Origin of the sequence: Pseudomonas sp. F9001 (genome assembly GCF_013385435.1) — a bacterium.
In the GTDB taxonomy this organism is placed as follows: domain Bacteria; phylum Pseudomonadota; class Gammaproteobacteria; order Pseudomonadales; family Pseudomonadaceae; genus Aquipseudomonas.
On the sequence record NZ_JACAPX010000021.1, the window covers coordinates 1 to 113,807 of the forward strand.

Here is a 113,807-nt window from a genome sequence, read left to right on the forward strand (position 1 = left end):
TGGGAACGATCAGGCCCAGCGCTGAATTTCAATCAGGCCATCCTGTCCTGCATAGTTGCGGGCGCTGGAATACCGCCAGTGCTCGGCCAAGTCCACACAGCCCCGCTTCACAGGAATCGATCGTTCCCACGCTCCGCGTGGGAATGCCTCCTTGGACGCTCCGCGTCCCGCTGTGTGACGCGGAGCGTCACGGGCTGCATTCCCACGCAGAGCGTGGGAACGATCAGGCCCAGCGCTGAATTTCAATCAGGCCATCCTGTCCTGCATAGTTGCGGGCGCTGGAATACCGCCAGTGCTCGGCCAAGTCCACATAACCACGCTTCACAGGGTTGTGGTGAATGTAATCAAGCTTTTGGCGCATCACCGCTTCGCTGTACACCAACTCGGCGTGTGACCCCTCTTGCCATAGCTGATAAATCCGGTCCGTTTTATGCGCCCGTTTGCTGAAACGCAAACGCTGCAACACTCGCTCCGCTCCTCGTTTCTGCAGGTCGTCAATGATGGTTCGAGCGGTGAAGGATTTGAACTGGCTGACACATTTACCCAGGTCAGGTGCTTGAGCGACGAAGTGCAGATGGTTTTCGAGAACGACGTAGCCGTAGAGATTGAAATGTTCGTGGGTTTGTTGATATCGCCAGCAACTCAATAGGTGGCCGACAAGGTAGTCGCGGGTAAATAGCGATGTCCATTCCATGACAGTGCATGTCAGGAAGTGTGGTTTTTCAGGTTCGGTAATGGTGTAGCGGCTTCTGCCCATCAATTCGTCCTTGAACCGTGGTGTGGCCTGGACGCGGAGCGTCCGGGGAGGCGTTCCCACGCAGAGCGTGGGAACGATCAGTTAGAGGTTATTGGGCATAGATATGCACGACGAAGTGCTGGCCGGATGCTGTCAGTTCATAGACCTTGTCAGTGATCCGCAATGTCCTCGTCGGTTCGCTGATGGTGTCACCGATTTTCGCGGATTTTCTGAATTCGTCCCAGTCGATGACGGTGGTGCTGATAGTGCCTTCGCCTAGCAAGTTGTTTCCGTAGCGTTGCGCTTCCATGGTATTGCCCTCTGCTGGATTTCCGTTTCCGGCCGATTATTCGGCTGGCGGTTAGTCCCGAAAGGCGGCCTTTTCCTTCCGGGTTCCAAGAGGCTAGTCAATGAAAACGAAGTTGGTTGCTGTCAGAAATATCAAAAAACAGTCTCGGCCTTTCGCCATTATCTTAGGGGCTGATGCCTACTTCAGGCGCTCATTACTTCCCGAATATCGGCGGCTAATTCTCTTACGCGCTCTTCCTCGGTATCCCACGCACACATGAACCGCGCGCCACCCTTGCCGATGAAGGTGTAGAAGCGCCAGCCCTTGGCCGTCAGCGCGGCAATTGCCGGTTCCGACAGTTGCAGGAATACGCCGTTGGCCTGGACCGGGAACATCAACTCCACACCCGGGATATCCGCCACCAGGCTGCTGAGCAATTGTGCACAGTGGTTGGCGTGGCGGGCGTGTTTGAGCCAGGCGTCGTTTTCCAGCAGGCCCACCCACGGGGCGGAGAGGAAGCGCATCTTTGAGGCAAGCTGCCCGGCCTGCTTGCAGCGGTAGTCGAAGTCTTCGGCCAGCTTGTGGTTGAAGAACAGGATCGCTTCACCCACGGCCATGCCGTTCTTGGTGCCACCAAAGCACAGCACGTCGACCCCGGCTTTCCAGGTCAGGTCGGCCGGCGAGCAGCCGAGGAATGCGCAGGCGTTGGAGAACCGTGCGCCGTCCATGTGCAGGTTCAACCCCAGTTCCTTGCAGGTGACGCTGATGGCGCGGATTTCTTCCGGGGTGTAGACGCTGCCGACTTCGGTGGCCTGGGTCAGGGTCACGACGCGGGGTTTCGGGTAGTGAATGTCCTGGCGCTTGAGGGCGATCTCGCGGATCGACTCCGGGGTCAGCTTGCCGTTTTCGGTGCGGGCGGTGAGCAGCTTGGAACCGTTGGAGAAAAACTCCGGCGCGCCGCATTCGTCGGTTTCGACGTGGGCGGTTTCCGAGCAGATCACGCTATGGTAGCTCTGGCACAAGGAGGACAGCGCCAGGGAGTTGGCTGCGGTACCGTTGAAGGCGAAGAACACTTCGCAGTCGGTTTCGAACAGTTTGCGGAAACCGTCGGCGGCGCGGTGGGTCCATTCATCATCGCCATAGGCGCGTTGATGGCCCTGGTTGGCGAGTTCCATGGCGGCCCAGGCTTCCGGGCAGATGCCGGAATAGTTGTCGCTGGCGAATTGTTGGCTCTTGTCGGTCATGGCCCAGTCCTGTGGTCGATGTTGGTGCGCACTTTACCCAAGATTGTCGGGCGGGCGCACGCACTGTTAATGCAAAGTCATTGGGGAATTATGCACGGTTCTGAAAGCGTTCCTGTAAGCCGCGTCCGCGATGGCGCCCTGGACCTGCTCAAGTGGCTGGCGCTGCTGAGTATGGTGCTGGACCACCTGCGTTATGTCGGTTTGAGCCTGGACGGGCTGTATGTGCCGGGGCGCCTGGCGTTCCCGTGGTTTTGCCTGGCGATCGCGGCGAATCTGCATCGGGTCAAGGGCGCGCCGGTGACGGGGCAGTGGCGCTATCTGGGCTGGTTGCTGCTGTTCAGTGTGATCAGTGAGGTGCCGTACCGGATGTTCATCGACGACGCCGACACGCTGAACGTACTGCCGACCCTGGCGCTGGGTTTGCTGGTTGCCCGGGGATGGCAGCAGAAGACGCTTCTTGATCGAGGATTGGCGTTGATCGCGCTGGTTTTGGCGGGGTTTTTCTCGGCGCAGCTGATGTTCGGTTTCTTTGGCGTACTGCTGCCGCTGGCGATGTTGCTGGTGTTTCGCCGGCCATGGTATTTCAGCGTGCTGCCGGGTGTGGTGTGCCTGGCTGCCAATCAATGGCAGATCCTGCTCAATAGCGGCACGCTGGTGGCGATGCTGGGATTGGCGACATGCCTGATTGCGCCACTGGCCGGATTGGTCTTGTTGCGACATGCCGGGCAGGTATCGCCACCGGCCATGCGGCGCTGGGCGTATGCGCTTTATCCGGCGCATTTCCTGCTGCTGCTACTCATTCGAAAGATCATCGCCTAACCCCTTGTAGGAGCGAGCTTGCTCGCGAAAAACGTCAACGATTACGAGGGCTGTCTGGATGCGCGCGGCGCCCTCAGGTTTTTCGCGAGCAAGCTCGCTCCTACAAATGCCGGGGGCCATGTCGTAAACGCACCTTTGCGTGGCGTCCATAGGCATTTGACCTCTCTGCGCCAGCCCTACCATCGCATCAAAGGGCCCCTCCGTCGTGCGGCGGCCCCAACAATACGATTGGCGCACCGCCGCCGCTGGGAGAGACGCGATGTTCAGCAAGCAAGACCAGATCCAGGGTTATGACGATGCACTGCTGGCGGCCATGAATGCCGAGGAGCAGCGCCAGGAAGATCATATCGAGCTGATCGCGTCAGAGAACTACACCAGCAAGCGTGTCATGGAAGCCCAGGGCAGCGGCCTCACCAACAAGTACGCCGAAGGTTACCCGGGCAAGCGTTACTACGGCGGCTGCGAGCACGTGGACAAGGTCGAAGTGCTCGCCATCGAGCGTGCCAAGCAGCTGTTCGGCGCCGACTATGCCAACGTGCAGCCGCACTCCGGTTCGTCCGCCAACAGTGCGGTGTACCTGGCGCTGTTGAACGCCGGCGACACCATCCTCGGCATGAGCCTGGCCCACGGCGGCCACCTGACCCACGGCGCCAAAGTGTCGTCCTCGGGCAAGCTGTACAACGCGGTGCAATACGGCATCGACACCAACACCGGGCTGATCGACTACGACGAGGTCGAGCGCCTGGCCGTGGAGCACAAGCCGAAGATGATCGTGGCGGGTTTTTCCGCCTACTCCAAGACCCTGGATTTCCCGCGCTTTCGCCAGATCGCCGACAAGGTCGGTGCGCTGCTGTTCGTCGACATGGCCCACGTCGCCGGCCTGGTGGCCGCCGGTCTGTACCCGAACCCGCTGCCCTACGCCGATGTGGTCACCACCACCACCCACAAGACCCTGCGCGGTCCACGTGGCGGGTTGATCCTGGCCAAGTCCAACGAAGAAATTGAAAAGAAACTCAACTCTGCGGTATTCCCGGGCGCCCAGGGCGGCCCGCTGATGCACGTGATCGCCGGCAAGGCGGTGTGCTTCAAGGAAGCCCAGGAACCAGGTTTCAAGGCCTATCAACAGCAAGTGATCGACAACGCCCAGGCCATGGCCGGCGTGTTTATCAAACGCGGCTACGATGTAGTGTCCGGCGGCACCGATAACCACCTGTTCCTGGTCAGCCTGATCCGTCAGGGCCTCACCGGCAAAGAGGCGGATGCCGCCCTCGGTCGCGCTCACATCACCGTCAACAAGAACGCCGTGCCCAACGACCCGCAGTCGCCTTTCGTGACCTCGGGCCTGCGTATCGGCACGCCCGCGGTGACCACACGCGGCTTCAAAGTGACCCAATGCCTGGAGTTGGCCGGCTGGATCTGCGACATCCTCGACAACCTCGGCGACGCCGATGTGGAGGCCAACGTCGCCAAGCATGTGGCCGCCCTGTGCGCTGATTTCCCGGTTTATCGCTGAGCGCGGTTTTGGAGTAATGACTATGCAACGCTACTCGGGCTTCGGCCTCTTCAAGCACTCACTCAGCCACCACGAAAACTGGCAGAAGATGTGGCGCACGCCCACCCCGAAAAAGGTCTACGACGTGGTCATCGTCGGCGGCGGCGGGCATGGTCTGGCGACGGCTTACTACCTGGCCAAGGAGCACGGCATCACTAACGTGGCGGTGGTCGAGAAAGGCTGGCTGGGCGGCGGTAACACCGCGCGAAACACCACCATCGTGCGGTCCAACTACCTGTGGGACGAGTCGGCGCACCTGTACGAACATGCGATGAAACTCTGGGAAGGTTTGTCCCAGGATTTGAACTACAACGTGATGTTCTCCCAGCGTGGCGTCTACAACCTGTGCCACACCCTGCAGGATATCCGTGACTCCGAGCGTCGCGTCAGCGCCAACCGCCTCAACGGTGTGGACGGCGAACTGCTCAACGCCAAACAAGTGGCCGATGAGATTCCGTACCTCGACTGCTCCAAGAACACTCGCTACCCGGTCATGGGCGCCACCGTGCAACGTCGCGGCGGCGTGGCCCGTCACGATGCCGTGGCCTGGGGCTTTGCCCGCGCCGCTGACGCACTGGGCGTGGACCTGATCCAGCAGACCGAAGTGATCGGTTTCCGCAAGGAAAACGGTGTGTGCATCGGCGTGGAAACCAACAAAGGCTTCATCGGCGCCAAGCGCGTCGGCGTGGTGACGGCGGGTAACTCCGGCCACATGGCATCCCTGGCGGGCTTCCGCCTGCCGATCGAATCCCACCCGCTGCAAGCACTGGTGTCGGAGCCGATCAAACCGATCATCGACAGCGTGATCATGTCCAACGCCGTGCACGGTTACATCAGCCAGTCCGACAAGGGCGACCTGGTGATCGGCGCCGGTATCGACGGCTACAACGGCTATGGCCAGCGCGGCTCGTACCCGGTGATCGAGCACACCATCCAGGCCATCGTCGAGATGTTCCCGGTGCTGTCCCGCGTGCGCATGAACCGTCAGTGGGGCGGCATCGTCGACACCACGCCGGACGCCTGCCCGATCATCTCCAAGACCCCGGTCCCGAACATGTTCTTCAACTGCGGTTGGGGCACTGGTGGCTTCAAGGCCACACCCGGCTCAGGCAACGTATTTGCCGCCAGCCTCGCCAAGGGTGAAATGCACCCGTTGGCTGCACCTTTCTCCATCGACCGTTTCCACAACGGTGCGCTGATCGACGAACACGGCGCTGCGGCCGTCGCCCACTAACAGGAGAAATTCCCTATGTTGCATATCTTCTGTCCTCACTGTGGCGAACTGCGCTCCGAAGAGGAATTCCACGCCTCCGGCCAAGCGCACATCCCGCGCCCACTGGACCCGAACACCTGCACCGACGAGGAGTGGGGCGACTACATGTTCTTCCGCGACAACCCGCGCGGCCTGCACCACGAACTGTGGATTCACGCCGCCGGTTGCCGCCAGTATTTCAACGCGACCCGCGACACCGTGACCTACGAAATTCTTGAAACCTACAAGATTGGCACCAAGCCGCAATTCACCGCCAAGGCTTCTGGAGAGAAGGTATGAGCCAGATCAATCGCCTGTCCAACGGTGGCCGCATCGACCGCAACAAAGCCCTGAGCTTTACCTTCAACGGCCAGAGCTACAAAGGCTTTGAGGGCGACACATTGGCCGCTGCATTGCTGGCCAACGGCGTCGACATTATCGGTCGCAGCTTCAAGTATTCCCGCCCGCGCGGCATCTTCGCCGCCGGTGCCGAAGAGCCGAACGCGGTGCTGCAGATCGGCGCCACCGAAGCCACGCAAATCCCCAACGTGCGCGCCACGCAACAGGCGCTGTACCAGGGTTTGGTCGCCACCAGCACCAACGGCTGGCCGAGCGTGAACAACGACATGATGGGCATTCTCGGCAAGGTCGGCGGCAAGCTGATGCCTCCGGGTTTCTACTACAAAACCTTCATGTACCCGCAATCGTTCTGGATGACTTACGAGAAGTACATTCGTAAGGCAGCCGGTCTTGGCCGCTCGCCGACCGAGAACGATCCGGACACCTACGACTATATGAACCGTCATTGCGACGTGCTGATTGTGGGCGCGGGCCCTGCCGGCCTGGCGGCTGCGTTGGCCGCCGCCCGCAGTGGCGCCCGGGTGATCATCGCGGACGAGCAGGAAGAATTCGGCGGCTCCTTGCTGGACTCCCGCGAAAGCCTCGATGGCAAGCCTGCGGCCGAGTGGGTTGCCAGTGTGATTGCTGAACTCAAGGCCCTGCCGGACGTGGTGCTGCTGCCTCGCGCCACCGTCAACGGTTACCACGACCATAACTTCCTGACCATTCACGAACGCCTCACCGACCACCTCGGTGACCGTGCGCCGATCGGCCAGGTGCGTCAGCGTATCCACCGGGTTCGCGCCAAGCGCGTGGTGTTGGCCACTGGTGCGTGCGAGCGTCCGCTGGTGTACGGCAACAACGACGTACCGGGCAACATGCTGGCGGGAGCGGTCTCCACTTACGTGCGTCGCTACGGCGTGGCACCGGGCAAGAAGCTGGTGCTGTCCACCAACAACGATCACGCCTACCGCGTGGCGCTGGACTGGTTCGACGCCGGCCTCAGCGTTGTCGCCGTAGCCGATGCCCGCCACAACCCACGTGGCGCGCTGGTTGAAGAGGCGCGTGCCAAAGGCATTCGCATCCTCACCGGCAGCGCCGTGATCGAGGCCCGTGGCAGCAAGCACGTCACTGGCGCCCGCGTTGCGGCCATTGATGTGAAAGCCCACAAAGTCACCAGCCCCGGCGAATGGCTGGACTGCGACCTGGTCGCCAGTTCCGGCGGCTACAGCCCGGTGGTCCACCTGGCCTCGCACCTGGGCGGCAAGCCGACCTGGCGTGAAGACATCCTCGGTTTTGTACCGGGCGAAGCACCGCAGAAACGCGTGTGCGTCGGTGGCATCAATGGCGTCTACGGCCTCGGCGATTCCCTGGCCGACGGTTTTGAAGGTGGCGTGCGAGCTGCCAGCGAAGCCGGGTTTGCGCCGGTGGAAGGTACGCTGCCCAAAGCCTTGAGCCGTCTGGAAGAACCGACCCTGGCGCTGTTCCAGGTACCTCACGAGAAAGCTACCGCACGGGCGCCGAAGCAATTTGTCGACCTGCAGAATGACGTCACCGCGGCCGCCATCGAACTCGCCACCCGCGAGGGTTTCGAGTCGGTGGAGCACGTCAAGCGCTACACCGCACTGGGATTCGGCACTGACCAGGGCAAGCTCGGCAACGTCAACGGCCTGGCCATCGCGGCCCGTTCGCTGAATGTGACCATCCCGCAGATGGGCACTACCATGTTCCGTCCCAACTACACGCCGGTAACCTTCGGCGCGGTAGCAGGCCGGCACTGTGGGCACATCTTCGAGCCGGTGCGCTACACCGCGCTGCAAGCCTGGCACGTGAAAAACGGCGCCGAGTTTGAGGACGTCGGCCAGTGGAAACGCCCATGGTATTTCCCGCGCAACGGTGAAGACCTGCACGCCGCAGTGAAGCGCGAATGCCTGGCCGTGCGTGACAGCGTCGGCCTGCTGGACGCGTCCACCCTCGGCAAGATCGACATCCAGGGCCCGGATGCCCGCGAGTTCCTCAACCGCATCTACAGCAACGCCTGGACCAAGCTCGACGTGGGCAAGGCTCGCTACGGCCTGATGTGCAAGGAAGACGGCATGGTCTTCGACGACGGCGTGACTGCCTGCCTCGCCGACAACCACTTCCTGATGACCACCACCACCGGCGGCGCAGCACGCGTACTCCAGTGGCTGGAAATCTACCAGCAGACCGAATGGCCGGACCTCAAGGTGTACTTCACCTCGGTCACCGACCACTGGGCAACCATGACCTTGTCCGGCCCCAACAGCCGCAAACTGCTGAGCGAAGTCACCGACATCGACCTGGACAAGGATGGCTTCCCGTTCATGACCTGGAAAGAAGGCCTGGTTGGCGGCGTGCCGGCGCGGGTGTTCCGGATTTCGTTTACCGGTGAGCTGTCGTACGAAGTCAACGTGCAGGCCGACTACGCCATGGGCGTGCTCGAGAAAATCGTCGAGGCCGGCAAGCAGTACAACCTGACCCCGTACGGCACCGAAACCATGCACGTGCTGCGGGCCGAGAAGGGTTTCATCATCGTTGGCCAGGATACCGACGGCTCGATGACCCCGGACGACCTGAACATGGGCTGGTGTGTAGGCCGCACCAAACCGTTCTCGTGGCTCGGCTGGCGCGGGATGAATCGCGAGGATTGCGTGCGTGAAGACCGCAAGCAGCTTGTCGGACTCAAGCCGATCGACCCGAACGTGTGGCTGCCGGAAGGCGCGCAGTTGGTGTTCGACGCCAAGCAGACGATCCCGATGAAGATGGTCGGCCATGTCACCTCCAGTTATGCCCACAACTCCCTCGGTTATTCGTTTGCCATGGGCGTGGTGAAGGGCGGCTTGAAGCGCATCGGCGAGCGGGTGTTTGCCCCGCTGGCGGATGGCAGCGTGATCGAGGCGGAGATTGTTTCTTCGGTGTTCTTCGACCCTAAAGGCGACCGGCAGAACATCTGACACCTGATCGTTCCCACGCTCCGCGTGGGAATGCATCCCGGGGCGCTCTGCGCCCCAAGAGCGGACGCAGAGCGTCCATGGCGGCATTCCCACGCAGAGCGTGGGAACGATCAAATTCAACACAGGTGCTTTATGACAGCAGCCAATGTTTACCAGCAACGCCCCACCTCCGGAGCCAAGGCCGAGTCGTCGCTGCACCATGCCGACCTCGCCAGCCTGGTAGGCAAGGGCCGCAAGAATGCCGGCGTGACCGTGCGTGAAAAGAAACTCCTCGGCCACCTGACCATTCGTGGCGATGGCCATGACGCAGCCTTCGCCGCCGGTGTGCACAAAGCCTTGGGTATCGAATTGCCCGGTGCCCTGCAAGTCATCGTCAAGGGTGAGACCAGCCTGCAATGGCTCGGTCCGGATGAGTGGTTGCTGGTAGTGCCAGGCGGTGAGGAATTCGCCGCCGAGCAAAGCTTGCGTGAGGCGCTGGGTGATTTGCATATCCAGGTCGTCAACGTCAGCGGCGGCCAGCAGATTCTCGAACTCAGCGGCCCGAACGTGCGTGATGTGCTGATGAAATCCACCAGCTACGACGTGCACCCCAACAGCTTCCCGGTGGGCAAGGCGGTGGGCACGGTGTTCGCCAAGTCGCAATTGGTGATTCGCCATACTGCTGAAGACACCTGGGAGCTGGTGATTCGTCGCAGCTTCTCGGATTACTGGTGGCTGTGGTTGCAGGATGCGGCGGCTGAGTATGGTTTAAGCGTCCAGGCCTGATCGTTCCCACGCTCCGCGTGGGAATGCATCCCGGGACGCTCCGCGTCCCAAGAGCGGACGCAGAGCGTCCATTGCGGCGTTCCCACGCAGAGCGTGGGAACGATCAAGGAGTCACGAATAATGAGCCGCGTACCCGATACATGGATTTTGACCGCCGACTGCCCCAGCGTGCTCGGCACGGTGGACGCGGTCACTCGCTACCTGTTCGAGCAGGGCTGCTACGTCACTGAGCACCACTCCTTTGATGACCGGCTCTCGGGCCGGTTCTTCATCCGCGTGGAGTTCCGCCAGCCCGATGGTTTCGACGAACAAGCCTTCCGCGATGGCCTGGCCACCCGTGGCGAAGCCTTCGGCATGATCTTCGAACTGACCGCGCCGAACTACCGGCCGAAAGTGGTGATCATGGTTTCCAAGGCCGATCACTGCCTCAACGATTTGCTCTACCGCCAGCGCATCGGCCAACTGTCCATGGACGTGGTCGCCGTGGTCTCCAACCACCCCGACCTCAAGCCCCTGGCCGACTGGCACCAGATTCCGTATTACCACTTTCCCCTGGACCCCAACGACAAGCCGTCGCAAGAGCGCCAGGTGTGGCAGGTGATCGAAGAGTCCGGCGCCGAGCTGGTGATTCTTGCGCGCTACATGCAAGTGCTGTCGCCGGAGCTGTGCCGCAAGCTTGACGGTAAAGCCATCAACATCCACCACTCCCTGCTGCCCGGTTTCAAGGGCGCCAAGCCGTATCACCAGGCTTACAACAAGGGGGTGAAACTGGTGGGCGCCACTGCGCATTACATCAATAACGATTTGGACGAAGGCCCGATCATCGCCCAGGGCGTGGAGGTGGTGGACCACAGTCACTATCCGGAAGATTTGATTGCCAAGGGACGGGATATCGAAGGCCTGACCCTGGCCCGGGCCGTGGGGTATCACATTGAGCGGCGGGTGTTCTTGAACGCCAATCGGACAGTGGTGCTCTGATGGACACCTTCGCGAGCAAGCCCGCTCCCACATTCGACCGCATTTCAAAGGTAGGACTCGGTCAACTGTGGGAGCGGGCTTGCTCGCGAAGAGGCCCTTACTAACAACGCAAAAACAGCATCTGTACCCGAGCACTTAAACGCGCTGCCTGCCTGGGCAACGCGGTTCCATAAAAACAACAGCGAGGTGAAAGCATGTCTGGTAATCGTGGTGTCGTGTATCTCGGCAACGGCAAGGTCGAAGTACAGAAAATCGACTATCCCAAAATGCAGGACCCCCGTGGCAGGAAGATTGAGCACGGCGTCATCCTGCGCGTGGTCTCCACCAACATCTGCGGCTCCGACCAACACATGGTGCGCGGCCGCACCACTGCCCAGACCGGCCTGGTCCTGGGCCACGAAATCACCGGCGAAGTGATCGAGAAGGGCAGCGACGTCGAGAACCTGAAGATCGGCGACCTGGTGTCGGTGCCGTTCAACGTCGCATGCGGCCGTTGCCGTTCCTGCAAAGAGCAGCACACCGGCGTGTGCCTGACCGTCAACCCGGCCCGTGCCGGTGGCGCCTACGGCTATGTCGACATGGGCGACTGGACCGGCGGCCAGGCCGAATACGTGCTGGTGCCTTACGCCGACTTCAACCTGTTGAAACTGCCGGACCGCGACAAGGCCATGGAGAAAATCCGCGACCTGACTTGCCTCTCCGACATCCTGCCCACCGGCTACCACGGTGCAGTCACTGCGGGCGTTGGCCCGGGCAGCACGGTCTACATCGCCGGTGCCGGGCCCGTGGGCCTGGCAGCTGCCGCCTCCGCTCGCCTGCTGGGCGCTGCGGTGGTGATCATCGGTGACGTCAACCCGATCCGCCTGGCCCACGCCAAGGCCCAGGGTTTTGAAATTGCCGACCTGTCGAAAGACACCCCGCTGCACGAACAGATCGCTGCGTTGCTGGGCGAGCCGGAAGTGGATTGCGCCGTCGATGCCGTGGGTTTCGAAGCGCGTGGCCATGGTCATGAAGGGGCCAAGGCGGAGGCTCCGGCCACCGTGCTCAACTCGTTGATGGGCGTGGTGCGGGTGGCTGGCAAAATCGGTATTCCGGGCCTGTACGTGACAGAAGACCCGGGTGCCGTGGATGCCGCTGCAAAAATGGGCAGCCTGAGCATTCGTTTCGGCCTGGGCTGGGCCAAGTCCCACAGCTTCCACACCGGGCAAACCCCAGTGATGAAGTACAACCGCCAGTTGATGCAGGCGATCATGTGGGACCGTATCAACATTGCCGACATCGTCGGTGTGGAAGTCATCAGCCTGGATGACGCGCCACGCGGGTACGGCGAGTTCGATGCGGGCGTGCCGAAGAAGTTTGTGATTGATCCGCACAAGTTGTTCAGCGCGGCTTAAATCGCGGGCAAATAAAAAGGCGACCTCAGGGTCGCCTTTTTTGCATCTGCGGTTGGGTGGGAGAATCAGCGAATCGCCAAAGCCCCCTGATACACCGTTGGCCCCGTCGGCTGCTTGCTCACCGAGCCGCCCTTGGTTTCCGAACTGACCATCAGTGTCACCGGTTTACTGATTGACTCCTGCTGGCGAGGGTTGATGCCGATAATGCCTTTGCCGTCTTCCGGCAGCAGGCCCAGCGACACTGGCGTGCCGTCAGCCGGGACGGCCCACAGTTCCAGGCTTTGATCCGGAGCCGGTGCGGTGGCGGCAATCGGCTGCACTTCGAGGTAATCCTTGTGGGCCACGATTTGCGTGGCCGGTTGCTGGGTGGTGTTCACCAGCAATGCGGCAGCCTTGACGCTGTCCTGGGTGTAGAGGGCGCCGCCGACGCCTGCCACTATCACCAAACAGGCGCCGACGAACAGGCGTGGGCGGTTCCAGAATGAAGGCTTGTGCTCAATCACTTGGGGGTTGATCGCAGTCATTAGGCTCTTCCTGACATGTTTTGTAGTCTTTCATGGACCCGGTTAACGGCGATCGGTTCCTCATCCGTCGTATTGAGCCTCGGATCAGAGTGATGCCAATTGGCCCTGATACAGCACCGGCCCGGTGGGTTGTCCGGTCGGCGAGCCCCCCTGAGGCTCAAGGCTCACTGCCAGGGTCAGCGGCGCCGTCAGCAGCGCCTGGTGTTCTTTGCTCAACTGGATTCGGCCGTTACCCGACACCGGCAACAACCCCAGGGAGATGGGTTTGCCGCCCGCCGGGATTGCCCACAGTTCCAACGCGCGGGCCGGCTCCACAGCCGCCAGGGTCAGCGGTTCCACTTGCAGATGATCCGCATAGGCCTGGATCTTCAGCGCGGGCTGTTGATTGGCCGCCACCAGCGTGGCGTTGTACTCCACCCCAAGGTCGCGCTGGTACAACACGCCCACCAACACCGCGATCACCACCCCGCACGCCGCTACCAGCAAGCGCAGGTTCATCCAGAACGGTTTCTTCGCCGGCATATGCAGCACTTGCGGCTCAATGCGCGCCTTGATCCCTTCCCATACGTGGTCCGGCACCGGCCGTTCAGGCAGCGGCCCGGTGAGGCTGGCGAGGGCATCCTGCCAGTGCCCGAGTTCGACGCGCAGCGCCGCGTCATCCCGCAGCAGCGCTTCAAAGCGCCGGCGGGCGGTGGCAGGCATCAGCCCGATGGCGTAGTCAGCCGCCAGGGCGCGGCGCAGGGCGGTGGTCTGGTAGTTCATGATTCAAGGCACCTGCGCAAGCGCTCCATGCCGCGGCGAATCCAGGATTTGACCGAGCCCAGGGGCGCGGCCAGATGTTCGGCCAATTCCGAGCACGACAAGCCCTGGAAGTAAGCCACGGTGATCGATTGACGCTGCATGCCTTCGAGGCTGTCGAGGCAGCGGTTCAGGGCGAGGGCTTCACGCTCGCTGTCGAGCTGTTCATGGGCGCTGGGGCTTTCGTCGGCCGTGGCGTCCTCCTGGCCTTCGTTCAAGGGTTGTTCGCGGTGTTTGCGCAACTGGTCGATCGCCAGGTTGCGGGTGATATTGACCATCCAGGTCATGGGCGCCGACAGATGGGCCTCATAGCGTGAGGCGTTGTACCAGATGCGCACGAAGCTTTCCTGCAACACCTCCTCGGCCAGCTCCTTGCGACCCATGAAACGCAAGGCAACACCATGCAAACGCGGGGAAACGCTGCGATAGAGCGTTTCGAACGCCTGGCGATTACCCAGTGAACACTGGGCCAGCAATTGCCGTAGCTGATCTGCATCGTGGGTCGAAATAGGGCTTCTCCAGGCGCTTGCAACAGGGCGATGGGACGGCGCACGGTAAAGAGGGCAGGCTGAGGTTAGTCCAGCTTGGGCATTCATTCCATCTACCTCCGTGCGGCTCGTGGTGGATATACGCAGCGCAAGGCGCATCGGATGCAGTGGTTTTCTGAACTAATCTGCAGGGAGGGAACAATCCTTCGGCGTACCCAGTCAAACTCCTGCTTTTTGCGCTTACTTTCAGAGGTTGTCTTGATGAAGATTTCACGCGGTTTTGCCCTGTCCTGCCTGTTGACCGTGGCGGCCAGCCCGGTATTTGCGGCAGGTTTCAGCCTCGGCGACGTGGCCAATGCCGTGTCCGGTGCACAAGGTGGCGACAAGGCAGCAGCGGCTGCACCCACTTCACAGACCGCTGGTCTGCTGCAGGCACTGACCTCGCAATTGAACGTGACCCCTGAGCAGGCCGTTGGTGGTACCGGCGCAATGCTGGGCCTGGCCAAGAATAAATTGGGCGGCGGTGATTACTCGCAACTGACCAAAAGCGTACCGGGCCTGGACAAGCTCTCCGGCAGCAACTCCCTGGGCAGCCTCGGCGCCCTGAGCGGCATGCTCGGCCAGAGCGGCGGCAGCAAGACCTCGGGCCTGGATGGCGTGTTGGGTAACGTGAAAAACACCAACGACCTGAACACTGCGTTCAGCGCGCTGGGCATGGACAGCGGGATGGTGGGCCAGTTTGCGCCGGTTATCCTGAAATACCTGGGCGGCCAGGGCGCCAGCGAATCGGTGCTGGGCAAACTGGCTTCGGCCTGGGGCACTGGCGGCTAAGGCCGCTCCGCGCGCAGTTGGGCGATGCGCGCATCCTTCTCCATCCAGAGCTGGTTGACCCAGTTCTGGACGGTCTGGCGAAACGCCGGATCGTTCTCGTAATCCCCCTGCCACAACGCCGGATCCAGCTCTCGGGTACGGATATCCACGATCACCTTCGGCACCGCACCACTGATCAAGTCCCAGAAGCCCGGAATGTTTTCCTGTGGATAAACCACGGTGACGTCGAGCACCGCATCCAGCTGTTCGCCCAACGCCGCGAGCACGAACGCCACGCCACCCGCCTTGGGCTTGAGCAGGCGCTCGAAGGGTGAAGCCTGCTGTTTGCGCTTGGCCGGGGTGAACCGCGTGCCTTCCAGGTAATTCACCACGGTGACCGGCTGGCGCTTGAACAACTCGCAGGCCTCTTTGGTGATTTTCAGGTCCTGGCCTGCCAGTTCCGGGTGCTTGGCCAGGAATGCCTTGCTGTAGCGCTTCATGAACGGGTAATCGAGTGCCCACCAGGCCAGGCCCAGGAAGGGTACCCAGATCAGTTCCTTTTTCAGGAAGAACTTGAAGAACGGCGTGCGCCGGTTGAGGGCCTGGATCAGTGCGGGGATGTCGACCCAGGATTGATGGTTGCTGATCACCAGGTAAGAAGTGTCACCCCGCAGGTCGCCGCCGCCGCGAATGTCCCATTGGGTAGGGATGCACAGGGCGAAGATCAGCTTGTCGATCTCGGCCCAGGTTTCGGCGATCCACATGACGGCCCAGGAGGCATAGTCACGAAAGCGACCGGGGGCCACCAGCTTGAGCAGGGCAAACACCATCAGCGGCCCGAACAGCACCAGGGTGTTGAGCAACAGCAGCAATGTGACGAAACAGCCGGTGAGCAGGCGGCGCATAAGTAACTCTTGGAATCATTTTTGGCCCGCCATGATAAGCAGCTTGGGCCTGGAGACCAAATCGCAAATAAGCTTACGAATGTTTCACAGCGGGCTGGGTATGCTCTGTGATCTAACTAAGCAGCGAATTTGCAGTCTAGAATTGGCCCACTTATTTCAAGGAAACCTCCTACGTGAAATCCATCCTTGCCCTGCTAACGCTGGTGGCCTTGCCTGTCATGGCCGCCGAGCCGACCCTTTACGGTCGCTACGAATACATCCAACTGCCGGAAATCGGTGAGACCTTCAAGGCCAAGATGGACACCGGCGCGCTGACCGCCTCGCTGTCGGCCCGGGACATCGAGACCTTCACCCGTGATGGCGACGACTGGGTACGCTTCCGCCTCGGCGGCAAGGACGCCACCAACAAGGTGTACGAGCACAAGGTGTCGCGCATCAGCAAAATCAAGAGCCGCGCCGACGAAGATGACGACAAGGACGAAGCCACCGTGGCCAAGCGCCCGGTGATCGACCTGGAAATGTGCCTGGGCAACGTCAAGCGCACCGTCGAGGTCAACCTCACCGACCGCAGCAGCTTCAACTACCCGCTGCTGATCGGCGCCAAGGCCCTGCGTGAATTCGGCGCTGCGGTAAACCCGGCTCGCCGTTACACTGCGGACAAACCGGACTGCTGACGGAACACCATGGCGCATATCCTGATTGTCGAAGACGAAGCGGCTATCGCCGACACGCTGATTTTCGCCCTGCAAGGCGAGGGCTTCACCACCACCTGGCTGAGCCTCGGCCAGGCGGCGTTGGCCCATCAGCGGCAAACCCCGGCGGACCTGATCATCCTCGACATCGGCCTGCCGGATATCACCGGCTTTGAAACCTGCAAACAACTGCGGCGTTTCAGCGAAGTACCGGTGATGTTCCTCAGCGCCCGGGACGGTGAGATCGACCGCGTGGTGGGTCTTGAGATCGGCGCTGACGACTATGTAGTCAAGCCGTTCAGCCCGCGGGAAGTGGCAGCGCGGGTACGGGCCATTCTCAAGCGCGTGGGCCCCGGTGCTGCTCCGGCGGTGTTCCAGGTGGACCTGGAGCGCATGCAGATCAGTTATCGCGGCCAGCCCCTGAGCCTCACTCGCCATGAATTCCGTCTGTTGCACAGCCTGTTGGAGCAACCCGAGCGCGTGTTCAGCCGCGAGCAACTGCTGGATGCGGTGGGCGTGGCGGCGGACGCAGGCTACGAGCGCAATATCGACAGCCACATCAAAAGCGTGCGCAGCAAATTGCGCGCGGTGGCGCCCGAGGCGGAGCCCATCCAGACCCATCGCGGCCTTGGCTACAGCTACAGCCCGGGCAACAGCTGATGCGCCTGGGGATCCGGTTCTTCCTGGTGTACGCATTGTTTATCGGCCTGACCGGCTACTTCGTACTCAGCACCGTGATGAAGGAAATCCGCCCCGGCGTGCGCCAGTCCACCGAAGAAACCCTGGTGGACACCGCCAACCTGCTGGCGGAAATCCTGCGCGACGATGTGAAGAACGGCACCCTCGGCCAGAGCCACTGGCCCGAACTGCTCAAGGCCTACGGTGAGCGTCAGCCCGGCGCGAATATCTGGGGCCTGCCGAAAAACCAGGTCAACCACCGCATCTACGTCACCGACGCCAAGGGCATCGTGTTGCTGGACTCCAGCGGCGAGGCGGTGGGCGAGGACTATTCGAAGTGGAACGATGTGTACCTGACCCTGCGCGGCGAATACGGTGCGCGCTCGACCCGCAGCGAACTGGACGACCCGGCCTCGTCGGTGATGCACGTCGGCGCGCCGATCCGCGATAGCGGGCAGATCATCGGCGTGGTCACTGTGGCCAAGCCCAACAGTTCACTGCAACCCTATGTGGACCGCACCGAAGACCGGCTGCTGTGGTACGGCGCCGGGCTGGTCGCCCTGGGCTTGCTGTTTGGTGCGCTGTTGTCGTGGTGGTTGAGTGTCGCACTGCGCCGGCTGACGGCGTATGCCCAGGCGGTGAGTGAAGGCCGGCGTGCCGAGTTGCCGCACTATCGCGGCGGTGAACTGGAGCAGTTGTCCACCGCCGTGGAACACATGCGCACCCAGCTGGAAGGCAAGGCGTACGTCGAACGTTATGTGCACACCCTGACCCACGAATTGAAAAGCCCGCTGGCGGCGATTCGTGGTGCGGCGGAGCTGTTGCAGGGCGACATGTCCCGTGACCAGCAGCAGCGTTTCGTGAGCAATATCGACAGCGAAAGTGCGCGCTTGCAGCAGTTGATCGAACGCCTGCTGAACCTGGCGCAGGTGGAGCAGCGCCAGGGCCTTGAGGACCAGGCCAGCCTGTCGTTGGCGGCGCTGGTGGACGAAGTGCTCAGGGCTCAATGTGCGCGCATTGAAGGCGCCGGGTTGCAGGTCGAGCAGGCGATTGCCGCGGATCTGCAGGTGTACGGCGAGCCGTTCCTGCTGCGCCAGGCACTGGGTAACCTGCTGGAAAACGCGCTGGATTTCACACCGCCCGGTGGCACGTTGCGGTTCAGCGCCAAGGCCTTGGATGACGGGATCGAATTCACCCTGTTCAACCAGGCCGACGCCATTCCCGAGTACGCGTTGCCGCGCCTCAGCGAGCGCTTCTATTCCCTGCCGCGCCCGGCCAGCGGGCGCAAGAGCACCGGCCTTGGGCTGAATTTTGTCGAAGAGGTGATGAAGCTGCACGGCGGCTCATTGCAGATCGGCAACGTGCCCGGCGGCGTGCAGGTAAAACTGCATCTCCACACAGTCTCCACATTCCCTTCATAAATCCCCCTTAAGCGCCCGCCAGACTCTCCCCCATCAAAACAGGGAGAGCTTCATGAACCGCAATCTGCTTTTCAAATTGGGCGCCATCGCGCTGCTGATCGTGCTGTTGTTGATTCCGTTGCTGATGATCCACGGGGTGATTACCGACCGTCAGCAACTGCGCGACGACGTCTTGCAGGATATCGCCCGCAGTTCCAGCTACAGCCAGCGCCTCAATGGCCCGGTGCTGGTGGTGCCTTATCGCAAGACCGTCCGGGAGTGGAAGCTCAATGAAAAGCTCAACGAACGCTACGAAGAAACCCGCGAGGTGCGTGGTCATCTGTATTTCCTGCCGGAGCAATTTGCCCTCGACGGGCAGGTGCAAACCGAAGTGCGGGCCCGGGGCATTTACCAGGCGCGGCTGTTCCACGCCGACAGCCGTATCAGTGGGCGGTTTGTGTTGCCGGAGCAGTGGGGCATCACGGAAAATTTTGCCGATTACCGCTTTGACCCGGCGTATCTGGCAGTGGGTATCAGCGACATTCGCGGTATCGAAAATGCGTTGAAGCTGGAGCTGGGCAGCCAGCAACTGGCGTTTTCCCCGGGTACTCAAGTGGCTTGGCTGGGGGAGGGTGTGCACGTGATGCTGCCCGAGCAGGACAGCCAGAGTCCGTCACCTTTTGACTTCGCCTTTGACCTGCGCCTGCAAGGCACCGAGCAACTGCAAGTGGTGCCGGTGGGCAAGACCAGCCAGGTCAAGCTCGCGTCCAACTGGTCGCACCCCAGCTTTATCGGCAACTTCCTGCCGACCCAGCGCGAGGTCACCGCCCAAGGCTTCAGCGCCAATTGGCAGACCACATTCTTCTCCACCAACCTGGAAGAAGCGCTGCGCGGTTGCCTGGCCGAGCGCGGCTGTGACGACTTCAACAGCCGCAGCTTCGGCGTGAGCTTTATCGACCCGGTGGACCAGTACCTCAAGAGCGATCGGGCGATCAAATATGCGCTGCTGTTTATCGCCCTGACCTTTGCCGGTTTCTTTCTGTTCGAGGTGCTCAAGAGCCTGGCGGTGCACCCGATCCAGTACGCGCTGGTGGGGTTTGCCCTGGCGTTTTTCTACCTGCTGCTGTTGTCGTTGTCCGAGCACATCGGGTTTGGCCCGGCTTACCTGATATCGGCGGCGGCCTGTGTGTTTCTGATCGGGTTTTACGTCTGCCATGTGCTGCGCAGTGTCGCCCATGGCCTGGGGTTTTCAGCAGGGTTGGCGGCGTTGTATGGCTTGCTGTACGGGTTGCTGAGTGCCGAGGATTACGCGTTGTTGATGGGTTCGTTGCTGCTGTTCGGGTTGCTGGGCACGGTGATGGTGCTGACCCGCAAGCTGGATTGGTATGGCGTGGGCAAACGCAAGGAGATGGGTGATGAGTAGGTCGTTGGGGTTGCGGGAAGATCAGCAAGAGGGCGCGCAGTTAGTGGTGAGGATCAACGCGCTGTTCCCTTTGGCCCGGGAGCTTTTTGTGGCGAGGGAGCTTGCTCCCGCTGGAGTGCGAAGCGCTCCCAGGATTTTTGGGGCCGCTGCGCAGCCCAGCGGGAGCAAGCTCCCTCACCACAAGAGAACCCTTGCAGCAGGTTAGGCCGGTGGCTGGGTCTGGAGCATCGACGGCCGCTGACTCACCTCGGCATACCACGCCGCCAGCTTCGGATGGCTCGACCGCCACTGCATGTCCGGGTGGCGGAAGTCCAGGTAAGCCAGTGCACACGCCACGCTGATCGCGGCCACGTCAAACGGCCCGGCCAGTTCGGCGATGGCGTCCTGTTCGAGCATGTCGAGGGCGCGGCGGATCTTGTCGCGCTGGCCTTCCAGCCACAGGTCCCAATGTTTTTCCTCGGGGCGCATGGCGGTTTCATAACGCACCAGTACGGCGGCATCCATGATGCCGTCGGCGGTCGAGGCCAGGGTCAGGCGCCGCCAGCGGGCCGGGCCGTTCCGGGGGATCAGTGGAGTCCCGGTGTGTTGGTAGTCGAGGTAATCGAGGATCACCCGGCTGTCGTGCAGCGCATTGCCGTCGGCCAGGCGCAGGGCGGGGATCTTGCCCAGCGCGTTGTCCAGGATTACATCGGCGTCGGGCTTGACCGGCGTCGGCACGCAGGCGTGCAAGGTCACGCGGTCCAGTTGACCGGTCTCGTGCAACAACACCCGTACTTTGCGCACAAACGGCGAGGCAGGGTTGTGGAACAACGTCATGCTGGGGGTGGACATGGGCATTCCTCGGAAAAGGGCAGCGCTAATCTATCTCAACGCTTGAGCAACGCCCAGCTACCTATGGCGGCCGGAATGCCCAGCCCCACCCAGCTCAGCGAATCCCACAAGCCGTCCCCCAGCAATGCCGCAAACAATCCGGCAGCACTCAACAACCCGATGGCCAGCGGAATGCCGAATACCTTCCAGAAACTCGATTGCCTCGGCTTCATGACTTGGCCGCCTTGCGCCGCACCAGCCACAGGTACACGCCACTGCCCAGGACGATGATGGTCAGCACATCCAGCACCGCCCACAGGATCTTCATCGGCATGCCGCCGTAGTCACCGAAGTGCAGCGGCTGGGACATGCCCATGGCGTCCATGTACCACGGCCGTTCGGCGATGGCGGTGACGTGCAGGTTGCTGGCGTCGATCAATACCGGCGTCAGCAGGTGTGAAGTCAGGTGGGTGCTGCCTTTCATGAACACCGCGTAGTGATGCTCGCTGGAGAAACGCGTGCCGGGGAACGCGATAAAGTCCGGCTCCATCCCGGGCGCGGCCTTGGCGGCAATCGTCAGCAGGTCGGTGGCGGGGGCGCGCAGGGTCAGCGGCGGGGCGTTTTTGTAAGGCTCGATCATTGCGCTGAGGCTGTCGGTGCGCCACGCGGCGATGATCAGGTCGGCGCAGGCGCTGATCACGCCGGTCACGCCCACTACCAGCGCCCAGGTCAGGGTGACCACGCCGATCAGGTTGTGCAGGTCGAGCCAGCGCAGGCGCGTGGATTTGTCCTGGCGCACGGTGGCGAATTTCAGCCGGCGCATGAACGGCAGGTACAACACCGTGCCGGAGATGATCGCCAGCACAAACAGAATGCCCATGAACGCCAGTAGCAACTTGCCCGGCAGCCCGGCGAACATATCGACGTGCAGGCGCAGCAGGAACATCGTCAGCCCGCCGTTGGCCGAAGGCGTTTCCACGGCCTCGCCGGTGCGGGCGTCGAGCATGAAGGTGTGGGAGGAATTGGGTTCGGTGCCGGCGGTGGCGGCCATGATCGCGATCACGCCGTTCTTGTCGTCTTCGTCCCAGGCCAGGTATTGCATGGCTTCGCCGGGGCGATGGGCCTGGGCCTTGGCCACCAGTTGTTCGAGGTTCAGCTGTGGGGTATCGGCGGGCATCTGTGCCAGCTCGGGTTCGTTGCCCAGCAGGTGGTCGATCTCGTGGTGAAAGATCAACGGCAGGCCGGTGAGGGCGAGCAGCAGCAGGAATACGGTGCAGACGAGGCTGGTCCAGGTGTGGATGAAGGACCAGCGGCGGATGGTTTTGCTTTTCATTTTCTAGCCTTCAGACACACCGAAGCCGCCCACGGGGGCGGCCCGGTTGTTAACTCAGCCGATTACCACTGGTAGGTGGCACTGGCGACGACGCTGCGTTGGTCGCCGTAGTAGCAGTAGGAAGCATCGCAGGTGGAAATGTAGTCCTTGTCGAACAGGTTGGTGGCATTCAGTTTCACCGAAGCCCCTTTGAGGCTGTTGTCCAGGCGGCCGAGGTCGTAATGCACGGAGGCATCGAACACGGTGTAGGCATTGGCCTTGCCCAGCCAGGTGTTGCCCTGGTCGCCATAGGTATTGCCGGTGTAGCGGGCACCCGCGCCAATGCCGAAACCGTCGAGCACACCGGCGTGCCAGGTGTAGTCGGTCCACAGTGAGGCTTGCTGGTTTGGCATCAGTTGCAGGCGGTTGCCTTTGTATTGGCCTTTTTGCACTTCGGATTTGGCCAGGGTGTATGCCGCGATGACCTTAAGGTTCTCGGTCACGTCAGAGACGGCTTCCAATTCCAGGCCCTTGACCTTCACTTCGCCGGTCTGGTCGGTGATCGACTGGCCACCGGCACCGAAGCTGGTAACCAGCACGTTCTTTTGGGTCAGGTCGTACACCGCTGCGCTCAGCAGGGTATTTGAGCCGGGTGGTTGGTACTTGACCCCCAATTCCCATTGCTTGCCTTCGGTGGGTTTGTACGACTCGGTTGGCGAGACGCTGGCGTTACTCGCTGGCTGGAACGATTCGGCGTAGGAGAGGTACGGAACGAAGCCCGAATCGAACACATAGCTCAGCGCGGCGTTGCCACTGAAGTTCTTGCTGCGGTCGGTATTGGTTGCATCGTTTTTGTTGAAGTAGGTGGTGCCTTGGTGCACCCAGTCTTCACGCCCGCCGAGGGTCAGGCGCCACTGGTCCAGGGCCATCTGGTCCTGGGCGTAAAGGCCAGTCTGGATGGTTTTCTGGTTGTAGTCGTAATAAGCGGTGGAGCGCGCCGGACGCACCACCGGCTTGGTGTTGACGGGGTTGTAGAGGTTGACTGTGCCGCCGTCACCGAAGATCGACAGGTACGAGGTGTCGGTGCGCTGGTGATCCAGGCCGAGCAACAGCGTGTGGGTGATATCACCGGTGGCGAAGTCAGCCTGGAAATTGTTGTCGACGGCGAACTGGCCGATGCTTTCGTCGACGTTGGTCGACCCGCGGCTGGTATTACCCTCGGCATCAATGGTCGAGTAACCATAGGAACCCACGGTCAGCTGCTGGAAAGCCAGCTCCGACTTGGTGTAACGCAGGTTCTGCTTGAACTGCCAGGTATCGTTGAAGCGATGCTCGAAGGCGTAGCCCAGCGCGTAGTAGGTGCGGTCGTAGTACTCGTAGTCCGGGTCGCCGAGGTTCTTGTGATGAGAGATGTCCCCCAGCGGCGATTTGATCTTGGTGCCGACAATGGGCAGGAACTGACTGGTAGCACCGGTATCGTCGCGGGTGAACTGCGACAGGAACGTCAGCTTGGTGTCGGTATCAATATTCCAGGTCAGGCTGGGGGCGATGTTGTAGCGCTTGTTGTCGATGTGATCGACCTGGGTGCCGGCGTCGCGCACCACACCGCTGAGGCCGTAGAGAAACTGGCCTTCATCATCGATCTTGCCGGTGCTGGCGAAGTTGATCTGGCGGTAGTTGTCGCTGCCGTACTGCACCTGGATGGCATTGCTCGACTCGGCACTTGGACGTCGGCTGACCATATCCAGCAGGCCACCCGGTGGCGTCTGGCCGTAGACCGACGAGGCCGGCCCACGCAGCAGCGCAAGGCGGTCGAGGTTCCAGGTTTCGGCTTTCGGGTTGGCATACACGCCGCGTGGCAGGGGCAGGCCGTCGAGGAACTGGGTGGGTTCGAAGCCGCGTACACGCATCCAGTCGTAGCGGGTGTCACTGCCGTAGCTGGCGGACACGATACCGGGCATGTATTTGACGGCGTCATCCAGGTTCTGGACGTTGCGGTCCTGCATTTGCTGGCGAGTGGCGACGGAGATCGAACGCGGGGCTTCGACCAGTGCGGTATCGGTCTTGGTGCCGGCAGCGGTGCGGGTCGCCAGGTAACCGTCAACCGGCCCCCATGCGCTTTCCGCGTCGGCCTGGCCGGTAATGCTGGTCTCCGGCAATGCCACGACCCCATCCGGGATCGCTACCAGGCTGAACGTGCCTGCACTGCTTTGCTCCAGTTGCAGCCCGGTCCCGCGCAACGCTTCACGCAATGCGCCTTGTGCATCGAATTGCCCTTTTACCGGCGCGGAAGTCTTGCCCGCTGCCAACCCCGGGTTCAGCGTCAGCGCCAAACCGGCCTGGCTGGCGATCTGGTTCAGGGTGGTGACCAGCGACGCTGCCGGCAGATTGTAGGCGCGCACACTGGACGCTTGTTCGGCGGCGAGCAACTGGGTGCTGGCCAGCGGAGCGCTGAGGGCAATGGCCACGGCCAACAGGCTGGGGCGCAACAAGGTGTCTAGCGTGCGGGACATAGGGCGGCTCCTGAATGGAAATATTTCTCAATTGCCTATGTGCCGAGCGAGATGCAAAAAGTGATAGGGCTCGATGAAAATAATTTCTATTAGTGGGTGAGTGCTGTTTTTGAGGGCCTCATCGCAGGCAAGCCAGCTCCACAGGGGAACGCATTCCACCTGTGGGAGCTGGCTTGCCTGCGATGACAATGGCCTATGCACCACAGGAGCCTACGGCTTGGGCGCCACCGTCACCCACCACGGCGTGTGTTGTTGAATCTGCACCGGCAAGGTCGGCAGCAGCGCGTTCAGTGCCAGGTTGGTGTCGTGCAACGGAAAGCTGCCGGTAATCCGCAGGTCGGCCACCTGTTTATCCACACCCAGGTAACCGGTGCGGTAGCGGCTCAGCTCGGCAACCACATCGCCGAGCCGCGCGTTGTCCACCACCAGCATGCCGCGCGTCCAGGCGTCGGTGCCGGGGCTGACGGCAAGCATCGGGCCGAGGCTGTCGCGGCGCATCAGCACTTGCTGGCCTTCCTTGAAGATCTGCTCTTGATGCAGCGCTTCAGGCTGTGCGCCGACGGCAGACTGCAACACGCTGAGGCGGGTGCCATCTTCCTCGCGCTTGACGATAAACCGTGTGCCCAGGGCGCGCAGGCTGCCTTCGCGGGTTTCGACAAAAAACGGGCGGGCGTCGTTGTGGCCGGTTTCGACAAGGATCTCGCCTTCCTGCAATACGATCAGCCGACGTTTCTCGTCAAAGCGCACGTCAATGGCGCTGTGGGTGTTGAGGTTGATCACGGTGCCATCCGCCAGCTTCAGGGTGCGCTGTTCACCGGTGGCGGTGCGCTGGTCGGCCAGCCAATAGTTGAGCGGCACGTAGCGCTGGCCGACGAACAATGCCAGGCCGCACACCAGCACCACACTGGCCAGGCCGCTGCCGAGCTTGCGCACGCGGCGGCGAATGCCTTCGCGTGACTGCAGCAATGCCGCACGGGCCGGGCCCGAGGCCACACTGAAACGCTGATCGAGCATGCCCAACTGGCGCCAGGCGCGGGCGTGTTCTTCGTTGCTGGCCAGCCATTTGGCGAATTCTTCCTGCTCCACGGCACTGCCGTCGCCCGAGTCGAGGGACAGTTGCCAGGCAATGGCCGCGTCGAGCACCCGCGCCGACACCGGCTTGGAACTGACCGGGCTCACAGCGGCTCGCCATACAGGGCGATGTAGCACTGGCGGATACCCTGGGCCAGGTATTGCCGCACCCGGGGCACGGAAACCCCCAGGCGCTGGGCGATTTCGGCGTGGCCCATGCCGTCGAGGCGGTTATAGAGGAAGGCCGCGCGGGCCTTGCTCGAGAGTTTGCCCAGCAGGCGGTCGATGGCCTTGAGGTCTTCGAGGATCAGTTGCTGTTCTTCCGGGGACGGGTGCTCGCTTTCCGGGATCAGCATCAGTTCGGTGAGGTAAGCCTGTTCCAGCGCGGCGCGGCGGAAATAATCGAACAGCAGGCCCTTGGCGATGGCCACCAGGAACGCCCGCGGCTCGCGGGGTTCACGCAGTTCTTCACGGCCCAGCAGGCGCATGAAGGTGTCCTGGCTGAGGTCTTCGGCGCGGCTGGGGCAGGCCACGTTGCGTCGCAGCCACGCCAACAGCCAGCTGCGATGGTCGCGGTACAACGCGCCAACAAGCTCACTGTGGGGACTTTGGATTGACGACAAGGCGACACCGATCGGAAAGTTTAAACTAACGAGAATTATTCGCGATTGTGGCAGAGGTGTAAGGCGGGTGCAATTGGCGTTGGTCGGGCGGCGGCGTAATGCTATCTATCAGGGTGATGCCGCTTACTGTGGCGAGGGACCTTGCTCCCGCTCGGCTGCGCAGCAGTCGTAATCCAGGCAATGCATTTATTCAGTTGGAAATGGGTTGGCTGATTTGGGGGCGCTTCGCACCCCAGCGGGAGCAAGCTCCCTCGCCACCATCAGAATGAGGGCGCTTGCTTGCGGCGTTTCCATTGGCCCAGGCGCTGTTGTAACGCGTGCGGGCTGTCGATCTGCTGCTGCCGTGCGCGGCTGAACAAAATCAGCATCAGTTCCGCCGTTGCCAACGCATCCGCACTGGCATGGTGACGCTCGCCCACTTGCAGCTTGAAATGCGTGATCCAGTCATCCAGCCCGGCTTCGCGGATGTTGGCGTCGGGGCACAGCAGCGGGGCGATGTCGGCCACGTCCAGGAACGGGTGGTTCAAGCGATAGCCCAGGCTGTCCTTGAGTGCCCGGCACAGCATGTGTTGATCGAAGGGCGCATGAAACGCCAGCAGCGGGCTGTCGCCGACAAACTCCATGAAGTCCATCAGCGCTTCTGCCGGGTCACTGCCCGCTGCAATGGCGCTGGGCCCCAGGCCATGGATCAGCACGCTGGGGCTGAGCTTGGTCTCGGCCCGGTGCAGGGTGCGCTCGAATAATTGCGAGAAGTCCACTGCGCCGTCCTCGATCACCACGGCGCCAATCGAAAGCACCTGGTCACGATTGAGGTTCAGGCCGCTGGTTTCCAGGTCCACCACCACCCAGCGCTGGGCCCGCAGCGATCCGTCCCCCAGCTCCCCAGGTGTGGGCAATTGTTCGACGCGCCGTTGTTGTGCCGCATCCAGGCCAGGTTTGGGTTTGCGCAACCAGCCAAACCAGCTCACAGCTGATACCGCAACGTCAGGCTGCCTTGCAGGCGTTGGGCCTGGCGCAGGGATTCGCGCAGGATGCGCCGGTCGAGGTGGTTGAGGCTGTCGGGATCGACGCGGTTGGAGTAGGGCAGGTTCTCGCGGGTTTGCAGTTGGTGTTGTTGCATGCGGGTTTGCTGGATGAAGTGATAGGCCTCTTCATAGGCGGCGCCATCAAGGCGTTCGATGACTTCCCTGGCCACCAGTTGGCGCAAGCGCTCCAGGGTGTTGATGGCGCTGATGCCGTTGGCCAATGCCAGCAGACGGGCACCGTCGACAAATGGCGTGAGGCCTTGCACCTTGAGGTCGAGGGTTGCCTTGTCGGCGCCTCTGCGCGTCAACACAAAATCCCGGAAGCGCCCTACCGGCGGGCGCTGGCGCAACGCGTTCTCGGCCAGCATGCGCTGGAACAAACGGTTGTCTGCCACCTGGTCGAGAATGCCCTGGCGCAATTGCTCGCACCCTTGCTCATCGCCCCACACCACCCGCAAATCAAAATAGATGCTCGAACCCAGCAGATTCTCCGGCGTCGCCTCACGGATAAACCCGGCAAAGCGCCGCGCCCATTCCGCCCGGGACAGGCACAGCTCCGGGTTACCGGCCATGATATTGCCCTTGCACAGGCTGAAGCCGCACAGCGCCAGGCTCTGGTTGATCTGTTGTGCCAGCGGCAGCAGGCGCCCGCGAATCTCGGCGGCTTCGGCGGCGTCCCGGGCTTCGAACAGGATGCCGTTGTCCTGGTCGGTATACAGCGTCTGCTCGCGGCGGCCCTCGCTGCCGAAACACAGCCAGCGGAATGGCACGCCCGGGTCGCCCTTGTCGGCCAGGGTCAACTCGATGACACGGCACACCGTGTGATCGTTGAGCAAGGTGATGATGTGGGTGATCTGCGTAGACGACGCGCCGTGGGCGAGCATGCGCTCCACCAACTGGCCGATTTCGCCGCGAATCGCCACCAGGTTTTCGACCCTGGGCGCATTGCGGATGGTGCGCGCCAGGTGCACCAGGTCCACCCGCTGCAGGGAAAACAGGTCACGCTCGGACACCACGCCACACAGGCGCTGATCCTTGACCAGGCACACGTGGGCGATATGCCGTTCGGTCATCGCAATCGCCGCGTCGAAGGCGCTGTGGTCCGGCGTGAGGAAAAACGGCGCCTGGGTCATATGGCGCTCGATGCCCTGGTTGAAATCACTGGTGCCGTCGGCCACCACCTGGCGCAGGTCCCGCAGGGTGAAAATCCCCAGGGGCGCCTTGTGTTCATCGACGATCACAATGCTGCCCACTTGCTGCTCGTGCATTTGCGTGACCGCTTCACGCAGCGGCGTCAGCGGGCTGCAGGTGACCGGGTGACGCATGGCCAATTCGCCCAGGCGGGTGTTCAGCGAATATTGGGTGCCGAGGGTTTCCACGGCCTTTTGCTGGACTTGCTGGTTGACCTGGTCCAGCAAGCTGCTCACGCCGCGCAAGGCAAAGTCGCGAAACGCGCTGGAAAGGGCGAACAGCTTGATAAAGGCCGGCTTGTTCAGTTGCAGGCAGAAGGTGTCTTCGGCGGCTTTGTGCTCGGTACGGGTGGCCCGCTCCCCCAGCAGCGCCGCCAGCGGAAAACATTCACCGGTGGTGATTTCAAAGGTGGTTTCTGTCGAGTCCGGCCGCTCGCCGACTACGCGCCCCTGCTTGACGATATAGAAGTGTTCCACCGGCCCGCCCGAGGGCTTGAGGATGCTCTCGCCGGGGCCGTAGAAGCGCAATTGACACTGCTCTACCAGAAATCCCAGGTGGGCGTTTTCCATTTGGTTGAACGGCGGGAAGCGTTGCAGGAATTGCAGGGTGCCGTGGATGTTCTGCAACACAGCGGTTTTCCCCGCTTGTGTGAAAGCATCAGCTTTACTCATACCTATGACCGCAGTTTTTTTGTCGTTATCGTGCCCCATGGTCGACTCCTGCGCTGCGGGTGCCCATTGGACGTAAGTCTAGGTAGCGATTCGCCCTCACTTACTAGGGAAAAACCTTACATGAATATCGTCCAAACCCCGTAGAACGCCCACTAGGCAAACTTTCCGACGAAGTGCACATTGTTCGCCCTTCCGGCGATGTCTGACTTCTGTGCTGGGAGATTGAATAGAACTGCCGAGAAACGTATGTCCGACCACGATATTTTGAGTGATGCCGAGCGCGAGGCCCTGAGTGCTGTTATGCAGGAGCCGGATTTGCCGCCACAACGGGTTTTGATCGTGGATGACGACAAGGACGCGCGCGAACTGTTGGCAGAAATTCTTGGCCTGGACGGCATTCGTTGCATGACCGCCGACAGCGGCGAGGCTGCATGGGACTTGTTGAGTTCCAGCAGCTCCATCGGCTTGCTGATCACCGACCTGCGCATGACGCCGAGCAACGGGCTGCAATTGATTCGCCAGGTGCGCGAATCCACCCGGGCGGCGCTGCCGATCATCATCATGTCGGGTGACGCCGAAGCGCCGGATGTGATTGATGCGATGCACTTGAGCGTGGTGGACTTTTTGCTCAAGCCGATTGATAGCGTGAAGCTGGCGAAGATGGTGAAGCGGGAGTTGGGGATGGCGTCCTAGACAGTGCCATTGGTCTGATATCGCGAAGAACTGTCAATTCTGACAGTAGGAATAGCTTGAGAGCGTCTGTTTACTGGTTTGGGGTGTGCTGATCGTCGATCAGCGCCTCATAAAGCCATGAACAGGAGTTCGCTATGAGCACCAAACTTTTTCGAGTTGAAGATGAGGCCTTGCAGGACGCAAGGGTGAGGGCACTATCCGGGGATGCTTTTGTTCTTGTGCTTGCTCCCGGCAAGTTTCGGTTTTTCAGCACCAAGGAAGTCCTCGGGTTCCTGTCATGGACAGCGGTGCTTGGGGCAGGTCAAGAGCGTATTGACCTGGATTATGGGCACGATGTGCCGAACGGCCTTCATGAATTCGAGGCAAGGGGCAGGCGCGTGACTTACCGGGCGCCGGACGGTAAGGATTATTTCGGACCTACTGAAGGGAAGATCTTTCTTGAAGTTGAACGCCCCCCGACCGGTACCGCTTTCACGCACAAGGGTAACTTTTTGAATGTGCGGTTCGAGTCGGATGGTAATACGGTCGTTCTCAATGGCGGTTATAAACTCAGCTCTTCTTAAACTGCTGCAAAAAAGCCCTGATCTCTCGACCAGGGCTTATTTATTTACAGGCCGTTTTTAGCCTTGAACTCCCGACGCCGACGGTGCAACACCGGCTCGGTATAGCCGTTCGGCTGCTTCGTCCCCTCAATCACCAACTCCACCGCTGCCTGGAACGCGATGTTGCTGTCGAAATCCGGAGCCAGCGGACGATACAGCGCATCCCCGGCGTTCTGACGGTCCACCACCGGCGCCATGCGCTTGAGGCTTTCCATCACCTGGGCTTCATTGACGATGCCGTGGCGCAACCAGTTGGCAATGTGCTGGCTGGAGATACGCAGGGTGGCGCGGTCTTCCATCAGGCCGACGTCGTTGATGTCCGGGACTTTCGAGCAACCCACGCCCTGGTCGATCCAGCGCACCACGTAACCGAGGATGCCCTGGGCGTTGTTGTCCAGCTCGTTGCGGATTTCTTCGTCGGACCAATCGGTATTCTGGGCCAGGGGAATGGTCAGGATATCGTCTACCGAAGCACGTTCGCGCTTGGCCAGTTCGGCCTGGCGGGCGAACACGTCAACCTTGTGGTAGTGCAGCGCATGCAGCGCAGCCGCCGTCGGCGAAGGAACCCACGCCGTGTTGGCGCCGGCCAGCGGGTGAGCAATCTTCTGCTCCAGCATGGCGGCCATCAGGTCGGGCATCGCCCACATGCCTTTACCGATTTGTGCGCGGCCTTGCAGGCCGGTGCTCAAGCCGATGTCCACGTTCCAGTTTTCGTAGGCGCCGATCCACTTCTCAGCCTTCATGGCGGCCTTGCGCACCATCGCGCCGGCTTCCATGGAGGTGTGGATCTCGTCGCCGGTACGGTCGAGGAAGCCGGTGTTGATAAACACCACGCGCTCGCTGGCGGCCTTGATGCAGGCCTTGAGGTTGACCGTGGTACGGCGCTCCTCGTCCATGATCCCGACTTTGAGGGTGTTGCGCGGCAGCTTCAGCACGTCTTCGATGCGACCGAACAGCTCGTTGGTGAACGCAGCTTCTTCGGGGCCGTGCATTTTCGGTTTAACGATGTACACCGAACCGGTGCGGCTGTTCTTGCGGCTGGTGTTGCCGTTAAGGCTGTGGATCGCCGACAGGCTGGTGAGCAGGCCGTCGAGAATGCCTTCCGGCACTTCGTTGCCATCCTTGTCGAGGATCGCGTCGATGGTCATCAAGTGGCCAACGTTACGCACGAACAGCAGCGAACGACCGTGCAGGGTCACTTCCTTGCCGTCGGCACCGGTGTAGACGCGGTCGGCGTTCATGGTGCGGGTAAAGGTCTTGCCACCCTTGGCGACTTCTTCCGACAGGTCGCCCTTCATCAGGCCGAGCCAGTTGCGGTAGATCACCACCTTGTCATCGGCATCGACGGCGGCGACGGAGTCTTCGCAGTCCATGATGGTGGTCAGGGCGGCTTCCATCAGCACGTCTTTCACGCCGGCGGCGTCGGTCTGGCCGACCGGGGTGCTGGCGTCGACCTGGATTTCGAAGTGCAGGCCGTTGTGCTTCAGCAGGATGGCGGTCGGCTTGGCTGCGTCGCCCTGGTAGCCGATCAACTGGGCATCGCTGCGCAGGCCGCTGTTGCTGCCGCCCTTGAGGCTGACCACGAGCTTGCCGTCGACGATCTTGTAGCCGGTGGAATCCACATGGCTGCCGGCAGCCAGTGGTGCGGCTTCGTCGAGGAAGGCGCGGGCGAAGGCGATGACCTTGTCGCCACGCACCTTGTTGTAGCCTTTGCCTTTCTCGGCGCCGTCGGCTTCGCTGATGGCATCGGTGCCATAGAGCGCGTCATACAGCGAACCCCAGCGCGCATTCGAGGCGTTGAGGGCGAAACGGGCGTTCATCACCGGCACTACCAGCTGCGGGCCGGCCATGTGGGCAATTTCTTCATCGACGTTTTGGGTCGAGGCCTGGAAATCCGCGGCTTCTGGCAGCAGGTATCCGATATCTTGAAGGAAGGCTTTGTAGGCCACGGCGTCGTGTGCCTGGCCGGCGTGTGCCTGGTGCCAGGTGTCGATCCGCACTTGAAAATCGTCGCGTTTGGCGAGTAGGGCTTTGTTCTTCGGCGCCAGGTCGTGGATGACCTTGTCGGCACCGGCCCAGAACTGGTCGGCGGTAATGCCGGTACCAGGAATGGCTTCGTTGTTCACGAAGTCGAACAGGACTTTGGCGACCTGCAGGCCACCGACTTGAACGTGTTCAGTCATTGCTTGCCTCACTCTGCGGAGCTTATGCGCTTTTCAGCTTTTCAATTTACCAATGAAGCCTCTGGCCATGTAAACCGTGAACACGCTGCACCAGTACATGCCGTAGAAGGCGGCTGGGCGGGCTGCGTCGCGGTGCGTGGTTGCCTTGGCAGACATCGACCTAACGTTATGTAGTGCGCGATTGGGCATACTACATGATGAGTTGCGGTTGTGAAAATTAGACTAAATACGTCGTTTAGCGACCCACTTTGGTCGTACGGTCACAGTGGGGTACGGGATGTTCTCAAAAAACTATTGGATTGTTCCATATAAATATAAAAATGGTACACGATTTGTTTTCGCGGGCGCCTGCGTCCACCTTGTAGGAGCGAGCTTGCTCGCGAAGATCGTTAACGATAACGCGGGATGCCTGACACCCAACGGTGCTCTCACGTTCTTCGCGAGCAAGCTCGCTCCTACAGAATCATAAGAAGAGGACGACACCATGGACCATCTCGTACTGACTGTCATCGCCCCGGACAAACCCGGTGTGGTCGAACGCATCGCCCAATGCATCGCCGCCCATGGCGGCAACTGGCTGGAAAGCCGCATGGCGCACATGGCCGGGCAGTTTGCCGGGATTTTGCGGGTGAGCGTGCCGGCGGAAAATCGGCTGGACTTGATTGGCGCGCTGGAAGACTTGTCCACCCACGGCATTCGCGTGCTGCTGGGCGAAAGCAGTTCGCTCGCCCCCAGCGAGTCGCAACCCATCGCGATGGAACTGGTCGGTAACGACCGGCCGGGGATTGTTCGCGACATCACCGCGCTGCTCAGCAAGCAGGGCGTCAACCTGGAGCGCTTGATCACCGACGTGCGCCCGGCGCCCATGAGCAGCGACCTGCTGTTCCACGCCGAAGCCTTGCTGGCGGTGCCGTTGACGCTGCCCCTGGAAACCTTGCAGGCGGCGCTGGAAACCCTGGCCGACGACTTGATGGTGGAACTGGAACTACGCAGCGAGGAATAGTTGCCCACAAGGTTATGCATGGAAATCTTGCATGGGCCTGTGGATAACCTGTAGAGACCCGCGTCCGGCCCAGGCGGGCCGTGGCTCTTCGCCAGCTGGCTAAAAAACGAACAGTTTCAAGGGCTTGTGCACAAACGCCGGGGACCAGGCTGTGGATAACCTTGGGGTGAATGCCTGCAAGCCACACCGGCCGTGGCTTGCAGAGGTTTGTACGTTATTTGATCAGTTTTTCCGCACAGTCATCCAGGCGTCGATGCTGTAAACCACCAGGCCGGCCCAGATAAAGCAGAAGGCGATCAGCGTGGCGGGTGCCAGGTGTTCGTTGAACAACAGCACGGCTTCCAGCAGCACCAGGGTGGGCGCCACGTATTGCAGGAAGCCCAGGGCGGTGTAGGGCAAATGCCGTGCGGCGGCGTTGAAACACACCAGCGGGATCAGCGTCACCGGGCCTGCGGCCACCAGCCACCACGCTTCGGAGGTGCTCCAGAATTCCATCTGTGCGCTGTGAGCCGAGGGGTTGAACAGCAACCATGCGATGGCAATCGGCACCAGCATCCAGGTTTCCACCACCAGCCCGGGCAATGCCTTGACCGGCGCCTGCTTGCGGATCAACCCGTAGAAACCAAAGGTCGCCGCCAGGACCAGGGATACCCACGGCAGGCTGCCGACTTGCCAAACCTGTTGCGCCACGCCTACCGCTGCCAGGCCCACGGCCACCCATTGCAGGCGGCGCAGGCGCTCGCCGAGGATCACCATCCCCAGCAGCACGTTCACCAGCGGGTTGATGTAGTAACCCAGGCTGGCCTCCAGCATGCGGCCACTGTTCACCGACCACACATAGGTCAGCCAGTTGGCTGCGATCAAGGTGCCGCTCAGGGCCAGGATCGCCAGGCGCCTGGGGTTGTCCCGCAGTTCGCGAAACCAGCCGGGGTGTTTCCAGACCATCAACAGCACACTGCCGAACAGCGCCGACCACAGCACGCGGTTGACGATGATTTCTGCGGCGGGAACGCTGGCGATGGCCTTGAAGTAGATCGGGAACAGGCCCCAGATGACGTAGGCGCTCAGGCCCAATATGTACCCGCGACGGGGGTTGGCGGCTTGCATGCAGAATCCTTGCTTAGGCAGCTAACAAAGCCGCGATTGTAAGGATATTTGTCAGCGGATGTGTGTTGAAAGTGTAGGGCCCAAGGTCAGGGCCCAGACGGCAGGGATCAGAACAGCTTCAACGGTTCTTCGTTGAGCGCCGACAACTGTTCACGCAACGCCAGAACCTGGTCGCCCCAGTAACGTTCGCTGCCAAACCAGGGAAAGCTGTGGGGGAACGCCGGGTCGTCCCAGCGCCGTGCAAGCCAGGCGCTGTAGTGCATCAGGCGCAGGGCACGCAGGGGTTCGATCAGGGCCAGTTCGCGCGGGTCGAAGTCGTGGAATTCCTGGTAGCCGTCCATCAATTCCGACAGTTGCCCCAGGCATTCCTGACGATCACCGGCGAGCATCATCCACAGGTCCTGAACGGCGGGGCCCATGCGGCAGTCATCGAGGTCGACGATATGGAACATCTCGTCGCGGCACATCATGTTGCCGGGGTGGCAATCGCCGTGCATGCGGATGTTCTTGTGGGGCGTGGCCTTGTAGACCTCCTCCACACGCTTGAGCAGGTCGCGGGCCACGGACTCGTAGGCTGGCAGCAGGCTGCGAGGAATGAAGTTGCCTTCCAGCAGGGTGTTCAGGGAATCGTGACCGAAATTCTTCACGCCCAGGGCTTCGCGGTGTTCGAAGGGGCGGGTGGAACCGACCGCATGCAGGCGGCCGAGCAATTGGCCGAGGCGATACAACTGGTCGAGGTTGCCCGGCTCCGGTGCGCGGCCGCCACGGCGCGGGAACAGGGTGAAGCGGAAACCCGCGTGCTCGAACAGGCTTTCACCGTTGTGAATCATCGGCGCCACCACCGGCACTTCGCACTCGGCCAGTTCGAAGGTGAAGCTGTGTTCTTCGAGGATCGCTTCGTTGGTCCAGCGTTGCGGCCGATAGAACTTGGCGATCAAGGGCTCGGAGTCTTCGATGCCGACCTGGTAGACACGGTTTTCGTAGCTGTTGAGCGCGAGGATGCGGGCATCGCTGAGGAAACCGATGCTTTCGACTGCGTCGAGCACCAGGTCAGGGGTCAGTGTTTCAAACGGGTGTGCCATGCGAACTCCTGCGCGCAGCAGGGCGCCGCGTCCGGCCGGGTATGGTAACGCACCCAGGGTTGGATAGGTGGTGACTGTTCTGACGCCTTCGCGAGCAAGTCGAATCGTCGCACCGCCGCTCCCACATTAAACCGAGTCCTGGCTTTGGAATGCGGTCAAATGTGGGAGCGGGCTTGCTCGCGAAGAGGCCTTATCAGGCGCCGACGATCCCGCCATCATCCCGACGAATCGCCATCACCGAGGACCGTGGCTTGCCATTCGGCAGATGCTCCGGCCAGGTCGACCCACCGGTTTCCCCCGGATGCTGAATCCCCACAAACAGGGTTTTCTGGTCCGGCGAAAAGCTGATCCCGGTCACTTCACAGGCCACCGGCCCCACCATGAACCGCCGAATTTCACCGGTCGACGGGTCGGCACACAGCATCTGGTTATTACCCATCCCGGCAAAGTCGCCGCCGTTGCTGTAGTCGCCATCGGTGAGGATCCACAACCGCCCGGCCTTGTCGAAGCCCAGGCCGTCCGGGCTGTTGAACATGTTCTGCGGGTTGATGTTGGATGAGCCGCCCTTTGGCGTGCCGGCATGCACCGCCGGGTTGCCGGCCACCACGAACAAATCCCAGCTGAAGTCCGGCGCGCCATGGTCGTTGGCATTGGCCTTCCAGCGCAGGATCTGCCCGTAGACGTTTTTCTCCCGCGGGTTCGGGCCGCCCGCCGGCTGGCCGTCTTCGCCGCGCTTGGCGTTGTTGGTCAGGGTGCAATACACCTGGCCGTCGGTGGGGCTGACCACGATCCATTCCGGGCGGTCCATGCGGGTGGCTTTCACCACGCTGGCGGCCAGGCGCGCGTGGATCAGCACTTCGGCCTGGCTGGCAAAACCGCTGTTGGCGTCGATGCCGTTCTTGCCGTAGGTCAGTTCGACCCATTGGCCCAGGCCCTTGGGATGGTCGGCATTGCCGTCGCCCGCGTCGAAAATCGCCACATACAAGGTGCCGTGGTCCAGCAGGTCCTTGTTGGCCTTGGGATTCTTGTGATTGATCTTGTCGCGGCTGATGAACTTGTAGATGAACTCGCCGCGCTCGTCGTCGCCCATGTACACCACGGCGCGGCCGTCGCGGGTTTCCGCCAGCGCAGCATTTTCATGCTTGAAGCGGCCGAGGGCGGTGCGCTTGACCGGTGTGGATTGCGGGTCGAACGGGTCGATTTCCACCACCCAGCCATGGCGGTTGAGTTCGTTGGGATTCTTGGCCATGTCGAAGCGCGGGTCGTGGGGGTGCCAGTTGATGTCTTTGCTGGCGGCGACCACGCCATAGCGTTTCTGCCCGGCGTCGAAGGTCTGTTGCGGGTTGCTGCTGCCGAAGCAGTCGGTGAAGTTCTCTTCGCAGGTGAGATACGTGCCCCACGGGGTCTTGCCGTTGGCGCAGTTCTGGAAGGTGCCGAGGACTTTTTTGCCGGTTTTGTCGGCGCTGGTTTTCAGCCAGGCATGGCCCGCCGCAGGGCCGCCGAAGCGGATTGGCGAGTTGCCGTGGATGCGCCGGTTGTAGCGCGAGTCCTGAACGAACTGCCAGGTGTCGCCCTTGCGCCGCACTTCGATCACCGACACCCCTTCGCTGGCCAACGCCTTGCGCACGTCTTCCGCCGATTGCGGCGCGCCGCCGTGGGCGTAGAGGTAGCGGTAGTTGGTGTATTCGTTGTTGATCGCCATCAGCGCGCGGTTGTCGTCACCGGGGAAGGCGAACAGGCTCATGCCGTCGTTGTTGTCGCCGAACTGCTGTTCCTGGGCCTTGGCGGTGCCGTTGCCGCTGGGGTCGAAGGCCGGTGCGTTCTTGTGCAGTGGCTGGCCCCAACTGATCAGTACCGAAGCGCTGTAGCCGGGCGGCAGGGTGATGGTGTCGCTGGTGGCCGAGGCGATGCTGGCGAACCCCAGCAACGGGCTGTTCGACGCGGCGTTGACCGCCAGGGCGCTGCGGGTCAGCAGGTTGCCGCCGAGGAACATCGCGGCACCGCACAGGGCGCCGGCGCCGATAAAACGCCGGCGGGTGAGGCCGACCATCTGTTCCAGGTCGGTGGCTTGGTTTTCTTCTAATAGGCTCATTTCAGGCTCCCTGCGGGTTTTTGCAGCCACCTTAGGGAGCAGTCGTGACGAAATTGTTGCAGTTTGAAGCGCTACACCGGAGTGCCCAGCAGCACGTTGCTGGGGGAGAACTGCACCTTCACCTGCAGGCCTTCGGCGGCATGGATCTGCGCAAGCGCGTCGGGCCGGGCCAGGGCGCAGAGAACCTGGCCGTTGGGCAAGGTGATCCGCACCTCGCTGGGGCCGTCTTCGGCATCGAGAATGGCGTCGATTTTTCCTTCCAGGCAATTGTGTCCAGGTGTTGCTGCCTGCGTGACGGCCAGTACTTCAAGCCAGCCGGCCTTGATCAGGGCGACGACTTCGGTGCCGATCTCCAGCTCCAGGCGCAAGGTACTGTCGTGGGTGATCTGCGCATCCAGGCGCAGCCCGGCTGCCAGCTCCAGGCGAATCAGGTCATTGCGGCCGTGGCTGTCGATGGCGATCACCCGGCCGTGCAACTGGTTACGTGCGCTGGTGCGCAGCATCAGGCGGCCCAGCAGGTTGAAGTCGCTGGCGTCTTCGGCGGAATCCAGCACCTGGGTTTGCAACACCTGCAGGCGTTGGTAAAGGCGTAATACCCGCTCACCCTCGGCCGTCAACCTGGCGCCGCCACCGCCCTTGCCGCCAACGCTGCGTTCCACCAGCGGCTTTTGCGCCAGGTTGTTCAGTTCGTCGATGGCGTCCCAGGCCGCCTTGTAGCTCAGCCCCGCACTCTTTGCGGCGCGGGTGATGGAGCCTTGTTCGGCAATATGTTGCAGCAGTGCAATGCGCTGCGGGCGACGGACGATGTGTTGGCTCAAGAGGGTTGGCAGGGACATGGTTACACGCTTCGATGGAATGGGCTGACGTTGCGGGCAGGGCGCCCGCGAGTCAAGTCATGTGCCGGGCTTGGGCGTCCGTGCCAGGCAATACACATCCACCTGTCGGGCGCCGGCATCCATCAACAGGCGGGCGAGACTGCTGGCGGTGGCGCCGGTAGTCAGTACGTCGTCGATCAGCGCCAAGTGCCGGCCTTTGACTTGCGCGCCGTCGGCCAGGGCGAAGGCCTGGTGCAGGTTGCGCTTGCGGGTCCTGGCGTCGAGGTCTTGCTGCGCCACGGTTTCACGCGGCCGTGACAGCAGGTGCTCATCCCAGGGGATGTTCAAGTCCTCACTCAGCCAGCGGGCGAGCATCGCCGCCTGGTTGAAGCCCCGTTCCCGCAGGCGTTTGCGGGCCAGGGGCACGGGCAGCAGGCAGTCGGGGCGAGCCAGCGCGGCATCTTCATAGCGGTGTTGCAGGAATTGTCCCAACAGGTGCGCAAGCAGATGCCCCAGCGGCCAGCGGGCCTGATGCTTGAAACGGCTGATCAGGCTGTCGATGGGGAAGCTGTAGGTCCACGGCGCGACGACCTGCTTGAACGCCTGAGGTTGCTTCAAGCACTGGCCGCACACCAGGCCCGTCGCCGGCAACGGCAGTGCGCACACCTCGCAATGTTCCATCAGCCAGGGCAGCTCGGTTTCGCAGGAGCCGCAGACAGGATCGGCCGTTCCGCTGCGTTCATCGCAGATCAAACAGGTTTGGTTGCTTTTTAACCAGATGTAAACCTCGTGTTTGTTCTCAAGTTGACAGTGCATGAATCTTCCTTAAATATGCCGAGCATCCGTGTCGTACCTGTGGGTATTACTCCCACAGGGCTTGCCAAAGCATAATCAAGGAATCGCCCATGAGCGCCAGCATCACTGCCAACCTGCGTCACGATTGGTCTTTAGCCGAAGTCAAAGCGCTGTTCGTGCAGCCCTTCAACGACCTGTTGTTCCAGGCGCAGACCGTGCACCGCGCGCATTTCGACGCCAACCGCGTCCAGGTTTCCACGCTGCTGTCGATCAAGACCGGCGCCTGTCCGGAAGATTGCAAATATTGTCCGCAGTCGGGCCACTACAACACCGGCCTGGAAAAAGAGAAGCTGATGGAAGTGCAGAAGGTCCTCGAAGAGGCCGCTCGCGCCAAGGCCATCGGTTCGACCCGCTTCTGCATGGGCGCCGCCTGGAAGCATCCGTCAGCCAAAGACATGCCCTACGTGCTGGAGATGGTCAAAGGCGTGAAAGCTATGGGCCTGGAAACCTGCATGACCCTCGGCCGTCTCGACCAGGACCAGACCGAAGCCCTGGCCCAGGCCGGCCTCGATTACTACAACCACAACCTCGACACGTCGCCGGAGTTCTACGGTTCGATCATCACCACCCGCACCTACGGCGAGCGCCTGCAAACCCTGGCATACGTGCGTGATTCGGGGATGAAGATCTGCTCGGGCGGCATCCTCGGCATGGGCGAGTCCCTGGACGACCGCGCCAACCTGCTGATCCAGCTGGCAAACCTGCCGGAGCATCCGGAATCGGTGCCGATCAACATGCTGGTGAAAGTTGCCGGCACGCCGCTGGAAAACGCCGACGACATCGACCCGTTCGACTTCATCCGCATGCTGGCGGTGGCGCGCATCCTGATGCCGCAGTCCCATGTGCGGCTGTCGGCCGGGCGTGAGGCGATGAACGAGCAGATGCAGGCCCTGGCATTCTTTGCTGGCGCCAACTCGATTTTCTACGGCGACAAGCTGCTGACCACTGCCAACCCGCAGGCGGACAAGGACATGCAACTGTTCTCGCGCCTGGGCATCCTGCCGGAAGCCCGCGAAGAGCACGCCGATGAAGTGCACCAGGCGGCGATCGAGCAGGCGCTGGTGGAGCAGAAGAGCAGCGAGCAGTTCTATAACGCGGCTGTTTGATACGTCCACTTTGGAATGCCATCCAAATGTGGGAGCGGGCTTGCTCGCGAAGGCGGTGTGTCAGCCAATACATAAGCTGACTGATCCACTGCTTTCGCGAGCAAGCCCGCTCCCACATTTTTGACCGCGTTCAACCTGATCTACCGAGGTCTGCATGTCTTTCGATCTCGCCGCGCGTCTTGCGGCTCGTCGTGCCGAACACCTGTATCGCCAACGTCCACTGCTGCAGAGCCCGCAAGGCCCTGACGTGGTGGTCGATGGCCAGCCGTTGCTGGCGTTCTGCAACAACGATTACCTGGGCCTGGCCAATCACCCGCAAGTGATTGAAGCCTGGCGTGCGGGCGCGGCGCGTTGGGGTGTCGGTGGCGGCGCTTCGCATCTGGTCATCGGACACAGCACGCCGCACCATGAACTGGAAGAAGCCCTGGCCGACCTGACCGGTCGCCCGCGAGCGCTGTTGTTCACCACCGGTTACATGGCCAACCTCGGCGCCGTCACGGCGCTGGTGGGGCAGGGCGATACGGTGCTTGAAGACCGTCTCAACCATGCCTCGTTGCTGGATGCCGGTTTGCTCTCCGGCGCGCGCTTCAATCGTTACCTGCACAACGATGCTGAAAGCCTGGCCAAGCGCCTGGAAAAAGCCACCGGCAATACGCTGGTGGTCACCGACGGCGTGTTCAGCATGGACGGCGACCTGGCTGACCTGCCGGCACTGGCCCGTGAAGCCCGAGCCAAGGGCGCATGGCTGATGGTGGATGACGCCCATGGCTTCGGGCCTTTGGGCGCCAACGGTGGTGGGATCGTCGAGCATTTTGGCTTGAGCCAGGAAGATGTGCCGGTGCTGGTGGGCACCCTCGGCAAGGCTTTCGGTACCGCCGGCGCGTTTGTCGCGGGCAGCGAAGCGCTGATCGAAAGCCTGATCCAGTTCGCCCGCCCGTATATCTACACCACCAGCCAACCGCCGGCATTGGCCTGCGCCACGCTGAAAAGCCTGAAATTGCTGCGCACCGAGCATTGGCGGCGGGAGCATCTCAATGGGCTGATCCGCCAGTTCCGCCAGGGCGCAGAGCAGATTGGCCTGGAACTGATGGACAGTTTCACGCCGATCCAGCCGATCATGATTGGCGACAGTGCCCGCGCCGTGCGTTTGTCGCAGATGCTGCGCGAGCGCGGGCTGATGGTGACGGCGATCCGCCCACCAACCGTGCCCGCCGGCAGTGCCCGTCTGCGGGTGACTCTCACGGCGTCCCACAGTGAAGCCCAGGTGCAGCTATTGTTAAGCGCATTGGAAGAGTGTTTCTGCTTGTTAGGCCAGGAGCCCGACCATGCGTGATCGACTGATATTGCTGCCTGGCTGGGGCCTCGGCGTTTCGCCGCTGGAACCGCTGGCGGCGGCGTTGCAGGGGCTGGATGAACACTTGCAGGTGCAGATCGAACCGTTGCCGGACGTGGAGTCGGACGACCTTCAAGAGTGGCTCGATGAGCTGGATTCGACCTTGCCCCAAGACGTCTGGCTGGGTGGTTGGTCCCTCGGCGGCATGCTTGCTGCCGAGTTGGCCGCCCGGCGCGGTGATCATTGTTGCGGTTTGCTCACCTTTGCCAGCAACGCAAGCTTCGTGGCCTGGTCCCGCTGGGACCATGGCATGCACGAAGAGGATTTTATTGCGTTTCTTAACGGTTGCCGCCTTGATCCGGTTGCGACGTTAAAACGCTTCAGTCTGCTTTGCGCCCGGGGTTCCAGCGATCCCCGATCACTTGCTCGGCTATTGCTGGCGGGTGCCCCTAAAACCTCCGCGCAGACCTTGCTCAGTGGTCTGGAGCTGTTGGGCCGATTGGACACCCGTCAGGCGTTGGTCGACTTTCAAGGGCCGCAGTTGCATCTGTTTGCCGGGCTGGACGGGCTGGTTCCGGCTGAAGTGGCCAGTGAGTTGTTCGCCTTGTTGCCTGACGTTGAAATCGGCCTGATTGAACAGGCCGGTCACGCTTTTCTACTGGAGGACCCCCACGGTGTGGCGGGGGCCATCCAGGCTTTTTTGCATGAGTGCGGTGATGACTGATTTGTCCCATGTGCTGCCCGGCGGCTTGCCAGACAAGCGCCAGGTAGCGGCCTCCTTTTCCCGCGCAGCCGCCAGTTACGACAGCGTTGCCGAGTTGCAGCGTGCGGTGGGCAGCGAGCTGCTGCGGCGTTTGCCCGAAGGTCTTTCTCCACAACGCTGGCTCGACCTGGGCTGCGGCACGGGCTATTTCAGTCGTGTGCTGGGCCAGTCATTTGCGGGTAGCCAGGGTTTGGCCCTGGATATCGCCGAGGGCATGCTCAAACACGCCCGGCCGCTGGGCGGTGCACAACATTTCATCGCTGGCGATGCCGAGCGCTTGCCCTTGCAGGACGCCAGTTGCGGGCTGATCTACTCCAGTTTGGCGGTGCAGTGGTGCTCGGATTTTGCCGCAGTGCTCAGCGAAGCGCGGCGCGTATTGCAGCCCGGCGGCGTGCTGGCGTTTGCCAGCCTCTGCGTGGGTACGCTGGATGAGTTGCGCGAAAGCTGGCGCGCAGCGGATGGCATGGTTCATGTGAACCGCTTCCGGCCGTTCAGTGCTTATGAGCAACTGTGCGCAGCCAGTGGTTTGCGGGTGCGCAGCCTGGAGCAGTGTCCCCACGTGTTGCATTACCCCGACGTGCGCAGCCTGACCCACGAACTGAAAGCGTTGGGTGCGCACAATCTGAACCCGGGGCGCCCAGGAGGGTTGACGGGCCGGGCGCGGATTGTTGCACTGGTGCAAGCCTACGAGCAGTTCCGCCAGGCCCAGGGCCTGCCGGCAACTTATCAAGTGGTGTACGCCGTCCTGGAGAAACCTCTATGAATGCCGCTTACTTCATCACGGGGACCGACACCGACGTCGGCAAGACCACCGTCGCTGCCGGCCTGCTGCATGCCGCGCGGCAAGCCGGCAAAAGTACGGCGGCGGGCAAGCCGGTAGCCTCTGGGTGCCAGCTGACGCCCAAGGGCCTGCGCAATTCGGACGCCCTGGCGTTGCTGGCCGAGTGTTCGTTGCCGTTGAGTTATGCCGAGGTCAACCCGGTGGCCTTCGAGCCGGCCATCGCGCCGCATCTGGCGGCCCGTGAAGCCGGCGTGGCGCTGACGGTGCAGTCGTTGTTGAAACCCATGCAGCACGTTCTCGCCAAGCAGGCGGACTTCACCTTGATCGAAGGTGCGGGCGGCTGGCGTGTGCCATTGGCGGACCAGGACAATTTGTCGGACCTGGCCCAGGCGCTGAAGCTGCCGGTGATCCTGGTGGTGGGTGTGCGGCTGGGGTGTATCAGTCACGCGTTGTTGACCGCAGAAGCCATCGCCCGGGACGGGTTGCCGCTGGCGGGCTGGGTGGCCAATATCATCGACCCCAAGACCTCTCGTCTGGAAGAAAACCTCGCGACCCTGGCTGAACGACTCCCCGCGCCATGCCTGGGAAGGGTGCCCAAGCTCAAGCATCCCAGCGCCGAAGCGGTCGCCGCGTACTTGCAACTGGACCTGCTTGACTAGTTTTGCCTATCGCGAAGGCATTATGCCATTAGTGTTTTTGACGGGCGTTTTGCCGGTAGGTCTGCTTCAATAACAGTTCACGATTCTCTTATAGGCAGGTTCACGCCATGGAAATCTCTGGTAGCAGTGCGTTTTACTCGGGACTGAGCGCGATTCAGACCGGGCAGAACCGTGTCGACCAGGCCGCCGGCAAGATTGCCAGCGCCGCCACTTCCCAGCCTTCGGACGCGCAAAGTGATCGTTTGCGTTCGGTAGACGCCAATCAGGCGAGCAACTCGGCGAGCAACATGGTCGAGATGGCCCAAGGCAAGTTCCAGGTTGAACTGGGCGCCAAAGTCGCCAAGGCTTCCGACGAAATGCTCGGCACCTTGATCGATACTTACGCATAACCCCCCCCCTCTTATCGTGCGAGCTGGCTTCTCTGTGGGAGCTGGCTTGCCTGCGATAGCGTCACCTCGATCCTCCTGATACACCGCGGCGCCCGCATCGCAGGCAAGCCAGCTCCCACACTGATCTTCACCGCTCAATAATCTTTTTCCCCCTGAATCGTCATGCGGCATTTCGCTGCAGGCCTTGCCGTGCCTGACGTTGACCTGCGTCATGACAAACGGCGTTTGCGCGACGCTTGACAAGGATTGGTCGTAAACGTATGTTTCAAACAACTGTTTGACCGCCACAACACATCCATGCGGTTGTTCATCCCAGATACATCAGCAGAGGTTTATCGCTATGCCTGACTACAAGGCCCCCTTGCGTGATATTCGCTTCGTTCGTGACGAACTGCTTGGCTATGAAGCGCACTATCAGAGCCTGCCGGCTTGCCAGGACGCTACCCCGGACATGGTTGACGCCATTCTCGAAGAAGGCGCCAAGTTCTGTGAGCAGGTACTGGCACCGCTGAACCGCGTGGGTGATATCGAAGGTTGCACCTGGAGCGAGTCAGGCGTTAAGACCCCTACCGGTTTCAAAGAAGCCTACAAACAGTTCGTTGAAGGCGGCTGGCCAAGCCTGGCCCACGACGTGGCGCACGGTGGCCAGGGCCTGCCGGAATCCCTGGGTCTGGCGGTCAGCGAAATGGTCGGCGAGGCCAACTGGTCGTGGGGCATGTACCCGGGCCTGTCCCATGGCGCGATGAACACCATTTCCGAGCACGGCACTCCCGAGCAGCAAGAGGCTTACCTGACGAAACTGGTGTCGGGCGAGTGGACCGGCACCATGTGCCTGACCGAACCGCACTGCGGCACCGACCTGGGCATGCTGCGCACCAAGGCCGAGCCTCAGGCTGATGGTTCCTACAAGGTTTCCGGTACCAAGATCTTCATCTCGGCCGGCGAACACGACATGGCCGACAACATCGTCCACATCGTGCTGGCTCGCCTGCCGGACGCACCGGCTGGCACCAAAGGCATTTCGCTGTTCATCGTTCCCAAGTTCGTACCGAACGCCGACGGTTCGATTGGCGAACGCAACGCGGTGTCCTGTGGTTCCCTGGAACACAAGATGGGTATCCACGGCAACGCCACCTGCGTGATGAACTTCGACGCGGCCACCGGTTTCCTGATCGGCCCCGCGAACAAAGGCCTGAACTGCATGTTCACCTTTATGAACACCGCTCGCCTGGGCACCGCGCTGCAAGGCCTGTCCCACGCTGAAATCGGCTTCCAGGGCGGCCTCAAATACGCTCGTGACCGCCTGCAAATGCGCTCCCTGACTGGCCCGAAAGCGCCGGACAAGGCCGCTGACCCGATCATCGTGCACCCTGACGTGCGCCGCATGCTGCTGACCATGAAAGCCTTCGCCGAAGGCAACCGCGCGATGGTGTACTTCACCGCCAAGCAGGTTGACGTGGTGAAGTACGGCACCGACGACGAAGCCAAGAAACAGGCTGACGCACTGCTGGCGTTCATGACCCCGATTGCCAAGGCGTTCATGACCGAAGTCGGTTTTGAAGCCGCCAACCACGGCGTGCAAATCTACGGCGGCCACGGCTTCATCGCCGAGTGGGGCATGGAGCAGAACGTTCGCGACAGCCGCATTTCGATGCTGTACGAAGGCACCACCGGCATCCAGGCCCTCGACCTGCTGGGCCGTAAAGTGCTGATGACCCAAGGCGAAGCGCTGAAGGGCTTCACCAAGATCGTCCACAAGTTCTGCCAGGCCAACGAAGGCAACGAAGCGGTACAAGAATTCGTTGCACCGCTGGCGGCACTGAACAAAGAGTGGGGCGAGTTGACCATGAAGGTCGGCATGGCAGCCATGAAGGACCGTGAAGAAGTCGGCGCCGCTTCGGTGGATTACCTGATGTACTCCGGCTACGCCTGCCTGGCCTACTTCTGGGCCGACATGGCCCGCCTGGCCGCCGAGAAACTGGCTGCCGGCACCAGCGAAGAAGGCTTCTACACCGCCAAGCTGCAGACTGCGCGCTTCTACTTCCAGCGCATCCTGCCGCGTACCCGCACCCACGTTGCAACCATGCTGTCGGGCGCCAACAACCTGATGGACATGAAAGAAGAGAACTTCGACCTGGGCTACTAAGCCTCGGCCAGTTCGCTTCAAAAGCCGCCGCTCCTTCGGGAGCGGCGGTTTTTTTTGCGCGATAAAAAACCACAGTACCGCACTCAGGGATTGCTCCGAGCGGCCGTTACAGTGATGGCAATGTGATACGCATCACATTGAATGTGCTTAACTGTGATCAGTGAAGGCAATGTGCCATCTTTTTTGTGGGTCGGAGCTTTACCCTTGTCGCGCGCGTCTGCTGTACGTTTCAGTCATTTTTTACCTTCACTGCTTTTACTGCTGGCGGGGCTCTCGGCTGCGTATGTGAAGGATCTCAATGTGTTCTTCACTTCACTGTTCAATGTGCTGCCGACCCTCGTGCTGCTGCTGGGCGGCTCGTACTGCGCGGTCTACCGGCGCCAGCGAGAGCTGTTCCTGATGATCACGGTGTATGTGGTCTATTTCCTGCTGGATACCCAGACCGATTACTACCGCGATAACGGTCGCGTGCGGGACGACGCGGCCGTGGTCTTCCACCTGTGTTGCCTGTTGTTACCGTTGCTGTTCGGCATCTACGCGGTCTGGCAAGAAAAAACCCACCTGTTTCGCGACTTCGTCGCACGCTGCGCGGTGCTGTTTGCGGTAGGCAGCGTGGCGCTTGCCCTTGAACAAAGTTTCCCCCATGCCTTGTTGAGCTGGTTGGCCGAAATTCGCTGGCCCGCCTTGCATGGCCGCTGGATGAGCCTGATCCAGCTGTCCTATCCGATGTTCCTGATTGGTTTTGTGACCCTGGCCGCGCAGTACTGGTATCAACCAAGACCGCTGCACGCCGCGCAGCTGGTAGGGTTGCTGGGCTTGTTCTGGATGTTGCCGCAGACGTTCATCCTGCCGTTCACCCTGAACATCATGTGCAGCCAGGTGATGCTGATGATCGCTGCCGGGGTGGCCCACGAGGCTTATCAAATGGCCTTCCGTGACGAGCTGACCGGGTTGCCGGGCCGCCGCGCGCTCAATGAGCGCATGCAACGCCTGGGGCGCAATTATGTGCTGGCCATGGGGGACGTCGATCACTTCAAGCGTTTCAACGATACCCATGGCCACGACGTGGGCGACCAGGTACTGCGCCTGGTGGCCAGCAAGCTGTCCAAGGTCAACGGCGGCGGCCGGGCCTACCGCTATGGCGGTGAGGAATTTGCCGTGGTATTCGCCGGCAAGACCCTGGATGAATGCCTGCCGCACCTGGAAGAGATCCGCGAAATCATCGCCAACTACGACATCAAGCTGCGTAACCCGGACCGTCCCCACGACGACCAGCAGGGGCGCCAGCGTCGTGTGGGCAATGGCACTTCCAGCGTGTCGGTGACCGTCAGCATCGGCGTGGCCGAACGCCAGGCCGAGCAGCGCAGCCCTGAAGAAGTGCTCAAATCCGCCGACCAGGCGCTGTACAACGCCAAGGGCGCGGGGCGTAACTGCGTGGTCGCTGCGGGGCAGACCCGCCGCGGCGCGGTCCGCATGGACAGCGCTGCCGGTTGAGTGATGGTGGTGTATTCAGCGGCCCTACAGTGATTGTCCGGTGGGCCGTGGGGCAGTAGGTTGAAGGCATCTGCTGCCGGAGACATTGCCATGCCTGACTATAAAGCTCCCCTGCGCGACATGCGCTTTCTGATCGATCACGTCTTTGACTTCCACGGCCACTACGCCGCGCTGGGTGCAAGCGATGCCAGCCCGGACATGGTCGGCGCGATCCTCGAGGAAGGTGCGAAGTTCTGCGAAAACGTCCTGGCGCCGTTGAACCGCTCCGGCGATGAAGAAGGCTGCCATTTCGACAACGGTGTGGTGACCACGCCCAAGGGCTTCAAGGAAGCCTTCGCGCAGTACGTGGAAGGCGGCTGGCACGGTTTGGCGGCTGACCCGGCCTACGGCGGGCAGGGCTTGCCAATGTCCCTGGGCCTGGTACTCGCGGAGATGATCTCCTCCAGCAACACGTCCTGGGGCATGTACCCCGGCCTGACCCACGGTGCGATGTCGGCGATCCGTGCCCACGGCACTGAAGAGCAGAAAAACACCTACCTGAGCAAACTCACCGCGGGCCAGTGGACCGGCACCATGTGCCTGACCGAAGCCCATTGCGGCACCGACCTGGGCCTGATCAAGACCCGCGCCGTACCGCAGGCCGACGGCAGTTATGCAGTCACCGGCAGCAAGATTTTCATCTCGGCCGGCGAGCATGACATGAGTGACAACATCATCCACCTGGTGCTGGCCAAGCTGCCGGATGCGCCGGCCGGCACCAAGGGAATCTCGCTGTTTATCGTGCCCAAGTTCCATGCCGACTCGGGCGAGCGCAACACGATGAGTTGCGGCTCCATCGAGCACAAGATGGGCATCAAGGCGTCGGCCACCTGTGTGCTGAACTTCGATGGCGCCCGGGGTTTCCTGATCGGTGAGGCGAACAAGGGCCTCAACTGCATGTTCACCATGATGAACCATGCGCGCCTGGGCACCGGCATGCAGGGCCTTTGCCTGGGGGAAGCGAGCTTCCAGGGTGCGATCAAGTACGCCAACGACCGCTTGCAGATGCGCTCGCTGACCGGCGCCAAGGCACCCGAAAAAGCCGCTGACCCGATCATCGTCCACCCGGATGTGCGGCGCATGTTGCTGACCATGAAAGCCTTCAATGAAGGCAACCGCGCATTGACCTACTTCTCGGCACAGTTGCTCGATACCGCACACCTGAGTGGCGACGAGGGGCAACGCCAGGAAGCCGAAGACCTGTTGGCCTTCCTTACGCCGATCTGCAAGGCGTTCATGACCGAAACCGGGCTGGAGGTGACCAACCACGGCATGCAGGTGTTCGGTGGCCATGGCTTCATTCGTGAATGGGGCATGGAGCAACTGGTTCGCGATTGCCGGATTGCGCCGATCTATGAAGGGACCAACGGCATCCAGGCCCTGGATTTGCTCGGGCGCAAGGTGCTCGGCAGCCAGGGCAAGCTGCTGCGCGGCTTTACCAAAATCGTCCACAAGTTTTGCGCGGCCAACGCCGAACATCCGCAACTCAAGGCCCATGTGGCTCAGCTCAACCAGTTGAATCAGCAGTGGGGTGAGCTGACGGTCAAGGTAGGCATGGCAGCCATGAAAAACCCGGATGAAGTCGGCGCTGCAGCCCTGGATTACCTGATGTACAGCGGCTACATCATCCTTGCCTACTTGTGGCTGCGCATGGCGCTGGTGGCGCAGGAGCAGTTGGACAGCGGTAGCGGTGATGCCGATTACGCCCGAGGCAAGCTGGCGACCTGCGAGTTCTACTTCAAGCGCCTGCTACCGCGCACGGCCGCGCACCGGGCGGCGGTGGAGGCGGGCAGTGAGTGCCTGATGAGTCTGCCGGCGGAGCTGTTTGCGCTTTAGTGACCGTAAAATACTTGTTGGTCACAAGCAGACCCTATGTGTCACAAAAGTTGTTCGGTTACACTCGGGGTCTGTAAAACCGACCCCACCCGAATAACGTTAAAGTTCTCACGAGGTTTGCCATGGCTGACTACAAAGCGCCGCTGCGCGATATGCGCTTCGTCCTCAACGAAGTTTTCGAGGTCGCCAAACTCTGGGCCCAACTGCCCGCGCTGGCGGAAACCGTCGACGCCGAGACCGTTGAGGCAATCCTCGAAGAAGCCGGCAAAGTCACCTCCAAGACCGTCGCCCCGCTCAGCCGCGGCGGCGACGAAGAAGGCTGCCGCTGGGAGAATGGCGCGGTCTTCACCCCGGCTGGCTTCAAGGACGCCTACAAAACCTACGCTGAAGGGGGTTGGGTAGGTGTTGGCGGCGACCCGGCGTACGGCGGCATGGGCATGCCCAAGGCAGTGTCGGCCCAGGTAGAAGAGATGATCAACTCCTCGGGCCTGGCCTTCGGCCTGTACCCGATGCTGACCTCCGGCGCCTGCGTGTCGATCAACACCCACGCCAGTGAAGAGCTCAAGGCCACTTACCTGCCGAATATGTACTCCGGCGTGTGGGCCGGTTCCATGTGCCTGACCGAACCTCATGCCGGCACTGACCTGGGGATAATTCGGACCAAGGCCGAGCCTCAGGCAGACGGTTCCTACAAGGTCAGCGGCACCAAGATCTTCATCACCGGTGGCGAACACGACCTCACCGAGAACATCATCCACCTGGTGCTGGCCAAGCTGCCGGACGCACCGGCGGGTCCCAAGGGTATTTCGCTGTTCCTGGTGCCCAAGTTCATGGTCAATGCCGACGGCAGCCTGGGGGCGCGCAATCCGGTGACCTGCGGCTCCATCGAACACAAGATGGGCATCCAGGCGTCTGCGACCTGCGTGATGAACTTCGACGAAGCCGTGGGCTACCTGGTGGGCGAACCTAACCGTGGCCTGGCCGCGATGTTCACCATGATGAACTACGAGCGCCTGGGTGTGGGCATCCAGGGCCTGGCCTCCGGTGAGCGCTCTTATCAGAACGCTATCGAATATGCGCGCGACCGCCTGCAAAGCCGTTCGCCAACCGGCCCGAAAGCCAAGGACAAGGTCGCTGACCCAATCATCGTCCACCCGGACGTGCGGCGCATGCTGCTGACCATGAAAGCCTCGAACGAAGGTGGCCGTGCGTTCTCCACCTATGTGGCGATGCAGCTCGACACCGCCAAGTTCAGCGAAGACGCCACCGCCCGCAAACGCGCGGACGATCTGGTTGCTCTGCTGACCCCGGTTGCCAAGGCGTTCCTGACCGACCTGGGCCTGGAAACCACCGTGCACGGCCAGCAGGTTTTCGGCGGCCACGGCTACATTCGCGAATGGGGCCAGGAGCAACTGGTGCGTGATGTGCGCATCACCCAGATCTACGAAGGCACCAACGGCATTCAGGCCCTGGACCTGGTGGGACGCAAGATCGTCGGCAGCGGCGGGGCGTTCTACAAGCTGTTCGCTGATGAGATCCGCCATTTCACCGCCACTGCCGGCGCCGAACTGGCCGAATTCACCAAGCCGCTGAACGCGGCCGTGGATGACCTGGACGAACTGACCGCCTGGCTGCTGGACCGCGCCAAATCCAACCCGAATGAAATCGGTGCGGCGTCGGTGGAATACCTGCACGCGTTCGGCTACATGGCTTATGCCTACATGTGGGCCCTGATGGCCAAGGCGGCCTTGGGCAAAGAGGCTCAGGAAGATTTCTACGCCAGCAAACTGGGCACCGCGCGTTTCTACTTTGCCCGCTTGCTGCCGAGGATCGCGTCCCTCAGCGCCTCGGTAAAAGCCGGTAGCGAATCGCTGTTTTTGCTGGATGAAGCACTGTTCTAAGGGCTTGGAGGGCGTGTAAGCATTCTCTTACATGACGTGCTGCTATTCGTCCTCTATCGCCAAATTGGATCCACGGATAATCTACTTCACATGGACGTCGCGCAGGAAGCGCAAAGCAACAACACGGACACGTAGGATTCTGCCAGGAAGGCGGAGTGAAATGGATGTCAGGGAAACAGTCTGCAAAGCCCCGCTTCGGCGGGGTTTTCTTTTGCCTGCGAAAAAGTCAGGCGGGCGCGTTCATCACGTCTTCCAGCAGCGTGCGCAACAATTCCAGCGTCGCCTGCTGGCGCTGCACATCCCGGCACACCAACCCCACTTTCAACGGCACCCGTGGTTCGCTCAAGGGTTTCCACAGCAACGCCTTGCTGTTGTGTTCATCCTGGGAGCGTCCGGGAAGCACCGTCGCCAGCTTGGTATGGGGCAGGCTGTCGAGAATCCCCGCCATCGTATTCAACTCGGCCTGCACTTGCGGGCGTCGGCCCAGGTTGGCCAATTGACCTTGCCATATCTGGCGCACCTGAAACTCTTCCCCCAGCAGCAACATGGGTAACTCGGCGGCTTGCTTCAGGGAGACTTTCTTGAATTCCCGCAGCGGGTGATCAGCCGGGATGACCACCTTCAGTTCATCTTCATACAGCAGCACGCCGTGCAGCCCCGGCTGGCGTGGCGGCAGGTAGCTGATGCCGATATCCAGCGAGCCGTTGAGCAGCCGGCGTTCGATTTCCATCCCGGTCAGCTCGTAGATCTGTACGACCAGGTGCGGCTGGGCCTTGCGCACCCGTTCGAGCATCTGCGGCACCAGGCTGGTGTGTACGGTTTGCAGCACGCCGATCGCCAAGGTGCGCAGTGCCTGGCCCTTGAAGTTGCGCAGTGCTTCCACCGCGTGCTGCATACCGTCGAGCAAGGGCAGGGCGTGGTTATACAAAGTGTGGGCGGCGAGGGTCGGCAGCAGGCGCTTGCTGCTGCGTTCGAACAGGCTCACATCAAGGTTTTGCTCGAGCTGGCGAATCTGCTGCGACAAAGCTGGCTGGGAGATCGACAGGCGCTCCGCTGCCCGCCCCACATGGCCTTCTTCGTACACCGCGACGAAATAACGCAGTTGCTTGAAATCCATAAGTAATGCTTATCGAAAATGCTGGAAAATCGAAATGGCCGAGTGCCCCCAAGGCGCCTAGTCTAGCGCCTATTCACAGGGCTTACAGGGCCGGAAAGCAAGATGAGTAGTGTTTATGTTGACGGTGTTTGCATAGGCAAGGCAAAAAACCTCCGCCATGGGTTTATCGGTAATACCGACCAAGGTGCGATTGCCAAAGAGGTTCATCCATGAACCTGTTCAACCTGCGTCGCCCCGCCCCCAGCCTGGATGATCTGATCCTCGAGGCGAAGACCCCGGCTCTGCGAGACGATCTTTCCAGCGATTGCCTGATGCCCAGCGTGGCCCGCCCGCCCCAGGTGTTTGTACGCGGCCAGGGCTCCTGGCTGTGGGACAGCGAAGACCGCGCCTATCTCGACTTCAGCCAGGGTGGCGGCGCCAACAGCCTGGGCCATAGCCCACAGGCAGTGACCAAGGCGCTGGCCGATCAGGCCCAATCGCTGATCAATCCCGGTAACAGCCTGCACAACCGCGTTCAACTGAACCTCGCCGACCGCCTGTGCCATCGCACCGGCAGCGACCAGGCCTACCTGCTCAACAGCGGCGCGGAAGCCTGCGAAGCGGCCATCAAGCTGGCGCGCAAATGGGGCCAACTGCACCGTGGTGGCGCCTATCGCATCATCACCGCGAGCAACGGTTGCCATGGCCGCAGCTTTGCCGCGATGTCGGCCTCGGCAGCCGCCAGTGAAAACCGTTTTGAGCCCCAGTTGCCAGGCTTCAGCCACGTGCCGTTCAACGACCTGCCGGCGCTGCACGCGGCGGTGGATGCGCAAACCGTAGCAATCATGCTGGAACCGATCCAGAACGATGCCGGCGTCATTCCCGCGACCGAGCATTACCTCAAGGGTGTCGAACGTCTGTGCCGTGAGCTGGGAATTCTGTTGATCCTCGATGAAGTGCAAACCGGCACCGGCCGTTGTGGCACGTTGCTCGCCGAACAGTACTACGGCGTACGTGCCGACATCATCTGCCTGGGCAAGGGCTTGGGTGGTGGTGTGCCACTGGCGGCGTTGCTCGCGCGGGGCAAGGCGTGTTGTTTTGAAATCGGTGAGCTGGAAGGCACCCACCATGGCAACGCGCTGATGGCTTCCGCTGGTATAGCGGTGCTCGATACCGTACTGAGTCACGAATTTCTGGAGCACGTTTGCGAGGTTGGCGCTTATCTGGGCGAAGGGCTTGCCCGCCTGGCGCATCGCTATGACCAGGGTGAACTGCGCGGCCAGGGCCTGATGTGGGGACTGACTCTGTCGGAGGATTCGGCAGATGCGGTGGTAAACGCCGCGCTCAGTGAAGGCCTGATCCTGAGCGCGCCGCAACCCGATTGCCTGCGCTTCACCCCGGCGCTCACATTGAGCAAAAGCAACGTCGACGAAATGCTCCTGCGTCTGGCCCGTACCTTCTCCCGGGTGCGCACTGCACAGCTGCAATGCCGCAAGGGCATTGCCGTTTAAGCCCCATATTTCCTGAACCGTCTCGCGGTATACGCGGCGCCTCCAGCCTGATTCTTTTGGCTGGGGGCGTTTTTTTGTCCGCGAATTAGACGATGGCTGAGTGCCAGATCCCACTGAACCCTTACCAACGGCCAAGGTCGATTAGCTTGTACGGCTCACACGAGCCGATTTTCTGGAGCTGAACCCATGGATATCATTCGCATCATCATCGCTATTCTGCTGCCGCCACTGGGTGTGTTCCTGCAAGTGGGTTTCGCTGGCGCGTTCTGGCTGAACATCCTGCTGACCTTGTGCGGTTACATTCCCGGCATCGTGCACGCGGTGTACATCATCGCCAAACGCTAAAAGACCTCAGCCTTTCGCGATCAGCCGTGAGTTGCGCTCATTGCGAAAGGCCAGTTGCTCAATGGTCTGGGTGGCGTGCTCCGCTTCTTCGCGGGCCTGGAGGATCATGCCGTGGTGCTCCGATTTGCTGCACACCGGGTCAGCATTGCTGGCATCCCCGGTCAGCATGAACGCCTGGCAGCGGCACCCACCGAAGTCCTTTTCCTTCTCGTCACATGAACGGCACGGCTCGGGCATCCAGTCGTAGCCGCGAAAGCGGTTGAAGCCAAACGAGTCGTACCAGATGTGTTGCATGCTGTGGTCGCGCACATTGGGAAATTGCACCGGCATCTGTCGGGCTCCGTGGCACGGCAGGGCAGTACCGTCCGGCGTTACTGTCAGAAAGATGCTGCCCCAGCCATTCATGCAGGCTTTCGGGCGTTCCTCGTAGTAATCCGGCGTGACGAATATCAGCTTGCACGGGTGGCCTTCGGCTTCGAGCTTGGCGCGGTATTCGTTGGTGATGCGTTCGGCGCGCACCAGCTGTTCCTGGGTCGGCAACAGGCCGACCCGATTGAGCTGGGCCCAGCCGTAGAACTGGCAGGTGGCAAGCTCGACAAAGTCCGCTTCCAGGGCAATGCACAGCTCAATGATGCGGTCGATCTTGTCGATATTGTGCCGATGGGTGACGAAGTTCAGCACCATCGGGTAGCCATGGGCTTTCACTGCCCGGGCCATTTCGAGTTTTTGCGCGAAGGCTTTTTTCGAGCCGGCCAGCAAGTTGTTCACTTGCTCGTCACTGGCCTGGAAACTGATCTGGATATGGTCCAGGCCGGCCTTCTTGAAGTCGCTGATCTTCTGCTCGGTGAGGCCGATGCCGGAGGTGATCAGGTTGGTATAGAAACCCAGCTTGCGTGCCTCGGCGATCAGTTCGGCGAGGTCCTGGCGCACCAGCGGCTCACCGCCGGAAAACCCCAGTTGCGCAGCGCCCATTTCCCGGGCTTCACGAAATACCTTGATCCACTGTTCCGTGCTCAGTTCCTTGCCCTGCTCGGCAAAATCCAGCGGATTGGAGCAGTACGGGCATTGCAGCGGGCAGCGGTAGGTCAGCTCGGCCAGCAACCAGAGCGGCAGGCCGATTTCCGGCTTGGGTGGCAGGTCAGGCAAGTTCGATCCAGTGCTGAGCACGGGCAACCTCCATGAATTGCTCGATGTCTTCACCGAGCTCGGGCACGCCAGGGAACTGCTTGTCCAACTCGGCGATGATTGCGCTGACATCGCGCTCGCCGTCGATCAAGCCACCGATCAAGGCGGCGCTGTCGTTGAGCTTGATCATGCCTTCCGGGTACAGCAGCACATGGCCTTTTTGCGCCGGTTCGTACTGGAAACGATAGCCCTGGCGCCAGGTCGGTTTTTTGCTGCGATCGAAGCTCATAGGGTGATCCCCTTATGCCATACACGCTGATCGGTCACGCTGTGATACGGCGGGCGTTTCAGTTCATAAGCCATGCTCATTGCATCGAGCATGCTCCAAAGAATGTCCAGTTTGAACTGGAGAATTTCCAGCATGCGCTCCTGGCCTTCGCGGGTGGTGTAGTGCTGCAGGGTGATGGCCAGACCGTGCTCCACATCCCGGCGAGCCTGGCCCAGGCGGGTGCGGAAATACTCGTAGCCGGCGGGGTCGATCCATGGGTAATGCTGGGGCCAGCTGTCGAGGCGCGACTGGTGGATCTGCGGGGCGAACAACTCGGTCAGGGAACTGCTGGCGGCTTCCTGCCAGCTGGCCCGGCGGGCGAAGTTGACGTAGGCGTCTACCGCAAATCGTACGCCCGGCAGTACCAACTCCTGGGAGCGCAGTTGATCCGGGTCGAGGCCGACGGCCTGTCCCAGGCGCAACCAGGCTTCAATGCCGCCGTCTTCGCCGGGAGCGCCGTCGTGATCCAGCAGGCGCTGGATCCACTCACGACGAATCTCCCGGTCCGGGCAGTTGGCCAGGATCGCGGCGTCCTTGAGGGGAATGTTCACCTGATAATAAAAACGGTTGGCGACCCAGCCCTGGATCTGCTCGCGGGTGGCGCGGCCTTCGTACATCGCCACGTGATACGGGTGATGGATATGGTAGAAGGCGCCCTTGGCGCGCAGGGCCTGTTCGAACTCGGCGGTGGTCAGCGGTGTGTCAGTCATTTGGCTCGCTCCTACAATTCAATGCTCATGCCGTCGTACGCCACTTCTACATTGCGTCGCAGCAGCTCGGCTCGCTCGGGCGAGTCTTCATCCAGGATCGGGTTGGTGTTGTTGATGTGGATAAGCACCTTGCGCTGCTTGGGCAACTGCTCCAGCACTTCCAGCATGCCGCCGGGGCCGTTTTGTGCCAGGTGGCCCATCTCGCGACCGGTGCGGGTGCCGACGCCACGGCGCTGCATTTCGTCGTCGTCCCACATCGTGCCGTCCACCAGCAGGCAATCGCTGCCGGCCATGATTTCCAGCAACGGTGCGTCAACCTTGCCCAGGCCCGGCGCATAGAACAGCTTGCCGCCGGTGCGCAGGTCTTCGACGATCAGGCCGATGTTGTCGCCCGGGTGTGGGTCGAATCGGTGAGGCGAGTAGGGCGGTGCCGCGCTACGCAGGGGCAATGGCGTAAAGCGCAGGTTGGGGCAGGCGGGGATCGTGAAGCTGGCGTCCAGCTCGATGCGGTTCCAGGCCAGGCCGCCGTTCCAGTGGGTCAGCATGGTGAACAGCGGGAAGCCGGTGCTCAGGTCTTCATGGACCATGTCGGTGCACCACACCTGGTGCGGGCAGCCTTCGCGCAGGCTGAGCAGACCGGTGGTGTGGTCGATCTGGCTGTCCATCAGGATGATCGCGCTGATGCCGGTATCCCGCAGCGCGCGGCCCGGTTGCATCGGGGCGAAGCCTTGAAGCTGGGCGCGGATATCTGGCGAGGCGTTGCACAGCACCCAGTTCACGCCGTCATCGGAAATCGCGATGGACGACTGGGTACGCGCCTCGGCCCGCAGGCTGCCGTCGCGAAAACCTGCACAGTTCACGCAGTTGCAGTTCCATTGCGGGAAACCACCGCCCGCGGCGGAACCTAGAATCTGGACAAACATGGCCGCTCCATTACACACAACTCAAAAATAAAAACGCCCCGGGCGAGCCGAGGCGTTGCATTGCGATACAAAGCCAATCAGCGGCTGGCAAAGTACATGGTGACTTCAAAGCCGATACGCAGATCAGTGTAAGCAGGTTTGGACCAGGTCATGTTCTTACTCCTACGAAGGGAAGGGACGTTTACTACCAAGTAATACATATAGTCCACCTCCAAGCGGAGATGTTCAGATGTGTGCATGTGAATGTTACGTACTTCTTTTGAAGATAGCGCTGTCCTGCGGGAAAAAGCCTTTTACCGAAGCGGCAATGATCAGCCAGATCGTTGCCAGGAGCCGGCGGCACAAGCGCCATTGGCCACACAGCACCATCCGCCTGCAGCAGCATCGAGTTGCTGTGCAGCCACCATTAAATCCTCGCGGGTGCGGGTCTGGATGAAATCTTGCAGCTGCTGGATGTAATCCGACGGGTGGCCTGCCAAGTGCGCGTGCCAGAGCAGTTCAGCGGCTTGGGAAGTGGGTAGGGCGTCGAGGGAAAATTGCCGGGCCAGATCGTTCGACAGTTCGCTGGCGTTGATCAGCGCGGGCAGTTGCTTCAGGAACGCCTGCAGGCGATCAAGTATTTGCGCAAGAGACGCGCTTGGGGATTGCACCCCAAACAGCAGGCCGGTTTGCCCGTTGTACTGTCGGATGCCGCTGAACACCGCGTAGCCCAATTGAAGCTCAACACGCAGTTGCTGGTAGAACGGCGCTTGCACCAGATGTGCGAGGAGGCGCCAGCAAGCTTCGTCCGCCAGGGAGCGTGTGGCTGTCGGGCAGAACAGCAGCAACGCGGCGTCGCTGGAATCGGTCCTGACTTCGTGCCAACGATGCTGGCTGCTGATTGACGGCAGTTCGCTGATAGCCGCTTGCGGTTGGCCGGGCAGTTTCCCGGCTGCACTTTTTATCGCCGTCTCGCAGGCGGCGGACAGTCCCACGGCAAGCCCTTGCCAGCGAGCGGTTGACCATCTGTCTCGCCCAGCAACCTGTTGTGCAGCTGGGGTGTCGGCGCAATACCCGGGCAATGCCTTGAGTAACTGCCGGATCGCCATTGCCGGCGCGGGGGAGGATGACGCTCCGGCATTTTCGTCGAGGCGGGTCAGCTCACGGGCCACTTCCTCCAATATCGCGGGCATGGGTTCGTGCAGCCCTAGCATCTTCAGCTGCCAGTGACCGCCGATTGTCTCGAAAGACAACTGGACGCCAGCCTGGCTGGCGTTCTCACGCAGCCGTGGGAAAAGCTCTGCATCCAGCGGCGAATCCAGATGCCAGCGCAGGTAGAGCGCGCCTTCATCTGTGTCGCCTGGCAAGGCCTGGCTGAAGGTCAGCGCCGAAAAGTCCTTTCGCCCACGGGAGCGATCCTGGGCGAACGTGCGCAGGCCGCGATGGGCGCTGGTTTGCCCGCGAATCAGCCCCGGGCGCTCTTCCCTGGCTGTCGGCTGCAGGAACGGATTGGTGGGCGGCAGTTGCCAGGCGTGCCGGGACGGCGGCAATTGCAGCGAGTCCAACAGGGTCTTGAGGGAGCTGGCGCTTTGCTCGGACAGGACGAGTTCGTTGGCCTGCCGGGCCAATGCCAGGGCACCACTGACCTGTTGTTTGCGAGCAAGCAGCAAGGCGTACTCTTCCCGCAGGGGCGCCCAGTCACTGTGTGCGAAAAAGCTCAGCCAGTCGTGCAGCAGTTCTTCGATCAGTGTCGTCTGCTGCGCACCCTGAGTGTCCAGGGTGAACTTGATATCCAACAACGCCTGTCCGGCAAATTGATACAGCGCCGTTGCGTTAATGGCACTGACTAACTGCCGCGACTGCAACTCGGCGAGCAACCCGCCGGGCGCCGAAGTGTTCAGCCACAGGCAGAGGAAATCCAGCGCCTCAGGGGAAGCCTCGCTTGCCACCACCTGATGCCAGTGGTGTTCATCGGTGTGTTGATAGGTACGTTGATTGCCGGCCAGCAACGCTGGCGCCGGCGTCTGTCGCCGCAGAGGTGCAGTCTTCAGCGCAGCGCCAAACTGATGCGCCAATGCCTCCAGCTCCACCAGCGACTGAGGGCCCGCAAGGCTCAAGGTCATCTGCCCGCAATGATAGAAACCTTCATAAAAATCCCGCAACGCCTGCTGAAAATCCTCACGCTCTACCGCCAAGCTATCCCGGTTGCCCGCATGAAACGCGCGCAACGGATGATCCGCCGCAACCCCTCCCAGCAACGCTTGTTGCTGTTGCGCCGTGGCATCTTGCGACCAGGCAATAAACTCCGCCTGCAATACTTCGCGCTCACGCAACTGGTCTTCCAGGGCCAGGCGCGGATGGGCGAGCATGTCCCCCAGGCGCTCCAGTGCGGCTTCAAATGCCGAAACAGGCACCTCAAAGAAAAAGTCGGTAGTGCGCTCGCGGGTGCTGGCATTCACCTGTCCACCCTGGCGCTGCACGTAGGCCATCAGCCCGTCGCTTGCAGGAAAACGCCCGGTGCCCAGGAACAATAAATGCTCAAGAAAATGCGCCAGCCCCGGCCATGCCAGGGGCACATCGTGGCTGCCCGCTGCAACGCGCAAGGCAGCCGCGGCGCGCTTCAAGCGCGGCGCATGATGCAAGGAAACCCGCAGGCCGCTGGCCAGGGTCAATTGAAGGTGATGAGGGTGGGCCGGCGCAGGCATGAGCACTTCCGAAACGTAGGAAGTGCCTATGCTAGCGCAAAGCAGCCGGGATCAGTGCTTGTGCAACGCCCCATAAAGCTCGGGACGACGGTCCAGCAGGTAGCGATTGGCCGCGCGTGAGTCGACCATCAACTGCCGATCGAGTGTGCCCACGATCAGCGCTTCATCCAGACCGGCCTGGGCAATCCGCTGGCCATCCGGCGCGGCGATGCTGCTTTGCCCGCAATACTGGATCTCGCCTTCCTGCCCGCAGTAATTGGCGTAGGCCACATAACACTGGTTTTCAAACGCCCGCGCCCGCACGGTCACATCGGCGACGAAATCGAAAGGCACCATATTGGCCGTCGGTACCAGGATCAACTCCGCCCCGGCCAGCGCCAGGCGCCGGGTGTTCTCCGGGAATTCCAGGTCATAGCAAATCAGGAAACCCAGCGTCCAGCCGTTCAATTCCACCAGCGGAAAATCATCGTCCCCGGCGCTGAACATCGAGTTGTCGAGGTCGCCAAACAGGTGGGTCTTGCGGTAGTTGCACAGGCGCTGGCCGTTGGCGTCGATCAACTGCACGGCGTTGTAGATCTGCCCGTCTGCACCGCGTTCCGGATAGCCATAGAGGATCGCCACGCCCGAGTTTTTCGCCAGCGCGGCGATGGATTGGGCAGCGGGACCGTCCTGGGTTTCAGCCAAGGCGCCGACCGCTTCCACGCCGATGTTATAGCCGGTGAGAAACATCTCCGGCAGTACCAGCAGGTCGGCGTCGGTGGCCTCTTGCGCCAACTGATGCAGGCGCTTGAGATTACCGGCCACGTCCAGCGGCAAAGGCGGGCATTGATACAGGGCAACACGCATGGGCAACTCCTTACTCGGGCAGTGCGATCGGTCCGATCTCGTCGAACACATCCCCCGGCCCCGGGTTCTGCGGGTGAGTGCTGCCACCGAAGTGAGTCATGATGCCCCACACCGCGTTCAGCGAGGTTTGCACGGCGCCTTCAACCCACGCCGGGGTCCAGGACACGTCGTCACCGGCAATGAAAATACCGCGTTGCTCCGCCGGCATGTCCTTCTGCATGAAGTGCGCATACATCCGTTGGTTGTAGCGATAGTGGCCGGGAAGTGCGCCTTTGAAAGCACCGAGGAAATGCGGGTCTGCTTCCCATGACACGGTGATCGGATCGCCGATGATGCGCGCGGCGATATCGACTTTCGGGTAGATCTTCTTCAGTGCATCCAGAGCCAGTTTCACGCGTTTCTCGATGGGTTGCGGAAGCATTTTCAGCGCATCGCTCATCCAGGAGTAGGACAGGCAGATCACCCCCGGCTTGTCGTCACCGTTGTCGAACAGATAGGTGCCGCGGGTCAGGCGATCCGTCAGCGTCATGCTCATCAGGTCGCGGCCGGTTTCCGGATCCTTGTCCTTCCAGAATGGCCGGTCGACCATCACGAAGGTCTTCGACGACTGCATGTAGCGGGTGCGGTCCAGGGCCATCCACATCTTTTGCGAGAACAGGGTTTCGTCGCACTCGATCTGGGTGGTCAGCAGCCAGCTCTGGCAGGTGGTCAGCACGGCGGCGTATTCGCGGGTGTCACCGTAGTTGTCGGTGACGGCGAAACGGCCGTCCGGCGCGTGGGCAATGCGCTTGACCCCGGCCCGTGGCGCACCGTTGTGCAGGGAACTGAGGCTGGTGCCTTCGGGCCAGTGGGCGCAACGCTCCGGCACATGGCGCCAGATGCCCATGGGCACTTGGGCGACGCCGCCGACCACCAGATGCTGGTGATCGTCGCAGTTGGTCATCACCACGCGGAAGATTTCCAGCATCGAGTTGGGGAAGTCCGAGTCCCAGCCGCCGGTGCCAAAGCCGACCTGGCCGAACACTTCGCGGTGATGAAAGGACAACTTGGCGAACGCTTTGGAGGTCGCCACGAAGTCGTAGAAGGTGCGGTCGTCCCACAACGGAACCAGCGTATTCCACAGCTCTTTCAGGCGCGGTACGTCACGGTCGCGGATGGCTTGCTGGATATCGGCGAACTGCGAGCCGGCTTCCAGGGCGTCGGCCCAGGCGTCAGCCACTTCCTGGAACAGTGCAGGAAGGTCAGCGAGTTTCTGTGCGTAGTGCGTCTGGCCTTCGAGGTCGATGACCGTGCTGCCAGAAGCCGGCGTCAGCGGGTTGGGGAAGGGTTTGGTCTCCAGCCCGAGCTTGTCTACATAGTGGTAGAACGCGGTAGAGGACACCGGGAAACGCATGCCACCCAGTTCCGCAATGATGCCTTCGGCGCCTTCAAACGCCTGGGAGCGCAGGCGGCCACCCATTTTCGAGGCTTCATACACCACGGGTTTAAGGCCCAGCTTCATCAACTCATAGGCGGCTACCAGCCCGGCAATCCCGGCGCCGACGATCGCCACTTCGGCGCCGTGGTTGGCCGCCGGAATGCTACCCAGGCCCGCCGGGTGTTCGATCCAGTCATCAAAGGCAAACGGGAAGTCCGGGCCAAAGATAGTGATGGGCTTCTTGCCGTTTGCCGGGTGGCGATTGGTCTTGCTGATGGTGCTGGAAGGAATGCTCATGGCTGACCTTGCTGGCGGCTCGGCGGGGCGCGACCCGCTGAGTATAGGAAAAGATGGCAGCCATTCTAGGGAGCGTAGCGTTCGTTAATAAGACGCAATGTGTCGTCGGATTGAATTGTTTTTAGTCAGAGTGACGATCTTGCTGGTCAGATTGGTTGGCCGCGATCCAGTTTGTTACTGAGGATGATCGAGGTGGTGGTCTTCTCCACGCCGTCGACGCTGCCGATCTGGTCGAGCAGTTGATCCAGCTGTTCCGGCGAATCGGTGCGCAGCCAGGCCACGTAATCGAACTCGCCGCTTACCGCACATAACTGCTGAACCTGCGCCATGGCACTGATCCGGCGCAGCACTTCCTTGCCGGAGCGCGGTTGCACGGTGATCCCCACGTAGGCCTGCAAACCACCGTCCACCACCCGCTGGCTGAGGCGCACGCCATAGCCGGTAATCACCTGGGTTTTTTCCAGGCGCGCCAGGCGTGAGGTGACGGTGGTGCGCGCGATGCCCAGTTGCCGGGCAAGCATGGCCACGCTTTCACGCGCGTTGATCTGCAAGGCGGCGATCAACTGGCGATCGATTTCATCGAGGACGGGAGGGTGAGAGGCGGGCAAGGTGTTCTCCGGCGCGGGCATCAATGGGCGAGCATGTTACAGGCTCGGTCCTGGCGATACTGCCCGCCCCGCCGGGAATTTATTTTCGCCGCTGATCGAACACATTATTTTGTGCCAGATTGTGAAAAGTAACTGTTTGGTACATTATTTTGCGTTAGGTATACAGGAAGGACGTTTGCGCGATGAATAACTTTGGGGCTGCCACCGGCAGCAGATGGTTGCTGGTTGGGCTGGGCCTGCTGATCGCCTTGATCGGCCTGGGTTTGGCAGGCGGTGGCGGTTACCTCGTAGTGCTGGGCGGCAGTTGGTATTTCCTGCTGATGGGCCTGGCGATGCTGGTCTCTGGTGTGCTGATCGCCAAGCGCCGGCCTCAGGGCGCATGGCTGTACGCCGTGGCATTGGTGCTGACTGCGATCTGGGCGGTGTGGGATACCGGTCTGGAATACTGGCCGTTGGTTTCGCGAGTCCTGACCTTCGCCGTCATCGGCCTGGTAGTCGCGCTGATTTATCCACAGCTCGCCCGCGCTTCCGGATCGACACCCGGGCGCGGCGCCTATGGCGTTGCCGGGCTGCTGGGCCTGGGCGTGGTCGCCACCCTGGCGTACATGTTTGTACCGACCCACGTGGTCAAGGCCAGCAGTGAGCCTGCGGTGACTGCGGTAACGCCGGGCACCGAGCAAAAAGACTGGGCCCACTGGGGCAACACCACCGCCGGCAATCGGTTTGCCGCGCTGGACCAGATCAACAAAGGCAACATCGACAAGTTGCAGGTGGCCTGGACCTTCCACACCGGCGACATCCCCGAGAGCAATGGCGCCGGTGCCGAAGACCAGAACACCCCGCTGCAGATCGGTGACAGCGTTTACGTGTGCACCGCCTACGGCAAAGTGTTTTCCCTGGACGCCGATACCGGTGCCCAACGCTGGAAATTCGATCCCCAGGGCAGCGGCCCCAACTGGCAGCGTTGCCGTGGCCTGGGGTATTTCGACAGCAGTGCCAGCGAGCAACCCGCCGGCGCCAAAGCCTGTGTGAAACGTCTGTTTCTGCCGACCGGCGATGCCCGGTTGATTGCGATCAATGCTGAAACCGGCGCGCCTTGCGAAGACTTCGGCGACCACGGCACCGTCGACCTGAGGACCGACATGGGCGAAGTGAAGCCCGGTTATTACCAGCAAACCTCGACGCCACTGGTGGCGGGCGATGTGGTGATCGTGGGCGGGCGTGTGGCGGACAACTTCTCCACCGGTGAACCGCCAGGCGTGGTGCGCGCCTTTGACGTGCACAGCGGCGAACTGGTGTGGGCCTGGGATCCGGGCAACCCGAACACCACCAAACGCCCACCTGCAGGAGAGACCTACACCCGTGGCACGCCGAACGTATGGTCGGCCATGTCCTACGACGCCAAGCTCGGCCTGGTCTACCTGCCCACCGGTAACGCCACCCCGGACTTCTTCGCCGGTGAACGTACCGCCTATGACGACAAGTGGAGCTCCTCCATCGTCGCCATCGACGTGAAGACCGGCCAAGTGCGCTGGCACTTCCAGACCACTCACCACGACCTGTGGGACTTCGACCTGCCGGCACAGCCGCTGCTCTACGACATTCCGGATGGCAACGGCGGCGTGCAACCGGCACTGGCCCAAGTCACCAAGCAGGGTGAAATCTTCCTGCTCAACCGCGCAACCGGCGTGCCCATCGCCCGGGTCGAAGAGCGTCCGGTGCCCCAGGGCAATGTGCCCGGCGAACGCTATTCGCCGACCCAGCCGTTTTCGGTGGACATGCCTTCGATCGGCAATCAGCAACTGACCGAATCCGACATGTGGGGCGCCACGCCGTTTGACCAGTTGATGTGCCGCATCCAGTTCAAGGGCATGCGCCACCAGGGCGTCTATACGCCGCCAGGCCTGGACCGCGCGCTGCAATTCCCGGGCTCCCTGGGCGGAATGAACTGGGGCAGCGTGTCAGTGGACCCGAATACCCACTATATGTTCGTCAACGACATGCGCCTGGGTTTGGCCAACTACATGATCCCGCGCGACAAGATCGCCGCCGGTGCCAGTGGCATCGAAATGGGCGTGGTGCCGCAAGAAGGTACGCCATTCGGTGCAATGCGCGAGCGCTTCCTCTCGGCGGCGGGCATTCCGTGTCAGAAGCCGCCGTTCGGCACCCTGTCGGCCATCGACCTGAAAACCCACAAGCTGATGTGGCAAGTGCCGGTGGGCACGGTTGAAGACACCGGGCCGCTGGGCATCCGCATGCACATGCCGATTCCAATCGGCATGCCGACCCTCGGCGCGTCCCTGGCCACCCAGTCCGGCTTGCTGTTTTTTGCTGGCACCCAGGACTTCTACCTGCGCGCTTTCGACACCGGCAACGGCAACGAGATCTGGAAATCACGGCTGCCGGTGGGTAGCCAGTCGGGGCCGATGACCTACGTGTCGCCCAAGACCGGCACGCAGTACATCGTGCTCACCGCTGGCGGCGCGCGACAGTCGCCGGACCGTGGGGATTATGTGATTGCCTACGCGTTGCCCAAGAAATAGGGCGTGAAAAAGCCGCACGGATGTGCGGCTTTTTTTTGCGTCTTAGATTGTGTCTGCCAGCAGGCATCGGGCAAAGAGTTGTGGCACCGGAAGGTTGCGCTGGCTGTAGCGGCTCAGCAAGATGATTTCCCGGTTAAAGGTCAGCTCGCCCAGCGGGATGACACGCACCTGCGGGGATCGGTCCAGCCATAGTCCGGCGTGGGGAACCAGTGAAACGCCCAGGCCGCATTCGACCATTTTGACCAGCGCCTCAATCTCGTCCAGTTCCAGCGCCACTTGCACGTCCAGCCGCTGATCCCGCAGGAAGCGACTGACCAGCCGCCCGCCAAACGAAGCCCGGTCGTAGCGCACGTGAGGATGAGCGGCGAGCAGTTGCAGCGGGTCATCCCCCTCGACCGTCAGCGGCGCGATCAACACAAACGGCTCCCTGCGCAGCAGTTGCACGTGCAGTTCCTTGGGCAAGTCAAAGGGTGGGCGAATGATGATCGCCGAGTCGAGTTCGCCTGCATCCACCTGGCTGAGCAGCTCCAGGGAAACTCCCGGCACCAACTTGCACTCCACCGTCGGCGCCGCCTGGCGCAAACGCACCAGGGCCTGGGGCAGCAGGCCGGTCTGGGCGGTGGTGATGGCGCCGACCTTCAACTCGCCCCTGTACTCATTGGCATCCACCGGCACAGCCATGCGGTTGAACGTCTCGAGAATTTCCCTGGCCAGCGGCAGCGCGCGGATCCCCGCCGCGTTCAGCGTGGCCTGGCGTCCGGTTCGGTCGAACAACTGCACGCCGAGCACCTGCTCCAACTGACGGATCTGCGCACTCACCGCCGATTGCGTCAGCCCGATATGCATGCCCGCTGCGGCGAACGTGCCATGGCGGGTAACGGCGATAAAGGTTTTCAGTTCCCGCAGCATGGGCGTCTCGATTGATCAAAATAATTTGAGCTCGCTGCGAAAATTATCGTCTTTCCATCGGTTACGGCAAGGCTAGACTCGCAAGGACTTAATACCCATAGAGGTTAGACCTGATGGCACTGGCTCCTTTTCACCTGGCAATTCCGGTATTCGACCTGGCGGCTGCGCGGCAGTTTTATGGCGAGGTGTTTGGGTTGGAGGAGGGACGTGCCAGTGATCACTGGGTCGACTTCGACTTCTTCGGGCATCAATTGGTGATTCATGAGCACCCGAAAACCGCTTCTCAAGAGGCGGCGCACACCAATGCAGTGGACGGCCACGACGTGCCGGTGCCGCATTTTGGCGTGGTGTTGAGTTGGGATGATTGGCATGCATTGGCGGAGCGTTTGCAGGCGCGCAATACCCGATTTGTGCTGGAGCCTCACATTCGTTTCAAAGGCCAGGTGGGCGAGCAGGCGACGTTGTTCCTGTTTGACCCGTGCGGCAACGCGCTGGAGTTCAAGGCGTTCAAGGACATTGGGCAGTTGTTTGCCAAATGAGGGCGCTTTGATGAATGGCCTGGATGCAACGGGCATCGCCGTGGCGGTGGGTTCGGGGGCGATTACGCCGGCTTTGGTTGCTGAACACTTTCTTGCGCGCATAGGTGTCGACGAACCAGATATCCAGGCGTTTGTATCCTTCGACGCTGAGGCGGTGCGCGAGCAGGCGTTGCAGCTTGAAGGCTGTTCCGGTCCGCTGGCGGGCTTGCCCGTGGGGATCAAGGACATCTTCGATACCGCCGACCACCCAACGGAATTCTATTCGCCGATTTACCAGGGTAATCGTCCATCGCGGGATGCCCATGTGGTGACGCTGCTACGCCAGGCGGGCGCTATCATCATGGGCAAGACCCACACCACCGAATTTGCCTACATGAACACGGGGCCGACGCGTAATCCGCTGGATTTGTCCTGCACTCCGGGTAGCTCCAGCGCGGGTTCCGCGGCGGGGATGGCGGCCGGTTTTTTCCCGTTGGCGTTGGGTACCCAAACGGCGGGGTCGTTGCTCAAGCCTGCGGCTTATTGCGGGTTGTTTGCCTTCAAACCTTCGTTTGGACTGGTCTCGCTGGAAGGCGTGAAACCCCTGGCGCCGAGCTTCGATACCGTGGGTTGGTATGGCCGTTCGGTGCGTGATCTTGAGCGGGTGGCGCAGGTGTTGATTCGAGGGTTTCCGGCTGTTGAGGTCGGTCGTCGGCCTTTGCGGCTTGGTTTCTGCCGTACTTCTCGCTGGTCGGATGTGCAGCCGGTGGTGGCCCAGGCGATTGAGCTAGCGATAGCCAGGTTGGGGCCTCTTGTCAGTGAGGTCGTGTTGCCTGAAGCGTTCGACGGAGTATTCGACGATCACCAGTTGATCAACGATTGCGAAGGTGCCCGTTCATTGGCCAAGGAGTTTCAGTCTCATCCTGAGTTACTCAGTGATTCGACATTGGCCATGATTGAGCGTGCGAAGGCTACAAGCTGGGAACAGGAGTCGGCTGCGAAGTCACGCCTCGCGCAACTCGCCCCGCAGCTCGCGCAGATCTGCCAGCCGTTTGATGCGATGTTGAGTGTTTCCTGCGGGATGCTGGCGCCGGTGGGGTTGGCGACCACGGGCCCGTCGGACTTCATCAAGTTCTGGGGCGCTTTTGGCTTGCCGCAGGTGAATGTGCCGGTGATGCGTGGGGAAGGGGAGTTGCCGGTGGGGTTGCAGGTAATTGGGGCGTTTAGAGGGGATGCGCCGTTGCTAGGTTCGGCGCAAGTCATTGTTAATGCGTTGGTAAGCTGAGAGTCAGTCAAGGCACAAAAACTGACATTAGTTCGCTGGCGAAGCGGCGATAGGCGTAGTCATCATATTCTTCGCATGAGCCCGTTCAGAAATGAGCGGGCTTTTTTCATTGGTGTGTCCTGTGTGTATAAAAGATGCTGCAGGACACCTTCGGTGTGTAAGATACACACTGTGGAGCGGGCGCGATGAGAAGCAGAGAGGTAATTGACTTGCTGATGGCGGATGGATGGTTTGAGGTGGCGGCGAAAGGCAGTCACCATCAGTTCAAGCACTCAACCAAGCCCGGCCGGGTGACGGTTCCTCATCCTAAATCAGAGATAGCCAAGGGGACCTTGCACAGCATTTTGAAATCAGCAGGCCTGAAGTGATGACCGTAGGTTATGTGGTGAATGATCCCGCTGCGGCTCATTCAAAGGAGGAAAAATGAAATTTCCAGTAGTGATACACAAAGACGCTGATTCAGATTACAGCGTGACCGTCCCGGACGTGCCAGGTTGCTTTTCTGCGGGCACAACCTTTTCCGAAGCTCTGGATAATGTCCGCGAAGCTTTAGCGCTGCACCTCGAGGGATTGGTTGCTGATGAGGAGCGGCTTCCTCAGGCTAGAGAGGTCGACGTCCATTTGGAGAATCCGGACTTTGCGGGTGGCGTGTGGGCGGTGATCGACTTTGATCTCACTCCTTACCTGGGCAAGTCAGTCAGGTTCAACGCCTCACTGCCTGAGCAACTTTTGAATCGTATCGATGAGCGAGTGCAAAAAGACCATCGCTATGCCTCGCGCTCTGGGTTCCTGGCGACGGCGGCTTTGCGCGAACTTTCCGTTTGATAACGGGCCGGTAGAGCACGCAGTACAAAAAAGGCTTACGCCGCAAAGCGTAAGTCTTTCTTTTATTCGAGGAGGTGTGATCGGCGAGATTACGACCCCTTGCACACCTTCGCAGCGGCAGCATCGTTCGGGATAAATGAATCCGGCGCGCCCGGCTTCAGCACCACGTACCCTCGCCGCCACGGTTGATCGTCCACCAGATTCCAGCGATGCCCTGTGCCGGTGTTGTCTTCGGCGATCAGTACTTCACCCGGATGCAACGTGAACTTCTCACCGCCGCGTGTCACGAACGCCAGGGTGCCGGACAGCGTCATGACGTACTGTGGCTCCGGGTCGTTATGCCAGCTATACGAGGAATGCGCCGCCGTTTGCTTGAAGTGAATGGCGGTCACGTCATTGCGCATGCTCTGGTCGATGGTGCCTTCCAGTACGTGCGAATTGTTGTCGGCGCCGGTGCAGAGCTTGAGTGCCTTGATGGAGTCAGTGGCGGCGGGGGCGGCTTGTGCGCCGCTCAAGGTTGCGAGGGTGATTGCGACGGCGGCTGTGGCACGCATGCCCAGGCGGTGGATAGAGTTGTGCGGTGAACGTTTCTTCTGAGGCATGGAACAAGATTCCCTCGTGCTGGAGTGGCGTTGACTGGGAATCATGGTCAGTGCCGTAGCCGTTCGGGACAACTAACTAATGTTTCATTGCTGCACGACTCACGCGCCAGAAACGACAAAGCCGCGCAATGCGCGGCTTTCAAGATGGTGGGCCCAGTAGGACTCGAACCTACGACCAAAGGATTATGAGTCCTCTGCTCTAACCAACTGAGCTATAGGCCCTCAGTAGGCCGCGGATTATAGCGATGGTTTCTTCGCTGTGCCATCCGAAAAGTCCGAAACGCTCATACGAAGGAACGTAGCGGCGAAAAGGTCCGGCGGCAGCGGCAGGCTGACGATATAGCCTTGCATCTGCTCACAACCTTCAGCCGCCAGAAACGCTTGCTGGGCCGGCGTTTCCACACCTTCGGCAATGATGGTGAATTGCATGCTGTGCCCCAGGGCAATAATGGCGCGCACGATCGCCGCATCGTGTGGGTCGTCGGGCAGGCCACGGACGAAGGATTGGTCGATCTTCAGGAAGTCCAGCGGCAGGCGTTTCAGGTAGCTGAGGGACGAATAGCCGGTGCCGAAGTCATCAATGGCCAGTTGCACGCCCAGATGCTTGAGCTGGTGCAGCACCTCCAGCGCCTCTTCGGCCTGGCTCATGATGAAGTTTTCGGTGATCTCCAGTTGCAGGCAGCCAGGCTCCAGGCGGTTGTCCCGCAGCAGTTGCTCGATGCGCGCCAGCAGGTTGGGGTGGCGCAGTTGCGCGCCGGCGAGGTTGACGGACAGCGGGCCGAAGTCATCAAAAATTTCTCGCCAGTCGTGCATCTGTCGGCAGGCCTGCTCCAGTACCCAGTCGCCAATCTGCAGGATCATGCCGTTCTCTTCGGCCAGGGCAATGAAGTGCTCGGGCGGCACTTCGCCGAAGGTGGGGTGGCGCCAGCGAATCAGGGCTTCGGCGCCGATCAGTTGTTGGGTGTCGAGGCTGAGTTTCGGCTGGTAATAGAGAGACAATTCGTCGCGCTCGATCGCTCGGCGCAGTTCGTGTTCCAGGGCCACGCGCTCGTTGGCTTGCGCAGTGAGGTCCTGGGTGTAGCTTTCGACGCGGTTGCGGCCTTTGGCCTTGGAGCGGTACATGGCGGCGTCAGCGTTTTTGACCAGGGTGGCGACGTCGTTGCCGTCCCGTGGGTACAGGCTGGTGCCGATGCTGGCGCTGATGAAGAACTCATGCTCGCCCGCCTGGAACGGTGGGGTGAAGCAGGCCAGCAGCTTATTGGCCAGGTGTTCGGCGTCGCTGGCTTGTTGCAGGCCGGGCAGCAGGATGATGAATTCGTCGCCACCCAGGCGCGCGACGGTGTCGACGTCTCGCAGTTGGTCCTTGAGGCGAACGGCGATGTCCTTGAGCAGCAGGTCGCCAATCGGGTGGCCGAGGCTGTCGTTGATGTGTTTGAAGCGGTCGAGGTCGAGGAACAGCACGGCGCCCTGGCTGCCGGTTTCCTGTTGGTTGTTGAGGGCGGCTTGCAGGCGGCTTTCAAACAGGGTGCGGTTGGGCAGGCCGGTCAGCGGGTCGTGGTGGGCCTGGTAATCGAGGCGCGCCTGGGCGTGCTTGAGGCTGGAGATGTCGGCAAACACGGCGACGAAGTGGGTGATCGACTCCTCGCGGTTGCGCACGGCGCTGATGGTCAGCCAGCTGGGGTACAGCTCGCCGTTCTTGCGCCGGTTGGAGATCTCGCCTTGCCAGTGGCCGTTGGCCGTCAGTTGGTGCCACATGGCGGCGTAGAAGGCGCTGTCGTGCAGGCCCGAGGCAAGCAGGCGCGGGGTTTGGCCAAGGGCTTCGGCTTCGCTGTAGCCGGTGATCTCGCTGAAGGCGCGGTTCACGGCGCTGATATTTTGCCGGGTGTCGGTGATCAGTACGCCTTCGGCCGTGCTCTCGAACACGGTGGCGGCCTGTTGCAGTTTTTCCTGCATCAGTTGGCGTTCGGTGATGTCCCGGGCGATGGTCAGCATGCAGTCGTCGTCGCCGATGGGCAGCGGGCGGCTGGAGACTTCACACAGGCGAATTTCGCCGTCGCTGCGGCGGATGTGGCAGACAAAGTCGCGGACAAATCCATCCCGTTGCAGCCGCTCCAGCATGTCTTTGCGTTCGTTCAGGTCGACCCAGATCCCGAGGTCCAGGGTTGACTGGTCCAGCGACATCACGCTGTTGAAGCCGGTAATTCGACTGAATCCTTCGTTGACCTCAATCAGCAAACCGTCGCTTTGGCGGGACAACAGCAGGCCGTCGGGAGAGGCATGAAAGGCCTTGGCGAATTTCTCTTCGGAGGTCTGCAGTCGCTGCTGGGTTTCTTTCAGCTGGGTGATGTCACGCACCACCACGACCAGGGCTTCGGTGGTATCCAGTTGAAAGGGTTCGGCGGAGATCAGTCCGGTGAAGGCCTGGCCGTTGCTGCGCAGGAAGGGCATTTCCAGGTTGCGGATGCTGGTGGTCTGTACCCGTTGCAGCAGGCCGGGGCCTACGCCCTGGATGCCCCAGATATTCAGTTCAGTGGCGGTTTTTCCTACGACTGCTTCGGCGCTCAGGCCGATCTGGTCTTCGAATGCCTTATTGACCTCCATCAGGCAGCCGTCCGACAGCCGGGCGATGACCAGGATGTCCGGGCATTGCTGGAACACAGAGGCGAATTTCTGTTCCGAAAGCTGCAACGCTTCCTCGGTGCGCTTGGCCTCGCTGATGTCGATCATCAGGCCGCGCAGCACGGGCTCGTGGCCGTGTTCGATCAGGCTGACGATGTCCCGCACCCACAGGCAGCGTCCATCGGCGGTGATCACCCGGTAGTCGACACTGTGGTCGCGGTTGGCCCGGGTTTCGGCGTAGCAATAGGATTCGGTGCGGGTCAGGTCCGCGGGGTGGATGATGTTGCGCCAGAAGCCCGGGATCAGCCAGTGGGCACGGGGGTAACCCAGCAGTTCCTCGGCGTGGGGCGACACGTAGCTGTAGGTGAAATCGCTGATGCTGGCTTCCCAGGCGATCGCGGAAAGGCTCTCCACCAGGCCGCGATAGTGGTATTCGCTGCTGCGCAGTTCCTGTTCGAGGGCGACCCGGCGGGAAATTTCCGAGCTGAGCCGACGATTGATCCGAATAACCACGGCCAGCACGATGCTCAGCAACAGCACGGCAGGCAACCCGTAGAGCAGCACATCCGTCCAGAGCGTGCGGTGGTCGATGACGTTGCCGACCCAGCGCTGCTGGATGGCCTCGGTCTCAGACGGGCTGATGTCGGCCAGGACTTTATCGAGGATGCCCACCAGCATCTTGTCGTCCTTGGGTACGCCCATGGCCAACTGATAGCGGTAAGGCGTTTCGCCGCTGATGTACAGGCCTTCCAGCTTGAGTTGACGCAGGCTCCACACGCTGGACGCCAAATCGCCCACTACGGCGTCGACCTTGTCGGTGGCCAGGGCCTGCAGCGTAGCGCTGACATTGGGCATGGCCACCAGGTTGAGGTCCGGGTGGTGAGTGCGCAGCAGTTCATGGGGCGCGTAGTTTTCCACCACGGCCACCTTCAACCCGTACAGGTCTTTGAGGCTGCGTGGTTGCGGGCCGCCTTCGTGGGCGAGGATGACGATGGGGAAGTCGAGATAAGGCCGGGTAAACGACAGGAAACCCTGGCGTTCCGGTGTGGACATGATGCCCGGCAGCAGGTCGAGCTGGTTGTTGCGGGCCTGTTCCAGCACGGCACTCCAGTTCACCGGCTCGATCAGTTTTATCCTGACGCCAAGGCGATCCTGCATCAGCCGCACATAATCAGCGGCCAGGCCCTGGTAGCGACCGTCTTCATCGCGGTATTCAAAGGGTGGCCAAGAGGCGTCGACGCCCAGGCGCAACTCTTGGTGGTCCGCCAGCCAGCCACGCTCTTCATCGGTGAGAGTCAACGCGCCAGCCGTTGCGGTCCAGGTCAGCAGCGACAGCAGTAACACGGTCGGCAATCTGGGCATAACGGTCTCGTTATGGCACGGGGAATGTTTCGAGTGTAGACGGGCATTGCGGGGGAGGGGAGGCAGCGAGGATTTAATCTGTAGAAGCAAAAACCCCGGCCTGGGCCGGGGTTTTTGTGATCACTCGTCGAGGAAGGAGCGCAAATGCTCGCTTCTCGTCGGGTGGCGCAGCTTGCGCAGCGCCTTGGCTTCGATCTGACGAATCCGCTCACGGGTAACGTCGAACTGCTTACCAACCTCCTCAAGGGTGTGGTCGGTATTCATGTCGATGCCGAAGCGCATGCGCAGTACCTTGGCTTCACGGGCAGTGAGGCCGGACAGTACGTCGCGAGTCGCTTCTTTCAGGCTCTCAACGGTAGCAACATCGATTGGCGACTGCATGGTCGAGTCTTCGATGAAGTCACCCAGATGGGAGTCTTCGTCATCACCGATCGGGGTTTCCATGGAGATCGGCTCTTTAGCGATCTTCAATACCTTGCGGATTTTATCCTCAGGCATTTCCATGCGTTCGCCCAACTCTTCCGGGGTCGGTTCGCGACCCATTTCCTGCAACATCTGCCGGGAAATACGGTTGAGCTTGTTGATCGTCTCGATCATGTGCACCGGAATACGGATGGTGCGGGCCTGGTCGGCGATCGAGCGAGTGATCGCCTGACGGATCCACCAGGTGGCATAAGTCGAGAACTTGTAGCCGCGACGGTATTCGAACTTGTCCACCGCTTTCATCAAGCCGATGTTGCCTTCCTGGATCAGATCGAGGAATTGCAGGCCACGGTTGGTGTACTTCTTGGCGATGGAGATCACCAGACGCAAGTTCGCTTCAACCATCTCTTTCTTCGCGCGGCGGGCCTTGGCCTCACCGATCGACATGCGACGGTTGATGTCCTTGATCTCGGCAATCGTCAGACCGGTTTCAGTCTGCAATGCAGTCAGCTTCTGCTGGCAACGAACGATGTCGGCCTGGAAGCGACCAATGGCTTCAGCGTATTTGCTTTTGCCTTTGGCCAGTGCGTCGGTCCAGCTTTCGTCGACTTCGTTGCCCGGGAACTGGCGCAGGAAGTCGGCACGCGGCATGCGCGCATCACGGACACAGAGCTGCATGATCGCACGCTCTTGTGCACGCAGACGCTCAAGGGCGCTACGAACCCGCTCAACCAGGCCTTCGAATTGCTTCGGTACCAGTTTGATCGGCATGAAGAGTTCAGCCAGGGCCAGCAATTCAGCAGTTGCCTGCTTGCTGCCGCGACCGTGCTTCTTCAGGGCCTTGCGAGCCAGTTCCATCTGATCGGAGACCGCGCCAAAGCGCTGGGCTGCGATGATCGGATCCGGACCGCTTTCGACTTCTTCTTCGTCATCGGTGCTGGCTTCAGCTTCGTCGTCGTCGGTGTCGTCGTCTGCTTTCGCAGCCTTGGCATCGATCGGTGGCGGAATTTCAGCCGCAGGTGGCGCAATGCCGTCGTCCGGGTCGATATAACCGCTCAGGACGTCGGACAGGCGGCCACCTTCGGTGGTGACGCGAGTGTACTCGGAGAGAATGTGGTCAACCGTGCCTGGGAAGTGCGCGATTGCGCCCATCACTTCACGGATGCCCTCTTCGATACGCTTGGCGATTTCGATTTCGCCTTCACGTGTCAGCAGCTCTACCGTACCCATTTCGCGCATATACATGCGCACAGGGTCAGTCGTGCGACCGATGTCGGTCTCGACCGCTGCCAACGCGGCGGCTGCTTCTTCAGCGGCTGCCTCGTCGGTATCGGCGTCGGCCAACATAAGGGCGTCCGCATCCGGAGCACTCTCGTGTACGGGGATCCCCATGTCATTAATCATGCGGATGATGTCTTCCACCTGCTCTGGATCTGAAATATCCTCAGGCAGGTGGTCGTTGACCTCTGCGTAAGTCAGATACTTCTGCTCACGACCAAGGGTGATCAACTCTTTGATACGAGACTGCTGTTGCGCTTTTCCGGACATAACACCCTATCCACTGAAGGTCTTGGCGGGCAAAAAACAAGCCGAGGATTATACCCGAGCTATGACCTCACACGCCAGCTGAGGTCGGGTTTGATGCGGAAACATTGCGACTTAAAAGGTCGCGCAGTTGATTTTTCTCTTCGGCGGTCAATTCACTCTGACGCGCTTTTCGAAGAAGTTGTTCCAGGTTTCGCTCGCGTTGACGAGCTACCAAGCTAGTAATGGTGTCGAAAAACTGTTGTTCAAGGTTATCGCCATCAATCAGCCATTCCTTTTCTGCCAATGCCTTCAGCAAACGGCCCTGTTCGGTGCCGTGCCAGCGTGCAATCAGCTGGAATGAGTTTAGCTTAGGATTCTTCTGTACGGCTTCGAGCAGGGCCACCAACAGTTGCGTATTGGTGTGGTCTTCGGCCGCAAAGTGCCCCGCATCCTCGACTTTTTGTGCCAGTTGCGGGTGGTGCAAAAGTGTACGCAGGGCTGCCATGGTGGGCGGCTCTACTGCTGCTGGGACGCGTGGGCCGCGCGGTTCGTCACGGTCACCGCCACGTTTGCCGTTTTTGTCCCAGGGTTTCTTGTCCCATTTCTTGCCGCCGGCGCCGGGTTTCTTCGGTGTCCACTCCTGCTGGGGCGTGTAGGCCTCCTGCGGTTGGTGGAAGTCGGAATAGTCCGGCATGGCGTCGTAATCCATGCCCGGGTCGTAGGCCGGCGGCGCCTCTTGCGGCGCGCTGCGGGCCAGCTGGCTGACGGCCTCGCCACTCAAGCCGGTGATTTCCAGCAGGCGCTGGCGCATCAGGGTGCGCAGGTTGGCGCCCGGAACCTTGTCGATCAGCGGTGCCGCGAGGGTGACCATGTGGGCCTTGCCTTCGAGGGAGCGCGGGTCGGACTCTTCGGTCAGTTGCTGGAAAAAGTAATCGGCCAGCGGTTGTGCGTGTTGGTTGATGCGCGCGCGGAACGCGTCGGTGCCTTCGGAGCGGACCAGGGTGTCCGGGTCTTCACCTTCGGGCAGGAACAGGAAGCGTGCGCGCCGCCCGTCCTGCAGGCTCGACAGGGTCGACTCAAGGGCACGCCACGCTGCGTTGCGGCCGGCCTGGTCGCCGTCGAAGCAAAACAGTACGTTGGGCACCACGCGAAACAGGCGCTTCAAGTGCTCTTCGCTGGTCGCGGTGCCCAGGGTCGCCACGGCGTTGCGCAAACCTTGCTGGGCCAGGGCAATCACGTCCATATAGCCTTCAACCACGATGATTTCGTCGAGGTTGCGATTGTTCTTGCGCGCTTCAAACAGGCCGTAGAGTTCCTGGCCTTTATGAAACACCGGGGTTTCCGGTGAGTTCAGGTATTTGGGCTTGTCGTCCCCCAGCACCCGGCCGCCGAACGCGATGATGCGGCCGCGGCTGTCGCGGATCGGGAACATCACGCGGTCGCGGAAACGGTCATAACGCTTGCCGGTCTCGGCGTTTTCCACCAACAGGCCGGCGTCGATCATGGCTTTTTGCTGCAGGGTGTCGCTGCTCAGGTGCTTGTACAGGTTGTCCCAGCCCGGCGGGGCGAAGCCGAGGCCGAAGTCGCGGGCGATTTCACCGGTCAGGCCGCGGCCCTTGAGGTAATCGACGGCGGCTTTGCGCTGCGGGTGGCTTTTCAGTGCCTGGCGGTAAAAGTCGGCAGCAGCGGTAAGCAGCGGGTACAGCGGCGAATCGGTGGGTTGCCGCGGTTTGTGCGGGCGGCCACTTTCTTCGCGGGGGATTTCCATGCCGGCGGCTTTCGCCAGTTCCTCGACAGCCTGGGGGAAGTCCAGGTTGTCGTGGTCCATGATGAAGCCGAGGGCGTTGCCGCCAGCGCCGCAGCCGAAGCAGTAGTAGAACTGCTTGTCGGGGCTGACGCTGAACGACGGAGTCTTTTCCTTGTGGAACGGGCAGCAGGCGGTGTAGTTCTTGCCGGCCTTTTTCATCTGCAGGCGCGAGCTGACAACATCGACGATGTCGGTGCGGTTCAGAAGGTCGTCAATAAAGCTCTGGGGAATTAGCCCGGCCATGGCGTTCTCGTCATCACTGCGTGTAAAAGAGGGCCCGCAAAGTGCTCAAGGCGCGCGTGTTGTGCGGCTCGATCTACTGTCGTCTGCTTGGTCTGTCAGGAAGTGTATCTGCCGAACATTCACTGACGTTAGTTCCGATCAGTGCCCGGCGTAGAAATGTTGCCCGGGAGTCCGGTCTTGGCCATGTGGGGGCCTCGGAAGCTCATCAGTGGGCGCAGCCGACCTGTTGATCGCCTGTTAAAAAATAAGTGTGCTCGTCAGTAGCCTTGTTAGGCTCGTCAGAAGAGACGTGCACCGCTGGCAAAAGAGCCAGTCCTGACGTGTGAAGCAGTTCGTTTCAGTCGCGTGTGCGGCGTCAACGGTGAAGCATCAAGCGATATCCGCAAATGCCAACAGCCCGGCTGAGGGCCGGGCTTGGCAGAAGCTTGCTACGAACGTCTGTGTATTAGTACAGACGAACGGCGCGGCGCTGCTCGCGCTGAACTTTCTTGGCGTGACGCTTAACAGCGGCTGCTGCTTTACGCTTACGCTCAGAAGTTGGCTTCTCGTAAAATTCGCGGCTACGAACTTCAGCCAGAACACCGGCTTTTTCGCAGGAGCGCTTGAAACGACGCAGAGCTACGTCGAAGGGTTCGTTCTCTTTTACTTTGACGGCTGGCATCCAGAGCTACCTTCTTTCATTACCGGGAATCAACGTTCTCGTCGCAAAAAATTCGCGGCTGAGGTCGTCGGTTTTTAAGGGTTGCGGATGTTAACCCCTCATTGCCCGGAATGCAAAGCCTCTGATCGAAAACCGCTAGTCGGGAGGGGGAGTGGCGACTATTATGCGCGCCTTCGAATTCAGCCTCTACAAGGCGCAAACCCATGCTAGTTCTGGGATTAGAAACCTCGTGCGACGAAACCGGTGTCGCACTTTACGACAGTGAACGCGGGCTTTTGGCCGACGCACTGTTCAGTCAGATCGACCTGCATCGCGCCTATGGCGGCGTGGTGCCCGAGCTGGCCAGCCGTGATCATGTGAAACGCATGCTGCCATTGATTCGCCAGGTATTGGACGAGGCCGGCTGCGTGCCGACCGAGATCGACGCCATTGCCTATACCGCCGGCCCCGGATTGGTCGGAGCCCTGCTGGTTGGGGCCTCTTGCGCCCAGGCGCTGGCATTTGCCTGGGGCATTCCGGCCCTTGGTGTGCACCACATGGAAGGCCATTTACTGGCACCGATGCTGGAAGAAAACCCGCCAGGGTTCCCGTTCGTCGCTTTGTTGGTTTCAGGCGGCCATACGCAGCTGGTTCAGGTCGACGGAATCGGTCAATACACGCTGCTGGGCGAAAGCCTGGACGACGCTGCCGGTGAAGCTTTCGACAAGACTGCGAAGATGATGGGCCTCAATTATCCAGGCGGCCCGGAAATCGCCCGCTTGGCAGAAAAAGGCGTTCCGGGGCGCTATACCTTCCCGCGCCCGATGTGCGATCGCCCTGGCCTGATGTTCAGCTTCAGCGGCCTGAAAACCTCTGCCCTGAACACCTGGCAGCAGAGCGTAAGCGCCGGAGACGACAGTGAGCAAGCCCGTTGCGACATCTCGCTGGCGTTCCAGCAGGCCGTGGTGGAGACTTTGACCATCAAGTGCAAGCGGGCCCTGAAGCAGGCGGGCATGAAGCGCCTGGTGATCGCGGGCGGCGTCAGCGCGAACAAGGCGCTGCGCAGCTCCCTGGAGAAAATGCTCGGCGACATGAAGGGCGACGTGTTTTATGCGCGTCCCGAATTCTGCACCGACAACGGTGCGATGATCGCCTATGCCGGTTGCCAGCGTTTGCAGGCCGGGCAGCATGAAAGCCTGGCAATCAGCGTGCAGGCGCGCTGGCCGATGGAGCAGTTGCCGCCGCTGTAACGGGCGAACGTGAGCCGGGTTCACCGGGCGTATTTAAAAATGCCGTTCGCGCCCGGCAAACAGGTCGCGTAAATTGCCCCGGTGGCGCCAGACGATCAGCAGCGTGAGCACGCTCATCGGCACCAGCGCCTCCGGTTCCTGCCACGCCAGCAACGGCAGGGTCAGGGGCGTGGCGATGAGGGCGGCCAGCGAGCTGGTGCGTGTCAGGTAGAACGTCAGCAGCCAGGCCAGGATGGCCAGCAGCGCCGCCGGTGGGTAGATCCCCAGCAGCATGCCGGCCGCCGTCGCAACGCCTTTGCCGCCGCGAAAGCGAAAGTACAGCGGGAACAGGTGGCCGAGCACCGCGCAGACGCCGATCCAGGCTTGCTGTTGCAGCGAGAGCCCGGCGAGATCGGCGATCAGCACCGGCAGCAGGCCCTTGCAGACGTCGCCGAACAGCGTGAGTACGGCGAGTTTCTTGCCGGCCAGGCGCAACATATTGGTGGCGCCGGCATTGCCTGAGCCACTCATTCGCGGGTCGGGATTTCCCGTCAGGCGGCTGAGCAAAATGGCGAAGGACAGCGAGCCGAGCAGGTAGGCGAAAGTCGCCAGTAACCAAAACATGCTAACTATTCCGGGCGAGGACGCCCTGATTCTAACGGGGCATCGCGCCCTTGTCGTGCAGCGGAGAAGAGTGCTTGGACAGAGTGTTTATCGAAGGTCTGGAAGTCGACACCGTGATCGGGGCCTACGACTGGGAGCGCGGTATCCGGCAATGCCTGCGTCTGGACCTGAGCTTCGCCTGGGATAACCGCCCGGCCGCTGCCGGTGATGACCTGACCCTGGCGCTGGATTACGCGAGCGTGTCCGCGCGGATCCAGGCCTTTGCCGAGCAGGCGCAATTCCAGCTGGTGGAAACCTTCGCCGAGCGCCTGGCTGACGTGTTGATGAGTGAGTTCCAGATTCCCTGGCTGCACCTCAAACTGACCAAGCCCGGCGCCGTACCGGCCGCCAAGGGTGTGGGCGTGGAGATCGAGCGCGGATGTCGCTAACTCAGGTTTACCTTGGTCTTGGCAGTAACATCGAGCGTGAGGCCCATTTGCACGCTGGCCTTGATGCGCTGGCGGGTTTCCTGACGCAGATGCGCTGTTCGCCGGTGTTTGAAAGCCAGCCTGTGGGCATCAAGAGCGGGCCATTCTTCAATCTGGTGGTGTCGGCGTATACCGACCTGCCGTTGATGGAGCTGGACCGCCGGCTGAAATTCATCGAGGCCGACAATGGCCGCTACGCCCCGGATCGCAAGGGCTTGCCGCTGGACATCGACGTGCTGCTGTATGGCGAGCTGGTGGGTAACTTCGATGGCCTGATCCTGCCCCGGGCCGAAATCCTGAAGAACGCGTTTGTGCTGTGGCCGCTGTCGTTGATGGCGCCGCAGCGTGTGCATCCTGAGGTGGGCAAGTCATTTGCCGCGCTGTGGCAGGATGCACACATTGACCAGGTACTGGCGCCGGTCGCGTTCGAATGGCGGGATCAGCCGTTGACGCCGGACTCGCTCTTGTAGGCTTTTAGCGCCTTGAGCCGTTCGCGTTTCAGCGCTTCGCCCAGTTCGGGACCTTTGTAGCCTTGTTCCAGTAGCGGTGCGACGGCCACACCTCTGGCCGCCAGCGCCGCACCGCGCAAATAATCGGCTTGTGGATAACTTCTCTGCTCAAGGCCCTTGCGCCCGCGGGCGTCCATCTCGCATGCCACCACAAACTCTTCAAAGCGTTGCGGGCGACGGTAAACGTCGAAGCTTTGCAGTAACTCCAGCAATGTCGAGGGCCTCAGCTCCAGTGCGCGGTGGCCATGGGTGTGATATTCGCCCACCAGCAACGCCAACTCCTGGCAATCCCTTGGCACCTTGAAGCGTTCGTTCATCGCCTTGATCAGCTTCACACCGCGTTGCTCATGAGCGATGTGCTGCGGCAACTTATCCACAGGCGTGAGCCCCTTGCCCAGATCGTGCAGCAGGCACGCCCAGCGGACGGTCAACGGCTGGGCATGGATGGCCGCCTGTTCCAGCACGCTCAATGTGTGCACGCCGGTATCGATTTCGGGGTGATGGGCCTCGGGTTGCGGCACGCCAAACAGTGCGTCGATTTCCGGCATCAGGGTTTTCAGGGCGCCGCAATCGCGTAGCACCTGGATAAACACCTGTGGCTGGTTTTCCATCAATGCGCGGGAAATCTCCTTCCAGCTGCGTTCGGGCGTCAAGGCTTCCAGTTCGCCCGACTCGCTGAGTTCGCGCATCAGTTCCAGGGTTTCGGGCGCTACCGTAAAGCCGAGGCCGGCATAGCGCGCGGCAAAGCGGGCAACGCGCAGGACACGCAGTGGATCTTCGGCAAACGCCGGGGAAACGTGACGCAGAATGCGTGCGTCCAGATCCTGCTGGCCGTGATAAGGGTCGGTCAGGTTGCCCGCGTCATCCTCGGCCATGGCGTTGATGGTCAGGTCGCGGCGGATCAGGTCTTCTTCCAGGGTAACGTCGGGGCTGGCGTGAAACACAAAGCCGCCATAACCCCGGCCGCTCTTGCGCTCCGTGCGGGCGAGGGCGTACTCGTCACCATTTTTCGGGTCAAGAAATACCGGGAAGTCCGACCCCACAGGCTTGTAGCCCAGGGCGAGCATTTCTTCAGTGGTAGCGCCGACTACGACACGGTCGATATCGGTAACGGGGATGCCCAGCAGGCGATCACGTACCGCACCACCGACTTTGTAGATTTGCATGAAAAAGCCTCCATTAGCGGCACAGGATAACGCCTGCGGCCCGCCAATGGAGGCTTTGCCGTTTCACAGATGCACGACTGCCAGGTCCAGGCGGCCGTAATCGTTGTCGCTGTGCTCGTTACGCGGCGGAACGTGGTGGGTTTTCATCACCTGGTCGCCTTGCAGCGTCTCCAGGTGGATATCGAACCCCCACAGCCGGTGCAGGTGCTTGAGAACCTCCTCAGTGGACTCTCCCAGCGGTTTGCGGTCGTGCTGCTGGTGGCGCAGGGTCAGCGAGCGGTCGCCGCGTACGTCGATGCTGTAGATCTGCACATTGGGTTCGCGGTTGCCCAGGTTGTACTGCGCCGCGAGGGTTTCGCGGATGGTGCGATAGCCCGGCTCGTCATGAATGGCGGGCACCAGCAGATCGTCCTTGAGGTCGTCGTCCATGATGCTGAACAGCTTGAGGTCTCGAATCACCTGGGGGGACAGGTACTGCAGGATGAAGCTCTCATCCTTGAAGCTGCTCATGGCGAACTTGATGGTCGACAACCAATCGCTGCCGGCAATCTCCGGGAACCAGCGGCGGTCTTCTTCGGTGGGGTGCTCGCACATGCGCCGGATATCGCGGTACATCGCAAAGCCCAATGCATACGGGTTGATACCGCTGTAGTAGGGGCTGTCGAAGCCCGGCTGGAAGACCACGCTGGTGTGGGACGTCAGGAACTCCATCATGAAACCGTCGGTGACCAGGCCTTCGTCATACAGGTCGTTCATCAGGGTGTAGTGCCAGAACGTGGCCCAGCCTTCGTTCATCACCTGGGTCTGGCGTTGTGGGTAGAAGTACTGGGCAATCTTGCGCACGATCCGCACGATTTCCCGCTGCCAGGGCTCCAGCAATGGCGCGTGCTTTTCGATGAAATACAGGATGTTTTCCTGAGGTTCGGCGGGGAAGCGCGCATTGTCCTTGTCGCTGTTCTTGCCGGCGCGTTTGGGAATGGTGCGCCACAGGTCGTTGATCTGCTTTTGCAGATGCTCTTCACGGTCCTTCTGGCGCAGCCGTTCTTCTTCGGCGGAAATCGGATACGGGCGTTTGTAGCGGTCGACGCCGTAGTTCATCAGGGCATGGCAGGAGTCCAGCAGGTCTTCCACCGCGTCGATGCCGTGGCGCTCCTCGCACTGCATGATGTACTGCTTGGCAAATACCAGGTAATCGATGATCGAGCTGGCATCGGTCCAGGTGCGGAACAGGTAGTTACCCTTGAAGAAGCTGTTATGCCCGTAGCACGCGTGGGCCACCACCAGCGCCTGCATGCAGATGGTGTTTTCTTCCATCAGGTAGGCGATGCACGGGTCGGAGTTGATGACGATTTCGTAGGCCAGGCCCATCTGGCCGCGGGTGTAGGACTTTTCGGTGCTGAGGAAGTGTTTGCCGTAGGACCAGTGGTGATAGCCCAGGGGCATGCCCACGGACGCATAGGCATCCATCATCTGTTCGGCGGTGATCACTTCGATCTGGTTGGGGTAGGTATCCAGGGCATAACCCGCCGCGATGCGGCTGATTTCCCGGTCATAGGCCTGGATGAGTTCGAAGGTCCATTCGGACCCCGTGGATATGGGTTGGCGCTTATGCTCTTTGGCGGTCATGTCACTAACCTGCGCTGGAAGAGTTCACGGAAGACCGGATAGATATCGCCGGCCGAGACCAATTGTTGCTGGGCGAAGGTGTCAGCGAAGGCTTCGCTGATGCGCTCGTATTCGAACCACAGGGCCTGATGCTCGCGCGGGGTGATTTCGACGTAGGTGTAGTACTGCACGAACGGCATGATCTGGTTGATCAGGATGTCGCGGCAGATCGGCGAGTCGTCGTTCCAGTTGTCGCCGTCGGAAGCCTGGGCGGCGTAGATGTTCCACTCGTTGGCCGGATAGCGTTCGGCCATGATTTCCTGCATCAGCTTCAAGGCGCTGGAGACGATGGTGCCGCCGGTTTCCCGCGAGTAGAAGAATTCCTCCTCGTCGACTTCCCTGGCGCTGGTGTGATGGCGGATGAACACCACATCGATCTTGTCGTAGTTACGCTTGAGAAACAGGTACAGCAGGATGAAGAAGCGCTTGGCGATGTCCTTGGTCGCCTGGGTCATGGAGCCGGACACGTCCATCAGGCAGAACATCACCGCCTTGGAACTGGGATTGGGTTGCTTGACCAGCAGGTTGTACTTCAGGTCGAAGGTGTCGAGAAACGGCACGCGATGGATTCGCGCGCTGAGTTTGGCGATTTCGGCTTCAATTTCCTGGATATCGCCGAAGTTGTCCGGCTCTTCGCGTTTCAGGCGTTCCAGTTCCGCCTTGGCATCCCGCAGTTTTGCCCGGCTGCTGCCAGACAAGGCGATACGTCGCGCATGGGCCGAGCGCAGGGTGCGGATGATGTTGATCCGTGACGGGTTGCCTTCGTTGCTGATCCCGGCACGCACGGTCTTGAAGGTGTCGGTACCGGTCAGGTTGCGTTTGACCAGGTTGGGCAGTTCCAGGTCTTCGAACATGAACTCCAGGAACTCTTCCTGGGTGATCTGGAACACGAACTCATCCATGCCTTCGCCGGAGTTGCCGGCCTTGCCCGGGCCTTTGCCGCCCGCGCCGCCCTGGGGCCGCTGGATATGTTCGCCGCTGGTGAATTCCTTGTTGCCGGGATGCACGACGGTCTGTTTGCCGCCCCGGCCGTGGTGCAGCACCGGTTCATCGATGTCCCGTCCGGGAATGCTGATCTGTTCGCCATGCTCCATGTCGGTGATGGAGCGGCGGCTGACGGCCTCTTCGACGGCCTTTTTGATGTGGTCACGGTAACGCCGCAGGAACCGCTGGCGGTTTACCGTGCTCTTGTTCTTGCCATTGAGACGTCGGTCGATCACATAGCTCATGCAGGAGCCCTCCGGGCAGCTTCAAGTTACAAGCTTCAAGCGGCAAGCTGGAAGCTTAAAGACAAGCGGTCGATTGCCAGGCTGACCGGCGCACCGGGAGCCTGGCATTGCACGCTTGTCGCTGCCTTACTGCGATTTGCGGACCCGCAAGTACCACTCGGAGAGCAGTCGTACCTGTTTGTCGGTGTAGCCACGCTCGACCATGCGAGTGACGAAGTCGTTGTGTTTTTGCTGATCCTCCTTGCTGGCCTTGGCGTTGAAGCTGATGACCGGCAGCAGATCCTCGGTGTTGGAGAACATTTTCTTCTCGATGACCACCCGCAGCTTCTCGTAGCTGAGCCAGGTAGGGTTCTTGCCGTTGTTGTTGGCCCGGGCGCGCAGCACGAAGTTGACGATTTCGTTGCGGAAATCCTTCGGATTGCTGATGCCGGCGGGTTTTTCGATCTTTTCCAGTTCCTCGTTGAGGGCTACGCGGTTGAGAATCTCGCCGGTTTCCGGGTCGCGGTATTCCTGGTCCTGGATCCAGAAGTCTGCGTACAGCACATAGCGGTCGAAGATGTTCTGGCCGTATTCGCTGTAGGACTCAAGGTACGCGGTCTGGATTTCCTTGCCGATGAACTCGATGTAGCGCGGTGCCAGGTATTCCTTGAGGAAGCGCAGATAGCGCTCGCGGGTTTCAGCCTGGAACTGTTCCTGTTCGATCTGCTGTTCCAGCACGTAGAGCAGGTGCACCGGGTTGGCGGCGATTTCGTGCGGGTCGAAGTTGAAGACCTTTGACAGGATCTTGAACGCAAAACGTGTCGACAGGCCGTTCATGCCCTCGTCCACACCTGCGGTGTCGCGGTACTCCTGGATCGACTTGGCCTTCGGATCGGTGTCCTTGAGGTTTTCGCCGTCATACACGCGCATCTTCGAGTAGATGTTGGAGTTTTCCGGCTCCTTGAGGCGCGACAGCACGGTGAACTGGGCCAGCATCTTCAGGGTGTCAGGCGCGCAATGGGCCTTGGCCAGGGAGCTGTTGAACAGCAGCTTGTCGTAGATCTTGATTTCATCGCTGACCCGCAGGCAGTACGGCACCTTGACGATGTAGATCCGGTCGATGAAGGCTTCGTTGTTCTTGTTGTTGCGGAAGGTGTGCCATTCCGATTCGTTGGAGTGGGCCAGCAGGATCCCGGTGAACGGAATCGCCCCCAGGCCTTCGGTGCTGTTGTAGTTACCTTCCTGGGTGGCGGTAAGCAGTGGGTGCAGCACCTTGATCGGTGCCTTGAACATCTCCACGAACTCCATCAGGCCCTGGTTGGCCCGGCACAGTGCACCCGAGTAGCTGTAGGCATCGGCGTCGTTCTGCGGGAATTCTTCGAGTTTGCGGATATCGACCTTGCCCACCAGTGCCGAGATGTCCTGGTTGTTCTCGTCACCCGGTTCGGTCTTGGCTACGGCAATCTGGTTGAGGATCGAGGGATAGAGCTTCACCACCCGGAACTGGCTGATGTCGCCGCCGAACTCGGCCAGGCGCTTGGTCGCCCAAGGCGACATGATGGTATTGAGATAGCGCCGTGGAATGCCGAAGTCTTCTTCGAGAATCGCGCCATCTTCCGTGGCATTGAACAGCCCCAGGGGCGACTCGAACACCGGTGAGCCCTTGATGGCGTAGAACGGCACCTTCTCGATCAGTTGTTTGAGTTTTTCGGCCAGGGACGACTTGCCGCCGCCGACGGGGCCGAGCAGGTAGAGGATCTGTTTCTTCTCTTCCAGGCCTTGGGCGGCATGGCGGAAATACGAGACGATCTGGTCAATGCATTCTTCCATGCCGTGGAAGTCTTCAAAGGCCGGGTAGCGACGGATCACCTTGTTCGAGAAAATCCGCGACAAGCGCGAATTGGCTGCGGTGTCCACCAGCTCCGGCTCGCCGATCGCCAACAGCAGGCGTTCAGCGGCAGACGCGTAAGCGCTGCGGTCCTTTTTGCACAGTTCGAGATACTCCTGAAGCGAGAGCTCTTCCTGGCGGGTGGACTCGAAGCGTTGTTGGAAGTGGCTAAAAATACTCATGACGTCGTCACCTCGCTCGATACGTGGAGCCGACGCCGGATCAATCAGTCGATGCTGGCAGCCATTGGTGGACACCAATGGCCGTTTTCCCCCCAGAACACCCTGAAACGCTACCGATGACCCGCACGCCGGTGTACCGGCTCTCCCCTGTTTTGGATGGCCTGCGCTTAAGGATAGTTCGGAATCGGGGAGGTCAAGGCGCGATACGAAATTAGTTTGGCCGCGCCGTTCGTCAGAAACGGCGCGAGGCCAAGCGTCACGCGGGATAGCGGGGTTTGAAAAAAATTATTGCGCGTCGCCTGCGGCAATTTCTGCAGGATAGGTCGCACGCCATAGCTCAAAGCCACCGTCGAGGCTATAGACGTCGGAGAAGCCCTGGCTCACCAGGTAGGCGGCGGCGCTTTGGCTGGAGTTGCCGTGGTAGCACGCCACGATGACCGGCGCGTCGAGGTCGGCGGCGCGGATGAAGTCGGCGATGTTGTGGTTGTCCAGGTGCTGGGCACCACTGATGTGGGCAGCGTTGTAGGTCGGCTGGTCGCGGATGTCTACAACCACCGCGCCTTGCTCGCGCAGGGCCTGGGCTTGCTCGGGAGGGATACGTTTGAATTCAGTCATGGCGGGCTCCTTTGGCCTGTATGAAAGCGCGGCTCAGCGCTTTGCCGCGGCCTGCAGTTGTTCGGGAACGGGGGAGTCGCACTGGCAGCTTGAGCGCTCGCCGGTGTCGATGTTCATCAGGGTCATGGCGCCGCCCCATACGCAGCCGGTGTCGAGGGCGAACACGCCAGGTTCATCACACTTGCCTTCCAGGGCTGCCCAGTGGCCGAAGATGATCTTCGTTTCACGGGTCTTGCGCTCCTTGTGGGCGAACCAGGGCTTGTAGCCGGGGAGGGCGGTGTCGGCGCCTTCCTTGCTCTTGAGGTCCAGCTTGCCTTCGGCGGTGCAGAAACGCATGCGGGTGAAGTAGTTGGTGATCACCCGCAGCCGCGCGACGCCGGTCAGTTCGTTGTCCCACTTAACGGGTTCGTTGCCGTACATGCCATCCAGGTAAGCGGTGTACAGGTTGTCATCGGCCAGGGCTGCTTCGACTTCACTCGCGCACTTGAGGGCTTTCTTCAGCGTCCACTGGGGTGGAATGCCGGCATGCACCAAGGCGGTGTCGCGGCTCTCGTCGTAGTGCATGAGTTTTTGCCGGCGCAGCCAGTCAAGCAGCTCGGTGCGATCCGGCGCTTCGAGGATTTCCCGCAGGGTATCGCCCTTTTTCAGGCGCTCGATGTTATTGCCGGCGGCCAGCAAGTGCAGGTCATGGTTGCCCAGTACGCACACCAGGGAGTCGCGCATGCCATAAAGGAAGCGCAGGGTTTCCAGGGATTGCGGGCCACGGTTGACCAGGTCGCCCACCAGCCACAGGCGATCCTTGGCCGGGTCGAAAGCCACACGCTCGAGCAGGCACTTGAGCGGTTCCAGGCAGCCTTGCAGGTCGCCGACGGCATACGTCGCCATCAGTGCAGGGCTCCAGGCACCGCGAGGCGGAACGGGGCGATGATGGCGTCGAAGTGTTTGCCGTCGTCGGCGAGCATCTGGTAGCTGCCTTGCATGTTGCCGACACGGGAGGTCATGACAGTGCCGCTGCTGTAGGTGTGGCTCTTGCCTGGGGCGATCAGCGGTTGTTGGCCGACCACGCCGGCGCCGCGTACTTCCTCGACCTGGCCGTCACCGTCGGTGATGACCCAGTGGCGCGACAGCAGCTTGGCAGGCAGCTCGCCGTTGTTTTGCACGGTAATGGTGTAGGCGAACGCAAAGCGGTTCTGCTCGGGTTGCGATTGTTCCGCCAGAAAGCGGGTGACGACGCTGACGTCGATCTGATAACGAGGATCGGACATGCAAGAGGCCTTAAAAGCAAAAGCGGGGGAACAGCGGATGCCGGTCAGTCTAGGCCCGTAGGCGCTGGCTTGCCAGCGATGGCGATCGTGAGTGCGCCATCGCCGGCAAGCCGGCGCCTACTATTTATTCAGCCACTGGCGCAGGCTGAATGGCGAGCTGGTCAGCCAGGCGCACGAAGGCGGCCAGGTCCAGCTGCTCGGGGCGCAGGCTGCCGTCGACGCCGGCGGCCTCGATTTCAGCGTTGCTGAGCAAGGCCTTCAGCGTATTGCGCAAGGTCTTGCGGCGCTGGTTGAAGGCTTCGCGCACCACGCGCTCCAGCAACTTGTGATCTTTGGCCGGGTGTGGCAACACCGCGTGAGGCACCAGGCGCACGATGGCGGAGTCGACTTTCGGCGGGGGGTTGAACGCGCCAGGTCCGACGTTGAACAGGTGCTCTACGCGGCAATGGTACTGAACCATGATCGACAGGCGACCCCAGTCACCGCCTCCAGGACCCGCTGCCAGGCGCTCGACCACTTCCTTTTGCAGCATGAAGTGCATGTCGCGGATGATGCCGGCGTTGTTCAGCAGGTGAAAAATCAGCGGGGTGGAGATGTTGTACGGCAGGTTGCCGACCACTCGCAGGCTGTTGGGTGCTGCATTGAGGCTGGTGAAGTCGAACTTCAGCGCATCACCCTGGTGCAGGTTGAAATTGGGCATGCCGGCGAACTGCTGATTGAGGATCGGGATCAGGTCCTTGTCCAACTCAACCACGTCCAGTTGGCCGCCGCTTTTCAGCAGGCCTTGGGTCAGGGCGCCCTGGCCCGGGCCGATTTCCAGCAGGCGGTCTTCGGGCTTGGCATGGATGGAACGCAGGATGCGATCGATCACGCCAGCGTCGTGCAGGAAGTTTTGCCCGAAACGCTTGCGCGCCCGGTGTTGGTAATGCTCGGTCATATACGGGTCTCGGCCATCTGATAGGCGGTTTCCAGGGCCACGTGCAGGCTGCCGGTATCGATCTTGCCGCTGCCTGCGAGGTCCAGGGCGGTGCCATGGTCGACGGAGGTGCGGATGATCGGCAGGCCCAGTGTCACGTTGACCGCGGCGCCGAAGCCTTTGTACTTCAGCACGGGCAGGCCCTGGTCATGGTACATCGCCAGCACTGCGTCGCAGTGCTCCAGATATTTGGGGGTAAACAGAGTGTCGGCAGGCAATGGGCCGCGCAGGTCCATGCCTTCAAGGCGCAGACGCTCCAGGGTTGGTTCGATGATGTCGATTTCTTCATGGCCCAGGTGGCCACCTTCACCGGCGTGGGGGTTGAGCCCACAGACCAGGATGCGTGGTTGGGCGATGCCGAACTTCTGTTGCAGGTCGGCGTGCAGGATGCGTGTCACACGCTCCAGTCGCTCGGGGGTAATGGCGTCGGCAATCTCGCGCAGGGGCAGGTGAGTGGTCACCAGCGCCACCCGCAGGTCGCCCGTTGCCAGCATCATCACCACTTGTTCGGTATGGGTCAGCTCAGCGAGGAATTCGGTATGACCGGAAAAGGCGATGCCTGATTCGTTGATCACACCCTTGTGTACCGGGGCGGTGATCATCCCGGCAAAATCCCCGTCGATGCAGCCCTGGCCGGCACGGGTCAGGGTTTCCAGGACGAAGGCAGCGTTGGCCTTGTCCAGTTGCCCGGCCACGACCTTGGTCGCCAGCGGGGTATCCCATACGTACAGGCTGTTGGCCGGTGCCGGCAGATCAGGCCAGTTGCCCGGGCCCACCGGCAGCAGATCGACAACCACACCCAGCTGCGCGGCCCGCTCAATGAGCAGGTCGCGGCTGGTAATGGCAATCAGGGGGTGTGGCTGGGGGTGCGAGGCGAGCAGCAGGCACAGGTCAGGACCAATGCCGGCCGGCTCGCCGGGTGTCAGTGCGAAACGCTTGGGTGTCACTGGGCTGCCTGGTCGGTGCCTGTTTGGTCGGCACCAGGAAGCTTGTTCTCTACGTAGGCTTCGTCACGGATCTGACGCAACCAGGTTTGCAGCTCTTCGTCGTATTTGCGGTTACGCAGTACGGTCAGGGCTTGCTGCTCGCGGGCCTGGGTGGTGTTGTCAGTGGCGCGACGGCCAAGGACTTCCAGCACATGCCAGCCGTATTGGGTCTTGAACGGCTTGGACAGAACGCCTTGCGGGGTCTTGGCCATGACGTCCTGGAACTCTGGAACCAGTGCCTTCGGATCGATCCAGTTCAGATCGCCGCCGTTAAGCGCCGAACCCGGGTCTTCGGAATAGCTCTTCGCCAATTCGCCGAAGTCTTCGCCCGCTTCGATGCGGTCATAGAGCTTCTGGGCCAGTTCCTTGGTTTGGGCTTCGGTACGGATCTCGCTTGGCTTGACCAGGATGTGACGAACGTGAACTTCGTCCTTCATTTGGGCTTCTTCGCCACCGCGCTTGCCGAGCAACTTGAGGATGATGAAACCGCCAGGCGTACGGGCAGGCTGGGTGATGCCACCGACTTCCATGGCACTCAGCTCGCGGTCGAACGGTGGTGGCAGTTGCGCGGCTTTACGCCAGCCCATGTCACCGCCTTCGAGGGCGTTGTCGCTGCCGGACTGGGCAATGGCCATCTGGGCAAAGTCGGCACCTTGCTTGAGACGGTCATAGATAGCCTGGGTTTTCGCTGCGGCAGCATTGAGCTGTTCAGCGTTGGCGCTGTCTGGCGTAGGCACCAGGATGTTCGCCAGGTGCAGTTCTTCGGAAAGCTGCATCTTGCCAAGGTCGGAGGCGAGGAAGTTCTTCACTTCCTGCTCGGACACCTGAATCCGTTCGGCCACGCGACGCTGACGTACACGGCTGATGATCATTTCCCGGCGAATCTGGTCACGGGCGTCCTCATAGGACAGGCCGTCGTGAGCCAGGGCCGCGCGGAACTGATCAACACTCATGTTGTTGCGCTGGGCGATGGTGCCGACAGCCTGGTTCAATTCTTCGTCGCTGATACGGATACCGGAGCGATCGCCGATCTGCAGTTGCAGGTTTTCAACGATCAGGCGTTCAAGCACCTGCTGGTCCAGCACGCTGGTCGGCGGTACGCCGCCGCCACGCTTGGCGATGGTTTGCTGAACTTCCTTGACCCGTTGGTCCAGTTGGCTCTGCATGATCACGTCGTTATCGACGATGGCCACTACCTTGTCCAGCGGTTGAACCGCAGCGTGAGCTGCGGCGGTACCCAGGAACAGCGCGCCCAGCATCAGCGGGCGCAGACAATCAGAAAGCTTGGTCTTCACGTTCACGATAACCTTCAATGCCTTTGTCGAGGAAGCTCTCTACCTTGGCGCCGGTCAGGCCGCCGAGTCCTTTGAGGACAACTTGGAAGAAGAGCCCGTGGTCACCCTTTTCGTTCAGCGGGGCGATCTGGCTGTATTCGTCGTTGGAAACCCAGTAACGGTTGATGACGCGCAGTTTCCAGCAGCAGTTGTCGTACTCGAAACCACCGAAGGCCTCCAGGGTACGGTTGCGGGCATAGTCATACTGCCAGCGGGTGATCAGGTTCCACTGCGGAACGATCGGCCACATCATCGAGAAGTCGTGTTGCTGGATTTTGTAGTAATCCTTCACGAAGTTCGGGTCGCCTGGCTGCCCGTAGTCGCCACCAAACTGCCATTTGCCGGTCAGCTGGTTGTACACCACCTGGTCGTTGCGATAGCGGTAGCCGACGTTGATAACCTTGTTCGGGTTGTCTTCCGGTTGATAGTGGAACATCGCGCTGCCGGAACGTGGGCTGTGGCTTTCCGGGTCCCAGTTGTAATCGGCAGTGGCGCGCCAGTCACGGTTGAAGCGGAACTCGTAGTCCAGGGCGATTGGCGAAACATCAGACTGTGCGTCCGCACGGTCCGCGGCCAGGATGCCCGGCAGTTGAACTTCGCGGTTCTTGAAGTACACGGCCTCGCCGATGCTGACGCGTTGGCGTTCGAAGCCGTTTTCTTCGATCCAGCGGCTGGTCACGCCCAGGGACAGTTTGTTCTCGTCGCCGATGCGGTCAGTACCGCTGAAGCGGTTGTCACGGAACAGCGACGCGTAGCTGAACGAGTACTCACCGCTGTCGAATACCGGGATATCGCCCTGGTCCTTGTTCGGTACATACAGGTAGTACGCACGAGGCTCCAGAGTTTGACGGTAGTCTTTGCCGAACAAGTTGGTGTTGCGGTCGAAGTACAGGCCGCTGTCGATGCTGGCAATCGGAATTGCACGGTCTTGCGAGCTTTTGAAGGTGCCACCGGCATAAGGGTTGGCTGCAGTTGACGCGGCTTGCGCTGCGATAATCTGGTTTTTGCCGATGCTGTCCAAATCAAGATCGTACTTGGTATAGACGTACTTCAACTTTGGCGTAATAAAACCGTAGGTCCAGTTCATCGGGTAGTCGACTGCCGGCGCAACGTTCAGGCGAGTACCGTTTGCACGGGTCAGGCCGGTTACGTAGGTGTCGAGCCGCGGCGATACGAGCCCGTTTTCATCCGTGAAGCTTCCGTTCTCCAAGTCCCGATCAAAGCGTACGGCTTCGGTCTCGTAGGTGAAGTTCACCCCGCCTGGATGGTACGGCAGCGTGCCGTTGAAGGTGATCTGTGGCAAGCGGTCATACGGCGTGATCTGGGAGATCGTTGCCAGCTGGTACGCCTGCAGGTTCAGCTTCGCCTGGAAGGTATCACCGCGATAGGTCACCGAACCTTGCTGGTTCACGTAGTCCTGGCTCTTGATCCCTTCCTGATAGGACTTCAGATCCTGGAAGTAATAAGGGTCGCTGATGTTGGTGTAGTCGACCTGGGTCAGTACACGCGAGTCCAGCCCGCCCTTGTGCTGCCAGTTGATCATGTAGCGATCTTTTTCGTAGTCGGTCTGGCCTTTACGCTCGCTGCTGTCGTCGTTCAGGTACGCGCCGCCGAACTGGCCTTCGCTGGACTTGGTGAGGTAGCGGAATTCGCCTTCCATCAACAGGCCGCGCTTGGTCATGTATTGCGGGTACAACGTGGCGTCGTAGTTTGGCGCCAGGTTGAAGTAGTACGGCGTAACCAACGTGAAGCCGGTCTCGCCACCGGTGCTGAAGCTCGGCGGCAGGAAGCCGGATTGACGACGGTTGTCGATCGGGAAATAGATATACGGGGTGTAAAGGATCGGAATGTCCTTGACCCGCAACGTCACGTTGGTCGCGGTACCGAAACCGGTGGCCGGGTTGAGCGTGATGTTGTTGCCCTTGAGCTGCCAGGCGTTGCTGTTCGGCTCGCAGGTGGTGTACGTACCGTCCTTGAGACGGATGATCGCGTTCTCGGCACGCTTGGCGTACAGGGCGTTACCGCGGATGCGCGATTTGTGCATCACGTATTCGGCGTTGTCGACCTTGGCGGCGCCGGTGTCCAGCTGGACTTCAGCGTGGTCGCCCACCAGCAGGGCACCGTTGTCGCGCAGACGGACGTTGCCGTTCAGCTCGCCACGGTTCTCGGCCTGGTACAGGTTGGCCTCGTCGGCCTCGACCTGCATGCTGCCCTGGCGCATGACGACGTCACCGGCCAGGGAAGCAACTTGTTGTTCCTGCTCGTAACGAGAGACCTTGGCGCCGATGAAGGTCGGCGCGTCGCTCTTGTTCGTCTTGTCGTTCATGCCAGGACGGATCGGCTCGATGTACGCGCCGGAGCAGTACGGGCCGGTTTCGGCCAGTTGTGCGGCGGTGAGCTTCTCGCGAGGGACCCAGTCCAGGTGGCTGTAGTCGGCGCTGCGCGAACGCAGGCCGCGGCCCTTGGCTTCGGTGACCAGAGCGGTCTGCGGCACGGCCTCGGCGGTGCCGCCGGACTCGCCTTGCGGCGTGCCACTGGCAGAGCTGACGGCACTGCCGTCATGCACCGGGCGCGGTGGCAGCGGGGCTGCGGCCGTTTTCGGCGCGCAATCCCAGGCACCCGAAGCAGAGACTGAGCAGTCATACTGTTCCGCGGCGACCACGAATGAGGTGGCGAAAGGTTGCATGGCCAGCAGACTGCCGGTTACCAGCAACGGAAATTTTCTACGAAACGCGGGGGATTTCAATGCCATCTTATTAGTCCGGGCTTCCTGCGTGCCATCTGCCCGCGGTGTGGGCCGCACGCCTCTCGATGGTCTGAAAAAGATGCGTGATAATAAAGCATGACCCGCTTGACGGCTAGCGCCGTCGGAGACCCTTGTAATGCCCGACCAAGATCTACGTTTGCAACAGCTGAAAGTCTGGCTTGATGAGCAATTGCCAGGCCTCTTTACCACCCAGGGCTGGGGTGTCGTACCCCCGGCCACGTTGACTGCGGCCAGCAGTGACGCGAGTTTCAGGCGTTACTTCCGGTGGGAGGGAGGAGGTCGCAGTTTTGTCGTGATGGACGCTCCACCCCCCCAGGAAAACTGCAAACCTTTCGTCGATATCGCTCATTTACTCGGTCAATCGGGAATAAATGTTCCGAAAATTTATGCGCAAGATCTGCTTCGCGGCTTTCTTTTGCTGAACGACCTGGGGAAAAAAACCTATCTGGACGTGATTACGGCTGAAAATGCCGATCAATTGTTCGCCGATGCCATCGACGCATTGCTGGCTTTCCAGCAATTGCCGATGGAAGCCCCGTTGCCCAGTTATGACGTCGCGCTGTTGCGTCGGGAGCTGGAATTGTTTCCTGAATGGTACGTTCGCCGGGAGCTGGGCATCGAGTTTGACGCCCGGCAGCTTGGCCTGTGGCAACGCGTCAGCGAACACCTGATTGACAGCGCCCTGGCCCAGCCCAAGGTCCTGGTGCATCGCGACTATATGCCGCGCAATCTGATGGTCAGCGAGCCGAATCCCGGCGTGCTGGACTTCCAGGATGCGGTCTACGGCCCGGTGACCTACGACATCACGTGCCTGTTCAAGGACGCCTTCCTCAGTTGGCCGCAGGCCCGCGTGCGGGAATGGCAGCGCGGTTACTGGCAGCGCGCCGGCGCGCTGGGTATCCCGGTGCAGGCGGACTTCGAGGAGTTCCTGCGGGCCAGCGACCTGATGGGCGTGCAGCGTCACCTCAAGGTGATCGGCATCTTTGCGCGCATCTGCCACCGCGATGGCAAGCCGCGCTACCTGGCGGACGTGCCGCGCTTCTTCGCTTATATAGAGGCGGTGCTCGCGGACCGACCAGAGTTGAGCGAACTGGGTGAATTGCTGGCGAGCCTGCGCGTCGAGGCGGTGGTATGAAGGCCATGATCCTGGCCGCCGGCAAAGGTGAGCGGATGCGCCCGCTGACCTTGCACACGCCCAAGCCGCTGATCCAGGCCGGCGGCAAGCGCCTGATCGAGTACCACCTCGAGGCGCTGGCGAAAGCAGGCTTTACCGAGATCGTCATCAATCATGCGTGGCTCGGCCAGCAGATCGAAGGCTATCTGGGCGATGGCTCGCAGTACGGCGTACGCATCCAGTACTCGGCCGAAGGCGAGCCGCTGGAAACCGGCGGCGGGATCTTCAAGGCCTTGCCGCTGCTGGGGGACGAACCGTTCCTGGTGGTCAATGGCGACATCTGGACCGACTACGACTTCGCCAGCCTCCACCAGCCGCTGGATGGGCTGGCCCACCTGGTGATGGTCGACAACCCGCCGCACCATCCGTCCGGTGGTGATTTCTACCTGAAGGACGGCGCGCTTCATGATGCCGCCGCCGGTGCCGATAACCTGACCTTCAGTGGCATTTCCGTACTCCACCCCCAGCTGTTCGCGGGTTGCAGTGCGGGTGCCTTCAAGCTGGCGCCGCTGTTGCGTGACGCCATGGCGAAAGGGTTGGTGACGGGGGAACACATGAACGGACGCTGGATCGATGTCGGGACGCTGGAGCGCCTGGCGCAAGTCGAAACCCTGCTGACAGCGGGGCACTAGGATGTTGTGGCCAGGGACTCTGATTGGAGCCGGGGCGGGCTTTGCCATTGCCAGCATTCCGGGGGCCATGTTGGGCGCACTGCTGGGCCAGGCGCTGGACCGGCGCCTGGAACTGCAAAGCTGGGCCCAGTTACGCGAGCGCCTTGGCGGCCGGCCGGCGCTGCGCAATGACGAGTTGCTGTTCGTGTTGCTCGGTCGCCTGGCCAAGAGCAACGGCCGGGTGGTGGACGGGCATATCCAGCAGGCGCGCCAGGAAATGCGCTCGCTGGACATGGCCGAGCCGGCCCAGCGCCGTGCGATTGCCGCGTTCAATCGTGGCAAGTCCGGCTCGGACCGGGTACGCAGTTACCTGGGCGTGCTCAAGGCCCAGCCCCATGCGGCGGAAGGTGTGCTGCGTGCCTGTTGGCGCATGGCCTGGGCGGACGGCAAGGCCAGTACGGCCGAGCGCGAGTTGATTGAACAATGGGGCAAGTGGCTCGGTTGGACGGTCCAGCAGATCCAGGCGCTGGCGGCTGACTATGAGCCGGAGCGCAAGCCGTTGGCCAATCGTGGCGGGGCTTATCAGGAGGCGTTGCGGATTCTGGGGGTGACGTCGACGACGGAGCCCGCGGTGATCAAGCGCGCTTACCGGCGCCTGCTGAGCCGGCACCACCCGGACAAGATTGCCGGCAGTGGCGCAAGCCCCGCACAAGTGCGCGAGGCGACCGAGCGCACCCGCGAGCTGCACAACGCCTACGCGCTGATTCGCGAAAGGCGAGACTTTCGCTAACAGAATTATCAGGCGCTGCTTTTTTATGGCGTAAACCGGATCAACTGTGGGAGTGGCGGTGCGACGATTCGACTTGCTCGCGAATGCGGTGGATCAGTAACAGATGCAGTGACTGACTCACCGCATTCGCGAGCAAGCCCGCTCCCACATTTTGTTCTCCAGTGTTTTTGAGATTTACGATCAGTCTCCGGGATTTTGCGGGCTCAGCCACCCGCGAATCCGCCGGTACAGCTGCTCTTGCCCTGCCTGGCTGTTATCGGGGAGGGCCTTCAACGACACCTGCTTGTAGCTATCATTCTTCAAACGCTTGCTGGCCTGGGAACGTTCCTGGGCCGCTTTGCGTGCCTGGGCGTTGTCCTGGTAGAAAAAGTCTGCCGTGGCCAGCTTCAGTTTCGGTGCCAGTTGTTGCAGGTCCGGGGCACGGCCCGCCGGGGTCTGCCCGGCCACCATGACAAATTTCTGCACCTGCGCCGGTTGTTTTTCACTCAGGTAACGCGCGGCCCACCAGGCGCCGGTGCCGTGGCCGAGCAATACGACGCTGCGGGCATTCTGGGTCTGGGCGAAGGCGAGGGCGGCGTCAATGCGCGCGAAGATTCGCGTGGCGTCGGTCTTGTCTTGTTCATCGGTGCCGGGAACCACGGCCGGGTCAGTGCCTTCCGCTTCGGCGCTGGCGGCTTGCTCCACGGGTTTGGCGACGGTGCTGGCGTCTTTGCTGCTGGTCTCCACGGTCGCCTTGGGCGATTCGATGACGCGGGGTGGCAAGGTGTCCAGGGTCAGGTCCGGCAGCGACAAGCTCAGGGTGCCCCAGGAAGCGTCCGGCAATTTCTTGCGCAACGGCGCGATTGCTTGAGGCCAGTCAGCACTTTCGCCGTTGCCCGGGACGATAATCACCTCGCCTTCAGGCTCACCGCTGTTGGCCGGCTTCCACAAAGCCAGGAAAGAATCGCTGCCTGCCTGCAACTGTTGTTGTTCCTGCTGCGGGATTTGTCGTTCCAGGGCGTTGGCTTCTTCCTGGCTGCGCTCCGGCAAGGGCTGGCGCACCACTGGCTTTTCCGGGGCGGGAGCGGGAGTGTCGGCGGCCTCGACACAAAAGGCGCTGGTAAACAGCAGCGACAGGCACAATGCTGGCAGTGCCGAGCGGTGGGAAAGTGGCATCGTTGATTTCCGGCCAGAAGTGATTCCGGCAGCCTAATGGGTTGGTCAGTATTTGTCAGTGATATGAGACGTGGATCATGGGTTTTCGCTACCTGCTGGTTATCGGCTGTATATGCTTTCCCTTGATTGCGGGCGCCGTGCCTGCGCCTGCCACTCACCAGGCGCAGCTCGATGCCGGCCAGCGCGAATGGCTCGAACAGCATCCCGACCTGCGGGTCGGGCTGGTGTTACAGGCGCCTTATGCCCAATACGATCGGCGCTTGCAGCGGCTGTCCGGGGCCAACGTCGAATTGATGCAGTGGCTGGCCAAGGCGCTGAATATCGAACTGACCTGGCGCAACTTTCCCAATCAGGAGCAACTGGAGGCGGCGGTGCGTGACGGCGAGGTCGACCTCGCCCCCGGCCTGCTGCAAACCCCGGCCGGCCTGCGCCTGTGGTTATTCTCCGATCCGTATATGCGCGTTCCCCAGCACATTGTCGGGGTTCGTGATGGCAGCACCGCAGTCGACCTGGAGAAACTCGACGACCAATCCCGCGTCGCCGTGCGCATGCCCAGCGCAGTGGCGGATTACCTGCGCAGCACCTACCCGAGTCTCAACCTGCAAGGCGTGCCCATGGAGCGCCAGGCTCTGCAATTGCTGGTGAGCCAGCAGGCGCGGTATGCGGTGGTGGATGAGGCGCAATTGAGCCGGTTGTCGGGCGAAACCGAGTTCGCCGGCCTTGCCGTGGTCGGCGATATCGGCCTGCCGCAATTGCTGCGGGTGGCCACGCGGCGCGACTGGCCCGAGCTGGCCGATATCATGCAAAGCGCCTTGCGCGCGATTCCCGCTCGTGATCTGGACCAGTTGCACAGCCGCTGGCTGCAGCCCAAATACCCCCGGGTGACCGAGTCCCCCGGCTTCTGGCAAAACCTCACGTTGCTGCTGGGCCTGCTATTGCTCGCCAGCCTGGCCGTGGTGTTCTGGCAGCGCCGCCAACAACGCGGCCTGGAGCATAATCTGCTGGCCGCCCGCGAAGAAAGCGCCGCCCGCGCCGCCGGTGCCGAAGCCTTGCGCCTGACCCAGTTCTCCATCGACCAAAGCACCGTCGGTATCCTCTGGGTCAATTGGGACAGCCATGTGCGCTACGCCAATCAGGCGGCGGAAACCATGCTCGGCTACGCCCCCGGCGCCCTGATCGAACGCCCGCTGATCGAATTCGACCCGACGCTGACCATGGACCGCTGGCTCAACCTGTGGAAGCGCGCCCGGGCCAGCGAAGACGGGCCACAGAGTTTTGCCACCAATTGCCTGCGCGCCGATGGCAGCGTATTGCCAGCCGATGTGTCCCTGAGTTTCCTGCGCTTTGCCGACGGCGAATACCTGGTGGTCTACCTCAACGATGTCACCGAGCGTCGCCGGGCCCTCGCGGCCTTGCAGGAAAGTGAGGCGCGGCTGCAAGGGATCGCCGCCAATGTGCCGGGGCTGGTGTTTCGCCTGGAGCGCTTGCCGCGCAGCGAGGCGATCGAGTTCGCCTACATCAGTCAGGGCAGCGAGGGCCTGGTGGGGTACGCGCCGGAAGTGCTCAGCCATCCGGCCATGGGCATTCGCAGCCTGGTGCATCCCGACGACCGCGCCAGTTATCACCGCACCCAGGACCAGGCCATCGAGACCGAGAGCAATTGGGCCTGGCAGGGCCGTATCCTGACCCGCCTGGGCGAGCAGCGCTGGGCCGATATCAAGGCCGTGACCCGGCGCCTGGAAGACGGCGCCGTGGTTTGGGACGGAATTGTCTGGGACATCAGCGAGAGCAAGCGCATCGAGCTGGAGCTGGACGCCTCCCGCGCGCAATTGCGGGAATTGTCGGCCCACCTGGAAACCGTGCGCGAGGAAGAGAAGGCCCGCATCGCCCGGGAAGTGCACGACGAGTTGGGACAGATGCTCACCGTGCTCAAGCTGGAAACCTCGATGTGCGAGCTGACCTACGCGCAACTGGATCCTGGCCTGCACGAGCGGCTGAACAGCATGAAGCGCCTGATCGCCCAACTGTTCCAACTGGTACGCGATGTGGCCACCGCCTTGCGTCCGCCGATTCTCGATGCCGGGATTGCCTCGGCGATCGAATGGCAGGCCCGGCGTTTCGAGGCCCGGACGCAGATTCCGTGCCTGGTGCAGGTGCCGGATAATCTGCCGGCGCTGAGCGACGCCAAGGCCATCGGCCTGTTCCGCATCCTGCAGGAGGCACTGACCAATGTGATGCGCCATGCCCAGGCGCATACTGTCGAGCTGACGCTGGTGGTGGAGGGCGCGCACCTGCGCCTGACCATCAGCGACGACGGCGCAGGTTTCGTCCAGGCCCCCGGGCGCCCGGTATCGTTTGGCCTGGTGGGCATGCGCGAGCGGGTGCTGATCATGGGCGGGCAGTTGAGCCTGGACAGCGCATTGGGCGAAGGCACCACCCTGAGTGTGACGGTGCCGCTGGATTGATAACCAAAAGAAGAGGACATCCACAGTGATCCGTGTACTGGTAGCTGAAGACCACACCATCGTTCGCGAAGGCATCAAGCAACTGATCGGCCTGGCCAAGGACCTGCTGGTGGTGGGCGAGGCGAGCAATGGCGAGCAGTTGCTGGAAACCCTGCGCCACGTGCCTTGCGAGGTGGTGTTGCTGGACATCTCGATGCCTGGCGTCAACGGCCTGGAAGCCATCCCGCGGATCCGTGCGCTGAACAATCCCCCGGCGATCCTGGTGCTGTCGATGCACGACGAAGCGCAAATGGCCGCCCGTGCGCTGAAGGTCGGTGCCGCCGGCTATGCCACCAAGGACAGCGACCCAGCGCTGCTGCTGACCGCGATCCGCAAGGTCGCGGCGGGCGGGCGGTACATCGACCCGGACCTGGCCGACCGCATGGTCTTCGAAGTCGGCCTCACCGATTCCCGCCCATTGCACTCGTTGTTGTCGGAGCGCGAGTTCTCGGTATTCGAGCGCCTGGCCCAGGGCGCCAACGTCAACGACATCGCCCAGCAGTTGGCGTTGAGCAGCAAAACCATCAGTACCCACAAGGCGCGCCTGATGCAAAAGCTCAATATCACCTCCCTGGCGGAACTGGTGAAGTACGCCATGGAGCACAAACTCCTATAGCGGCATACCTGTTTGCGACTACCTGCCGAGCGCCGCGCTGCCCGGTCTTGCTGCTTGTAGCGTGGGGTTTGTAACTGCTCTGTTCTATCCCCGCCATCCGTGTAGGGCAATCCCTACCCCAAACCTTCCATCCTGCTGATGCCAATCTCTCCGGGCCCCCGATTTTCGCGGCCTTGCCCTGGGACTACGCTTGTTCCACGGCAGTCCAAAACAAAAAGGTGCGGGTATGAGCGAGGTGGATTCAAATGATGTGCTGGTCAGCTTTCGTGGCGTGCAGAAGAGCTACGACGGCGAGAACCTGATCGTCAAAGACCTCAACCTGGAGATTCGCAAGGGCGAGTTCCTGACCCTGCTCGGGCCGTCCGGGTCTGGCAAGACCACCAGCCTGATGATGCTCGCCGGTTTTGAAACCCCCACCGCCGGCGAGATCCAGCTGGCCGGCCGCTCCATCAACAACGTGCCGCCCCACAAGCGCGACATCGGCATGGTGTTCCAGAACTACGCGCTGTTCCCGCACATGACCGTCTCCGAGAACCTGGCGTTTCCGCTCTCTGTACGCGGCCTGAGCAAGACCGACATCAGCGAGCGGGTCAAGCGTGTACTGAGCATGGTCCAGCTCGATGCCTTCGCCCAGCGCTACCCGGCGCAACTCTCCGGTGGCCAGCAGCAGCGGGTGGCCCTGGCCCGGGCGCTGGTGTTCGAGCCACAGCTGGTGCTGATGGACGAACCCCTCGGCGCCCTCGACAAGCAACTGCGCGAACACATGCAGATGGAGATCAAGCACCTGCACCAGCGCCTCGGCGTGACGGTGGTGTACGTGACCCACGACCAGGGCGAAGCACTGACCATGTCCGACCGGGTGGCGGTGTTCCACCAGGGCGAGATCCAGCAGATCGCTGCCCCGCGCACCTTGTACGAAGAACCGAAAAACACCTTCGTCGCCAACTTCATCGGCGAGAACAACCGCCTCAATGGCCGCCTGCACAGCCACACCGGCGACCGCTGCGTGGTCGAACTGGCGCGCGGCGAAAAGGTCGAGGCGCTGGCGGTGAACGTCGGCCAGGTCGGCGGCCCGGTGACCCTGTCGGTGCGCCCCGAGCGCGTCAGCCTGAATGGCTCCAGTGAAAGCTGCGTCAACCGATTCTCCGGGCGCGTGGCCGAGTTCATCTACCTGGGCGACCACGTGCGGGTGCGCCTGGAAGTCTGCGGCAAGACCGATTTTTTTGTGAAACAACCGATCGCCGAGCTGGACACAGCCCTGGCGGTCGGCGACGTGGTACCGATTGGCTGGCAAGTCGAGCACGTTCGCGCACTCGACCCACTTCTAGAGGCGAATTGATCGCCCCCTTGCTTCACCAACCTCGCACGTGGAGAGAACAACAATGTTGAGATCCCTGAAATATTCCGCCCTGGCTCTGAGCTTGATGGGCGCGACACAGGCCATGGCAGGCCCTGATTTGACGGTGGTGTCCTTTGGTGGCGCGAACAAGGCGGCGCAGGTCAAGGCCTTCTATGCACCGTGGGAAAGCGCGGGCAACGGCAAGATCGTCGCCGGCGAATACAACGGTGAAATGGCCAAGGTCAAGGCCATGGTCGACACCAAGAGCGTGTCCTGGGACCTGGTGGAAGTGGAGTCGCCGGAACTGTCCCGTGGCTGTGACGAAGACATGTTCGAGCCCCTGGACCCGAAACTGTTCGGCAACCCGGGCGACTACGTGAAGGGCGCGATCCAGCCGTGCGGCGTGGGTTTCTTCGTGTGGTCCACGGTGCTGGCCTACAACGCCGACAAACTGAAAGCACCGCCAGGCGGCTGGGCCGATTTCTGGGACACCAAGAAATTCCCGGGCAAACGCGGCCTGCGCAAGGGCGCCAAGTACACCCTGGAATTCGCCTTGATGGCTGACGGTGTGGCGCCGAAGGATGTGTACAAGGTGCTGGCCGGCAAAGATGGCCAGGACCGTGCGTTCAAGAAGCTCGATGAGCTCAAGCCGTATATCCAGTGGTGGGAAGCGGGCGCCCAACCGCCGCAGTACCTCGCTTCTGGCGATGTGGTGATGAGTTCTGCCTACAACGGCCGGATCGCTGCCGTGCAGAAAGAAAGCAATTTGAAAGTGGTGTGGAACGGCGGGATCTACGATTTCGACGCCTGGGCCATTCCAAAAGGCCTGGCCAAGGACCGTGCTGACGCGGCGAAGAAGTTCATCGCCTTCTCGGTGCAGCCGCAGCAGCAGAAGACCTATTCGGAAAACATCGCCTACGGCCCGGCCAACACCCAGGCAGTACCGTTGCTGGCGAAGGACATCCTGAAGGATATGCCGACTACCCCGGAAAACATCGCCAACCAGGTGCAGATCGACGTGAGCTTCTGGGCGGATAACGGTGAGCAACTGGAGCAGCGCTTCAATTCCTGGGCTGCCAAGTAACCACCGCACCCAGGGTGGATGGGCTTTTTGTGGCGAGGGGGCTTGTCCCCCGTTGGGCTGCGAAGCGGCCCCAAAACCAGCCACCGCGGTCAGTCTAATAAACCACAGTGGCTTTACTGGGGCTGCTGCGCAGCCCAACGGGGGACAAGCCCCCTCGCCACAGGTGTGGGCCTTCACAGGTCTGCATTCTTTTTTACGATCCGGAGTTCGCCATGGCCCTCGCCATTCCCAGCCCCACCCTGAAACAGCGCCTGGCGCGTGCCGAGCGGCTCAACCGCTGGAAGGCCCAGGCCCTGATCGCGCCATTGGTGGTGTTTTTGCTGCTGGTGTTCCTGGTACCGATTGTGGCGCTGCTCTACAAAAGCGTCGGCAACCCGGAAGTGGTGGGCGGCCTGCCGCGCACGGTGGTGGCGGTGACGGCCTGGGACGGTCGTGGCTTGCCGGGCGAGCCGGTGTATCAAGCCATCAGCGAGGACCTGGGCGAAGCCCGGAAAAACTCGACCCTGGGCGACCTCTCCAAACGCTTGAACATGGAGCTGGCGGGCTATCGCAGCCTGCTGACAAAAACCGCGCGGGCGCTGCCGTTCACCGAAGCGCCTGCCTCCTATAAAGAAGCGCTGGAAAACCTCGACGAACGCTGGGGCGACCCGGCGTACTGGCAGGCGATCCGGCGCAACACCAGCAGCCTCACGCCATACTACTTGCTGGCCGCCGTCGATCACCGCATCGACGACCTCGGCGAAATCGCCCCGGCCACCCCGGACCAGGCGATCTACCTCGATATCTTCGCCCGTACGTTCTGGATGGGCCTGGTCATCACCGTGTGCTGCCTGCTGCTGGCCTATCCGTTGGCTTACCTGCTGGCCAACTTGCCGGCGCGGCAAAGCAATTTGCTGATGATCCTGGTGCTGCTGCCGTTCTGGACCTCGGTGCTGGTGCGCGTGGCGGCCTGGATCGTGTTGCTGCAGTCCGGCGGCTTGATCAACAGCGCGCTGATGGGCATGGGGCTGATCGATAAACCCGTCGAGTTGGTGTTCAACCGGCTGGGGGTCTACATCTCCATGGTGCACATCCTGCTGCCCTTCATGATCTTGCCGATCTACAGCGTGATGAAAGGCATCTCGCCCACCTACATGCGGGCGGCAATCTCCCTGGGCTGCCACCCATTCGCCAGCTTCTGGCGCGTGTACTTCCCGCAGACCTACGCAGGCGTTGGTGCCGGCTGCTTGTTGGTGTTCATTTTGGCGATCGGCTACTACATCACCCCGGCCTTGCTGGGCAGCCCGAACGACCAGATGGTCAGCTACTTCGTGGCCTTCTACACCAACACCAGCATCAACTGGGGCATGGCCACGGCCTTGGGCGGCTTGTTGCTGCTGGCCACCGTGGTGCTGTACCTGATCTACAACTGGCTGGTGGGCGCCAGCCGCCTGCGCCTGAGCTAAGGAGACCGTTGCGATGCTAAGCCCTTATATGTCGCCCGTGGAACGGGTCTGGTTCTACAGCTTGCGGATCCTCTGCGGCCTGATCCTGTTGTTCCTGATCTTGCCGGTGCTGGTGATCATCCCGCTGTCGTTCAACAGTGGAAGTTTCCTGGTTTACCCGCTGCAAGGTTTCTCGCTGCACTGGTACCAGGATTTCTTCGGCTCGGCGGAATGGATGCGCGCCCTGAAGAACAGCATCATCGTGGCTCCGGCGGCTACAGTGCTGGCGATGGTGTTCGGCACGCTGGCGGCGATCGGTCTGACCCGGGGGCACTTTCCCGGCAAGGCGCTGGTGATGGCCCTGGTGATTTCGCCGATGGTAGTGCCCGTGGTGATTATCGGTGTGGCCAGTTACCTGTTCTTCGCGCCGCTGGGCCTGGGCAACAGCTTCTTCTCGCTGATCGTGGTGCACGCGGTGCTGGGCGTGCCGTTTGTGATCATCACCGTGTCGGCGACCTTGCAGGGGTTCAACCATAACCTGGTGCGGGCGGCGGCCAGCCTGGGCGCGTCACCGCTGACGGCGTTTCGTCGGGTGACCTTGCCATTGATTGCCCCGGGGGTGATCTCCGGGGCGCTGTTCGCCTTTGCCACCTCGTTCGATGAAGTGGTGGTGACGCTGTTCCTCGCCGGGCCCGAGCAGGCGACCTTGCCACGGCAGATGTTCAGCGGCATCCGTGAAAACCTCAGCCCTACCATTGCCGCCGCAGCGACCTTGTTGATCGCGTTCTCGGTGGTGCTGTTGCTGACCCTGGAATGGCTGCGCGGGCGCAGCGAGAAACTGCGTACGGCCCAGGTCTAAAGCCAAACAGAGATCAAAATGTGGGAGCGGGCTTGCTCGCGAAGGCGGTGTGTCAGTCAACAGAGATATCGACTGGCCTACCGCCTTCGCGAGCAAGCCCGCTCCCACATTGGGTTTGTGTCTATTCAGTAGCTGAATGCAAGACAACCAGCCCAAGTCAGCTAATCTTGTGCCAGCCCATAACTGATAAGAGGCCGCGCACATGAGTACTTCCTCATTCAAGATCGCCCACAAACTGCTCACCGGCCCAGGCGCCATCGAGCAACTGGCCGCCGAGCTGACGCGGCTGGATGTCGACAACCCGCTGATTGTCACCGATGCGGCACTGGTCAAGTCCGGCACCGTGGCGCTGGCGCTGGAACACTTGGGCGAACGGACCTACGAGATTTTCGACCGCGTGCTGCCCGACCCGGAAATCGCCATCGTCGAGGACTGCATGCGCGTCTACCGCGAAGGCGGGCATGACGGCCTGATCGGCGTCGGCGGCGGCAGTGCCATCGATATCGCCAAGAGCGTGGCGGCCTACGCCGGTTACCATGGCGCCCTGGCCGACCTGTTCGGCGTGGACCAGGTGCCGCGCAAAGGCCCGCCGCTGATCGCGATTCCCACCACCGCCGGCACCGGTTCGGAGGTGACCAACGTGGCGATTCTGTCGGACAAGGTCGCGCAACTGAAAAAAGGCATCGTCAGTGATTACCTGCTGCCGGACGTGGCCCTGATCAGCCCGCAGATGACCCTGACTTGCCCGCGCAGCGTCACCGCCGCCAGTGGGGTGGACGCATTGGTGCACGCCATCGAATCCTACCTGTCGCTGAATGCCTCGCCGATCACCGATGCACTGGCCATCGGGGCGATCAAACTGATTGCCAAGGCGTTGCCCAAGGCCTACGCCAACCCCGCCAACCTTGAGGCCCGGGACGACATGGCCACCGCCAGCCTGATGGCCGGGATGGCGTTCGGGAATGCCGGCGTGGGCGCGGTGCATGCGTTGGCCTACCCGCTGGGCGGGCGTTTCAACATCGCTCACGGCGTAAGCAATGCCTTGCTGCTGCCCTACGTGATGCACTGGAACAAGCTGGCGTGTGTGGAGCGCATGCAGGAGATTGCCGAGGCCATGGGCGTGAATATCAAGGGTTTGAGTGCGGTGGATGCCGCCGACCAGGCCGTCGAGGCGATGACGCGACTGTGTGCCGCAGTGGAGATCCCGTCCGGCCTGCGCAGCTTCGGTGTGCCCGAAGACGCGATCCCGGCCATGGCCATAGAGGCTGCGGGGATCGAGCGGCTGATGCGCAACAATCCGCGCAAGCTCAGCGCCGCGGATATCGAGAAAATCTACCGGGCAGCTTATTAACCATTGAGCGAGGTCACGGTGCGCGCGGCAAAGCATGAGGTATACAATGCGCGCCATCGTGATTTAGCTCAAAAAGGTGCGTCATGCAGCCCTTCGTCATTGCTCCATCGATTCTCTCCGCCGACTTCGCCCGCCTGGGCGAGGAAGTGGACAAGGTGTTGGCCGCCGGTGCCGACTTCGTTCACTTCGATGTCATGGACAACCACTATGTGCCGAACCTGACCATTGGTCCGATGGTCTGCGCCGCCCTGCGTAAATACGGCGTGACCGCGCCTATCGATGCGCACTTGATGGTCAGCCCGGTGGACCGCATCGTCGGTGACTTCATCGAAGCCGGCGCGACCTACATCACCTTCCACCCGGAAGCTACGTTGCACGTGGACCGCACCCTGCAACTGATCCGCGAGGGCGGTTGCAAGGCGGGCCTGGTGTTCAACCCGGCCACTCCGCTGAGCGTGCTTGAGTACGTGATGGACAAAGTCGACATGGTGTTGCTGATGAGCGTCAACCCGGGCTTCGGCGGGCAGAAGTTTATCCCCGGCACCCTCAACAAGCTGCGTGAAGCGCGGGCGCTGATCGATGCGTCGGGCCGTGATATCCGCCTGGAGATCGACGGTGGCGTCAACGTCAACAACATCCGCGAAATCGCCGCGGCCGGTGCTGACACCTTTGTGGCCGGTTCGGCAATCTTCAATGCCCCGGACTATCAGGAAGTGATCGCCAAGATGCGTGCAGAACTGGCGCTGGCGCGTCCATGAGTGGCTTTGAGCAACTGTTCCCCGGCAAACTGCCACGGCTGGTGATGTTCGATCTGGACGGTACGTTGATCGATTCAGTGCCGGACCTGGCCGCGGCGGTGGACCAGATGCTGCTCAAGCTGGGGCGCAAGCCGGCGGGTATCGAGTCGGTGCGCGAGTGGGTCGGCAATGGCGCGCAGATGCTGGTGCGTCGGGCCTTGGCCAACAATATCGAGGCCGAGGGTGTCGATGATGTGGAAGCCGAGCATGCGCTTGAGCTGTTCAACGTGGCCTACGAAAACGGCCACGAACTGACCGTGGTTTATCCCGGCGTGCGCGACACCCTGAAATGGCTGCACAAGCAGGGCGTGGAAATGGCCCTGATCACCAACAAGCCGGAGCGTTTTGTCGCACCGCTGTTGGACCAGATGAAGATCGGCCGGTATTTCCGCTGGATCATCGGCGGCGATACCTTGCCGCAGAAGAAGCCCGACCCGGCCGCGCTGTTCTTCGTGATGAAAATGGCCAATATCCCGGCGTCCCAATCGCTGTTTGTCGGCGATTCGCGCAGTGATGTGCTGGCGGCGAAAGCGGCGGGGGTCAAGTGTGTGGCCTTGAGTTACGGCTACAACCATGGCCGGCCGATTGCCGAAGAATCCCCGGCGCTGGTGATTGATGACCTGCGCCTGTTAATCCCCGGTTGCTTGGGAACGGGCGCTGAGATAACGTTGCCCGACGCTGTTCCATCCCCCTCTGGAAATCCCATCGTGGTGGTCACTCGCAAACTCTGGATGAAAGTCATCAAGGCCCTGGCCCGCTGGCGTTGGCGCGCCTGACTGATCCTCGCCGCGCTGCGGCACGTTTGCACACCTGACCGTTAGACCCTCAAGCCACGAGGCACCTCATGATCCGCGAAGAATTCCTGCGTTTGGCCGCTGCCGGCTACAACCGTATCCCCATGGCCTGCGAAACCCTGGCCGACTTCGACACCCCGCTGTCGATCTACCTGAAACTGGCCGACGAGCCCAACTCCTATCTGCTGGAGTCGGTGCAGGGCGGCGAGAAGTGGGGCCGTTATTCGATCATCGGCCTGCCGTGCCGCACGGTGCTGCGGGTACATGATCACCATGTGAGCATCACCCTGGACGGCGTCGAGATCGAAAGCCATGACGTGGAAGACCCGCTGGCCTTCGTCGAGGAATTCAAGGCGCGCTACAACGTGCCGACCATCGCCGGCCTGCCGCGCTTCAACGGCGGCCTGGTGGGTTACTTCGGCTACGACTGCGTGCGCTACGTGGAAAAACGCCTGGGCAAATCCCCGAACCCCGATCCGTTGGGTGTGCCGGACATTCTGCTGATGGTTTCCGACGCGGTGGTGGTGTTCGACAACCTCGCGGGCAAGATGCACGCTATCGTGTTGGCGGATCCTTCCCAGGCCGATGCGTTCGAGCAAGGCCAGGCGAGCCTGGAAGCGCTGCTGGAAAAACTGCGCCAGCCGATCACCCCGCGTCGCGGCCTGGACCTCAGCCGTCCACCGGCGGCTGACCCGGTGTTCCGCTCCAGCTTTACCCAGGATGACTACGAGCGTGCGGTCGATACCATCAAGGAATATATCCTTGCCGGTGACTGCATGCAGGTGGTGCCGTCGCAACGCATGTCCATCGACTTCAAGGCCGCGCCGATTGATTTGTACCGGGCGCTGCGCTGTTTCAACCCGACGCCGTACATGTACTTCTTCAACTTTGGCGACTTCCACGTCGTGGGCAGTTCGCCGGAAGTGCTGGTGCGTGTGGAAGACAACCTGATCACCGTACGCCCGATTGCCGGCACCCGCCCTCGCGGTGCGACCGAAGAGGCGGACCTGGCGCTGGAACAGGACCTGTTGAGCGACGACAAGGAAATCGCCGAGCACTTGATGCTGATCGACCTGGGCCGCAACGACACCGGGCGTGTCTCGGAAATCGGTTCGGTGAAACTCACCGAGAAGATGGTGATCGAGCGTTACTCCAACGTGATGCACATCGTGTCCAACGTCACCGGCGAGCTGAAGGCCGGGTTGACGGCGATGGATGCACTGCGGGCGATCCTGCCGGCGGGCACCTTGTCGGGCGCACCGAAGATTCGCGCGATGGAAATCATCGACGAGCTGGAGCCGGTCAAGCGTGGTGTGTATGGCGGCGCGGTGGGGTATTTCGCCTGGAACGGCAATATGGACACTGCGATCGCGATCCGTACGGCGGTGATCAAGGACGGCGAACTGCACGTGCAGGCGGGCGGCGGGATCGTGGCCGACTCGGTACCGGCCCTGGAATGGGAAGAGACGCTGAACAAGCGCCGGGCGATGTTCCGTGCGGTGGCGTTGGCTGAGCAGACCCCGCAGGGCTGAAGTCAGACGTAGATCAAAAATGTGGGAGCGGGCTTGCTCGCGAAGGCGGTGTATCAGTCGACATATAAGGTGACTGTCGCACCGCTTTCGCGAGCAAGCCCGCTCCCACATTTGGTATTTGTCAGTTTCAAGTCCGAGTCAGAAATCCAGACTCACCCCGACACTCAGCCCTTGCTGGGTAAAGTTGTCATCCTTTCTCACGTTATAGGCCGCGTTCAGCGCCAGGTCCTTGGTCACCTTGTGGGTAATCCCCAGGTTCAAGCGATCCGAATTGCTGCGTGGCGTGTAGCCGTCCAGTTTGAAATCAATCCCCGGCACGCTGTTGAGGGACATGCCCACTCGCTGCGTATCGTTTTCAAACTCGTGCTCGTGGGCCACTTCGCCAAACACCAGGGTTTGCGGGGTGAAGCGGTAGTTGGCTTGTAATCCGATTCCCAAACGCTTGGAGTCGCGCTGTTGGTCATCAAAGGTCAGCGCGGTGGAACGGGCATCTTTCTCCGAATAACCATTCACCTCGACCCGCGAATAGTCAGCGCTGATAAAGGGTGAGAAGTGCCACTCGCTGTTCGGCTCGGCGATGTCATACCCAACCCGTGCGCTCAATGCCCATAGCCAGCCGTCGGTGTCGCCTTTCTCGGTGCCTTCGCTGATGCCCAGGGCGAACTTGCGCTTGAGGTTGTCGAAGTCCAGTTTGCCGCCGGTCAATGCGGCGTCGGCCCACCAGTGGTCCTCTTGATACTGGGCGAACGCGGTGCCCAGGTAGCTGTTGAGCTTGTAGTCCGAATCGCTGGCGCCGGCCTCAAGACTCTGGCGATAGAAGCCTGCTGCCACACCCACGCGCCACTCGTCATTGAGCCTGTAGCTGCCACCGATGTTCAGGTTATAGCCGCTGCCGTCACCGCTGGCAGAGCTGTTCTGATCATCGAAGTCCAGGTGCTGGCCGCCAGCGTCGACGATCGCCCGCCATTGGCCCACGGCCTGCCAGCTACCAGAGTCGGCTTGCCATTGGTTGCGCAATGAATCCTGATGGGCGCGCAAGGTGCCTTGGGCCATTTCCGGAAGCAGGGTGATTTCCCAGGGGGCTGCCAGCAGCGAATACGCGTAGTCGGCGATCAGTACCTGGCCGGCCTCGGTCGGGTGCACGGTGTCGTTGTAAATCAGCTTGGTCGGGTCCGGATTGGTGCCGCCGACGCCATACACCGGATTCCTGCAGGTGGTGCCGCTGAAGCACGTCTGGTTGAGGTTCTGGTCGGTGGCAAAACCAAAACGCCCGGGATCGGCAAAGGTTTCCTTGAGCAGCAACGGAATGTTCAGCGGGATGATCTGCGCATCGATTTGCGACAGGCGCTGTACCAGGGTCTGGTTGAACGCGCCTGCCAGGGTGCTGACGGCCCCTTGGAGCGGGGTGCCATTGACGGCAGGTGTCAGGCCCAGGTCCGGCAGCATCCATACCATTACATAACGGGCGCCAGCCTGTTGCAGCGCCTGGGCGCTGTCGGCCAGGCGCCCGGCTGCGGCCGAGGCCTGGTCGGGGGTGAGGACCAGGC

The 113,807-nt window shown here is 61.4% G+C and carries 100 protein-coding genes, 1 tRNA gene and 2 pseudogenes (1 of these 103 running past the window's edge); 51 read left to right on the forward strand and 52 right to left on the reverse strand.

Annotated features, from left to right (window positions below; all coding sequences use genetic code 11):
• Positions 1-223: 223 nt before the first annotated feature.
• The 3 genes from HX818_RS20300 to HX818_RS20310 all read right to left on the reverse strand — a co-directional run bounded on the left by HX818_RS20300 (position 224) and on the right by HX818_RS20310 (position 2,269).
• On the reverse strand, positions 224-757 hold the full coding sequence (locus HX818_RS20300; protein WP_177020641.1) for a transposase: 534 nt from the start codon (positions 755-757) through the stop codon (positions 224-226).
• Positions 758-845: 88 nt separating this feature from the next.
• A complete protein-coding gene (locus HX818_RS20305) occupies positions 846-1,046 on the reverse strand; it encodes a hypothetical protein (protein WP_003209176.1) in 201 nt (66 codons plus the stop codon).
• A 182-nt stretch (positions 1,047-1,228) separates the two neighbouring features.
• Complete coding sequence (locus HX818_RS20310; protein ID WP_010167499.1) at positions 1,229-2,269, reverse strand: low specificity L-threonine aldolase; 1,041 nt, start codon at positions 2,267-2,269, stop codon at positions 1,229-1,231.
• Positions 2,270-2,359: 90 nt separating this feature from the next.
• On the opposite strand from HX818_RS20310, the gene HX818_RS20315 reads away from it, so the two are divergent.
• The 9 genes and pseudogenes from HX818_RS20315 to fdhA all read left to right on the forward strand — a co-directional run bounded on the left by HX818_RS20315 (position 2,360) and on the right by fdhA (position 12,343).
• The gene (locus HX818_RS20315) at positions 2,360-3,088 is read left to right on the forward strand and encodes a TraX family protein (RefSeq protein ID WP_177020642.1); all 729 of its coding nucleotides are present in this window, start codon (positions 2,360-2,362) and stop codon (positions 3,086-3,088) included.
• A gap of 18 nt (positions 3,089-3,106) precedes the next feature.
• A pseudogene (locus HX818_RS31275) lies at positions 3,107-3,193 on the forward strand (outer membrane lipoprotein carrier protein LolA); the annotation flags it as partial.
• Between the two features lie 154 nt (positions 3,194-3,347).
• Positions 3,348-4,601 carry a serine hydroxymethyltransferase gene (glyA, locus tag HX818_RS20320; protein ID WP_087694757.1) on the forward strand — a complete coding sequence of 418 codons (1,254 nt, stop codon included), beginning with the start codon at positions 3,348-3,350 and terminating at the stop codon, positions 4,599-4,601.
• A 22-nt stretch (positions 4,602-4,623) separates the two neighbouring features.
• Complete coding sequence (locus tag HX818_RS20325; protein ID WP_003209185.1) at positions 4,624-5,874, forward strand: sarcosine oxidase subunit beta; 1,251 nt, start codon at positions 4,624-4,626, stop codon at positions 5,872-5,874.
• Between the two features lie 15 nt (positions 5,875-5,889).
• Positions 5,890-6,192, forward strand: a complete 303-nt coding sequence (locus tag HX818_RS20330; RefSeq protein ID WP_003209187.1) for a sarcosine oxidase subunit delta — start codon at positions 5,890-5,892, stop codon at positions 6,190-6,192.
• Entirely contained in the window at positions 6,189-9,206 is a 3,018-nt protein-coding gene (locus HX818_RS20335) for a sarcosine oxidase subunit alpha (RefSeq protein WP_177020643.1), read from the forward strand. Before HX818_RS20330 ends, HX818_RS20335 begins: the two co-directional genes overlap by 4 nt.
• Before the next feature lie 132 nt (positions 9,207-9,338).
• A complete protein-coding gene (locus HX818_RS20340) occupies positions 9,339-9,971 on the forward strand; it encodes a sarcosine oxidase subunit gamma (protein ID WP_008434339.1) in 633 nt (210 codons plus the stop codon).
• Between the two features lie 120 nt (positions 9,972-10,091).
• Positions 10,092-10,949 carry a formyltetrahydrofolate deformylase gene (gene purU / locus HX818_RS20345; protein ID WP_003209192.1) on the forward strand — a complete coding sequence of 286 codons (858 nt, stop codon included), beginning with the start codon at positions 10,092-10,094 and terminating at the stop codon, positions 10,947-10,949.
• A 194-nt stretch (positions 10,950-11,143) separates the two neighbouring features.
• Positions 11,144-12,343, forward strand: a complete 1,200-nt coding sequence (fdhA, locus tag HX818_RS20350; RefSeq protein WP_003209194.1) for a formaldehyde dehydrogenase, glutathione-independent — start codon at positions 11,144-11,146, stop codon at positions 12,341-12,343.
• A gap of 65 nt (positions 12,344-12,408) precedes the next feature.
• Here the strand turns inward: fdhA and HX818_RS20355 are convergent, their stop codons facing one another.
• The 3 genes from HX818_RS20355 to HX818_RS20365 all read right to left on the reverse strand — a co-directional run bounded on the left by HX818_RS20355 (position 12,409) and on the right by HX818_RS20365 (position 14,261).
• Complete coding sequence (locus HX818_RS20355) at positions 12,409-12,867, reverse strand: anti-sigma factor domain-containing protein (protein ID WP_003209196.1); 459 nt, start codon at positions 12,865-12,867, stop codon at positions 12,409-12,411.
• 84 nt (positions 12,868-12,951) lie between these two features.
• Positions 12,952-13,629: an anti-sigma factor domain-containing protein gene (locus HX818_RS20360; RefSeq protein WP_008434341.1), complete on the reverse strand. Its 678-nt coding sequence runs from the start codon at positions 13,627-13,629 to the stop codon at positions 12,952-12,954.
• On the reverse strand, positions 13,626-14,261 hold the full coding sequence (locus HX818_RS20365) for a sigma-70 family RNA polymerase sigma factor (RefSeq protein WP_177008825.1): 636 nt from the start codon (positions 14,259-14,261) through the stop codon (positions 13,626-13,628). The genes HX818_RS20360 and HX818_RS20365 overlap by 4 nt, the downstream gene beginning before the upstream one ends.
• Positions 14,262-14,414: 153 nt before the next feature.
• Here HX818_RS20365 and HX818_RS20370 point away from each other — a divergent pair, with 153 nt between their 5' ends.
• Entirely contained in the window at positions 14,415-14,984 is a 570-nt protein-coding gene (locus HX818_RS20370; RefSeq protein ID WP_003209203.1) for a DUF2780 domain-containing protein, read from the forward strand.
• On the opposite strand, the gene HX818_RS20375 is transcribed toward HX818_RS20370, so the two are convergent.
• Positions 14,981-15,868 (reverse strand): acyltransferase, encoded by an 888-nt coding sequence (locus HX818_RS20375; protein ID WP_003209204.1) that lies wholly within the window; start codon positions 15,866-15,868, stop codon positions 14,981-14,983. The genes HX818_RS20370 and HX818_RS20375 overlap by 4 nt on opposite strands.
• A gap of 173 nt (positions 15,869-16,041) precedes the next feature.
• On the opposite strand from HX818_RS20375, the gene HX818_RS20380 reads away from it, so the two are divergent.
• The 4 genes from HX818_RS20380 to creD are packed head-to-tail and all read left to right on the forward strand — an operon-like array spanning position 16,042 to position 20,061.
• The gene (locus HX818_RS20380) at positions 16,042-16,542 is read left to right on the forward strand and encodes an ATP-dependent zinc protease (RefSeq protein ID WP_003209205.1); all 501 of its coding nucleotides are present in this window, start codon (positions 16,042-16,044) and stop codon (positions 16,540-16,542) included.
• Between the two features lie 9 nt (positions 16,543-16,551).
• Positions 16,552-17,220, forward strand: coding sequence for a two-component system response regulator CreB (gene creB / locus HX818_RS20385; RefSeq protein ID WP_177020644.1), 669 nt, complete (start codon positions 16,552-16,554; stop codon positions 17,218-17,220).
• Complete coding sequence (creC, locus tag HX818_RS20390) at positions 17,220-18,659, forward strand: two-component system sensor histidine kinase CreC (protein WP_102370057.1); 1,440 nt, start codon at positions 17,220-17,222, stop codon at positions 18,657-18,659. The genes creB and creC overlap by 1 nt, the downstream gene beginning before the upstream one ends.
• A gap of 52 nt (positions 18,660-18,711) precedes the next feature.
• Positions 18,712-20,061 carry a cell envelope integrity protein CreD gene (creD, locus tag HX818_RS20395; RefSeq protein ID WP_177020645.1) on the forward strand — a complete coding sequence of 450 codons (1,350 nt, stop codon included), beginning with the start codon at positions 18,712-18,714 and terminating at the stop codon, positions 20,059-20,061.
• Positions 20,062-20,262: 201 nt separating this feature from the next.
• Here the strand turns inward: creD and HX818_RS20400 are convergent, their stop codons facing one another.
• The 8 genes from HX818_RS20400 to HX818_RS20435 all read right to left on the reverse strand — a co-directional run bounded on the left by HX818_RS20400 (position 20,263) and on the right by HX818_RS20435 (position 29,277).
• Complete coding sequence (locus tag HX818_RS20400) at positions 20,263-20,892, reverse strand: glutathione S-transferase (protein WP_003209214.1); 630 nt, start codon at positions 20,890-20,892, stop codon at positions 20,263-20,265.
• A 35-nt stretch (positions 20,893-20,927) separates the two neighbouring features.
• A complete protein-coding gene (locus HX818_RS20405) occupies positions 20,928-21,104 on the reverse strand; it encodes a hypothetical protein (protein WP_003209216.1) in 177 nt (58 codons plus the stop codon).
• Entirely contained in the window at positions 21,101-22,204 is a 1,104-nt protein-coding gene (locus tag HX818_RS20410) for a PepSY domain-containing protein (protein WP_003209218.1), read from the reverse strand. The genes HX818_RS20405 and HX818_RS20410 overlap by 4 nt, the downstream gene beginning before the upstream one ends.
• Positions 22,205-22,266: 62 nt before the next feature.
• Positions 22,267-24,696, reverse strand: a complete 2,430-nt coding sequence (locus HX818_RS20415) for a TonB-dependent siderophore receptor (protein ID WP_177020646.1) — start codon at positions 24,694-24,696, stop codon at positions 22,267-22,269.
• 210 nt (positions 24,697-24,906) lie between these two features.
• Complete coding sequence (locus HX818_RS20420; protein WP_177008822.1) at positions 24,907-25,875, reverse strand: FecR family protein; 969 nt, start codon at positions 25,873-25,875, stop codon at positions 24,907-24,909.
• Positions 25,872-26,390 carry an RNA polymerase sigma factor gene (locus tag HX818_RS20425; RefSeq protein WP_010167452.1) on the reverse strand — a complete coding sequence of 173 codons (519 nt, stop codon included), beginning with the start codon at positions 26,388-26,390 and terminating at the stop codon, positions 25,872-25,874. Before HX818_RS20425 ends, HX818_RS20420 begins: the two co-directional genes overlap by 4 nt.
• A gap of 260 nt (positions 26,391-26,650) precedes the next feature.
• Complete coding sequence (locus HX818_RS20430; protein ID WP_008434358.1) at positions 26,651-27,358, reverse strand: PolC-type DNA polymerase III; 708 nt, start codon at positions 27,356-27,358, stop codon at positions 26,651-26,653.
• Positions 27,355-29,277: a putative nucleotidyltransferase substrate binding domain-containing protein gene (locus HX818_RS20435; protein WP_177020647.1), complete on the reverse strand. Its 1,923-nt coding sequence runs from the start codon at positions 29,275-29,277 to the stop codon at positions 27,355-27,357. Before HX818_RS20435 ends, HX818_RS20430 begins: the two co-directional genes overlap by 4 nt.
• Before the next feature lie 246 nt (positions 29,278-29,523).
• On the opposite strand from HX818_RS20435, the gene HX818_RS20440 reads away from it, so the two are divergent.
• A complete protein-coding gene (locus tag HX818_RS20440) occupies positions 29,524-29,970 on the forward strand; it encodes a response regulator (protein WP_003211086.1) in 447 nt (148 codons plus the stop codon).
• A 134-nt stretch (positions 29,971-30,104) separates the two neighbouring features.
• The gene (locus HX818_RS20445) at positions 30,105-30,533 is read left to right on the forward strand and encodes a hypothetical protein (protein WP_177020648.1); all 429 of its coding nucleotides are present in this window, start codon (positions 30,105-30,107) and stop codon (positions 30,531-30,533) included.
• A 44-nt stretch (positions 30,534-30,577) separates the two neighbouring features.
• Here HX818_RS20445 and HX818_RS20450 read toward each other — a convergent pair whose 3' ends face one another.
• On the reverse strand, positions 30,578-32,755 hold the full coding sequence (locus tag HX818_RS20450; protein ID WP_177020649.1) for a malate synthase G: 2,178 nt from the start codon (positions 32,753-32,755) through the stop codon (positions 30,578-30,580).
• A gap of 373 nt (positions 32,756-33,128) precedes the next feature.
• Between HX818_RS20450 and HX818_RS31280 the strand changes: the two are divergent.
• Together HX818_RS31280 and HX818_RS20455 are read left to right on the forward strand one after the other, a co-directional pair.
• Positions 33,129-33,215 (forward strand): annotated as a pseudogene (locus tag HX818_RS31280) (outer membrane lipoprotein carrier protein LolA); the annotation flags it as partial.
• A gap of 24 nt (positions 33,216-33,239) precedes the next feature.
• The gene (locus HX818_RS20455) at positions 33,240-33,758 is read left to right on the forward strand and encodes a glycine cleavage system protein R (RefSeq protein WP_003211081.1); all 519 of its coding nucleotides are present in this window, start codon (positions 33,240-33,242) and stop codon (positions 33,756-33,758) included.
• Positions 33,759-33,980: 222 nt separating this feature from the next.
• Here HX818_RS20455 and rarD read toward each other — a convergent pair whose 3' ends face one another.
• From rarD to HX818_RS20480, 5 genes are all read right to left on the reverse strand, one after another.
• On the reverse strand, positions 33,981-34,865 hold the full coding sequence (rarD, locus tag HX818_RS20460) for an EamA family transporter RarD (protein ID WP_177020650.1): 885 nt from the start codon (positions 34,863-34,865) through the stop codon (positions 33,981-33,983).
• A gap of 107 nt (positions 34,866-34,972) precedes the next feature.
• The gene (locus HX818_RS20465; protein WP_003211077.1) at positions 34,973-35,947 is read right to left on the reverse strand and encodes a serine/threonine protein kinase; all 975 of its coding nucleotides are present in this window, start codon (positions 35,945-35,947) and stop codon (positions 34,973-34,975) included.
• Between the two features lie 193 nt (positions 35,948-36,140).
• Positions 36,141-38,039, reverse strand: coding sequence for a PhoX family phosphatase (locus HX818_RS20470; protein ID WP_177020651.1), 1,899 nt, complete (start codon positions 38,037-38,039; stop codon positions 36,141-36,143).
• A 71-nt stretch (positions 38,040-38,110) separates the two neighbouring features.
• Positions 38,111-38,875, reverse strand: a complete 765-nt coding sequence (locus HX818_RS20475) for a TOBE domain-containing protein (protein WP_177020652.1) — start codon at positions 38,873-38,875, stop codon at positions 38,111-38,113.
• A gap of 57 nt (positions 38,876-38,932) precedes the next feature.
• Complete coding sequence (locus HX818_RS20480) at positions 38,933-39,670, reverse strand: ComF family protein (protein WP_177020653.1); 738 nt, start codon at positions 39,668-39,670, stop codon at positions 38,933-38,935.
• An 89-nt stretch (positions 39,671-39,759) separates the two neighbouring features.
• On the opposite strand from HX818_RS20480, the gene bioB reads away from it, so the two are divergent.
• The 10 genes from bioB (at position 39,760) to HX818_RS20530 (ending at position 52,156) form a co-directional block, all read left to right on the forward strand.
• Complete coding sequence (gene bioB, locus HX818_RS20485) at positions 39,760-40,815, forward strand: biotin synthase BioB (protein ID WP_003211072.1); 1,056 nt, start codon at positions 39,760-39,762, stop codon at positions 40,813-40,815.
• Positions 40,816-40,969: 154 nt separating this feature from the next.
• Entirely contained in the window at positions 40,970-42,148 is a 1,179-nt protein-coding gene (bioF, locus tag HX818_RS20490; RefSeq protein WP_177020654.1) for an 8-amino-7-oxononanoate synthase, read from the forward strand.
• Complete coding sequence (locus tag HX818_RS20495; protein WP_003211068.1) at positions 42,141-42,872, forward strand: alpha/beta fold hydrolase; 732 nt, start codon at positions 42,141-42,143, stop codon at positions 42,870-42,872. Before bioF ends, HX818_RS20495 begins: the two co-directional genes overlap by 8 nt.
• The gene (bioC, locus tag HX818_RS20500; protein WP_177020655.1) at positions 42,865-43,674 is read left to right on the forward strand and encodes a malonyl-ACP O-methyltransferase BioC; all 810 of its coding nucleotides are present in this window, start codon (positions 42,865-42,867) and stop codon (positions 43,672-43,674) included. Before HX818_RS20495 ends, bioC begins: the two co-directional genes overlap by 8 nt.
• Positions 43,671-44,351: a dethiobiotin synthase gene (gene bioD, locus HX818_RS20505; RefSeq protein ID WP_008434374.1), complete on the forward strand. Its 681-nt coding sequence runs from the start codon at positions 43,671-43,673 to the stop codon at positions 44,349-44,351. Before bioC ends, bioD begins: the two co-directional genes overlap by 4 nt.
• A gap of 107 nt (positions 44,352-44,458) precedes the next feature.
• A complete protein-coding gene (locus HX818_RS20510) occupies positions 44,459-44,740 on the forward strand; it encodes a hypothetical protein (RefSeq protein WP_003211062.1) in 282 nt (93 codons plus the stop codon).
• A 340-nt stretch (positions 44,741-45,080) separates the two neighbouring features.
• On the forward strand, positions 45,081-46,886 hold the full coding sequence (locus HX818_RS20515; protein WP_087694738.1) for a phenylacyl-CoA dehydrogenase: 1,806 nt from the start codon (positions 45,081-45,083) through the stop codon (positions 46,884-46,886).
• Between the two features lie 204 nt (positions 46,887-47,090).
• On the forward strand, positions 47,091-48,380 hold the full coding sequence (locus tag HX818_RS20520; protein ID WP_177020656.1) for a diguanylate cyclase: 1,290 nt from the start codon (positions 47,091-47,093) through the stop codon (positions 48,378-48,380).
• Positions 48,381-48,470: 90 nt separating this feature from the next.
• Positions 48,471-50,255, forward strand: a complete 1,785-nt coding sequence (locus tag HX818_RS20525; protein ID WP_087694737.1) for an acyl-CoA dehydrogenase C-terminal domain-containing protein — start codon at positions 48,471-48,473, stop codon at positions 50,253-50,255.
• 122 nt (positions 50,256-50,377) lie between these two features.
• A complete protein-coding gene (locus HX818_RS20530; protein ID WP_177020657.1) occupies positions 50,378-52,156 on the forward strand; it encodes an acyl-CoA dehydrogenase C-terminal domain-containing protein in 1,779 nt (592 codons plus the stop codon).
• 226 nt (positions 52,157-52,382) lie between these two features.
• Here HX818_RS20530 and HX818_RS20535 read toward each other — a convergent pair whose 3' ends face one another.
• Positions 52,383-53,273, reverse strand: coding sequence for a LysR family transcriptional regulator (locus tag HX818_RS20535; RefSeq protein WP_003211052.1), 891 nt, complete (start codon positions 53,271-53,273; stop codon positions 52,383-52,385).
• A 209-nt stretch (positions 53,274-53,482) separates the two neighbouring features.
• Here HX818_RS20535 and HX818_RS20540 point away from each other — a divergent pair, with 209 nt between their 5' ends.
• Complete coding sequence (locus tag HX818_RS20540) at positions 53,483-54,763, forward strand: aspartate aminotransferase family protein (RefSeq protein ID WP_177008812.1); 1,281 nt, start codon at positions 53,483-53,485, stop codon at positions 54,761-54,763.
• 186 nt (positions 54,764-54,949) lie between these two features.
• Positions 54,950-55,108, forward strand: coding sequence for a YqaE/Pmp3 family membrane protein (locus HX818_RS20545; RefSeq protein WP_003211049.1), 159 nt, complete (start codon positions 54,950-54,952; stop codon positions 55,106-55,108).
• A 6-nt stretch (positions 55,109-55,114) separates the two neighbouring features.
• Here HX818_RS20545 and pqqE read toward each other — a convergent pair whose 3' ends face one another.
• The 9 genes from pqqE to HX818_RS20590 form a co-directional block, all read right to left on the reverse strand.
• Entirely contained in the window at positions 55,115-56,254 is a 1,140-nt protein-coding gene (gene pqqE, locus HX818_RS20550; protein WP_008434380.1) for a pyrroloquinoline quinone biosynthesis protein PqqE, read from the reverse strand.
• Positions 56,247-56,522 (reverse strand): pyrroloquinoline quinone biosynthesis peptide chaperone PqqD, encoded by a 276-nt coding sequence (pqqD, locus tag HX818_RS20555; RefSeq protein WP_003211043.1) that lies wholly within the window; start codon positions 56,520-56,522, stop codon positions 56,247-56,249. Before pqqD ends, pqqE begins: the two co-directional genes overlap by 8 nt.
• Positions 56,519-57,271 (reverse strand): pyrroloquinoline-quinone synthase PqqC, encoded by a 753-nt coding sequence (gene pqqC, locus HX818_RS20560; protein ID WP_003211042.1) that lies wholly within the window; start codon positions 57,269-57,271, stop codon positions 56,519-56,521. The genes pqqD and pqqC overlap by 4 nt, the downstream gene beginning before the upstream one ends.
• An 11-nt stretch (positions 57,272-57,282) precedes the next feature.
• Positions 57,283-58,194 (reverse strand): pyrroloquinoline quinone biosynthesis protein PqqB, encoded by a 912-nt coding sequence (pqqB, locus tag HX818_RS20565; RefSeq protein ID WP_003211040.1) that lies wholly within the window; start codon positions 58,192-58,194, stop codon positions 57,283-57,285.
• 77 nt (positions 58,195-58,271) lie between these two features.
• Complete coding sequence (gene pqqA / locus HX818_RS20570) at positions 58,272-58,346, reverse strand: pyrroloquinoline quinone precursor peptide PqqA (protein ID WP_003194766.1); 75 nt, start codon at positions 58,344-58,346, stop codon at positions 58,272-58,274.
• A 159-nt stretch (positions 58,347-58,505) separates the two neighbouring features.
• Positions 58,506-60,878, reverse strand: a complete 2,373-nt coding sequence (gene pqqF, locus HX818_RS20575) for a pyrroloquinoline quinone biosynthesis protein PqqF (protein WP_177020658.1) — start codon at positions 60,876-60,878, stop codon at positions 58,506-58,508.
• Between the two features lie 51 nt (positions 60,879-60,929).
• Positions 60,930-61,724 carry a carbon-nitrogen hydrolase family protein gene (locus HX818_RS20580; protein ID WP_102370039.1) on the reverse strand — a complete coding sequence of 265 codons (795 nt, stop codon included), beginning with the start codon at positions 61,722-61,724 and terminating at the stop codon, positions 60,930-60,932.
• Between the two features lie 10 nt (positions 61,725-61,734).
• Positions 61,735-63,417, reverse strand: coding sequence for an NAD(P)/FAD-dependent oxidoreductase (locus HX818_RS20585; protein ID WP_177020672.1), 1,683 nt, complete (start codon positions 63,415-63,417; stop codon positions 61,735-61,737).
• Positions 63,418-63,584: 167 nt separating this feature from the next.
• The gene (locus tag HX818_RS20590; protein ID WP_050543199.1) at positions 63,585-64,067 is read right to left on the reverse strand and encodes an Lrp/AsnC family transcriptional regulator; all 483 of its coding nucleotides are present in this window, start codon (positions 64,065-64,067) and stop codon (positions 63,585-63,587) included.
• Positions 64,068-64,228: 161 nt separating this feature from the next.
• Between HX818_RS20590 and HX818_RS20595 the strand changes: the two genes are divergently transcribed.
• Entirely contained in the window at positions 64,229-66,589 is a 2,361-nt protein-coding gene (locus HX818_RS20595) for a glucose/quinate/shikimate family membrane-bound PQQ-dependent dehydrogenase (RefSeq protein ID WP_177020659.1), read from the forward strand.
• Positions 66,590-66,631: 42 nt separating this feature from the next.
• Here HX818_RS20595 and HX818_RS20600 read toward each other — a convergent pair whose 3' ends face one another.
• Positions 66,632-67,498: a LysR family transcriptional regulator gene (locus HX818_RS20600; RefSeq protein ID WP_003211026.1), complete on the reverse strand. Its 867-nt coding sequence runs from the start codon at positions 67,496-67,498 to the stop codon at positions 66,632-66,634.
• A gap of 113 nt (positions 67,499-67,611) precedes the next feature.
• Here HX818_RS20600 and HX818_RS20605 point away from each other — a divergent pair, with 113 nt between their 5' ends.
• From HX818_RS20605 to HX818_RS20620, 4 genes are all read left to right on the forward strand, one after another.
• Complete coding sequence (locus HX818_RS20605) at positions 67,612-68,037, forward strand: VOC family protein (protein ID WP_010167388.1); 426 nt, start codon at positions 67,612-67,614, stop codon at positions 68,035-68,037.
• A 10-nt stretch (positions 68,038-68,047) separates the two neighbouring features.
• On the forward strand, positions 68,048-69,301 hold the full coding sequence (locus HX818_RS20610; protein WP_177020660.1) for an amidase: 1,254 nt from the start codon (positions 68,048-68,050) through the stop codon (positions 69,299-69,301).
• A 185-nt stretch (positions 69,302-69,486) separates the two neighbouring features.
• Positions 69,487-69,669, forward strand: coding sequence for a type II toxin-antitoxin system HicA family toxin (locus tag HX818_RS20615; protein ID WP_003211022.1), 183 nt, complete (start codon positions 69,487-69,489; stop codon positions 69,667-69,669).
• A gap of 55 nt (positions 69,670-69,724) precedes the next feature.
• Positions 69,725-70,126 (forward strand): type II toxin-antitoxin system HicB family antitoxin, encoded by a 402-nt coding sequence (locus HX818_RS20620; protein WP_003211020.1) that lies wholly within the window; start codon positions 69,725-69,727, stop codon positions 70,124-70,126.
• An 89-nt stretch (positions 70,127-70,215) separates the two neighbouring features.
• On the opposite strand, the gene HX818_RS20625 is transcribed toward HX818_RS20620, so the two are convergent.
• The 6 genes from HX818_RS20625 to rpsU all read right to left on the reverse strand — a co-directional run bounded on the left by HX818_RS20625 (position 70,216) and on the right by rpsU (position 79,370).
• Positions 70,216-70,728, reverse strand: a complete 513-nt coding sequence (locus HX818_RS20625) for a hypothetical protein (RefSeq protein ID WP_177020661.1) — start codon at positions 70,726-70,728, stop codon at positions 70,216-70,218.
• Positions 70,729-70,873: 145 nt separating this feature from the next.
• Positions 70,874-70,950: transfer RNA gene (locus HX818_RS20630), tRNA-Ile, on the reverse strand.
• 15 nt (positions 70,951-70,965) lie between these two features.
• Positions 70,966-74,709, reverse strand: a complete 3,744-nt coding sequence (locus HX818_RS20635) for a bifunctional diguanylate cyclase/phosphodiesterase (RefSeq protein WP_177008800.1) — start codon at positions 74,707-74,709, stop codon at positions 70,966-70,968.
• A 120-nt stretch (positions 74,710-74,829) separates the two neighbouring features.
• Positions 74,830-76,680, reverse strand: a complete 1,851-nt coding sequence (gene rpoD / locus HX818_RS20640; RefSeq protein WP_003211014.1) for an RNA polymerase sigma factor RpoD — start codon at positions 76,678-76,680, stop codon at positions 74,830-74,832.
• Positions 76,681-76,747: 67 nt separating this feature from the next.
• Positions 76,748-78,709, reverse strand: a complete 1,962-nt coding sequence (gene dnaG / locus HX818_RS20645; protein WP_003211012.1) for a DNA primase — start codon at positions 78,707-78,709, stop codon at positions 76,748-76,750.
• A 445-nt stretch (positions 78,710-79,154) separates the two neighbouring features.
• On the reverse strand, positions 79,155-79,370 hold the full coding sequence (gene rpsU, locus HX818_RS20650) for a 30S ribosomal protein S21 (RefSeq protein WP_002551877.1): 216 nt from the start codon (positions 79,368-79,370) through the stop codon (positions 79,155-79,157).
• A 203-nt stretch (positions 79,371-79,573) separates the two neighbouring features.
• Here rpsU and tsaD point away from each other — a divergent pair, with 203 nt between their 5' ends.
• Complete coding sequence (tsaD, locus tag HX818_RS20655) at positions 79,574-80,599, forward strand: tRNA (adenosine(37)-N6)-threonylcarbamoyltransferase complex transferase subunit TsaD (protein WP_177020662.1); 1,026 nt, start codon at positions 79,574-79,576, stop codon at positions 80,597-80,599.
• Between the two features lie 33 nt (positions 80,600-80,632).
• On the opposite strand, the gene plsY is transcribed toward tsaD, so the two are convergent.
• Entirely contained in the window at positions 80,633-81,202 is a 570-nt protein-coding gene (plsY, locus tag HX818_RS20660; RefSeq protein WP_087694725.1) for a glycerol-3-phosphate 1-O-acyltransferase PlsY, read from the reverse strand.
• 74 nt (positions 81,203-81,276) lie between these two features.
• Between plsY and folB the strand changes: the two genes are divergently transcribed.
• Positions 81,277-81,630 (forward strand): dihydroneopterin aldolase, encoded by a 354-nt coding sequence (gene folB, locus HX818_RS20665; RefSeq protein ID WP_177020663.1) that lies wholly within the window; start codon positions 81,277-81,279, stop codon positions 81,628-81,630.
• Positions 81,621-82,139 (forward strand): 2-amino-4-hydroxy-6-hydroxymethyldihydropteridine diphosphokinase, encoded by a 519-nt coding sequence (folK, locus tag HX818_RS20670; RefSeq protein ID WP_003211005.1) that lies wholly within the window; start codon positions 81,621-81,623, stop codon positions 82,137-82,139. The genes folB and folK overlap by 10 nt, the downstream gene beginning before the upstream one ends.
• On the opposite strand, the gene HX818_RS20675 is transcribed toward folK, so the two are convergent.
• From HX818_RS20675 to HX818_RS20725, 11 genes are all read right to left on the reverse strand, one after another.
• The gene (locus tag HX818_RS20675) at positions 82,109-83,344 is read right to left on the reverse strand and encodes a multifunctional CCA addition/repair protein (protein ID WP_102604409.1); all 1,236 of its coding nucleotides are present in this window, start codon (positions 83,342-83,344) and stop codon (positions 82,109-82,111) included. The two genes, folK and HX818_RS20675, sit on opposite strands and share 31 nt — an antisense overlap.
• A 63-nt stretch (positions 83,345-83,407) precedes the next feature.
• Positions 83,408-84,970 carry a SpoVR family protein gene (locus HX818_RS20680; RefSeq protein ID WP_177020664.1) on the reverse strand — a complete coding sequence of 521 codons (1,563 nt, stop codon included), beginning with the start codon at positions 84,968-84,970 and terminating at the stop codon, positions 83,408-83,410.
• Positions 84,967-86,238 (reverse strand): YeaH/YhbH family protein, encoded by a 1,272-nt coding sequence (locus tag HX818_RS20685; RefSeq protein WP_003211000.1) that lies wholly within the window; start codon positions 86,236-86,238, stop codon positions 84,967-84,969. Before HX818_RS20685 ends, HX818_RS20680 begins: the two co-directional genes overlap by 4 nt.
• 126 nt (positions 86,239-86,364) lie before the next feature.
• Entirely contained in the window at positions 86,365-88,287 is a 1,923-nt protein-coding gene (locus tag HX818_RS20690; protein ID WP_003210999.1) for a PrkA family serine protein kinase, read from the reverse strand.
• A 285-nt stretch (positions 88,288-88,572) separates the two neighbouring features.
• Positions 88,573-88,902 carry a thiosulfate sulfurtransferase GlpE gene (gene glpE / locus HX818_RS20695; protein ID WP_008434417.1) on the reverse strand — a complete coding sequence of 110 codons (330 nt, stop codon included), beginning with the start codon at positions 88,900-88,902 and terminating at the stop codon, positions 88,573-88,575.
• Positions 88,903-88,935: 33 nt separating this feature from the next.
• Positions 88,936-89,787 carry a symmetrical bis(5'-nucleosyl)-tetraphosphatase gene (locus HX818_RS20700; RefSeq protein ID WP_003210997.1) on the reverse strand — a complete coding sequence of 284 codons (852 nt, stop codon included), beginning with the start codon at positions 89,785-89,787 and terminating at the stop codon, positions 88,936-88,938.
• Positions 89,787-90,167, reverse strand: coding sequence for a Co2+/Mg2+ efflux protein ApaG (gene apaG / locus HX818_RS20705; protein WP_003210996.1), 381 nt, complete (start codon positions 90,165-90,167; stop codon positions 89,787-89,789). The genes HX818_RS20700 and apaG overlap by 1 nt, the downstream gene beginning before the upstream one ends.
• Positions 90,168-90,291: 124 nt before the next feature.
• Positions 90,292-91,104: a 16S rRNA (adenine(1518)-N(6)/adenine(1519)-N(6))-dimethyltransferase RsmA gene (gene rsmA / locus HX818_RS20710; protein WP_003210994.1), complete on the reverse strand. Its 813-nt coding sequence runs from the start codon at positions 91,102-91,104 to the stop codon at positions 90,292-90,294.
• Positions 91,101-92,090, reverse strand: coding sequence for a 4-hydroxythreonine-4-phosphate dehydrogenase PdxA (gene pdxA, locus HX818_RS20715; protein ID WP_003210992.1), 990 nt, complete (start codon positions 92,088-92,090; stop codon positions 91,101-91,103). Before pdxA ends, rsmA begins: the two co-directional genes overlap by 4 nt.
• The gene (locus HX818_RS20720) at positions 92,087-93,424 is read right to left on the reverse strand and encodes a peptidylprolyl isomerase (RefSeq protein ID WP_003210991.1); all 1,338 of its coding nucleotides are present in this window, start codon (positions 93,422-93,424) and stop codon (positions 92,087-92,089) included. Before HX818_RS20720 ends, pdxA begins: the two co-directional genes overlap by 4 nt.
• The gene (locus tag HX818_RS20725; protein WP_177020665.1) at positions 93,405-96,215 is read right to left on the reverse strand and encodes an LPS-assembly protein LptD; all 2,811 of its coding nucleotides are present in this window, start codon (positions 96,213-96,215) and stop codon (positions 93,405-93,407) included. The genes HX818_RS20720 and HX818_RS20725 overlap by 20 nt, the downstream gene beginning before the upstream one ends.
• A gap of 130 nt (positions 96,216-96,345) precedes the next feature.
• Here HX818_RS20725 and HX818_RS20730 point away from each other — a divergent pair, with 130 nt between their 5' ends.
• Genes HX818_RS20730 through HX818_RS20740 form a run of 3 tightly spaced genes read left to right on the forward strand, consistent with a single transcriptional unit; the run spans position 96,346 to position 98,805 of the window.
• On the forward strand, positions 96,346-97,365 hold the full coding sequence (locus HX818_RS20730; RefSeq protein WP_177020666.1) for an aminoglycoside phosphotransferase family protein: 1,020 nt from the start codon (positions 96,346-96,348) through the stop codon (positions 97,363-97,365).
• Positions 97,362-98,036 (forward strand): N-acetylmuramate alpha-1-phosphate uridylyltransferase MurU, encoded by a 675-nt coding sequence (gene murU / locus HX818_RS20735; protein WP_177020667.1) that lies wholly within the window; start codon positions 97,362-97,364, stop codon positions 98,034-98,036. The genes HX818_RS20730 and murU overlap by 4 nt, the downstream gene beginning before the upstream one ends.
• 1 nt (position 98,037) lies before the next feature.
• On the forward strand, positions 98,038-98,805 hold the full coding sequence (locus HX818_RS20740; protein WP_003210983.1) for a TerB family tellurite resistance protein: 768 nt from the start codon (positions 98,038-98,040) through the stop codon (positions 98,803-98,805).
• A gap of 180 nt (positions 98,806-98,985) precedes the next feature.
• Here HX818_RS20740 and HX818_RS20745 read toward each other — a convergent pair whose 3' ends face one another.
• On the reverse strand, positions 98,986-99,960 hold the full coding sequence (locus tag HX818_RS20745; RefSeq protein ID WP_177020668.1) for an alpha/beta hydrolase family protein: 975 nt from the start codon (positions 99,958-99,960) through the stop codon (positions 98,986-98,988).
• 77 nt (positions 99,961-100,037) lie between these two features.
• Between HX818_RS20745 and HX818_RS20750 the strand changes: the two genes are divergently transcribed.
• The 10 genes from HX818_RS20750 (at position 100,038) to trpE (ending at position 112,260) form a co-directional block, all read left to right on the forward strand.
• Positions 100,038-102,425 carry a PAS domain S-box protein gene (locus tag HX818_RS20750; RefSeq protein WP_003210979.1) on the forward strand — a complete coding sequence of 796 codons (2,388 nt, stop codon included), beginning with the start codon at positions 100,038-100,040 and terminating at the stop codon, positions 102,423-102,425.
• A gap of 25 nt (positions 102,426-102,450) precedes the next feature.
• A complete protein-coding gene (locus HX818_RS20755) occupies positions 102,451-103,080 on the forward strand; it encodes a response regulator transcription factor (protein WP_003210977.1) in 630 nt (209 codons plus the stop codon).
• A gap of 226 nt (positions 103,081-103,306) precedes the next feature.
• The gene (locus HX818_RS20760; RefSeq protein WP_003210974.1) at positions 103,307-104,419 is read left to right on the forward strand and encodes an ABC transporter ATP-binding protein; all 1,113 of its coding nucleotides are present in this window, start codon (positions 103,307-103,309) and stop codon (positions 104,417-104,419) included.
• A 43-nt stretch (positions 104,420-104,462) separates the two neighbouring features.
• Positions 104,463-105,503, forward strand: a complete 1,041-nt coding sequence (locus HX818_RS20765; protein WP_003210973.1) for an ABC transporter substrate-binding protein — start codon at positions 104,463-104,465, stop codon at positions 105,501-105,503.
• A gap of 212 nt (positions 105,504-105,715) precedes the next feature.
• On the forward strand, positions 105,716-106,948 hold the full coding sequence (locus HX818_RS20770; RefSeq protein WP_003210972.1) for an ABC transporter permease: 1,233 nt from the start codon (positions 105,716-105,718) through the stop codon (positions 106,946-106,948).
• Between the two features lie 13 nt (positions 106,949-106,961).
• A complete protein-coding gene (locus HX818_RS20775; protein WP_003210970.1) occupies positions 106,962-107,786 on the forward strand; it encodes an ABC transporter permease in 825 nt (274 codons plus the stop codon).
• A gap of 202 nt (positions 107,787-107,988) precedes the next feature.
• On the forward strand, positions 107,989-109,137 hold the full coding sequence (locus HX818_RS20780) for an iron-containing alcohol dehydrogenase (protein ID WP_177020669.1): 1,149 nt from the start codon (positions 107,989-107,991) through the stop codon (positions 109,135-109,137).
• Positions 109,138-109,220: 83 nt separating this feature from the next.
• Positions 109,221-109,895 carry a ribulose-phosphate 3-epimerase gene (rpe, locus tag HX818_RS20785; RefSeq protein ID WP_003210966.1) on the forward strand — a complete coding sequence of 225 codons (675 nt, stop codon included), beginning with the start codon at positions 109,221-109,223 and terminating at the stop codon, positions 109,893-109,895.
• Positions 109,892-110,710 carry a phosphoglycolate phosphatase gene (locus HX818_RS20790; RefSeq protein ID WP_003210964.1) on the forward strand — a complete coding sequence of 273 codons (819 nt, stop codon included), beginning with the start codon at positions 109,892-109,894 and terminating at the stop codon, positions 110,708-110,710. The genes rpe and HX818_RS20790 overlap by 4 nt, the downstream gene beginning before the upstream one ends.
• A gap of 68 nt (positions 110,711-110,778) precedes the next feature.
• On the forward strand, positions 110,779-112,260 hold the full coding sequence (gene trpE, locus HX818_RS20795; protein WP_087694720.1) for an anthranilate synthase component I: 1,482 nt from the start codon (positions 110,779-110,781) through the stop codon (positions 112,258-112,260).
• 138 nt (positions 112,261-112,398) lie between these two features.
• On the opposite strand, the gene estP is transcribed toward trpE, so the two are convergent.
• On the reverse strand, positions 112,399-113,807 hold the 3' portion of the coding sequence (estP, locus tag HX818_RS20800; RefSeq protein WP_177020670.1) for an esterase EstP. It continues 514 nt past the right edge of the window; the window shows 1,409 of its 1,923 coding nt (coding positions 515-1,923); its start codon lies off the right edge, out of view — the gene reads right to left on this strand; its stop codon occupies positions 112,399-112,401.

Bases quoted from the DNA above. Each gene is read 5' to 3' on its own strand.
- HX818_RS20530 (WP_177020657.1), top strand. From the start codon at position 50,378: ATGGCTGACTACAAAGCGCCGCTGCGCGATATGCGCTTCGTCCTCAAC.
- HX818_RS20595 (WP_177020659.1), top strand. From the start codon at position 64,229: ATGAATAACTTTGGGGCTGCCACCGGCAGCAGATGGTTGCTGGTTGGG.
- HX818_RS20535 (WP_003211052.1), bottom strand. From the start codon at position 53,273: ATGGATTTCAAGCAACTGCGTTATTTCGTCGCGGTGTACGAAGAAGGC.
- HX818_RS20525 (WP_087694737.1), top strand. From the start codon at position 48,471: ATGCCTGACTATAAAGCTCCCCTGCGCGACATGCGCTTTCTGATCGAT.
- HX818_RS20475 (WP_177020652.1), bottom strand. From the start codon at position 38,875: ATGTCCCTGCCAACCCTCTTGAGCCAACACATCGTCCGTCGCCCGCAG.
- HX818_RS20605 (WP_010167388.1), top strand. From the start codon at position 67,612: ATGGCACTGGCTCCTTTTCACCTGGCAATTCCGGTATTCGACCTGGCG.
- tsaD (WP_177020662.1), top strand. From the start codon at position 79,574: ATGCTAGTTCTGGGATTAGAAACCTCGTGCGACGAAACCGGTGTCGCA.
- HX818_RS20450 (WP_177020649.1), bottom strand. From the start codon at position 32,755: ATGACTGAACACGTTCAAGTCGGTGGCCTGCAGGTCGCCAAAGTCCTG.
- HX818_RS20685 (WP_003211000.1), bottom strand. From the start codon at position 86,238: ATGAGCTATGTGATCGACCGACGTCTCAATGGCAAGAACAAGAGCACG.
- bioF (WP_177020654.1), top strand. From the start codon at position 40,970: ATGTCTTTCGATCTCGCCGCGCGTCTTGCGGCTCGTCGTGCCGAACAC.
- HX818_RS20740 (WP_003210983.1), top strand. From the start codon at position 98,038: ATGTTGTGGCCAGGGACTCTGATTGGAGCCGGGGCGGGCTTTGCCATT.
- HX818_RS20760 (WP_003210974.1), top strand. From the start codon at position 103,307: ATGAGCGAGGTGGATTCAAATGATGTGCTGGTCAGCTTTCGTGGCGTG.
- creD (WP_177020645.1), top strand. From the start codon at position 18,712: ATGAACCGCAATCTGCTTTTCAAATTGGGCGCCATCGCGCTGCTGATC.
- HX818_RS20335 (WP_177020643.1), top strand. From the start codon at position 6,189: ATGAGCCAGATCAATCGCCTGTCCAACGGTGGCCGCATCGACCGCAAC.
- purU (WP_003209192.1), top strand. From the start codon at position 10,092: ATGAGCCGCGTACCCGATACATGGATTTTGACCGCCGACTGCCCCAGC.
- rsmA (WP_003210994.1), bottom strand. From the start codon at position 91,104: ATGACCGAGCATTACCAACACCGGGCGCGCAAGCGTTTCGGGCAAAAC.
- rpe (WP_003210966.1), top strand. From the start codon at position 109,221: ATGCAGCCCTTCGTCATTGCTCCATCGATTCTCTCCGCCGACTTCGCC.
- pqqC (WP_003211042.1), bottom strand. From the start codon at position 57,271: ATGACTGACACACCGCTGACCACCGCCGAGTTCGAACAGGCCCTGCGC.
- HX818_RS20770 (WP_003210972.1), top strand. From the start codon at position 105,716: ATGGCCCTCGCCATTCCCAGCCCCACCCTGAAACAGCGCCTGGCGCGT.
- HX818_RS20455 (WP_003211081.1), top strand. From the start codon at position 33,240: ATGGACCATCTCGTACTGACTGTCATCGCCCCGGACAAACCCGGTGTG.
- HX818_RS20765 (WP_003210973.1), top strand. From the start codon at position 104,463: ATGTTGAGATCCCTGAAATATTCCGCCCTGGCTCTGAGCTTGATGGGC.
- creB (WP_177020644.1), top strand. From the start codon at position 16,552: ATGGCGCATATCCTGATTGTCGAAGACGAAGCGGCTATCGCCGACACG.
- HX818_RS20415 (WP_177020646.1), bottom strand. From the start codon at position 24,696: ATGTCCCGCACGCTAGACACCTTGTTGCGCCCCAGCCTGTTGGCCGTG.
- HX818_RS20480 (WP_177020653.1), bottom strand. From the start codon at position 39,670: ATGCACTGTCAACTTGAGAACAAACACGAGGTTTACATCTGGTTAAAA.
- HX818_RS20540 (WP_177008812.1), top strand. From the start codon at position 53,483: ATGAACCTGTTCAACCTGCGTCGCCCCGCCCCCAGCCTGGATGATCTG.
- HX818_RS20400 (WP_003209214.1), bottom strand. From the start codon at position 20,892: ATGTCCACCCCCAGCATGACGTTGTTCCACAACCCTGCCTCGCCGTTT.
- HX818_RS20745 (WP_177020668.1), bottom strand. From the start codon at position 99,960: ATGCCACTTTCCCACCGCTCGGCACTGCCAGCATTGTGCCTGTCGCTG.
- HX818_RS20360 (WP_008434341.1), bottom strand. From the start codon at position 13,629: ATGAACTACCAGACCACCGCCCTGCGCCGCGCCCTGGCGGCTGACTAC.
- HX818_RS20730 (WP_177020666.1), top strand. From the start codon at position 96,346: ATGCCCGACCAAGATCTACGTTTGCAACAGCTGAAAGTCTGGCTTGAT.
- bioB (WP_003211072.1), top strand. From the start codon at position 39,760: ATGAGCGCCAGCATCACTGCCAACCTGCGTCACGATTGGTCTTTAGCC.
- HX818_RS20355 (WP_003209196.1), bottom strand. From the start codon at position 12,867: ATGACTGCGATCAACCCCCAAGTGATTGAGCACAAGCCTTCATTCTGG.
- bioD (WP_008434374.1), top strand. From the start codon at position 43,671: ATGAATGCCGCTTACTTCATCACGGGGACCGACACCGACGTCGGCAAG.
- HX818_RS20610 (WP_177020660.1), top strand. From the start codon at position 68,048: ATGAATGGCCTGGATGCAACGGGCATCGCCGTGGCGGTGGGTTCGGGG.
- HX818_RS20635 (WP_177008800.1), bottom strand. From the start codon at position 74,709: ATGCCCAGATTGCCGACCGTGTTACTGCTGTCGCTGCTGACCTGGACC.
- HX818_RS20365 (WP_177008825.1), bottom strand. From the start codon at position 14,261: ATGAATGCCCAAGCTGGACTAACCTCAGCCTGCCCTCTTTACCGTGCG.
- pqqF (WP_177020658.1), bottom strand. From the start codon at position 60,878: ATGCCTGCGCCGGCCCACCCTCATCACCTTCAATTGACCCTGGCCAGC.
- HX818_RS20675 (WP_102604409.1), bottom strand. From the start codon at position 83,344: ATGCAAATCTACAAAGTCGGTGGTGCGGTACGTGATCGCCTGCTGGGC.
- HX818_RS20375 (WP_003209204.1), bottom strand. From the start codon at position 15,868: ATGCGCCGCCTGCTCACCGGCTGTTTCGTCACATTGCTGCTGTTGCTC.
- HX818_RS20780 (WP_177020669.1), top strand. From the start codon at position 107,989: ATGAGTACTTCCTCATTCAAGATCGCCCACAAACTGCTCACCGGCCCA.
- HX818_RS20315 (WP_177020642.1), top strand. From the start codon at position 2,360: ATGCACGGTTCTGAAAGCGTTCCTGTAAGCCGCGTCCGCGATGGCGCC.
- dnaG (WP_003211012.1), bottom strand. From the start codon at position 78,709: ATGGCCGGGCTAATTCCCCAGAGCTTTATTGACGACCTTCTGAACCGC.
- fdhA (WP_003209194.1), top strand. From the start codon at position 11,144: ATGTCTGGTAATCGTGGTGTCGTGTATCTCGGCAACGGCAAGGTCGAA.
- HX818_RS20410 (WP_003209218.1), bottom strand. From the start codon at position 22,204: ATGAAAAGCAAAACCATCCGCCGCTGGTCCTTCATCCACACCTGGACC.
- rpoD (WP_003211014.1), bottom strand. From the start codon at position 76,680: ATGTCCGGAAAAGCGCAACAGCAGTCTCGTATCAAAGAGTTGATCACC.
- HX818_RS20340 (WP_008434339.1), top strand. From the start codon at position 9,339: ATGACAGCAGCCAATGTTTACCAGCAACGCCCCACCTCCGGAGCCAAG.
- glyA (WP_087694757.1), top strand. From the start codon at position 3,348: ATGTTCAGCAAGCAAGACCAGATCCAGGGTTATGACGATGCACTGCTG.
- HX818_RS20305 (WP_003209176.1), bottom strand. From the start codon at position 1,046: ATGGAAGCGCAACGCTACGGAAACAACTTGCTAGGCGAAGGCACTATC.
- HX818_RS20445 (WP_177020648.1), top strand. From the start codon at position 30,105: ATGAGCACCAAACTTTTTCGAGTTGAAGATGAGGCCTTGCAGGACGCA.
- HX818_RS20580 (WP_102370039.1), bottom strand. From the start codon at position 61,724: ATGCGTGTTGCCCTGTATCAATGCCCGCCTTTGCCGCTGGACGTGGCC.
- HX818_RS20435 (WP_177020647.1), bottom strand. From the start codon at position 29,277: ATGAGTAAAGCTGATGCTTTCACACAAGCGGGGAAAACCGCTGTGTTG.
- HX818_RS20330 (WP_003209187.1), top strand. From the start codon at position 5,890: ATGTTGCATATCTTCTGTCCTCACTGTGGCGAACTGCGCTCCGAAGAG.
- HX818_RS20470 (WP_177020651.1), bottom strand. From the start codon at position 38,039: ATGAGCCTATTAGAAGAAAACCAAGCCACCGACCTGGAACAGATGGTC.
- glpE (WP_008434417.1), bottom strand. From the start codon at position 88,902: ATGACTGAATTCAAACGTATCCCTCCCGAGCAAGCCCAGGCCCTGCGC.
- HX818_RS20790 (WP_003210964.1), top strand. From the start codon at position 109,892: ATGAGTGGCTTTGAGCAACTGTTCCCCGGCAAACTGCCACGGCTGGTG.
- HX818_RS20510 (WP_003211062.1), top strand. From the start codon at position 44,459: ATGGAAATCTCTGGTAGCAGTGCGTTTTACTCGGGACTGAGCGCGATT.
- creC (WP_102370057.1), top strand. From the start codon at position 17,220: ATGCGCCTGGGGATCCGGTTCTTCCTGGTGTACGCATTGTTTATCGGC.
- rpsU (WP_002551877.1), bottom strand. From the start codon at position 79,370: ATGCCAGCCGTCAAAGTAAAAGAGAACGAACCCTTCGACGTAGCTCTG.
- HX818_RS20545 (WP_003211049.1), top strand. From the start codon at position 54,950: ATGGATATCATTCGCATCATCATCGCTATTCTGCTGCCGCCACTGGGT.
- HX818_RS20440 (WP_003211086.1), top strand. From the start codon at position 29,524: ATGTCCGACCACGATATTTTGAGTGATGCCGAGCGCGAGGCCCTGAGT.
- pqqB (WP_003211040.1), bottom strand. From the start codon at position 58,194: ATGTTTGTCCAGATTCTAGGTTCCGCCGCGGGCGGTGGTTTCCCGCAA.
- HX818_RS20590 (WP_050543199.1), bottom strand. From the start codon at position 64,067: ATGCCCGCGCCGGAGAACACCTTGCCCGCCTCTCACCCTCCCGTCCTC.
- HX818_RS20680 (WP_177020664.1), bottom strand. From the start codon at position 84,970: ATGACCGCCAAAGAGCATAAGCGCCAACCCATATCCACGGGGTCCGAA.
- HX818_RS20465 (WP_003211077.1), bottom strand. From the start codon at position 35,947: ATGGCACACCCGTTTGAAACACTGACCCCTGACCTGGTGCTCGACGCA.
- HX818_RS20700 (WP_003210997.1), bottom strand. From the start codon at position 89,787: ATGGCGACGTATGCCGTCGGCGACCTGCAAGGCTGCCTGGAACCGCTC.
- HX818_RS20310 (WP_010167499.1), bottom strand. From the start codon at position 2,269: ATGACCGACAAGAGCCAACAATTCGCCAGCGACAACTATTCCGGCATC.
- HX818_RS20515 (WP_087694738.1), top strand. From the start codon at position 45,081: ATGCCTGACTACAAGGCCCCCTTGCGTGATATTCGCTTCGTTCGTGAC.
- HX818_RS20495 (WP_003211068.1), top strand. From the start codon at position 42,141: ATGCGTGATCGACTGATATTGCTGCCTGGCTGGGGCCTCGGCGTTTCG.
- HX818_RS20615 (WP_003211022.1), top strand. From the start codon at position 69,487: ATGAGAAGCAGAGAGGTAATTGACTTGCTGATGGCGGATGGATGGTTT.
- pqqD (WP_003211043.1), bottom strand. From the start codon at position 56,522: ATGAGCTTCGATCGCAGCAAAAAACCGACCTGGCGCCAGGGCTATCGT.
- HX818_RS20725 (WP_177020665.1), bottom strand. From the start codon at position 96,215: ATGGCATTGAAATCCCCCGCGTTTCGTAGAAAATTTCCGTTGCTGGTA.
- bioC (WP_177020655.1), top strand. From the start codon at position 42,865: ATGACTGATTTGTCCCATGTGCTGCCCGGCGGCTTGCCAGACAAGCGC.
- HX818_RS20600 (WP_003211026.1), bottom strand. From the start codon at position 67,498: ATGCTGCGGGAACTGAAAACCTTTATCGCCGTTACCCGCCATGGCACG.
- rarD (WP_177020650.1), bottom strand. From the start codon at position 34,865: ATGCAAGCCGCCAACCCCCGTCGCGGGTACATATTGGGCCTGAGCGCC.
- HX818_RS20325 (WP_003209185.1), top strand. From the start codon at position 4,624: ATGCAACGCTACTCGGGCTTCGGCCTCTTCAAGCACTCACTCAGCCAC.
- HX818_RS20625 (WP_177020661.1), bottom strand. From the start codon at position 70,728: ATGCCTCAGAAGAAACGTTCACCGCACAACTCTATCCACCGCCTGGGC.
- HX818_RS20775 (WP_003210970.1), top strand. From the start codon at position 106,962: ATGCTAAGCCCTTATATGTCGCCCGTGGAACGGGTCTGGTTCTACAGC.
- plsY (WP_087694725.1), bottom strand. From the start codon at position 81,202: ATGTTTTGGTTACTGGCGACTTTCGCCTACCTGCTCGGCTCGCTGTCC.
- murU (WP_177020667.1), top strand. From the start codon at position 97,362: ATGAAGGCCATGATCCTGGCCGCCGGCAAAGGTGAGCGGATGCGCCCG.
- HX818_RS20620 (WP_003211020.1), top strand. From the start codon at position 69,725: ATGAAATTTCCAGTAGTGATACACAAAGACGCTGATTCAGATTACAGC.
- trpE (WP_087694720.1), top strand. From the start codon at position 110,779: ATGATCCGCGAAGAATTCCTGCGTTTGGCCGCTGCCGGCTACAACCGT.
- HX818_RS20405 (WP_003209216.1), bottom strand. From the start codon at position 21,104: ATGAAGCCGAGGCAATCGAGTTTCTGGAAGGTATTCGGCATTCCGCTG.
- HX818_RS20750 (WP_003210979.1), top strand. From the start codon at position 100,038: ATGGGTTTTCGCTACCTGCTGGTTATCGGCTGTATATGCTTTCCCTTG.
- folK (WP_003211005.1), top strand. From the start codon at position 81,621: ATGTCGCTAACTCAGGTTTACCTTGGTCTTGGCAGTAACATCGAGCGT.
- HX818_RS20370 (WP_003209203.1), top strand. From the start codon at position 14,415: ATGAAGATTTCACGCGGTTTTGCCCTGTCCTGCCTGTTGACCGTGGCG.
- HX818_RS20690 (WP_003210999.1), bottom strand. From the start codon at position 88,287: ATGAGTATTTTTAGCCACTTCCAACAACGCTTCGAGTCCACCCGCCAG.
- apaG (WP_003210996.1), bottom strand. From the start codon at position 90,167: ATGTCCGATCCTCGTTATCAGATCGACGTCAGCGTCGTCACCCGCTTT.
- HX818_RS20300 (WP_177020641.1), bottom strand. From the start codon at position 757: ATGGGCAGAAGCCGCTACACCATTACCGAACCTGAAAAACCACACTTC.